The 111,718-nt window shown below is 67.0% G+C and carries 108 protein-coding genes and 1 pseudogene (1 of these 109 cut by a window edge); 48 read left to right on the top strand and 61 right to left on the bottom strand.

All coding sequences use genetic code 11. From position 1 onward, the window contains the following. The 4 genes in view from hsdR to ACFOM8_RS06055 are tightly spaced (at most 17 nt apart) and all read left to right on the top strand, a layout consistent with a single transcriptional unit that may run on beyond the window. Positions 1 to 2,150, top strand: partial view of an EcoAI/FtnUII family type I restriction enzme subunit R gene (hsdR, locus tag ACFOM8_RS06070; protein ID WP_377760265.1) — the 3' portion only. Its footprint begins 229 nt before the window's first position; the window shows 2,150 of its 2,379 coding nt (coding positions 230–2,379); its start codon lies beyond the left edge, outside the window; it ends in the stop codon at positions 2,148 to 2,150. Between the two features lie 17 nt (positions 2,151 to 2,167). Beyond that, entirely contained in the window at positions 2,168 to 3,733 is a 1,566-nt protein-coding gene (locus ACFOM8_RS06065) for a class I SAM-dependent DNA methyltransferase (protein ID WP_377760263.1), read from the top strand. After that, on the top strand, positions 3,733 to 4,893 hold the full coding sequence (locus ACFOM8_RS06060) for a restriction endonuclease subunit S (protein WP_377760261.1): 1,161 nt from the start codon (positions 3,733 to 3,735) through the stop codon (positions 4,891 to 4,893). The genes ACFOM8_RS06065 and ACFOM8_RS06060 overlap by 1 nt, the downstream gene beginning before the upstream one ends. Positions 4,894 to 4,895: 2 nt before the next feature. After that, on the top strand, positions 4,896 to 5,471 hold the full coding sequence (locus tag ACFOM8_RS06055) for a hypothetical protein (RefSeq protein WP_377760260.1): 576 nt from the start codon (positions 4,896 to 4,898) through the stop codon (positions 5,469 to 5,471). A gap of 64 nt (positions 5,472 to 5,535) precedes the next feature. Here the strand turns inward: ACFOM8_RS06055 and ACFOM8_RS06050 are convergent, their stop codons facing one another. The 8 genes from ACFOM8_RS06050 to ACFOM8_RS06015 all read right to left on the bottom strand — a co-directional run bounded on the left by ACFOM8_RS06050 (position 5,536) and on the right by ACFOM8_RS06015 (position 10,659). Continuing rightward, positions 5,536 to 6,003, bottom strand: a complete 468-nt coding sequence (locus ACFOM8_RS06050) for a DUF6634 family protein (protein WP_377760258.1) — start codon at positions 6,001 to 6,003, stop codon at positions 5,536 to 5,538. 235 nt (positions 6,004 to 6,238) lie between these two features. Continuing rightward, entirely contained in the window at positions 6,239 to 6,490 is a 252-nt protein-coding gene (locus ACFOM8_RS06045; protein ID WP_377760256.1) for a hypothetical protein, read from the bottom strand. A gap of 298 nt (positions 6,491 to 6,788) precedes the next feature. After that, the gene (locus tag ACFOM8_RS06040) at positions 6,789 to 7,910 is read right to left on the bottom strand and encodes a hypothetical protein (protein WP_377760254.1); all 1,122 of its coding nucleotides are present in this window, start codon (positions 7,908 to 7,910) and stop codon (positions 6,789 to 6,791) included. A 275-nt stretch (positions 7,911 to 8,185) separates the two neighbouring features. Further along, positions 8,186 to 8,752, bottom strand: coding sequence for a phage virion morphogenesis protein (locus tag ACFOM8_RS06035; protein WP_377760252.1), 567 nt, complete (start codon positions 8,750 to 8,752; stop codon positions 8,186 to 8,188). A gap of 103 nt (positions 8,753 to 8,855) precedes the next feature. Then, positions 8,856 to 9,626 (bottom strand): PBECR2 nuclease fold domain-containing protein, encoded by a 771-nt coding sequence (locus ACFOM8_RS06030; protein ID WP_377760251.1) that lies wholly within the window; start codon positions 9,624 to 9,626, stop codon positions 8,856 to 8,858. A gap of 4 nt (positions 9,627 to 9,630) precedes the next feature. Further along, positions 9,631 to 10,182, bottom strand: coding sequence for a ParB/RepB/Spo0J family partition protein (locus ACFOM8_RS06025; RefSeq protein ID WP_377760249.1), 552 nt, complete (start codon positions 10,180 to 10,182; stop codon positions 9,631 to 9,633). Between the two features lie 85 nt (positions 10,183 to 10,267). Further along, positions 10,268 to 10,396, bottom strand: a complete 129-nt coding sequence (locus ACFOM8_RS06020; protein WP_377760248.1) for a hypothetical protein — start codon at positions 10,394 to 10,396, stop codon at positions 10,268 to 10,270. Then, positions 10,396 to 10,659, bottom strand: coding sequence for a helix-turn-helix domain-containing protein (locus ACFOM8_RS06015; RefSeq protein ID WP_377760616.1), 264 nt, complete (start codon positions 10,657 to 10,659; stop codon positions 10,396 to 10,398). The genes ACFOM8_RS06020 and ACFOM8_RS06015 overlap by 1 nt, the downstream gene beginning before the upstream one ends. A gap of 149 nt (positions 10,660 to 10,808) precedes the next feature. On the opposite strand from ACFOM8_RS06015, the gene ACFOM8_RS06010 reads away from it, so the two are divergent. The 4 genes from ACFOM8_RS06010 to ACFOM8_RS05995 all read left to right on the top strand — a co-directional run bounded on the left by ACFOM8_RS06010 (position 10,809) and on the right by ACFOM8_RS05995 (position 13,985). After that, positions 10,809 to 11,567 (top strand): LexA family transcriptional regulator, encoded by a 759-nt coding sequence (locus ACFOM8_RS06010; protein WP_377760246.1) that lies wholly within the window; start codon positions 10,809 to 10,811, stop codon positions 11,565 to 11,567. Then, positions 11,567 to 12,046, top strand: coding sequence for a hypothetical protein (locus tag ACFOM8_RS06005; RefSeq protein ID WP_377760244.1), 480 nt, complete (start codon positions 11,567 to 11,569; stop codon positions 12,044 to 12,046). The genes ACFOM8_RS06010 and ACFOM8_RS06005 overlap by 1 nt, the downstream gene beginning before the upstream one ends. A gap of 68 nt (positions 12,047 to 12,114) precedes the next feature. Next, the gene (locus ACFOM8_RS06000; protein WP_377760242.1) at positions 12,115 to 12,957 is read left to right on the top strand and encodes a DNA adenine methylase; all 843 of its coding nucleotides are present in this window, start codon (positions 12,115 to 12,117) and stop codon (positions 12,955 to 12,957) included. Positions 12,958 to 13,382: 425 nt separating this feature from the next. Continuing rightward, a complete protein-coding gene (locus ACFOM8_RS05995; protein ID WP_377760240.1) occupies positions 13,383 to 13,985 on the top strand; it encodes an outer membrane protein in 603 nt (200 codons plus the stop codon). 51 nt (positions 13,986 to 14,036) lie between these two features. On the opposite strand, the gene ACFOM8_RS05990 is transcribed toward ACFOM8_RS05995, so the two are convergent. Beyond that, on the bottom strand, positions 14,037 to 14,495 hold the full coding sequence (locus ACFOM8_RS05990) for a Fe-S cluster assembly transcriptional regulator IscR (protein ID WP_207101058.1): 459 nt from the start codon (positions 14,493 to 14,495) through the stop codon (positions 14,037 to 14,039). Between the two features lie 162 nt (positions 14,496 to 14,657). Here ACFOM8_RS05990 and ACFOM8_RS05985 point away from each other — a divergent pair, with 162 nt between their 5' ends. Further along, positions 14,658 to 15,320, top strand: a complete 663-nt coding sequence (locus ACFOM8_RS05985) for an alpha/beta hydrolase (RefSeq protein ID WP_377760238.1) — start codon at positions 14,658 to 14,660, stop codon at positions 15,318 to 15,320. 7 nt (positions 15,321 to 15,327) lie between these two features. Further along, positions 15,328 to 16,455, top strand: coding sequence for an HD domain-containing protein (locus ACFOM8_RS05980; protein ID WP_377760237.1), 1,128 nt, complete (start codon positions 15,328 to 15,330; stop codon positions 16,453 to 16,455). Here the strand turns inward: ACFOM8_RS05980 and ACFOM8_RS05975 are convergent, their stop codons facing one another. After that, the gene (locus ACFOM8_RS05975) at positions 16,456 to 17,616 is read right to left on the bottom strand and encodes a Hint domain-containing protein (protein WP_377760235.1); all 1,161 of its coding nucleotides are present in this window, start codon (positions 17,614 to 17,616) and stop codon (positions 16,456 to 16,458) included. Between the two features lie 215 nt (positions 17,617 to 17,831). On the opposite strand from ACFOM8_RS05975, the gene ACFOM8_RS05970 reads away from it, so the two are divergent. The 4 genes from ACFOM8_RS05970 (at position 17,832) to ACFOM8_RS05955 (ending at position 23,126) form a co-directional block, all read left to right on the top strand. Beyond that, positions 17,832 to 19,043: an NADP-dependent isocitrate dehydrogenase gene (locus ACFOM8_RS05970; protein ID WP_377760233.1), complete on the top strand. Its 1,212-nt coding sequence runs from the start codon at positions 17,832 to 17,834 to the stop codon at positions 19,041 to 19,043. Positions 19,044 to 19,254: 211 nt separating this feature from the next. Next, positions 19,255 to 19,923 (top strand): phosphoribosylformylglycinamidine synthase subunit PurQ, encoded by a 669-nt coding sequence (gene purQ / locus ACFOM8_RS05965; RefSeq protein ID WP_377760231.1) that lies wholly within the window; start codon positions 19,255 to 19,257, stop codon positions 19,921 to 19,923. 192 nt (positions 19,924 to 20,115) lie between these two features. After that, a complete protein-coding gene (locus tag ACFOM8_RS05960; protein ID WP_377760614.1) occupies positions 20,116 to 21,780 on the top strand; it encodes a sensor histidine kinase in 1,665 nt (554 codons plus the stop codon). A 20-nt stretch (positions 21,781 to 21,800) separates the two neighbouring features. Further along, a complete protein-coding gene (locus ACFOM8_RS05955; protein WP_377760230.1) occupies positions 21,801 to 23,126 on the top strand; it encodes a sigma-54-dependent transcriptional regulator in 1,326 nt (441 codons plus the stop codon). Positions 23,127 to 23,233: 107 nt separating this feature from the next. Here ACFOM8_RS05955 and ACFOM8_RS05950 read toward each other — a convergent pair whose 3' ends face one another. After that, positions 23,234 to 23,449, bottom strand: coding sequence for a hypothetical protein (locus tag ACFOM8_RS05950; protein WP_377760228.1), 216 nt, complete (start codon positions 23,447 to 23,449; stop codon positions 23,234 to 23,236). 309 nt (positions 23,450 to 23,758) lie between these two features. Between ACFOM8_RS05950 and metZ the strand changes: the two genes are divergently transcribed. Together metZ and folE2 are read left to right on the top strand one after the other, a co-directional pair. Then, positions 23,759 to 24,946: an O-succinylhomoserine sulfhydrylase gene (gene metZ / locus ACFOM8_RS05945; RefSeq protein WP_377760226.1), complete on the top strand. Its 1,188-nt coding sequence runs from the start codon at positions 23,759 to 23,761 to the stop codon at positions 24,944 to 24,946. A 102-nt stretch (positions 24,947 to 25,048) separates the two neighbouring features. Next, positions 25,049 to 26,011 (top strand): GTP cyclohydrolase FolE2, encoded by a 963-nt coding sequence (folE2, locus tag ACFOM8_RS05940; protein WP_377760224.1) that lies wholly within the window; start codon positions 25,049 to 25,051, stop codon positions 26,009 to 26,011. Here the strand turns inward: folE2 and ACFOM8_RS05935 are convergent. From ACFOM8_RS05935 to ACFOM8_RS05900, 8 genes are all read right to left on the bottom strand, one after another. Then, positions 26,008 to 28,335, bottom strand: a complete 2,328-nt coding sequence (locus tag ACFOM8_RS05935; RefSeq protein WP_377760222.1) for an aldehyde dehydrogenase family protein — start codon at positions 28,333 to 28,335, stop codon at positions 26,008 to 26,010. The genes folE2 and ACFOM8_RS05935 overlap by 4 nt on opposite strands. A gap of 8 nt (positions 28,336 to 28,343) precedes the next feature. Further along, positions 28,344 to 29,285 carry a deoxyribose-phosphate aldolase gene (deoC, locus tag ACFOM8_RS05930; protein WP_377760220.1) on the bottom strand — a complete coding sequence of 314 codons (942 nt, stop codon included), beginning with the start codon at positions 29,283 to 29,285 and terminating at the stop codon, positions 28,344 to 28,346. Beyond that, on the bottom strand, positions 29,282 to 29,845 hold the full coding sequence (locus ACFOM8_RS05925; RefSeq protein WP_377760218.1) for a DUF1523 family protein: 564 nt from the start codon (positions 29,843 to 29,845) through the stop codon (positions 29,282 to 29,284). The genes deoC and ACFOM8_RS05925 overlap by 4 nt, the downstream gene beginning before the upstream one ends. A gap of 12 nt (positions 29,846 to 29,857) precedes the next feature. Continuing rightward, positions 29,858 to 30,139 (bottom strand): hypothetical protein, encoded by a 282-nt coding sequence (locus tag ACFOM8_RS05920; RefSeq protein ID WP_377760216.1) that lies wholly within the window; start codon positions 30,137 to 30,139, stop codon positions 29,858 to 29,860. Positions 30,140 to 30,212: 73 nt separating this feature from the next. Next, entirely contained in the window at positions 30,213 to 32,582 is a 2,370-nt protein-coding gene (locus ACFOM8_RS05915) for an ATP-dependent helicase (RefSeq protein ID WP_377760612.1), read from the bottom strand. Positions 32,583 to 32,652: 70 nt separating this feature from the next. Continuing rightward, positions 32,653 to 33,645, bottom strand: coding sequence for an ABC transporter permease (locus ACFOM8_RS05910; RefSeq protein ID WP_377760214.1), 993 nt, complete (start codon positions 33,643 to 33,645; stop codon positions 32,653 to 32,655). Continuing rightward, positions 33,638 to 34,645 carry an ABC transporter permease gene (locus ACFOM8_RS05905; protein ID WP_377760213.1) on the bottom strand — a complete coding sequence of 336 codons (1,008 nt, stop codon included), beginning with the start codon at positions 34,643 to 34,645 and terminating at the stop codon, positions 33,638 to 33,640. The genes ACFOM8_RS05910 and ACFOM8_RS05905 overlap by 8 nt, the downstream gene beginning before the upstream one ends. Positions 34,646 to 34,745: 100 nt before the next feature. Further along, complete coding sequence (locus ACFOM8_RS05900) at positions 34,746 to 36,449, bottom strand: peptide ABC transporter substrate-binding protein (RefSeq protein ID WP_377760212.1); 1,704 nt, start codon at positions 36,447 to 36,449, stop codon at positions 34,746 to 34,748. 221 nt (positions 36,450 to 36,670) lie between these two features. Here ACFOM8_RS05900 and ACFOM8_RS05895 point away from each other — a divergent pair, with 221 nt between their 5' ends. The 4 genes from ACFOM8_RS05895 (at position 36,671) to purU (ending at position 42,370) form a co-directional block, all read left to right on the top strand. Further along, complete coding sequence (locus tag ACFOM8_RS05895) at positions 36,671 to 38,503, top strand: ABC transporter ATP-binding protein (protein WP_377760210.1); 1,833 nt, start codon at positions 36,671 to 36,673, stop codon at positions 38,501 to 38,503. Between the two features lie 186 nt (positions 38,504 to 38,689). After that, the gene (locus ACFOM8_RS05890) at positions 38,690 to 40,033 is read left to right on the top strand and encodes a hypothetical protein (protein WP_377760208.1); all 1,344 of its coding nucleotides are present in this window, start codon (positions 38,690 to 38,692) and stop codon (positions 40,031 to 40,033) included. 167 nt (positions 40,034 to 40,200) lie between these two features. After that, positions 40,201 to 41,367 carry a M20 aminoacylase family protein gene (locus ACFOM8_RS05885; protein ID WP_377760206.1) on the top strand — a complete coding sequence of 389 codons (1,167 nt, stop codon included), beginning with the start codon at positions 40,201 to 40,203 and terminating at the stop codon, positions 41,365 to 41,367. 118 nt (positions 41,368 to 41,485) lie between these two features. Beyond that, positions 41,486 to 42,370, top strand: a complete 885-nt coding sequence (gene purU, locus ACFOM8_RS05880) for a formyltetrahydrofolate deformylase (RefSeq protein ID WP_377760204.1) — start codon at positions 41,486 to 41,488, stop codon at positions 42,368 to 42,370. A gap of 78 nt (positions 42,371 to 42,448) precedes the next feature. Here the strand turns inward: purU and ACFOM8_RS05875 are convergent, their stop codons facing one another. From ACFOM8_RS05875 to ACFOM8_RS05855, 5 genes are all read right to left on the bottom strand, one after another. After that, complete coding sequence (locus ACFOM8_RS05875) at positions 42,449 to 42,691, bottom strand: hypothetical protein (protein WP_377760202.1); 243 nt, start codon at positions 42,689 to 42,691, stop codon at positions 42,449 to 42,451. A 247-nt stretch (positions 42,692 to 42,938) separates the two neighbouring features. Continuing rightward, on the bottom strand, positions 42,939 to 44,018 hold the full coding sequence (locus ACFOM8_RS05870) for a BMP family ABC transporter substrate-binding protein (RefSeq protein WP_377760200.1): 1,080 nt from the start codon (positions 44,016 to 44,018) through the stop codon (positions 42,939 to 42,941). 25 nt (positions 44,019 to 44,043) lie between these two features. Beyond that, on the bottom strand, positions 44,044 to 44,931 hold the full coding sequence (locus ACFOM8_RS05865) for an ABC transporter permease (protein WP_377760198.1): 888 nt from the start codon (positions 44,929 to 44,931) through the stop codon (positions 44,044 to 44,046). Further along, entirely contained in the window at positions 44,928 to 46,004 is a 1,077-nt protein-coding gene (locus tag ACFOM8_RS05860) for an ABC transporter permease (protein WP_377760196.1), read from the bottom strand. The genes ACFOM8_RS05865 and ACFOM8_RS05860 overlap by 4 nt, the downstream gene beginning before the upstream one ends. Beyond that, the gene (locus ACFOM8_RS05855) at positions 46,001 to 47,521 is read right to left on the bottom strand and encodes an ABC transporter ATP-binding protein (RefSeq protein WP_377760194.1); all 1,521 of its coding nucleotides are present in this window, start codon (positions 47,519 to 47,521) and stop codon (positions 46,001 to 46,003) included. Before ACFOM8_RS05855 ends, ACFOM8_RS05860 begins: the two co-directional genes overlap by 4 nt. 95 nt (positions 47,522 to 47,616) lie before the next feature. On the opposite strand from ACFOM8_RS05855, the gene dnaE reads away from it, so the two are divergent. Genes dnaE through ruvB form a run of 5 tightly spaced genes read left to right on the top strand, consistent with a single transcriptional unit; the run spans position 47,617 to position 54,277 of the window. Continuing rightward, positions 47,617 to 51,087 (top strand): DNA polymerase III subunit alpha, encoded by a 3,471-nt coding sequence (dnaE, locus tag ACFOM8_RS05850; protein WP_377760192.1) that lies wholly within the window; start codon positions 47,617 to 47,619, stop codon positions 51,085 to 51,087. Between the two features lie 57 nt (positions 51,088 to 51,144). Further along, positions 51,145 to 51,642, top strand: a complete 498-nt coding sequence (ruvC, locus tag ACFOM8_RS05845) for a crossover junction endodeoxyribonuclease RuvC (RefSeq protein WP_377760191.1) — start codon at positions 51,145 to 51,147, stop codon at positions 51,640 to 51,642. After that, a complete protein-coding gene (gene ruvA, locus ACFOM8_RS05840; RefSeq protein ID WP_377760189.1) occupies positions 51,639 to 52,325 on the top strand; it encodes a Holliday junction branch migration protein RuvA in 687 nt (228 codons plus the stop codon). The genes ruvC and ruvA overlap by 4 nt, the downstream gene beginning before the upstream one ends. An 18-nt stretch (positions 52,326 to 52,343) precedes the next feature. Continuing rightward, on the top strand, positions 52,344 to 53,249 hold the full coding sequence (htpX, locus tag ACFOM8_RS05835) for a zinc metalloprotease HtpX (RefSeq protein ID WP_377760187.1): 906 nt from the start codon (positions 52,344 to 52,346) through the stop codon (positions 53,247 to 53,249). After that, the gene (gene ruvB / locus ACFOM8_RS05830) at positions 53,246 to 54,277 is read left to right on the top strand and encodes a Holliday junction branch migration DNA helicase RuvB (protein WP_377760185.1); all 1,032 of its coding nucleotides are present in this window, start codon (positions 53,246 to 53,248) and stop codon (positions 54,275 to 54,277) included. Before htpX ends, ruvB begins: the two co-directional genes overlap by 4 nt. A 251-nt stretch (positions 54,278 to 54,528) precedes the next feature. On the opposite strand, the gene folD is transcribed toward ruvB, so the two are convergent. From folD to ACFOM8_RS05760, 14 genes are all read right to left on the bottom strand, one after another. Then, positions 54,529 to 55,404, bottom strand: coding sequence for a bifunctional methylenetetrahydrofolate dehydrogenase/methenyltetrahydrofolate cyclohydrolase FolD (gene folD, locus ACFOM8_RS05825; protein ID WP_377760610.1), 876 nt, complete (start codon positions 55,402 to 55,404; stop codon positions 54,529 to 54,531). Positions 55,405 to 55,418: 14 nt separating this feature from the next. Beyond that, positions 55,419 to 55,718, bottom strand: coding sequence for a chorismate mutase (locus ACFOM8_RS05820; protein ID WP_377760183.1), 300 nt, complete (start codon positions 55,716 to 55,718; stop codon positions 55,419 to 55,421). A gap of 96 nt (positions 55,719 to 55,814) precedes the next feature. After that, complete coding sequence (ftsH, locus tag ACFOM8_RS05815; protein WP_377760181.1) at positions 55,815 to 57,704, bottom strand: ATP-dependent zinc metalloprotease FtsH; 1,890 nt, start codon at positions 57,702 to 57,704, stop codon at positions 55,815 to 55,817. A 57-nt stretch (positions 57,705 to 57,761) separates the two neighbouring features. Beyond that, positions 57,762 to 58,997: a tRNA lysidine(34) synthetase TilS gene (gene tilS / locus ACFOM8_RS05810; protein WP_377760179.1), complete on the bottom strand. Its 1,236-nt coding sequence runs from the start codon at positions 58,995 to 58,997 to the stop codon at positions 57,762 to 57,764. 5 nt (positions 58,998 to 59,002) lie between these two features. Continuing rightward, entirely contained in the window at positions 59,003 to 59,914 is a 912-nt protein-coding gene (locus ACFOM8_RS05805; RefSeq protein ID WP_377760177.1) for a tol-pal system protein, read from the bottom strand. Next, a complete protein-coding gene (gene pal / locus ACFOM8_RS05800) occupies positions 59,911 to 60,450 on the bottom strand; it encodes a peptidoglycan-associated lipoprotein Pal (protein ID WP_377760175.1) in 540 nt (179 codons plus the stop codon). The genes ACFOM8_RS05805 and pal overlap by 4 nt, the downstream gene beginning before the upstream one ends. A gap of 24 nt (positions 60,451 to 60,474) precedes the next feature. Further along, positions 60,475 to 61,788 carry a Tol-Pal system beta propeller repeat protein TolB gene (gene tolB, locus ACFOM8_RS05795; RefSeq protein WP_377760608.1) on the bottom strand — a complete coding sequence of 438 codons (1,314 nt, stop codon included), beginning with the start codon at positions 61,786 to 61,788 and terminating at the stop codon, positions 60,475 to 60,477. 44 nt (positions 61,789 to 61,832) lie between these two features. Further along, positions 61,833 to 63,791, bottom strand: coding sequence for a protein TolA (locus ACFOM8_RS05790; RefSeq protein ID WP_377760173.1), 1,959 nt, complete (start codon positions 63,789 to 63,791; stop codon positions 61,833 to 61,835). Between the two features lie 4 nt (positions 63,792 to 63,795). Continuing rightward, positions 63,796 to 64,251, bottom strand: coding sequence for an ExbD/TolR family protein (locus ACFOM8_RS05785; protein WP_377760171.1), 456 nt, complete (start codon positions 64,249 to 64,251; stop codon positions 63,796 to 63,798). 1 nt (position 64,252) lies between these two features. Further along, positions 64,253 to 64,945: a protein TolQ gene (gene tolQ / locus ACFOM8_RS05780; protein WP_377760169.1), complete on the bottom strand. Its 693-nt coding sequence runs from the start codon at positions 64,943 to 64,945 to the stop codon at positions 64,253 to 64,255. Positions 64,946 to 65,061: 116 nt separating this feature from the next. Continuing rightward, complete coding sequence (gene ybgC / locus ACFOM8_RS05775) at positions 65,062 to 65,475, bottom strand: tol-pal system-associated acyl-CoA thioesterase (RefSeq protein ID WP_377760167.1); 414 nt, start codon at positions 65,473 to 65,475, stop codon at positions 65,062 to 65,064. Next, the gene (locus ACFOM8_RS05770) at positions 65,472 to 66,047 is read right to left on the bottom strand and encodes a hypothetical protein (RefSeq protein ID WP_377760165.1); all 576 of its coding nucleotides are present in this window, start codon (positions 66,045 to 66,047) and stop codon (positions 65,472 to 65,474) included. The genes ybgC and ACFOM8_RS05770 overlap by 4 nt, the downstream gene beginning before the upstream one ends. A 100-nt stretch (positions 66,048 to 66,147) precedes the next feature. Next, on the bottom strand, positions 66,148 to 66,789 hold the full coding sequence (locus ACFOM8_RS05765; protein ID WP_377760163.1) for a CoA transferase subunit B: 642 nt from the start codon (positions 66,787 to 66,789) through the stop codon (positions 66,148 to 66,150). Next, entirely contained in the window at positions 66,789 to 67,493 is a 705-nt protein-coding gene (locus ACFOM8_RS05760; protein WP_377760162.1) for a CoA transferase subunit A, read from the bottom strand. The genes ACFOM8_RS05765 and ACFOM8_RS05760 overlap by 1 nt, the downstream gene beginning before the upstream one ends. Before the next feature lie 247 nt (positions 67,494 to 67,740). Here ACFOM8_RS05760 and ACFOM8_RS05755 point away from each other — a divergent pair, with 247 nt between their 5' ends. Then, positions 67,741 to 68,451, top strand: a complete 711-nt coding sequence (locus ACFOM8_RS05755; RefSeq protein WP_377760161.1) for a prephenate dehydrogenase/arogenate dehydrogenase family protein — start codon at positions 67,741 to 67,743, stop codon at positions 68,449 to 68,451. On the opposite strand, the gene topA is transcribed toward ACFOM8_RS05755, so the two are convergent. The 3 genes from topA to tldD all read right to left on the bottom strand — a co-directional run bounded on the left by topA (position 68,448) and on the right by tldD (position 73,844). Beyond that, complete coding sequence (topA, locus tag ACFOM8_RS05750; protein ID WP_377760159.1) at positions 68,448 to 71,123, bottom strand: type I DNA topoisomerase; 2,676 nt, start codon at positions 71,121 to 71,123, stop codon at positions 68,448 to 68,450. The two genes, ACFOM8_RS05755 and topA, sit on opposite strands and share 4 nt — an antisense overlap. A gap of 97 nt (positions 71,124 to 71,220) precedes the next feature. Further along, positions 71,221 to 72,357, bottom strand: coding sequence for a DNA-processing protein DprA (gene dprA, locus ACFOM8_RS05745; protein WP_377760157.1), 1,137 nt, complete (start codon positions 72,355 to 72,357; stop codon positions 71,221 to 71,223). Between the two features lie 65 nt (positions 72,358 to 72,422). Beyond that, positions 72,423 to 73,844, bottom strand: a complete 1,422-nt coding sequence (tldD, locus tag ACFOM8_RS05740; protein WP_377760155.1) for a metalloprotease TldD — start codon at positions 73,842 to 73,844, stop codon at positions 72,423 to 72,425. 171 nt (positions 73,845 to 74,015) lie between these two features. On the opposite strand from tldD, the gene coxB reads away from it, so the two are divergent. From coxB to ACFOM8_RS05685, 11 genes are all read left to right on the top strand, one after another. Next, complete coding sequence (coxB, locus tag ACFOM8_RS05735) at positions 74,016 to 74,918, top strand: cytochrome c oxidase subunit II (protein WP_377760153.1); 903 nt, start codon at positions 74,016 to 74,018, stop codon at positions 74,916 to 74,918. 38 nt (positions 74,919 to 74,956) lie between these two features. Continuing rightward, positions 74,957 to 75,874, top strand: a complete 918-nt coding sequence (cyoE, locus tag ACFOM8_RS05730) for a heme o synthase (protein WP_377760151.1) — start codon at positions 74,957 to 74,959, stop codon at positions 75,872 to 75,874. Continuing rightward, positions 75,874 to 76,068 carry a hypothetical protein gene (locus ACFOM8_RS05725; RefSeq protein ID WP_377760606.1) on the top strand — a complete coding sequence of 65 codons (195 nt, stop codon included), beginning with the start codon at positions 75,874 to 75,876 and terminating at the stop codon, positions 76,066 to 76,068. Before cyoE ends, ACFOM8_RS05725 begins: the two co-directional genes overlap by 1 nt. Next, positions 76,065 to 76,637 (top strand): cytochrome c oxidase assembly protein, encoded by a 573-nt coding sequence (locus tag ACFOM8_RS05720; protein WP_377760150.1) that lies wholly within the window; start codon positions 76,065 to 76,067, stop codon positions 76,635 to 76,637. The genes ACFOM8_RS05725 and ACFOM8_RS05720 overlap by 4 nt, the downstream gene beginning before the upstream one ends. A gap of 28 nt (positions 76,638 to 76,665) precedes the next feature. Beyond that, on the top strand, positions 76,666 to 77,496 hold the full coding sequence (locus tag ACFOM8_RS05715) for a cytochrome c oxidase subunit 3 (RefSeq protein ID WP_377760148.1): 831 nt from the start codon (positions 76,666 to 76,668) through the stop codon (positions 77,494 to 77,496). A gap of 74 nt (positions 77,497 to 77,570) precedes the next feature. Next, the gene (locus ACFOM8_RS05710; protein ID WP_377760146.1) at positions 77,571 to 78,242 is read left to right on the top strand and encodes an SURF1 family protein; all 672 of its coding nucleotides are present in this window, start codon (positions 77,571 to 77,573) and stop codon (positions 78,240 to 78,242) included. A gap of 10 nt (positions 78,243 to 78,252) precedes the next feature. Continuing rightward, positions 78,253 to 79,629 carry a threonine synthase gene (gene thrC, locus ACFOM8_RS05705; RefSeq protein WP_377760144.1) on the top strand — a complete coding sequence of 459 codons (1,377 nt, stop codon included), beginning with the start codon at positions 78,253 to 78,255 and terminating at the stop codon, positions 79,627 to 79,629. Continuing rightward, a complete protein-coding gene (locus ACFOM8_RS05700) occupies positions 79,626 to 80,900 on the top strand; it encodes a M16 family metallopeptidase (protein ID WP_377760142.1) in 1,275 nt (424 codons plus the stop codon). The genes thrC and ACFOM8_RS05700 overlap by 4 nt, the downstream gene beginning before the upstream one ends. Further along, the gene (locus tag ACFOM8_RS05695; RefSeq protein WP_377760140.1) at positions 80,900 to 81,481 is read left to right on the top strand and encodes a GNAT family N-acetyltransferase; all 582 of its coding nucleotides are present in this window, start codon (positions 80,900 to 80,902) and stop codon (positions 81,479 to 81,481) included. The genes ACFOM8_RS05700 and ACFOM8_RS05695 overlap by 1 nt, the downstream gene beginning before the upstream one ends. Before the next feature lie 9 nt (positions 81,482 to 81,490). Beyond that, complete coding sequence (locus ACFOM8_RS05690) at positions 81,491 to 82,888, top strand: FAD-binding oxidoreductase (RefSeq protein WP_377760138.1); 1,398 nt, start codon at positions 81,491 to 81,493, stop codon at positions 82,886 to 82,888. 69 nt (positions 82,889 to 82,957) lie between these two features. Further along, positions 82,958 to 83,197: a hypothetical protein gene (locus tag ACFOM8_RS05685; RefSeq protein ID WP_377760137.1), complete on the top strand. Its 240-nt coding sequence runs from the start codon at positions 82,958 to 82,960 to the stop codon at positions 83,195 to 83,197. Between the two features lie 72 nt (positions 83,198 to 83,269). On the opposite strand, the gene ACFOM8_RS05680 is transcribed toward ACFOM8_RS05685, so the two are convergent. Next, positions 83,270 to 83,803: an adenine phosphoribosyltransferase gene (locus ACFOM8_RS05680; protein WP_377760135.1), complete on the bottom strand. Its 534-nt coding sequence runs from the start codon at positions 83,801 to 83,803 to the stop codon at positions 83,270 to 83,272. Beyond that, positions 83,800 to 84,402: a flavin reductase family protein gene (locus ACFOM8_RS05675; protein WP_377760133.1), complete on the bottom strand. Its 603-nt coding sequence runs from the start codon at positions 84,400 to 84,402 to the stop codon at positions 83,800 to 83,802. Before ACFOM8_RS05675 ends, ACFOM8_RS05680 begins: the two co-directional genes overlap by 4 nt. A 124-nt stretch (positions 84,403 to 84,526) precedes the next feature. Here ACFOM8_RS05675 and ACFOM8_RS05670 point away from each other — a divergent pair. Both ACFOM8_RS05670 and ACFOM8_RS05665 read left to right on the top strand, forming a co-directional pair. After that, positions 84,527 to 85,003 (top strand): annotated as a pseudogene (locus tag ACFOM8_RS05670) (GNAT family N-acetyltransferase); the annotation flags it as partial. 97 nt (positions 85,004 to 85,100) lie between these two features. Further along, entirely contained in the window at positions 85,101 to 85,889 is a 789-nt protein-coding gene (locus tag ACFOM8_RS05665) for an EcsC family protein (protein ID WP_377760131.1), read from the top strand. A 130-nt stretch (positions 85,890 to 86,019) separates the two neighbouring features. Here ACFOM8_RS05665 and ACFOM8_RS05660 read toward each other — a convergent pair whose 3' ends face one another. Beyond that, positions 86,020 to 87,546 carry an ATP-dependent DNA helicase gene (locus tag ACFOM8_RS05660; RefSeq protein ID WP_377760129.1) on the bottom strand — a complete coding sequence of 509 codons (1,527 nt, stop codon included), beginning with the start codon at positions 87,544 to 87,546 and terminating at the stop codon, positions 86,020 to 86,022. Positions 87,547 to 87,635: 89 nt separating this feature from the next. Here ACFOM8_RS05660 and ACFOM8_RS05655 point away from each other — a divergent pair, with 89 nt between their 5' ends. Continuing rightward, complete coding sequence (locus ACFOM8_RS05655) at positions 87,636 to 87,842, top strand: hypothetical protein (protein ID WP_377760127.1); 207 nt, start codon at positions 87,636 to 87,638, stop codon at positions 87,840 to 87,842. Between the two features lie 12 nt (positions 87,843 to 87,854). Here ACFOM8_RS05655 and ccrA read toward each other — a convergent pair whose 3' ends face one another. Beyond that, on the bottom strand, positions 87,855 to 89,141 hold the full coding sequence (gene ccrA, locus ACFOM8_RS05650) for a crotonyl-CoA carboxylase/reductase (RefSeq protein ID WP_377760125.1): 1,287 nt from the start codon (positions 89,139 to 89,141) through the stop codon (positions 87,855 to 87,857). A gap of 208 nt (positions 89,142 to 89,349) precedes the next feature. Between ccrA and ACFOM8_RS05645 the strand changes: the two genes are divergently transcribed. Continuing rightward, the gene (locus tag ACFOM8_RS05645; RefSeq protein ID WP_377760123.1) at positions 89,350 to 91,308 is read left to right on the top strand and encodes a methylmalonyl-CoA mutase family protein; all 1,959 of its coding nucleotides are present in this window, start codon (positions 89,350 to 89,352) and stop codon (positions 91,306 to 91,308) included. Positions 91,309 to 91,362: 54 nt separating this feature from the next. On the opposite strand, the gene ACFOM8_RS05640 is transcribed toward ACFOM8_RS05645, so the two are convergent. The 9 genes from ACFOM8_RS05640 to ACFOM8_RS05600 form a co-directional block, all read right to left on the bottom strand. Next, positions 91,363 to 91,875 (bottom strand): fasciclin domain-containing protein, encoded by a 513-nt coding sequence (locus ACFOM8_RS05640; protein ID WP_377760121.1) that lies wholly within the window; start codon positions 91,873 to 91,875, stop codon positions 91,363 to 91,365. A gap of 166 nt (positions 91,876 to 92,041) precedes the next feature. Next, positions 92,042 to 92,263: a 50S ribosomal protein L31 gene (gene rpmE, locus ACFOM8_RS05635; protein ID WP_268942120.1), complete on the bottom strand. Its 222-nt coding sequence runs from the start codon at positions 92,261 to 92,263 to the stop codon at positions 92,042 to 92,044. A gap of 11 nt (positions 92,264 to 92,274) precedes the next feature. Beyond that, complete coding sequence (gene rplS / locus ACFOM8_RS05630) at positions 92,275 to 92,658, bottom strand: 50S ribosomal protein L19 (protein WP_377760119.1); 384 nt, start codon at positions 92,656 to 92,658, stop codon at positions 92,275 to 92,277. Beyond that, positions 92,655 to 93,527, bottom strand: coding sequence for a tRNA (guanosine(37)-N1)-methyltransferase TrmD (gene trmD, locus ACFOM8_RS05625; protein ID WP_377760117.1), 873 nt, complete (start codon positions 93,525 to 93,527; stop codon positions 92,655 to 92,657). The genes rplS and trmD overlap by 4 nt, the downstream gene beginning before the upstream one ends. Continuing rightward, on the bottom strand, positions 93,520 to 94,020 hold the full coding sequence (rimM, locus tag ACFOM8_RS05620; protein ID WP_377760115.1) for a ribosome maturation factor RimM: 501 nt from the start codon (positions 94,018 to 94,020) through the stop codon (positions 93,520 to 93,522). Before rimM ends, trmD begins: the two co-directional genes overlap by 8 nt. 49 nt (positions 94,021 to 94,069) lie before the next feature. Then, positions 94,070 to 94,426 carry a 30S ribosomal protein S16 gene (gene rpsP, locus ACFOM8_RS05615; RefSeq protein ID WP_207100987.1) on the bottom strand — a complete coding sequence of 119 codons (357 nt, stop codon included), beginning with the start codon at positions 94,424 to 94,426 and terminating at the stop codon, positions 94,070 to 94,072. Positions 94,427 to 94,467: 41 nt separating this feature from the next. Continuing rightward, complete coding sequence (locus ACFOM8_RS05610; protein WP_377760113.1) at positions 94,468 to 94,776, bottom strand: chorismate mutase; 309 nt, start codon at positions 94,774 to 94,776, stop codon at positions 94,468 to 94,470. Beyond that, positions 94,773 to 96,269: a signal recognition particle protein gene (ffh, locus tag ACFOM8_RS05605; protein WP_377760111.1), complete on the bottom strand. Its 1,497-nt coding sequence runs from the start codon at positions 96,267 to 96,269 to the stop codon at positions 94,773 to 94,775. Before ffh ends, ACFOM8_RS05610 begins: the two co-directional genes overlap by 4 nt. A gap of 178 nt (positions 96,270 to 96,447) precedes the next feature. After that, on the bottom strand, positions 96,448 to 97,035 hold the full coding sequence (locus ACFOM8_RS05600; RefSeq protein ID WP_377760109.1) for an FMN-dependent NADH-azoreductase: 588 nt from the start codon (positions 97,033 to 97,035) through the stop codon (positions 96,448 to 96,450). A gap of 101 nt (positions 97,036 to 97,136) precedes the next feature. Here ACFOM8_RS05600 and ACFOM8_RS05595 point away from each other — a divergent pair, with 101 nt between their 5' ends. From ACFOM8_RS05595 to ACFOM8_RS05585, 3 genes are read left to right on the top strand one after another with little or no spacing between them, the layout of a single operon-like run. Beyond that, positions 97,137 to 97,982: a LysR family transcriptional regulator gene (locus ACFOM8_RS05595; protein WP_377760107.1), complete on the top strand. Its 846-nt coding sequence runs from the start codon at positions 97,137 to 97,139 to the stop codon at positions 97,980 to 97,982. Between the two features lie 54 nt (positions 97,983 to 98,036). Then, entirely contained in the window at positions 98,037 to 98,606 is a 570-nt protein-coding gene (locus ACFOM8_RS05590; RefSeq protein ID WP_377760105.1) for a peroxidase-related enzyme, read from the top strand. 32 nt (positions 98,607 to 98,638) lie between these two features. After that, complete coding sequence (locus tag ACFOM8_RS05585; protein ID WP_377760604.1) at positions 98,639 to 99,508, top strand: DMT family transporter; 870 nt, start codon at positions 98,639 to 98,641, stop codon at positions 99,506 to 99,508. Here ACFOM8_RS05585 and ACFOM8_RS05580 read toward each other — a convergent pair. Next, positions 99,505 to 99,786, bottom strand: a complete 282-nt coding sequence (locus ACFOM8_RS05580; RefSeq protein WP_377760103.1) for a hypothetical protein — start codon at positions 99,784 to 99,786, stop codon at positions 99,505 to 99,507. The two genes, ACFOM8_RS05585 and ACFOM8_RS05580, sit on opposite strands and share 4 nt — an antisense overlap. Before the next feature lie 233 nt (positions 99,787 to 100,019). Here ACFOM8_RS05580 and ACFOM8_RS05575 point away from each other — a divergent pair, with 233 nt between their 5' ends. From ACFOM8_RS05575 to ACFOM8_RS05560, 4 genes are all read left to right on the top strand, one after another. After that, a complete protein-coding gene (locus ACFOM8_RS05575) occupies positions 100,020 to 100,790 on the top strand; it encodes a division plane positioning ATPase MipZ (RefSeq protein WP_377760101.1) in 771 nt (256 codons plus the stop codon). Positions 100,791 to 100,868: 78 nt separating this feature from the next. Continuing rightward, on the top strand, positions 100,869 to 102,038 hold the full coding sequence (locus tag ACFOM8_RS05570) for an efflux RND transporter periplasmic adaptor subunit (protein ID WP_377760100.1): 1,170 nt from the start codon (positions 100,869 to 100,871) through the stop codon (positions 102,036 to 102,038). Next, the gene (locus tag ACFOM8_RS05565; protein WP_377760098.1) at positions 102,035 to 105,088 is read left to right on the top strand and encodes an efflux RND transporter permease subunit; all 3,054 of its coding nucleotides are present in this window, start codon (positions 102,035 to 102,037) and stop codon (positions 105,086 to 105,088) included. Before ACFOM8_RS05570 ends, ACFOM8_RS05565 begins: the two co-directional genes overlap by 4 nt. Before the next feature lie 58 nt (positions 105,089 to 105,146). Next, on the top strand, positions 105,147 to 105,665 hold the full coding sequence (locus tag ACFOM8_RS05560; protein WP_377760096.1) for a type 1 glutamine amidotransferase domain-containing protein: 519 nt from the start codon (positions 105,147 to 105,149) through the stop codon (positions 105,663 to 105,665). Positions 105,666 to 105,774: 109 nt separating this feature from the next. Here the strand turns inward: ACFOM8_RS05560 and ACFOM8_RS05555 are convergent, their stop codons facing one another. From ACFOM8_RS05555 to ACFOM8_RS05530, 6 genes are all read right to left on the bottom strand, one after another. Beyond that, a complete protein-coding gene (locus tag ACFOM8_RS05555) occupies positions 105,775 to 107,121 on the bottom strand; it encodes a pyruvate dehydrogenase complex dihydrolipoamide acetyltransferase (protein WP_377760094.1) in 1,347 nt (448 codons plus the stop codon). Between the two features lie 12 nt (positions 107,122 to 107,133). Next, entirely contained in the window at positions 107,134 to 108,498 is a 1,365-nt protein-coding gene (locus ACFOM8_RS05550; RefSeq protein ID WP_377760092.1) for a pyruvate dehydrogenase complex E1 component subunit beta, read from the bottom strand. Between the two features lie 15 nt (positions 108,499 to 108,513). Further along, positions 108,514 to 109,563 (bottom strand): pyruvate dehydrogenase (acetyl-transferring) E1 component subunit alpha, encoded by a 1,050-nt coding sequence (gene pdhA, locus ACFOM8_RS05545; RefSeq protein ID WP_377760090.1) that lies wholly within the window; start codon positions 109,561 to 109,563, stop codon positions 108,514 to 108,516. A 131-nt stretch (positions 109,564 to 109,694) separates the two neighbouring features. Continuing rightward, on the bottom strand, positions 109,695 to 109,988 hold the full coding sequence (locus ACFOM8_RS05540; protein ID WP_377760089.1) for an FtsB family cell division protein: 294 nt from the start codon (positions 109,986 to 109,988) through the stop codon (positions 109,695 to 109,697). 69 nt (positions 109,989 to 110,057) lie between these two features. Continuing rightward, entirely contained in the window at positions 110,058 to 110,837 is a 780-nt protein-coding gene (gene rlmJ / locus ACFOM8_RS05535) for a 23S rRNA (adenine(2030)-N(6))-methyltransferase RlmJ (protein ID WP_377760087.1), read from the bottom strand. Between the two features lie 37 nt (positions 110,838 to 110,874). After that, the gene (locus ACFOM8_RS05530) at positions 110,875 to 111,093 is read right to left on the bottom strand and encodes a hypervirulence associated TUDOR domain-containing protein (protein ID WP_377760085.1); all 219 of its coding nucleotides are present in this window, start codon (positions 111,091 to 111,093) and stop codon (positions 110,875 to 110,877) included. Positions 111,094 to 111,718 lie beyond the last annotated feature (625 nt).

Raw genomic sequence — 111,718 nt, 5'->3', positions numbered from 1 at the left:
CCGCGGAGGGGCTTCAACAAGCTAAGGAATATGCCGAGATCCTTGGACTTCGTTTCGCCTATTCGACCAACGGAATAGAGATTGTCGAGTTCGACTACACGACCGGCGTCGAGCGAACGATTTCGAATTTCCCGGCACCTGATGACCTTTGGGCCCGGCTCCGCCGCGCCGAAAGCATTGTCGACGACCAAGTGGCGGAACGGCTGTTGACGCCTACGTTTCCAGACAGAACCAAACCCCTTCGATACTATCAGGAAATCGCCGTGAATCGGGCCGTTCAGGCGGCGCTTCAGGGCAGGAAGCGGGCACTGCTCACGCTGTGCACCGGAGCGGGCAAGACCGCCGTCGCCTTCCAGATCTGCTGGAAGCTCTGGTCGGCTCGCTGGAACTCGAAAGGAGTGAACCGGACCCCGAAGATCCTGTTTCTCGCCGATCGCAACGTGCTGATCGACGATCCGATGGCCAAGGATTTTAGCCCGTTCGGCGATGCCCGGCACAAGATCGCGGACGGCATGGCGGTCAAGAGCCGCGACATGTATTTCGCGATCTACCAGTCCATCGCGCGTGACGAGAACCGCCCCGGCCTCTATCGCGAATACGCCCGGGACTTCTTCGACCTCATCATCATCGACGAATGCCACCGGGGCAGTGCGCGGGACAACAGTAACTGGCGCGAGATTCTCGAATGGTTCGAGCCTGCGACCCAGATCGGCATGACGGCGACACCGCGGCGCGAGGACAACGTCGACACCTACAACTACTTCGGCGATCCGCTTTACGAGTACAGCTTGGCGCAGGGCATCTCCGACGGCTTTCTGGCCCCGTATCGCGTTCACCGTGTCGTCTCGGACTACGACGCCGCCGGTTGGCGCCCGACGCGCGGCGAGCTTGATCGTTACGGACGCGAGATCCCCGATGCCGAATACTCCACGCGGGACTTCGAACGGGTCGTGGCGCTTCGTGCGCGGACGCAAGCCATTGCGAAACACCTTGCGGGCTTCATGGCCGAGACCGACCGCTTCACCAAGACCATCGTCTTCTGCGTCGACCAGGAACACGCGCTGGAAATGCGGCAGGCGCTCGCCGCCCTGAACACCGATCTCGTGAAGGATCATCCCGACTACGTTTGCCGCGTGACGTCCGACGAAGGCGATGTGGGAAGCGCGCACAGGGCGAAGTTTCAGGATGTCGAAACCCAGACGCCGGTCATCCTCACCACGTCGCAGCTTCTCACGACCGGCGTCGACGCCCCGACCTGCAAGAACGTGGTGCTCGCGCGGGTCGTTGGCTCCATGCCGGAGTTCAAGCAGATCATCGGACGGGGTACCCGTCTCCGGCCCGACTACGGCAAGCTCGCCTTCAACATCATCGACTACACCGGAACGGCGACACGCATGTTCGCCGATCCTGCCTTTGACGGCGATCCCGTCCGCGAGGACGAAGCGGTCATCAATGCGGACGGCGATATCGTCGAGGAACGTGAGATCGAAGAAGGGGCCCCAGATTCCGACGATTTTCCTGAAGGGCCCGACGTCCCGGATGGACCCGTCGACCTGGGGGACGAAGCCGAGAACGGCCCACGCAAGTTCTATGTCGACGGCGGCGAGGTCTCGATTGTCCGGCACCTCGTGTACGAACTCGATTCCGACGGGCGACAGCTCGCCTGCCGACAGCTAAGCGACTATACCGGCGACAAGGTGCGCACGCTCTATCCCAATGCGTCCGAACTGCGTACGGACTGGCTCGACCCCGAGCGTCGGGCTGAAATCGTCGAGCGGCTGGAGGAAAAGGGCATCGACCTCGACTCGCTGGCTGATGCGGTCGGAAAGCCGGAGGCCGACCCGTTCGATCTGCTTTGCCATCTGGCATATAACGCGCCGCTGCGTACCCGCCGCGAGCGCGCCGACCGCGTCCTGCGTGAGCAGGACGAGTTTCTGGACCGCTTCGGGCCGGATGCCCGCGAAGTTCTGGATGCCGTGCTTGAGAAGTATGCCGAACACGGCAGCGCCCAATTGAAGCTGCCCGACATCCTCGAAATTCCCCCTTTCAATGAATGGGGAAACGTGATCGAAATCGCCGCCCGCTTCGGCGGGGGAAAGGAGCTGCGCAGCGCCGTCACCGAACTGCAGCGCCTGCTCTACACCGCCTGAATTGAAGGAACCCCACGTTGGCTACAATCGCCCGCAAGAAGGCTGCGCCCAAGCAACTGACCACCGCCCAACGCCTCGACAGCATCATCAAGTCGGCGCGCAAGATCATGCGCAAGGACAAGGGGTTGAACGGCGACCTCGATCGCCTGCCCATGCTCACATGGATCATGTTCCTGAAGTTCCTCGACGACATGGAGAGGATCGAGGAAGAGCGCGCCGAGCTGGCCGACAAAGACTATCGCCCGATCATCGAACCTCCCTATCGCTGGCGCGACTGGGCGGCGGACGCCGACGGCATCACCGGTCCCGACCTGCTGTCGTTTCTCGTTTCCGAGAAGACCGAACGACCTGACGGCACGCCTGGCCCGGGCCTCTTCGCCTATCTGCGCGCCCTGCGCGGCGACAATGGACGGCGCGAACGGCGCGATGTGATCGCCACCGTATTCCAAGGCTTCGCCAACCGCATGGAAAGCGGCTACCTGCTGCGCGACGTGGTCAACCTGGTCGACGGCATCCACTTCGACTCGTCCGAAGAGGTCCACACCCTCGGTCGCCTCTACGAGACGCTGCTGCGCGAAATGCGTGACGCGGCGGGAGACTCGGGCGAGTTCTACACGCCGCGGCCGGTCGTGCGCTTCATGGTTGAGGTGACGGACCCGAAGCTGGGCGAGACCATCCTCGACCCGGCGTGCGGAACCGGCGGATTCCTGACCGATGCTTTCCTTCATCTGGAACGCCAGGCCGACACGGTCGAGAAACGCCGCATCCTGCAGGAGGACACCATCCGGGGCGGCGAGGCCAAGTCGCTGCCGTTCCTGCTGTCCCAGCTCAACCTCCTGCTGCACGGCCTGCACGCCCCTCGCATCGATCCGGGCAACGCCCTGCGCTTCCGTCTGGCCGAGATCGGCGAGGATCAGCGCGTCAACATCATCCTGACCAATCCGCCCTTCGGCGGCGAAGAGGAGGCAGGCATCCTCAACAACTTCCCAGAGGATCGCCGCACGGCCGAAACCGCGCTGCTGTTCCTGCAACTGATCATGCGGCGGCTGAAGCGCGCCGGGCGCGGGCGGGCCGCGGTCGTCGTTCCGCATGGCACGCTGTTCGGCGATGGCATCTCGGCGCGGATCAAGGCGGACCTGCTGGAAAAGTTCAACCTGCACACGGTGGTCCGGCTGCGCGAAGGGGTGTTCGCGCCCTATACGGACATCCCGGCCAACCTGATCTTCTTCGACACGACCGGACCGACGAAGGACATCTGGTACTACGAGATGCCGCTGCCTGAGGGCCGCAAGAAGTACTCGAAAACCGCGCCCATGGCCTTTGAGGAGTTTGCGGACTGCCTCGCCTGGTGGAAGAAGCGCGAGCCGAACGAGCGCGCCTGGAAGGTCTCTGCCGCTGACCTGATCCAGCGCGACGATCAGGATCGTGTCGTCGCCTGCAACCTGGACATCAAGAACCCGCATTCCAACGAGGTTGCCGATCATCGCGCACCAGCCGAGATCGTGGACGCGATCATCGCGCAGGAACAACGGATCCTCGGCATCATGGACGAGATCAAGGCCGTGCTGGCGGAGCGCGTGTGATGGCAAAGCTTGTTCAACGTCCCATGAGGGAAATTGCACCACTGGTCCGACGTCCAATTGAGACTATGCCAGATCAGCTTTACCCCGAGGTCGGGATTCGTTCTTTTGGGCGTGGCGTCTTTCACAAGAAACCCAAAACAGGATCGGAACTTGGGGAAAAGCGACTGTTTGAATGGAAGGAAGGCGACCTTTTATTCAATATTGTCTTTGCATGGGAAGGGGCTGTCGCCGTTGCTACTCAGGCGGAAGATGGGAAGGTAGGTTCCCATCGTTTTCTTACCTGCGTGGTCGATCCGAAATCGGCTGACGCCCGGTATTTGTTTTGGTGGTTCACGCACGACAAAGGGAGAGATCAGTTGCTCCGTGCTTCCCCCGGCGGTGCCGGGCGAAATCGCACACTCGGGGTGGAGAAGCTTGCGACAATTGAAGTTCCTCTGCCGCCCCTCCACGAACAGCGCCGCATCGTCCGGCGGCTCGACCGGGTCGCCGCGCTGGTGGACGAACGCCGCAGCGCCATCGAGGCGGCCGAGCGCGAAACGCAGGCGCTGCTGCTGAAAGCTTTCCAGCGCGCCATCGACGGCGCCCCCCTGCGACCCTTGGCCGAGGTCGCGCCGCTGGTGCGCAGGCCGGTCGAGATCGATCTCGATGCCGCATATCCCGAACTTGGCGTCCGGTCATTCGGCCGGGGAACTTTCCACAAGCCTGATCTGCTGGGGGCGGAGCTGAGCTGGCAAAAGCTGTTCCTCGTTCAGCAAGGCGATCTCGTGTTCAGCAACATCAAGGCTTGGGAGGGCGCGTTCGCGGTGGCAGGTCCCGGCGACCATGGGCGGGTTGGCTCACACCGTTACCTGACATGCGTTCCGACCGAAGGACTCGCGACTGCCGATTTCATCTGGTTTTACCTCCAGACCCATGAAGGTCTCGGCAAGGTCCAGGCCGCATCGCCCGGCAGCGCGGACCGAAACCGCACTCTTGGCCAAGGCGCACTGGAGGCAATCACCGTCCCGGCACCGCCAATCTCTCACCAGCACTGGTTCGACCGCCTCCAAGCAAAGGCCCGCGAAGCCCGCGCCATTCGTGCCAGCACCGCGCAGGATGTGAAGGCCCTGATTCCGGCCATGCTGCACGAGATCTTCGACGGTGGGGCGAAGGCCGCGTGACTGTGAGCGGGGACGATCAGCCCGATCTGCTATCGGACCTTTCGGATCTGGACTTCGTCCGTCATCTGCTGGCCGACCTTCATGACGACCTGCCAGGGAAGGTCAGCCGTTTCCGGATGCTGACCGATCTGGGCGGCCAGATGGGGCGATCGGGTACGATGATCTACGGTGGTCCTGCGGCCTATCACGCATGGGTCGAAGCGCGTTCGTCATTCGTGCACGGCAATTATGTGGCGACGATCCTGCTGTGCCAGGGGCTCGTGGAGCATCTGCTGGCGGCGTATCTTCACGCCGGGCTTCTGGTCGATGACATTCCGGATCGCATCCAGTTCGCCGACACCCTCCGCCGCTGCCGAGAGCGCGAGGTAATCTCTGATGAAGACGTCACCGACCTCCGCCGCATGATGGCGCTACGAAACCCGCTGTCGCATTTCCGGCACGTCGATGACGGCAGCAATCTTGAGCGTCGCAGCATCGTTGAGAGCAGATCGGCCGACGACCTGCTGCGCCACGACGCGATTTTTTCGATCGGTCTCGCCGTTCGATTGCTTTCGACACCTGCGTTCCGGCTGGGCTGACAGTGGGGGCTGCCCATCATCTTTCGCTTTGATCCTCCAGCAACTCAGTCCTACAGGACGTTAATCATGTCCGCTCGTTCGCCTCATATGCGCGCAAGCGGGCAACATGGGACACAAGCAGCCGGTCCAGCACGGCAAGGTCGTCGACCGGAATATAGCCGCCGAATTCGAATAGCACGATCTGCATTTCTGCGCCGGAGAGCCCTGTTCCACCTGCCAGAGAGCTTTCGAGCGCCGTGAAGGGGTCGGCAAGGCGATACCAGCGGCTCAGCGTCCGCGCCCAACCTGCTACACGGTCGAGCGCGATGAGACGTGAGGTGACGATCGGGCCGGGGGCGAGGCGGGGATGGCCATTGACCTGACCCCAAAGCACAGGGGTCGCATCGAGAGTCATCAGGGGTCGCCATGAGTAGAGTGCGGGTGCCGCGGCCAGATCCTCCGGGCTGGGTCCGGTCTCCGCGGCGGCAACCGCCGTCAGGGCGCGAATAAGATGATGCCGCTGGGCGGGAGTCAGAGTAATCGAGGGGGTCATGGAAAGTCTCCAATATGGAAGGGGATGGGATGGGATGGAAGGCTGGAGCCGCCGGATGCACATGGCGGGCAAGGCTCATCCGCCCGTGTCGAGCAGGATCTGCTGGTCCCCATGCGAGTACCGATGATCTCGTCGCCATCAGGGACGCCGGCAATCGGGCTGCTGACGCTGACGGATCAGGATAGGTTCCGTCGGGTTCCCCCTGCCGCGCATCGCGGCAGGGCAGACAGGTCGCTCACTCCGCCTGATCGTGCTTTTTCGAAGCGTCCTCGAACCCGCAGATGGCCGCAGACAGATGCCGCTCGCATATGATCAGCAGCATGCCTTCAGGCGTGGTCTGAACTTCGAGTCCGTAGGGGTTCTCGAATTCCGTCGGACGCGTCGGGGGCGTCTTGAGCTTCTCGACCACGATATGTTCCCGGACCGGTTCGAGATAGCGCCGGCAAGCACGCAGACGCGCCGCATCGCCCGACATGGGGTCCAACATGTCGGCGTAGCTCGCAAGACACGCGCTGAACCCAGGCATGTCGCAACGGACCCGGAATCGCAGCAGTCGAAGGATGCGTGCCGCTTCCAAAGTATGCTGACCCGCACCACGCCGACCGCGATCACGCTCGCCAGATCGCCGACGACCGTGTTCGGATATTTGGACGCGCCCAGGACAGGCGCGTCATCGGCCGCGACCTTGGCGCCGGTGAACGAGACCAGGTCATAGGCTTCGAACAGCCCGGTGGTGGGGGTGGTGACGGTCAGGACATCCTGAAAATACTGCATGGTTCCTCCGATCAGGCCACGGCGCGGACGGCGTCGATATAGCCGGTGCCGGGATGGGCGCGCTGATAGGCCAGCGCCTTGTTGTGGGTGGCCAGGCCCTCGGGATCGACCGCCTTGCCGTCGGCCGAGAAGGACGCGGCGCCGCCGGCGGCGGGCGCCTCGCCCAGATCCAGCGCGCCGAAGCTGACGACCTGGGGCTGGGCGTCCAGAACTTGGCGCAGGGCCGCCGCGGGCGACAACGTCTCGCCCTCCGAGAAGCTGACCGCAGCGTCGGCTGGCAGGGCGTCCAGGATCGCGACCACCTTGTCCTTCGAGGCGGGGATCAGCTTGCCGGCGGCGACCAGGCCTTCGGCGAAGGACAGGTTCTCGGCATGGACGGCGGCGCGTTCGCGATCGGCCAGGGCCTGTTCGCGCGCGGTCAGGTCGGCTTCGCGGGCGGCGAAGGCCGGGTCGCTCTGCTGGGTCACGGCGGGGAGTTCCTTTTCAGGGTTGGGGATGGTGTCGGGGGTGGCGAGGGATTCGGCGAAGGACGGGGCCGGGGCCTGGTCCTGATCGCCCAGCCATTCGATCTGCCAGGACGGCAGGGCCTGGTCGGCCTTCTCCGTCCCGAACTGCTCGATCAGGAAATCGCGCAGCTTGCGCAGAAGCGACGCAGCCTCGGCCGGGGCGCCGAAGGCCACCTCGAAGGTGACGGCGGGGGCGGCGGCTTCGCTGAAGGCCACGTTCTTCAGGCCGCTGACGGCCGGGGCGGCGGCGCCCAGGAAGCCCACATGCTTGGGATACCAGGTGCCCGGCACCGGATTGTGGCTCTGGTCCGGCCCGAAATACTGCATCGAGACCTTCTTGAACCGCCCGGCCTTCACCAGCTCAGCGAAGGAAGGCTCGATCTCGTGGAGGTTGGCATAGAGCCGCTCGGTGGCGGCGTCGTAGTCGAAGCTCTCGACCCAGCCGAAGGCCGGCGCGTTCGTCGACGGATGGCCCACCACGATCGGGGCGGGCGCTGTCGCCGGATCATAGGCGTCGGCGATGGCGCGCAGGTCGGCCGCCGAATAGGTGATCGCGCCGCCTTCCATGGGGGTGAAGGTGCCGGGGCGGAAAACCTCGATGCGGGCGGTCAGGGGCGTGGCGGTCATGGCGGGTCCGGGTTGATGTCCGGTGCACCATGCTGCGTGTCAGGAACAAAAGAGCCCGGACGGGGGTCCGGCCTCTTGTCGTCTCTGCGGCCCCATCATGCGCCCGATCAAGACGCCGATCAACGGATTTGAACGCGGCCGACCCCTGCTTGGTTCGGAATGTGCCCGCAGAGCGATTCTAACAGGGGGCTAACAGGGCAGTTGGCTTGTGGACGGCCCGATGCGCCAGCGAAGCGCCAAGGGCGCTCCTGGGCCGTTTTTCGGGGGGTGCCGTTTCACGGGGCCAGCCAGTCCGCCGCGTCCTCCAGTATCGCCGCCTCGTCGGCCGGCGACAAGCCAAGGTAGGGACGTGCCGGGATGATAATGGCGCGGCCGGGGATCGTCACGTCGGTGATGACGTCGGCTGCGGATTTTTTCACGAAGCGCCGTCCGATCTTACCGTCCGCATCCCGCTTGCGATAGATCTTCGCGGCCCTGTCCGGCTGCTGGATGGTGCCCCCGAGCTGGTGGATAGCCGCGTATTCGACCGGCGAGCCGATCCGCACCTCGTCGTTGGTTGCGGCATAGTTGATCGACCCGGCCAGATGGCCGCGGGCGCGCAGGATGGCGATGGGGGTCAGCTTGCGCTTTTCCCGTTCGCGGATCGTCCGGGGTTGCAACTTCTTCCAGGGCTTGCCGTCCGGTGCCTTCTCGGCTCGGAAGTTGTCGCTGGCCGATTTGACCAGGCGTTCGCCGATCGAGGCAAACAGGGGACGGCGGTTGTCCATGCGATCGAGCAAGCCTTGCAGGCGGTTCCGCGCTTCCCCGGCGCGCAGTTCGACGCTGATGCTGATCCCGGTCATGTTGAAAATCCTCCGGTTCTGACGTATATCCGATGGGCTGGATGGCGATGCCCGGTGATGGAAGCCTGTAGCCACCAACGCGGCGGTCGGATCACCCCGGCCGTCACTTTCGTTTCCAGATCAGTTTGCCGCCGCGCCGGGCGTTCAGGGCCGACAGGTTCGGACGCCCTTCGCGGTCCGGCACGAACATTGTCACAGGCTCCCACCACTTCCGCCCGATCTCCATAACCGACAGGATGCCTAAGGCAGGATCGACCCGCACATAGCGCCGATCAACCAGGAGTTCCTGCATGTCCGGCCTGACCGGATCGGGCTTGGCGGCAACGCCCAGCCAGATTTCGTCGGGATCCATCAGCGTCTCAGCCATCAGGGGTGTGAACCGGCCGCGGCCCCGCTTGCCGATCTTCCAGGTGCCCAAGCGGTCCCTGAAGAACTGGTCCGAGATCGGAACGCGCATGCCGGCCGGATCCTCCCACAGGACCGCACGGCCGATATCGGCCCCGAAAGGCTCCAGGAAGGCGCGGACATAATCCTCGGGCGCCAGATCCTCGGCCAGCGGCTGGGCCGTAAACAACCGGGCCGAGGCAACCAGGTCGGCCAGGGGCGATGGCTGGTCGATGACAACGGCATGGCGGCCTTCCTGGATCAGCCCGCCGCCTTCCTCGATCAGCGCCGACGGCACCAGGCCGCGCTCCCACAGATCGCCCGGCATGTGATCCCAGCCATAGCCGGTGCCCTCGGGCAGCTGGACGGTCACGCCGGTGGCCTCGTGGGTATGGGGCTTGCGGACGATGGCTGGCGCAGGATCCGGCCCGGTCTTGCCCATCCGGCGCAGATCGCCGCGCGACAGGCTGTGGACCCCGCAGCTGCACACCCAGTCATTGGGGGGATAGTACACATCCCACCAGGCGTTGGCGGGTCTGGGGGGCGAGGTTGGTCCAGATCTTGACGGCCATGTTGATGGCGCGCTTGGAAAGGCCCACTTCATCGGCCACCGAGGTGGCGAAGCCGAAGATTTCGCCCTGGCCATCACCGGTGGGCAAAGTTTTCCCACCGCCATTCGCAAAGTCAGGGTGCATCCGTTCCCAGACCTGCTTCAGTTCGAAGAGATGGTGGCAGCGGTCCAGCGCGATCAGCTCGTGACGGCCCAGGTTCTCCATGACCTCGGCCAGGCGGGCCGCGTCATCGCTCTCGGCATCCGACACCATGGCCAGGATACCGTCATGACCCAGCAGCCGGACGGCCTCCAGGCGATGATGCCCTGCGATCAGGCGATACCCGTCGCCCAAGCGCCGCACGACGATGGGCTGCATCAGCCCCTGTTCGCGGATGGACCCCGCCAACCCCTCGACCCAGGCCGGGTCCAGGTCGCGTGCGCGGCCAGTGCCTGCCTTGATCGAGGCAAGCGGAAGTTCAAGATATTCGGGCATTTCAAGCCTGCATGAAGGAGAAGTTCTGAAGGCGGGGCGTTGATCGCCGACCTGCCGATGTCGAAGCGCCGCAAGGGCCACCGTGTCACAGCCCCGAAAGTCCAAGGCCGTGCAGGATCCAGAGACCCGCGCCGACGATGGCGAACAGCGCGACGGCGCCAATCGCATCCGCGAGGGTGTCAGCGTTAACCTTGATCCTGGACAGGATGCGCATCACTTCCCGTCGTCGCTGTCCGGCTTGCGGCCGGATTTTTGACTGGAAACCGGGGGAAACTTCGCGGTATCGAGAATACGAGGTTTCCCCTTGGGGTAGCGGTCGGGCCAGAGGTCTTCGGGCTTCTCACCGATGAAATCGGCGATTGCCTGCTGGGCCTTGTAGTGCGTTTGGCCCTTCACGCGTGTGCATGAGCCTGCGGGAATGTCGTTGCGCCGGGCGAGTTCGGTCAACGTCATCCCGCCGAGATGGAGCTTGGCCAGGATCTATGGCCATTCCATCTTGGGTTTCCGTTTCGCCATGGGTGGTTCCTTCTGGGGAAGCGGGTGGTGGGACACCCGCTTTTTCTTGGGTCGGTGTAGGCAATCGCGCGGCGCATGTGCGCTGCGCACAACTAGGGATAACTCCTGATATGGAGGAGGTCAAATCCAATAATGGGGGTAAAGGACTTGGTGTTGAAAAAGAGGCTGAGGCGCTCCTTCGACACCGGGTTGCCGAAGCAATATCTGCGGGGGGTGGGGTCAAGGCTGTCAGCGCCAAGACTGGAATTCCCAAAGGAACAATAGAAAAATATGCTGCTGAGACAGCTACGCCATCGGTTGTGAGAGCTGCGGTGATTGCAAGTGCGCTCAAAATTAAACTAGATGATCTTGCCGGTTTGCTGGATCCAAGTATGGGGACAGGAGGCTTCTTCGAAGCAGCTCAACTCCATTTAAGGAGTTCTGGCGCGCACGGCTCGGATGCCGACAGCGGACATATGATCCGCCTACCGGTCTATGGGGACGTCCAAGCAGCCGCCGGGTTTAGTTCCATCCCGGTTTCTGAACTGGCTCAGGGCATCATGGCCTTCGATCGCCGGTTCCTGCGCGACCAAGGCGCGGCGCCGGAGCATTGCTCGGTTATTTGGACCAAGGGCGACAGCATGACGCCGACCATTCCTGACGGATCGGCCCTGATTGTGGATCGCAGCCAGACGGCCATTGCTAACGGCTGCATCATGGTGATCGCCGTGGGCGACGATCTCCTAGTCAAGCGCGTCCGCCGTCGCCTCGATGGCTTGGTCGAGCTGGTCTCGGACAACTCGTCCTACCCCCCGGAAACCCTCGGCCCCGATATGCTCCAGCAGCTGCGCGTCGTCGGCCGAGTCGTGTATTTTTGCAGGACGCCGTGATGGCCGAGGAACACTTCGTTGATGTTATCGGGTTTGGGGAACGCATCGACATAACCCCAGCGTTAAGGGAGGCGATAAAGCGCTGCCCATACAAGCACGACTTTACCCTTGCCGAACTTGCTGAGCTTGTAGCACGGGAGGTTAGGGGGAAGTACATCCCTGTTGCGACGCTCGACCGTATCGAAGGTCGGAACCTGTGGTCGATAACTGGCTGGGTCATCAAGCGTATTCAGTCGGAATACCGGATACCACAGTTGACAGATCCAGACCTCCGCAGGCTTCGGCCCTATATCGAACTGGTCCCCGGCATTCATCACTGTGAGGCAGCTAATGCTTATTGGGGGCGATGGCTGCAACCAGAAGAACTGACCCTTCTGCCGTTGGCAGAGTGCGACTGTGATCGCTGTGATTGCCAATATCATACCCAAGGTCGGCGCGATGTCGAAGAAAGAGGCGCCGTGCCTCGTGGGCCAAATTAATAGACAACGACACACGCCGATGTTCCTGTTAGGTTCTCATTTGCTCGCCGTGAACAACAGGAACCCTCGTGCTTACCACCATCACCCCGACCGCGCCTGTTGCCCCCTGGCTGGGCGGCAAGCGCAATCTGGCCAAGCGCATCTGCGCCATCCTCGACGCCACGCCCTGCGCCACCTATGCCGAGCCGTTCGTGGGCATGGGCGGCATCTTCCTACGACGGCAGGCGCGGCCTAGGACCGAGGTAATCAACGACCGCGGGCGCGACATCGCCAACCTGTTCCGCATCCTCCAGCGGCACTATCCGCAATTCCTGGACACGCTCCGGTTCCAGCTGACCACCAGGGCCGAGTTCGAGCGTCTGGTGCGCGTCGATCCCGACACCCTGACCGACCTGGAACGCGCAGCGCGCTTCCTGTACCTCCAGCGCACCGCCTTCGGCGGCAAGGTCTCGGGCCGCAACTTCGGCGTCGATCGCGCCCGGCCGGGCCGGTTCAACCTGACGACGCTCGAACCCATGCTCGAGGATCTGCACAGCCGCCTGGCCGGGGTGGTCATCGAATGCCTGGACTGGCCGGCCTTCATCCCCCGTTATGACGGCGCCGACACGCTGTTCTATCTCGACCCGCCCTACTGGGGCTGCGAGGACGACTATGGCAAGGCCATGTTCGCCAGGACCGACTTCCAGCGCCTGGCCGAGCTGCTGGCGGGCATCAAGGGGCGGTTCATCCTGTCGCTGAACGACGTGCCCGAGGTTCGCGCCATCTTCGCGACATTCGAGATCCAGGAGGTCAGGACGACCTACACGATCAGCGGCACCAGGAACGATCCGGCCGGCAGCCGGGCCGAGCTGCTGATCTCGAACTGGACCCTTCGCGAACTGTCAGAGCCCCTCACCGGTGGCGGTTCCTGACAGTTTTCGACTTCCGAAACCTCCTGCGGTCAGCCGCCCTCCGTTGTCATGATTTCCTTCAACGATTGCTGGAGAAAAATGGAGTTTCGGAACCGACAACGGGGTTTCGGAACCGACTTCCGAAACCTCAGCCTTGAAACTTCCGCTTTGTCCAGAAGCTAGCCTCACCGTCTGCCCCGCTGGAACCAATTTCATCAACAATCTTCGGATGTTGGCTGTTGCGCGCCACTTGCAGGTCAGATGTCGATCAGATGCGGTCCCAGAGACCACAGATCGCTCAATTCAGCCCCCACACTTTCATCACGTGACGTCGCCATTTGGGGGCGCTGCGGTCGTTTTTCTTCGCCGGATCAGTCGTTTGTCGCCGCAGGAGAGGACTTTCCGTTTCGTCCAGAAGTTAGTCCCCCCCTACAAGGAGACTACCCATGAAACTCGTTGCGCTTTCGGTTGCCGCCTCGCTGGCGGCCTCGGCCGCGTTCGCCGGCGGCTATGTTGCCCCCGTGGTCGAAACCGCGCCGGTGGTCGAGCCCGTTGTTCCGGTCGAGGCCGGCACGGACTGGACCGGCTTCTACGCCGGCCTGCAATATGGCAAGGGCAACGCGGAACTGTCCGACGGTCTGGGTGACAGCGATTATGACGGCTATGGCGTCCATGCCGGATACCTGCGCGACTTCGGCAAGCTGATCGCCGGGGCCGAACTGGACTACAACAAGGCTGACGTGGACGAAGGCGATGGCGACGCCGACCTGTGGCGCCTGCGCGGCCGCGTGGGCTATGACATGGGCAAGTTCCAGCCCTACCTGACCCTGGGCGCGGCCCGCGTGTCGGCCGACTTCGGAGACGACGACGTGTCGGAAACCGGCGTCACCTATGGCATCGGCGCGGAATACCTGGTGAGCGAACGCTTCTCGGTCGGGGCGGAATACAGCCGCAGCGACTTCTCGGACTTCGCGGAAGACGAAACCGGGGTTTCGGGCATCGACCTGGACACCGACCTGGTGCAGGTCCGGGCTTCGTACCGCTTCTGATCGCAGCCGATCGGCTTCGGATGGAAACGCGGCCCCGGGGGGCCGCGTTTTTCAGTCGTCCACCACGCTGAGGATCTGCGGCAGGGCCGGGCAGGGCAGCAGTTGGTTCCGCGCGACATCGGCCAGCGAATGGTTGTGCAGGAACACATAGACATGCGCCGACAGGCTTTCCCACAGCCGGTTCGACAGCGTCTGCGCCCGCGATCCCGACACCCCGCCCGAGGCGCCCGCGCCCACATGCATGGCACTGACGGTTTCGTCCACGGCCTCGAGGATCTCGGCGATGCGGATCGTCTCGGGGGCGCGCGCCAGCCTGTAGCCGCCGCCGGGGCCGCGGACGGAGGCAACCAGCCCGGCGCGGCGAAGGCGCACGAACAGCTGTTCCAGATAGGGCAGGGAAATGTCCTGGCGGGCCGAAATCTCGGCCAGCGAGGTCAGGTCGCTGCCCTTGGCGGTGGCCAGATCGACAAGGGCGATGATCGCATAGCGCCCCTTGGTGGACAGTTTCATCGGCTGGCTCCTTCCAGTCAGGCGGCGTCGGTTGACGACGCGCGCACTGCCGCGCTATGCCGCCAAGGTCCGTTTCTTGCGCAATCCGCGCCGGCATCCCAGATAGCGGTCTAAAAGCGCCATCACGATGCGTCAAGAAACCCGTAACTTCGAAGGAAGACGATGCCAGAGCTGATTTTCCCCGGCCCCGAAGGGCGGCTCGAGGGCCGCTATCACCCGCAACCGGGCAAGCCCGACGCCCCCCTTGCCATCGTTCTGCACCCGCACCCGCAATACGGCGGGACGATGAACAACCGCGTCGTCTACAACCTGCATTACGCCTTCCACAAGCTGGGCTTCACCGTGATGCGGTTCAACTTCCGCGGCGTGGGGCGCAGCCAGGGGGAATTCGACCAGGGCATCGGCGAGCTGTCGGACGCGGCATCGGCGCTGGACTATCTTCAGGCGATGAACCCCAACAGCAAGCATTGCTGGGTCGCGGGCTTCAGCTTCGGGGCCTGGATCGGGATGCAGCTGCTGATGCGCCGCCCCGAGATCACCGGCTTCATCAGCGTGGCCCCGCCCGCCAACATGTACGACTTCAGCTTCCTGGCGCCCTGCCCGTCGTCGGGGCTGATCGTGAACGGCACGGCAGACCGCGTGGCGCCGCCCAAGGACACCAACGCCCTGGTCGGCAAGCTGCGCGAACAGAAGGGCATCACCATCACCCACAAGGAAATCGAGGGTGCCGACCATTTCTTCCGCGACGACGAGCTGCACATGAAGCCGATGATCGAGCTTGTGCAGGATTACGTCCGCCGCCGTCTGACCGAAAGCACGCGCTAGGGACGGGATGTCGGACCGCATCGCCCGCCAGTTCGCCTTCCTGGCCGAGGCCGACCGGCTGAAATCGGTCGGCCGGGCGAATGTGCTGCTGGATCTGTCCCGGCCGGAAAACAGCGCCGAACACAGCTGGCACGTCGCCCTGCAAGCGATGGTCTTCGGCGCCTCGGACCGCGTGATCCGCATGCTGCTGGTCCACGACCTGGTGGAAATCGACACCGGCGACCAGCCGATCCATCTGGCCCACGACGCGGGCGCCCTGGCCCGGGCCGAGGCGCGCGCCGCCGCCCGCATCTTCGGCCTGTCGCCCGATCGCGCCAGCCTGATGGAGCTGTGGCAAGAATTCGAGGCCGGCGCCTCGCCCGATGCGGCCATGGCCAAGCGGATGGATCACGCCCAGCCGCTGTTCCAGGTGCTGCTGGCGCCGCAGCCGTTGGCGGATCATGTCGCCATTGTCCGGGACAACATGACCGGCGGACGCGCGGCGCGGCTTGACGCCGAATGGCCCGAGGCGATGGACTGGGCCCGGGCCGTGCTGGCGGGCGAGGCGCCGCCCGACAGCGACCTTGCCCGCCGCCTGCGTTTCCTGGCCGAGGCCGACGCGCTGAAATCGGTGATCCGCGCCAACCTGCTGATCGACGGTTCGCGGCGCGAGAACAGCGCCGAACACAGCTGGCACCTGGCGCTTTACGCCCTGGCCTTTGCCGATCTGGCGGGCCCGGGGGTGGATCCCGGCCGCGTTATCCGCATGCTGCTGCTTCACGACCTGGTCGAGATCGACGTGGGCGACGTGCCGCTGCATTCCGCCGCCGGCCAGGCGCATGGATCGGCCGAGGTCCAGGCGGCCGAGGCCGCGGCCGCCGTGCGCATCTTCGGGCTGCTGCCCGATGCGCAGGCCCACGAGTTCCTGGCGCTGTGGCAGGAATTCGAGGCCGCCGCCAGTCCCGATGCCGTCTTTGCCAAGGCCCTGGACCGCTGCCAGCCCGTGATCCAGAACCTGCGCTCGGGCGGGATAGGCTGGGTGGATTACGGCGTGACCTTTGACGACATCGAATCCCGCGTGGGCAGCAGGATCACCCTGGGCGCGCCGATGCTGTGGCACTGGCTGCGCCGCGAGGTTCGGGCCTTCTTCGCCTGATCAGCTTGCCCCGACGCTTGCCAGCGGCTTGCCGTTCGCCGCGTGCCGCGCCGCCAGCTGCCGCGCCTTCCTGCCCGCGACAAAGGGCCGCGCGCCCGGAAAATCATCGGCCGCGCCGCGCAACTGCGGGAACAGCGTGAAGATTTCCTCGGCCGCGTCGCCAAGGGCCAGCAGGGCCTGCGGGCCGGGATAAAACGATTCGGTTTCCGCGCCGTTCGACACGACGACCTCGTGCGCGGCGAACATCAGGTGGACATAGGTGACGCCATCGGCGTTCCACAGGATGTCGATGCCCTCGACCTCGGCCAGGTGCTTGGCGGCAACCAGTAGCTCCTGCGCCCCGAACATCCGCGCGGCAACGGCGGACCGAACCAGGACACGGTGCTGCTGGGACACCAGTAGATCCCGGGCGGGCAGGTTCGGGCCAAGCGCCCCTGCGGCGATGCGCACCGGCGCCAGCCCAGGGTTTGCGGCGATCTCGGCGGCGGTGACGTTTCGGCGGCCCGCCCAGCGGACGGGTTGCAGCCCGTTGTCGCGGGTCGCGACCAGCTCGCCGACGCGCAGATCCTCGACCAGCCGTTCCCCGGACGGGGTGGCGATCAGGGTGCCGGCGGCAAAGCAGGTGATCGGCAGGTCATGGATCGCCGGCTTGAACGAAATGGTGGCGACATACATGTTCCTGTCGAAGGGGTCGGCCGACAGGATCTTGACCGCCCGCAGGTCGTCGATGCCGTCCCATTGCGGCAAGGCGTCCAGCGAGGGGCGGAAGAACATGTCGCCGTTCTTCATTTGGATCAGCACGCCGGTCTGTTCCGTGGTGCCGCCATCGGGAAAGGTCAGCTGATAGCGGACCGACAGAAAGCCCGTGATCGTGGTTTTCACCGTCGCGCCCGTCTGCGGCGAGACATAGGTCATGCGCGAATCCGTGACATCCTGGCCGCGGCTGTCGGTGTTGTAGCTTGTCGCGAAGGCCTCGGCCCGGCGGCCGTCCACGGTGATCGTGCGCGTTTCGCCGCGGATCGTCACCGCCTTCATCTGCGCGTTGCCGACGGCATTGTATCCGGCGATGCGGTCGGCCTCGGCATGGGTGGAGGGAGTTCCGCTGGTTGCATTGACCTGGGCTTGATTGCCAAACCACATCCAGTCGACCGTAGCCGTCATTTCAACACCGGAGTAATCGTTATGTCACTGCCTTCTGCATAGCGCAGGCATGATCAGAATGCACGTTTAAGTTTTATACAGGTTTCATAAAACACGCTTATGTTGCAAACCTGACGCATGCCGCACGCGATTGCATGCCGCTGCATACAATCTTTCCTTCCCGGACGCCTCCCGTTATAGCGGTACGCGAACATCACCGCCGAAAGGGATTGCCCATGTCGAAGATCAAGGTCGCCAACCCCGTTGTCGAGCTGGACGGCGACGAGATGACCCGGATCATCTGGGACTTCATCAAGCAAAAGCTGATCCTGCCCTATCTGGACGTGGATCTGAAGTATTATGACCTGGGCATCGAGGAGCGCGACCGCACCGACGACCAGGTCACCATCGACGCGGCCAACGCCATCAAGCAATACGGCGTGGGCGTCAAATGCGCGACCATCACCCCCGACGAACAGCGGGTCGAGGAATTCGGCCTGAAGAAGATGTGGAAATCGCCCAACGGCACGATCCGCAACATCCTGGGCGGCGTGATCTTCCGCGAGCCGATCATCTGCCAGAACGTGCCCCGCCTGGTGCCGCACTGGACCAAGCCCGTGATCGTCGGCCGCCATGCCTTCGGCGACCAGTACAAGGCCACGGATTTCCGCTTCCCCGGCAAGGGCAGGCTGACCATCAGGTTCGTCGGCGAGGATGGCGAGACGATCGAGCACGAGGTCTTCCAGGCGCCGTCGTCTGGCGTGGCGATGGCCATGTACAACCTGGACGACTCGATCCGCGATTTCGCCCGCGCCTCCATGAACTATGGCCTTCAGCGCGGCTATCCGGTCTATCTGTCCACCAAGAACACGATCTTGAAGGCCTATGACGGCCGCTTCAAGGACATCTTCCAGGAGGTGTTCGACGCCGAGTTCGCCGACCAGTTCAAGAAGGCCGGGATCACCTACGAACACCGGCTGATCGACGACATGGTGGCCTCGAACCTGAAATGGTCGGGCGGCTATGTCTGGGCCTGCAAGAACTACGACGGCGACGTGCAGTCCGACACCGTGGCGCAGGGCTTCGGCTCGCTGGGCCTGATGACCAGCGTGCTGATGACGCCCGACGGAAAGACCGTCGAGGCCGAGGCGGCCCACGGCACCGTGACGCGGCATTTCCGCGAGCACCAGAAGGGCAACCAGACCTCGACCAACTCGATCGCGTCGATCTTTGCCTGGACGGGCGGGCTGAAGCACCGCGCCAAGCTGGACGACAACGCGGCGCTGCTGAACTTCGCGCAGACGCTGGAAAAAGTGACGGTCCAGGCGGTCGAAGACGGATACATGACCAAGGATCTGGCGCTGCTGGTCGGGCCGGACCAGAAATGGCTGACCACCATGGGCTATCTGGAAAAGGTCGACGAATACCTGAACAAGGCGCTGAACTGATCGGGGAAAGCGGGCCGGGCAATGCCCGGCCCTTTTCTTGCCTCCGGCGGGGATATTTGAAACGAAGATGAAGGACTGCCGCTTCATCTTCGTTTCAAATATCCTGCGGGGGAGTCCCCCCTGAAGGGGACGGGGGCGCAAAGCCCCCCTCTTTCAACGGTCGCGGCTTTGCGCTATGGCCTGCCTGTCCCGCGACAAGGAGCCTGCGCCGATGAAAGCCGCCGTTATCACCTTTCCCGGATCGAACTGCGACCGCGACCTGGCGGTGGCGCTGGACCGGGCCGGCGCGCAGGTGACGCGCGTCTGGCACAAGCACGACGCCTTGCCCGACGGCACCGATCTGGTGGCCGTGCCGGGGGGGTTCTCGTTCGGCGACTACCTGCGCTGCGGCGCGATCGCCGCGCAATCGCCGATCGCCGGGGCGCTGCGCAAGCACGCGAACCGTGGCGGCTATGTCCTGGGGGTTTGCAACGGCTTTCAGGTTCTGACGGAACTTGGTCTGCTGCCCGGCGCCCTGATGCGCAACACCGGGTTGACCTTTCTGTGCAAGCCCGCCGTCCTGAATGTCGTCACCACGGACAGCGACTTCACCGCGGGCTATGGCAAGGGCCAGCGCATCACCATCCCGGTCGCCCATCACGACGGCAATTACCAGATCATGGCCGAAGGGCTGGCCCGGTTGCAGGACGGGGACCGCATCGCCTTTACCTATGCCCCGGGCATCAACGGCTCGGTCGGCGACATCGCGGGCGTGCTGTCCGAAAACCGCCGCGTCCTGGGCATGATGCCCCACCCCGAGCGCGCCGCCGATCCGGCCCTGGGCGGCACCGACGGGGCGGCGCTGTTCCGCTCGCTCGTGAACGGGGTTGTCAACGCCTGACTTGAGCATCGGCGCCTCTGGGCCTAGAGTGCGGCAGTTGTGCCACAGGACCGGGCTTTGTAGGTGATCGAGGACAAAGACAGCGCCAGCGAGGGAGAGCGTATTCGACCGCGGCTGGCGCAGCCCGGCAATCCGTGGTGGCTGCGCATCGCCATCGCGCTTGTCTTCGGGCTGGCCATTGTCTCGATCTGGATGACGAATGCCTGGCTGACGGCGCGGTTTTCGGAAAACACCCGCGTCCGGTCCGAACTGCGTTTGGCGCTTTATACCGGCAACCTGCTGTCGGAATTGCAGCGCACGGCCGTGGTTCCCTTGCTGCTGGCGCGCGATCCGGCGCTGATCGGGTCGCTGAACAGCAACGATTTCTCGACCACCTCGGCCCGGCTGATCGCCGCGCAAAAGGAAATCGGCGCGGCCTCGATTCGCTTGCTGGACGCCTCGGGGCGGACGGTCGGCTCGACCGACCGTTACCAGATCGGCACCAACAACGTTCTGGCGCCTTTCTATGTCGAGGCGCTGCGGTCCAGCGAGACGGTCTTTACCGTGACGAACCGCGGCGGCGGCGCCTACGAGTTCACCTATTCCCGCGCGGTGATCGCGGACGGCCGGACCCTGGGGGTGATCGTCGTCGGCGCCGACCTGTCGCGGCTGGAACGGTCCTGGGCGGGCATTTCGGACGCGGTGGCCGTGACCGACAGTGAGGGTTTCATCATCCTGGCGACCGAGCCGCGCTGGCGCGGCCTGACCATGCCCGAGGCCCTGGCGGTGCGCGACGCGCCCTCGGCCATCCAGCGGGCCTTCCAGGTCACAGCCGACTGGACGGCGCTGCCCATCGACGCCTATGTCCAGGGCCGCGCCGTGATGCAGGCCGAGGCGCGCATCCCCTTTCGCGGCTGGCGGATGACCAGCTTCACCACCTATGCATCCGTCCGAGAGCAGGTGAACGCGGTGCTGGCGCTGGAGATCATGGGTTTCGCGATCCTTCTGGCCGGCACCTTTTATGTCCTGTCGCGCCGCGCGCGCAGCCAGTCGGTCGCCTATATGCGCGAATCGGCGGACCTGCGCGCGCTGAACATGCGCCTCACGCGCGAGATCGCCGAGCGCGAGCGGATGCAGAAGGAGCTGCGCGTCGCCGAACAGACGGTCCAGCAAAGCTCCAAGCTGGCGGCCCTGGGCGAGATGTCGGCGGGCGTCAGCCACGAGCTGAACCAGCCGCTGGCGGCGATGAAGACCTATCTGGCGGGCGCGCGTCTGCTGTTGCAGCGCGGCCGGGCCGAGGAGGCCTTGTCCAGCTTTCAGCGCATCGACGACCTGATCGAACGGATGGGCGCGATCACCCGGCAGCTGAAGTCCTATGCCCGCAAGGGCGGCGAGGCGGTGGAGCCGGTGGACCTGCGCGCCGCCGTCAGCAGCGCCCTGACCATGATGGAGCCGCAGTTGCGGTCCCGCACGATCCGCGTTACCCGCAACCTGCCGCGGGGCACGGTGATGGTGATGGCCGACCGCATCCGGCTGGAACAGGTCATCATCAACCTTTTGCGCAACGCCGTGGATGCCGTGCGCGACAGGCGCGACGCCCGGATCGAGATCACCGTCGAGGCCGCCACCAACGCCTATGTGCTGGTGCGCGACAACGGGCCGGGCATATCCGATCTGGAAAAGCTGTTCGAGCCGTTCTGGACGACAAAGAAACCGGGCGAGGGGACGGGCCTGGGCCTGGCCATATCCTCGTCCATCGTGGCCGATTTCGGCGGTCGCCTGACCGCCCATAACGAAGATGGAGGCGGCGCCGTCTTTGCCGTGGAACTGCCCTTGCTGAAGCCGGGGCAGGCCCAGCAGACGCTTGCCGCCGAGTGATGAGAGAGGAAAACACGTCAATGTCCCGCAAACTGAAGATCGCGATTGTCGATGATGAACCGGACATGCGGGAATCGATCAGCCAATGGCTGGTCTTGTCCGGGTTCGAGACCGAAACCTATCCCAGTGCCGAGGACGCGCTGAAGGTCATCGGCGCCGATTGGCCCGGCATCGTGGTCAGCGACATCCGCATGCCGGGAATGGACGGCATCGCCTTCCTGAAGCGCCTGATGGGACTGGATTCGGGCCTGCCCGTGATCCTGATCACCGGCCATGGCGATGTTCCCATGGCGGTCGAGGCGATGCGGATCGGGGCCATGGACTTCATGGAAAAGCCCTTCAATCCCGACAAGATGACCGCGCTTGCCAAAAAGGCCACGCAGATGCGGCGCATGACGCTGGACAACCGCGCCCTGCGCCGGGATCTGTCCGAAGGCCAGCAGGTGATGTCCAAGCTGATCGGGTCCAGCCCGGTGATGGAGCGCCTGCGCGAAGACATCCTGGACCTGGGCCAGGCCGACGGTCATGTGCTGATCGACGGCGAGACGGGGACCGGCAAGACGCTGGTGGCCCATGCGCTGCACGCCGTGGGACCGCGCGCGTCCAAGAAGTTCGTGCCCGTGTCCTGCGCCGCCTACAACGACGACGCGCTGTCGGCGCGCCTGTTCGGCCCGCTGGAGGACGGCATCCCGGCCGTCGAGGAAGCGCGCGGCGGCACCCTCTGCCTTGAGGACATCGAGGCGCTGTCCGAACCCCTGCAAGCCCGCTTGCTGGCCTTCATCAGCGACCAGGGCACGCCTGCGGAAACCCGCATCATCGCCATTTCCAACGCGCGCGGCGAAGGCCGCCGGGCCGAGGATTCGCTGCGCCCCGACCTGTTCTACCGTCTGTCCGCGCTGAAGATCACCCTGCCGCCTTTGCGCGCGCGCGGCGAGGACATCCTGTCGCTGTTCACCCGCATGACCGAGCAGTTTTCCGAGGAATACGGCTGCGAGCCGCCGCAGGTCAGCGCCCAGGAGGCGGCCCAGCTGCTGCAAGCGCCCTGGCCCGGCAACATCCGCCAGCTGATCAACGTGGCCGAACGCGCCGTGCTGCAAAACCGGCGCGGGTCGGGATCCATCGCATCCCTGCTGATGGCGGACGGCGAGGACAACCAGCAGGCCACCACCACCGAAGGCAAGCCGCTCAAGGAATATGTCGAAAGCTTCGAAAAGATGCTGATCGACAACACCATGCGCCGCCACAAGGGCAGCATCGCCAGCGTGATGGAGGAACTGTGCCTGCCGCGCCGGACGCTGAACGAGAAGATGGCCAAATACGGCCTGCAACGCGGCGACTATCTTTGAACGGAACAGGGGGCGGATTCCTCCGCCCCCGATGCTTCTGTTCGGGCGTTACATGAAACGAAACTGGTGACGCAGCCCGTAGGGAAACCGATCGGAACAACGATCGGTCAGACCGGCAGATCCTCGCACAAACACGCGACCGCCTCATCCCTCCGCCGGTCCGTCACCGGATCGGCCGTGGATGCGCGGTCCAACACAACAATGGACATGCCGTCCCGTTCACTTGAAGCCACCCCCGTGCTGCGGGTGCGGCTGGAAGGTCGGTCCCCTTCGAAGTGACGTGACAGGACATCGGGATATTCGTTCGCATAGTCCAGCGTCATGTCCGCATTCCAGCCCGGGGCCGCCCTTTCCTGCGCGGTCGGATCGTCTTGACCGCCCAGTCAACCTACTGAGGCGCCCTGGCAGGCTCAACCTGTCCATTTGGGCAATAACCTTGAGTTTGATGCTAGTCTAATGATTTAAAATGATAAACACTGGATGCGCAAGGCGTCCGGCGGGCATGTTCAGCAAGGCCGTCAACCGCAGCGCGAAATATGCGGCCCTGTTCCGCGGCATCCGGCGCCCGGTCTTGTCCCTTGCGCCAGAAGGCCGGGAACGCTAACCCACCCCGACAGCAGAGGGCATTCGCAATGAGCGACAGTTCGGCCAAGGGGCTTCACCCGCGCACGCAAGCCGTTCATCACGGCATCCGCCGCAGCCAGTACGGAGAGATGGCCGAGGCGATCTTCCTGACGCAGGGCTTCGTTTACGACAGCGCCGAACAGGCCGAGGCCCGCTTCAAGGGCACCGGTCCCGACGAGTTCATCTATGCCCGCTACGGCAACCCCACCAGCCGCATGTTCGAGGACCGCATCGCCACGCTGGAAGGGACCGAGGACGCCTTTGCCACCGCCAGCGGCATGGCGGCCGTGAACGGCGCGCTGTTTTCCATGTGCAAGCCCGGCGACCACATCGTCGCCGCGCGCGCGCTGTTCGGATCCTGCCTTTACGTGCTGGACCTGTTGGCGAAATTCGGGGTCGAGGTCAGCTATGTCGATGGCACCGACCTGGATCAGTGGCAGGCGGCGCTGCGCCCCGGCACAAGGGCCGTGTTCTTCGAAAGCCTGTCGAACCCGACCCTCGAGGTGATCGACATCGAAGGCGTCGCGCGTCTGGCACACGCCGTGGGCGCGCTGGTGGTGGTGGACAACGTCTTCGCCACGCCGGTCTTTTCCCGCGCGGTGGATCTGGGCGCCGATGTGGTCGTCTATTCCGCGACCAAGCATATCGACGGCGGCGGGCGGGCGCTGGCGGGCGTGATCTGCGGCACGCGCCAGTTCGTGCGCGAGGTGGCCGAGCCCTACCTAAAACACACCGGCGGCGCCATCAGCCCGTTTCACAGCTGGCTGATGCTGAACGGGTTGACGACGATGGACCTGCGGGTCCGCGCCCAGGCCGACACCGCGCTGACCGTCGCGCAGGCGCTGCAAGGCCATCCGGCGCTGTCGCGCGTGATCTATCCGGGTCTGGCCGATCACCCCCAGCACGACCTGGCGATGCGGGCCATGGGTTCGGGCGGAACCATGATCGCCTTCGAGGTGGCGGGGGGCAAGGACGCCGCCTTTGCCGCGCTGAACCGGCTGGAGATCGTCAGGATCTCGAACAACCTGGGCGATGCGAAATCCATCGTCACCCATCCCGCCACGACCACCCACCAGCGCCTGTCGGACGAAGACCGCGCCTATCTGGGCATCACGCCCGGCCTGTTGCGCCTGTCGATCGGGCTGGAGGATGCGCAGGATCTGATAGACGACCTGACGTGGGCCCTGGACGCCTAAGACCCTCGGGGTCGCGAAAGCGGCCCGTTCCGCCGGAATTGTTCTTTGGATTTCCGCCTCCGGCCCCCATATTGTGCCGCGATCCGGCAACAAGGATTCCCCATGACAGAAGCCCGTCCCATGATCCCCGCCTATCCGGCCCTGGCGCGCAAGTATGACGCAGGCTTCCGCGTGGACGACGCCTACAAGGCCGGGCTGCCCGATCTGCAAAACGGTCCCGCCAGCCTGATCGTCGGCGCCCGCGCGCCGATCCAGCATGTCGGGATCTCGAACTTCCGCCTGCCGATCCGGTACCAGACCCGCGACGGGGGCGAGATCACCCTGGAAACCAGCGTGACCGGCACCGTCAGCCTGGAGGCCGACCGCAAGGGCATCAACATGTCCCGGATCATGCGGTCCTTTTATGCCCATTCCGAACACGCCTTCAGCCTCAAGGTGCTGGAAGCCGCGCTGGACGACTATCAGGCCGATCTCGACGCCTACGACGCGCGGATCCAGATGAGGTTTTCCTATCCGATCCGCGTGGCGTCGCTGCGTTCGGGCTTGTCGGGCTGGCAGTATTACGACATCGCGATGGAAATTCTGGACTTCCAGGGCCAGCGTCTGCGGATCGTGCATTTCGACTATGTTTATTCCTCGACCTGCCCTTGTTCGCTGGAATTGTCGGAACATGCGCGCGAGGTGCGGTCGCGCCTGGCCACGCCCCATTCCCAACGGTCCATCGCGCGGATCTCGGCGGTGATGCACGGCCCGGAAAAGATCTGGTTCGAGGACATGGTGGAGCTCTGCCGCCGCGCGGTGCCCACGGAAACGCAGGTCATGGTCAAGCGCGAGGACGAGCAGGCCTTTGCCGAACTCAACGCCGCGAACCCGATCTTCGTCGAGGATGCGGTGCGCGCCTTTGCCGGGGAACTGCTGGCCGATCCGCGCTTCGGCGATTTCCGGATCGTCGCCAGCCACCAGGAATCGCTGCATTCCCACGACGCCGTAAGCCTGATGACCAGCGGTCCGACCTTTGCCCAGGCATCCCTGGACCCGATGACCTTCGCGGGCCTGCGCGCCTAATAGGCCGCAGATCCCGTGCCTTCGGGCAGGGCGCCATAAGGCAGCCAGATCGTCTTGGTCTGGGTGGCGTGGCGCAGGAACGCCTCGCCCTGCGCCTGCGGGCCGCACCAGTCGCGATGCGCGGGCGCCCAGACGGGCTTGAGATTGCCGCCCGCGGCCCGCTCCGCCGCCGCAAGGTCGCCGCCGACGGTCCACATCGCCGCGACCTCGTCATGAGCGGCCAGCGTCCTGGCCAGGTCATCGCGCGGCCCGGTGACGATGTTGACCGCGCCGCCCGGCAGGTCCGAAGTGTCGAAAACCTGATACAGATCCAGCACCGGCAGGGGATCGTCGGGCGCGGCAAGGGCGATCACGCGGTTGCCCATGGCGAGGGCCGGCATGACCAGCGACATGAAGCCGGCCAGCGGCTGCGCGTTCGGGCAACCGATGCCCATCACGCCGAAGGGTTCGTTGACCACGTTCAGCAGATGACCGGGCCTGGCCTGCACGTTCGCGCCGTCGAACTTGTCGGCCCAGGCCGCGTAATGGAAGGCGCGGGCGATGGCCGCATCGACCTCGGCCCGGTTCGTGCGGGCGGCGAACTCGTCGGCGCGGGCGGACAGGTTCTCGGCGATGTAATACAGCACCTGCGCACGGGCATGGCCGCCCATGGCCGTCCACTTGCCCGCCTTTGCCGCCGCCTCGACCGCGTTGCGGATGTCCTTGCGGCTGCCCAGCGGCGCAAGGCCCCCCGGCACGGCGTATGATGCGCCGCCGTCCGGCCGCTTCTGCGCGCCGCCGATATAAAGCTTGGCCGTGCGGTCCAGAGCAGCCGGCCGGCCCGTGCCGGTGGTCGTCGCAACGGGTGCGGCGGGGGCCGGTTCCTCTGCCGCATCGACCGGCGCCTCGGCCAGATAGTCCAGCATCCCGGCGCGCCCGCCTTCGCGGCCAAAGCCGCTTTCGCGATAGCCGCCGAAGGGCGCGGCGGCGTCAAAAAGGTTGGCGCAGTTGATCCAGACCACGCCCGCCTTGATCTTGGCGGCAAGATCCGTCGCCACCGCAGCACTTTCCGACCAGACCGAGGCGGCGAGGCCATAGCGCGTGTTGTTGGCCAGTTCGACCGCCTCGTCCGCCGTGCGGAAGGTGGACAGCGTGGCGATGGGGCCGAAGATTTCCTGCTCGAAACCCGGATTGGCGGGGCTGACGTTGCGCAGATAGCCCGGCGCGATGAAGCAGCCGTTCCCCGCCGCACCGCCGACCAGTTCGGCCCCCGCATCGGTGGCCGCCTTGCAGATCGACAGGATCCGGTTCTTCTGGATGGGATCGACGATCGCGCCCACGTCGGTGGACTTGTCCAGCGGCGGGCCGAGCCGCAGCCGGGCCATGCGCGCGTTCAGCAGCGTCTCGAAGCGATCCGCAACGGCCTCGGCCACCAGGATCCGCGAGCCTGCGCAGCAGACCTGGCCCCCGTTGAACCAGATCGAATCCACCACGCCCTCGACCGCCGCGTCCAGGTCGGCGTCGGGCATCACCACAAAGGGCGACTTGCCGCCCAGTTCCAGCGTCAGGCGCGTGGCCCTTCCCGCCAAACGGCCGGCAATGGCGCGCCCGACTTCGGTGGATCCGGTAAAGGCGATCTTGTCCACATCCGCCGCGACAAGCGCCGCCCCGGTGTCGCCGTCGCCGGTGACGATGTTCACGACCCCTGCCGGCAGGCCGATCTCCTGGCAGATTTCGGCGAATGCCAGGGCGGTCAGGGGGGTGTATTCGGCGGGCTTCAACACCACCGTGTTGCCCGCGGCAAGGGCCGGGGCGATCTTCCAGGCCAGCATCAGCAGCGGAAAGTTCCAGGGGATGATCTGGCCGCAGACGCCGATCGGCGCATGACCCGGCAGCACGCTGTCGCGCAGCTCCGCCCAACCGGCGTGATGGTAGAAATGCCGCGCCACCAGCGGCACGTCGATGTCGCGCGATTCCCGGATCGGCTTGCCGTTGTCCAGCGTTTCCAGCACCGACAGGAAGCGTTCGCGTTTCTGCACATGCCGCGCCAGGGCATAGAGATACCGCGCCCGCTGCGATCCCGACAACGCCGCCCATGCGGGTTGCGCCTGCCGCGCCGCCGCGACGGCAGCGGCCACGTCCTCGGCCGTTCCCTGCGTCACCTGAGCCAGAACCTCGCCCGTCGCGGGATCGCGCGTGTCGAACGGCGCGCCCGGTTCGGTGAAGCCCCCGCCGATGAAGTGCCCGAAAACCCCGCGCCGCGCCAGCCAGTCGCGCACCGCCGCGCTGTCCTCGACCGAGGGGCCGTATTCCATCGTTTCCATCAATTCGCTCACGCTGGTCATGCGAAACCTCAGGCAATCGCTTGGCGATGGGCGGCGGCGTAGCGGCCCGTCACATGGTGGCTGATCTGGCGCTCGATGTCGCCCAGCAGGGACGACGCGCCGATGCGGAACAGGTCCGGGCGCAGCCAGTCGCGGCCCAGTTCCTCGGCCATCAGCACCTGCCAGTTCAGCGCGTCCTTGGCTGTCCGCAGGCCGCCGGCGGGCTTGAAGCCCACAACATGGCCGGTCGCGTCGCGATAGTCGCGGATCGCCCGGCACATCACCAGGGACACGGGCAGGGTGGCGTTTACGCCTTCCTTGCCGGTCGAGGTCTTGATCCAGTCCGCCCCGGCCTGCATCGCCACATGGCTGGCGCGGGCGACATTTTCCAGCGATTTTAGGTCGCCGGTCGCCAGGATCGCCTTCATCTTGGCATCGCCGCAGGCCTCGCGCATGGCGCGCAGTTCGTCATACAGCGCCGTCCAGTCGCCGCGCAGCACATGGGCGCGGGTGATCACGATGTCGATCTCGTCCGCGCCGTGCTCCACGGCATACAGGATCTCGGCCAGCCGCAGGTTGAGAGGCATCAGCCCGGCCGGAAAGCCGGTGGCGACGCTGGCGACCGGGATGCCCGAATTGCCGAGCGCGCGCTTCGCGGGCGCCACCATGGTCGGATAAACGCAGACCGCGCCGGTGGTCAGGTGGGATACGCCCATCGCCTCCAGCAGATCGGGCGCGATGGGCTGGCGCGCCTTGGCGCAAAGCCGCGCCACCCGGTCGGGCGTGTCGTCGCCCGCAAGCGTCGTCAGGTCGATGCAGCGCACCGCGTTCAGCAGCCAGGCCGCCTGGTGATCCTTTTTCAGGCTGCGCCGGGCGGGCAGGGTGGCGGCGCGGCGTTCGACGGCGGGGGTGTTGATGCGGATGTCGGCGAACCCATCGGTGCGCAGGTCGGTGCCGGGATTGCGGGTCATGGCTTTCTCCGCAAGCCAAGCCCGCGTTCCTGGAACTGCGTCCACATCCGCCAGATCAGCGCCAGCAGGGCCAGCAGCACGATGCAGACGATGCTTGCCGCCCAGTTGCGCGGGCGTTCGTCGGGACCGGCCAGCGTGTCGATGCTGACGGCGTTGGGATAGGTGGAAAGCCAGGCCATCCGCCAGCCATAGGCGGTCACGCTGACCCATTGCGGGTTGTTGCGGTCCGACCGCAGGTTGGTCGCCTCGGCTTGCAGGTTGGCGCTGTCGTATTTGAAATAAGGCGGCCAGATCCAGCCGGTATCCTCGTTGCGATACACGAAGACCTTGCCGTTGGGGCGAACGGTCTCGATAAAGCGCACGTCGCGCTGGCCGGCGGCGTTTTCCACCGTGCCGGTGTTGTCGGACGCATAGAAGATCGCGTTCGAGGCCGTGACCGAGGTCAGCCGGTTATAGGTGTTGGTGATGCGCACCGTGTTCTTGGACGGCAGCGCATAGTCCAGGAACAGGAACACCGCGATGCCGAACAGCACGCCGACCGCGACCTTGAGGTAATGCATGGAAAGCGGTCCTTACTGCCAGTTGATCCAATAGATGATGCCCATGACCGCCAGATTGGGCAGAACGAAAACCAGAAGCAACAGCCGCGATCTAAGTGTCTTGTCGAACCCGATCATGGATCTGCGGACGAACGCGCGCCGGGCGGGGGTGTTCCCGGCCATGGCGGGGTGGCGGGCGTCCCAGATCTCCTCCAGCCGTTCGCGGCGCAGCGACCGGATGTAGATCCGCAGCAGCAGATAGAACACCGCCTCGGCGATCAGCAGGAACAGGATAAGACGGACAAAGGCGGCCAAGGGTGGTCCCGACGGTTTCCCGGCAGGTTAGCACCCGCCTGGACGGGGGGCCAGCCTTCGCGATGGCCGGATCCTAGAACGGCACGTCACTGGCCGGCTGGACATAAGCCGCCTTGATGTTCTTGAAGCCCGCGGGGAATTGCACGGTCAGCGTATCCTCGGCGATGCCCATGACCGTGCCCTCGCCGAACTTGGCATGGGTCACGCGCTCGCCCACGGCGAACCTGGCGGCAGGCTCGGCGTCGATGATGACCGGGGCGCGGTGGACCGGGGCCTTGCGTTCGCTTGCCCGCGCCTGCATCCGCTTCCAGCCGGGCGAGTTGTAGACATCGGCCTTGGCCGCGCGTTCGTGCAGCGCGCTGACCGGGCCGCCCGCCGCAAAGGCCATCGCCGCGCCGTAGCCGCCGCCGTAAAGGCCGGGCGGGGTCAGAACCTCGACATGCTCGGGCGGCAGTTCATCGACGAAGCGCGAGGGCATGGAGCTTTGCCATTGCCCGTAAAGCCGCCGGTTGCCCGCGAAGCTGATCGTCGCCAGCCGTTCCGCGCGGGTGATGCCCACATAGGCCAGGCGGCGTTCCTCCTCCAGCCCTTTTGTGCCGTTCTCGTCCATGGCGCGCTGGCTGGGAAACAGCCCGTCTTCCCACCCCGGCAGGAAGACGACCGGAAATTCCAGCCCCTTGGCGGCGTGCAGCGTCATGATGCTGACCTGCTCGGCCGCCTCGCCCTCGTCGCGGTCCATGACAAGGGCCACGTGTTCCAAAAAGCCCTGGAGGTTCTCGAACTCCTCCAGCGCCTTGACCAGTTCCTTGAGGTTGTCCAGACGCCCCGGCGCGTCGGGCGACTTGTCGTTCTGCCACATCGCGGTATAGCCGGATTCGTCCAGGATCCGTTCGGCCAGTTCGACATGGTTCACGCGGTCGTCCAGGGCGTCGGCATGCCAGCGGCCCATGCTTTCCGCGAACTGGCGCATGTTGGCCGCGGCCTTGCCCGACAGGTCGCCCGCCGCGAGCGCCGCCACCGTGCCTTCCAGCAGCGACAGCCCGCGCGCCCGCGCCATGGCCTGGATGGCCTGCAAGCCCTTCTCGCCCAACCCGCGCTTGGGGGTGTTGGCGATGCGTTCAAAGGCCAGGTCGTCGGCGGGGCTGACCGCCAGCCGGAAATAGGCCATGGCGTCGCGGATTTCCTGCCGTTCATAGAAGCGCGGCCCGCCGATCACCCGGTAGGGCAGGCCGATGGACATGAAGCGGTCCTCGAAGGCGCGCATCTGGTGGGACGCGCGGACCAGGATGGCGATGTCGTTCAGGCCCGTGCGGCCGAGGCTGGCGCGGTGGCCGCCGTGGAAGGCCTCGATTTCTTCTCCGATCCAGCGGGCCTCGGCCTCGCTGTCCCAATGGCCGATCAGGCGCACCGGCTCGCCCGCCTCGGCGTCGGTCCAGAGGGTCTTGCCCAGGCGGCCCTGGTTGGCGGCGATCAGGCCGGAGGCGGCGGCCAGGATCTGCGGGGTGGACCGATAGTTCTGTTCCAGCCGGATCACCTGGGCGCCGGGGAAGTCCTGTTCAAAGCGCAGGATGTTGCCCACCTCGGCCCCGCGCCAGCCGTAGATCGACTGGTCGTCGTCGCCCACGCAGCAGATGTTGCGATGCGCCTGGGCCAGCAGCCGCAGCCACATGTACTGCGCCACGTTGGTGTCCTGGTATTCGTCCACCAGGATATAGCGGAACCGGTCCTGCCAGCCGCGCAGCACGTCCGGGTGCGCCTGGAATAGCGTCACGCAATGCATCAGCAGGTCGCCGAAATCCACCGCGTTCAGCGCCAGCAGCCGGTCCTGATAGGCCGCGTAAAGCCGCCCGCCCCAGCCGTCGAAGCTGGCCGTTTCCCCCTTGGGCAGGCGGGACGGGGTCAGGCAGCGGTTCTTCCAGCCGTCGATCAGATGGGCCAGCTGGCGGGCGGGCCAGCGTTTCTCGTCCAGGTTCTCGGCCTGGATCAGCTGCTTGAGCAGCCTGATCTGGTCGTCGGTATCCAGAATGGTGAAGCTGGGTTTCAGATGCAATTCGCCGTTGCCGATCAGTTCGGCATGGCGGCGCAGGATTTTCACGCTGATCGAATGAAAGGTGCCCAGCCAAGGCATCCCCTCGACCGTTTCGCCCAGCAGGCGGGCGATGCGGTTCTTCATCTCGCGCGCGGCCTTGTTGGTAAAGGTCACGGCCAGGATCTGCCCGGGCCGCGCGCGGCCCAGCATCAGAAGATGCGCGATCCGGGTGGTCAGCGCCCGCGTCTTGCCGGTGCCCGCACCGGCCAGCATCAGCACCGGCCCGTCCAGCGTTTCCACCGCCGCGCGCTGCGCGGGGTTCAGCCCGTCCAGATAGGCGGCAGGGCGCGCGGCCATCGCGCGTCGTGACAGCGGCACGCCGCCCGTGTCGTCGGAATCGTCCAAAAGCTCCATTCTGACAACATAAGCGGGACGGCGGTTCATGGAAAGCCCGTGTTCCGCATTCGTTCGCATTCTCTGCGAATTACCGCCCGCGGATCCGCGGATCCATCGCGTCGCGCAGCCCGTCGCCGATGTAGTTCACGCAAAGCACCGTCAAGGATATGAACAGCCCCGGCAGGATCACCCGCCAGGGATACATGATCATCTGGTCCACCGCGTCGTACAGCAGCCGCCCCCAGGTCGGGAAATCGGGCGGAAAGCCCAGGCCCAGGAAGGACAGCGCGCTTTCCGTGATGATCGCCGTGGCGATGCCCAGGGTCGCGGCGACCATGATGGGCGACAGCACGTTGGGCAGCACATGGCGCAGGATCATGCGGTGCGCGGGCGTGCCGATGGACCGGGCGGCCAGGATGAACTCGCGCTCCTTCAGGCCCAGAACGTCGCCGCGCACGATCCGCGCCGCCTGCATCCAGCTTGTCGCCCCGATGGCCGAAACGATCAGGATGAAGGTGCCCATGGCCGGGCCGAAGCTTTGCGACAGGGGTTCGCGGAACAGCGTCACCATCAGCAGCAGCAAGGGCAGCAGGGGCAGGGCCAGGAACAGTTCGGTCAGCCGCATCAGCGGCGCGTCCAGCCTGCGGAAATAGCCCGACACCACGCCGATCAGGCTGCCCAGCGTGATGGCGATGACCATCGCGGTCAGGCCCACGGCGATGGACACCCGGCCCCCGGCCATCAGCCGCGCCAGCATGTCGCGGCCCAGCTGGTCGGTGCCCAGGGGATGCGCGGCGGAAAAGCCCTGGTTGCGGGCGCGGATGTCCACATAGGTCGGGTCGATGGTCCAGAGATACGGTCCCGCCAGCACGAACAGGATGGTCAGGGCGAACAGCACCAAGGCCACCATGGCGCCGCGATGGCTGCGGAACTGGCGCCAGATGTCGCGCCACTGGCTGCGCGTCTCGCCGGCGTGGTGGGGATCGTCCGGCGGCAATCCCGCGACCACCCCGGCCTGCGCCGCCGCGGCGTCCACCGCCTCGGCCGTGTCCAGGGCGTGCTGGCGCTGCTTGTCAGTCATAGCGGATCCTCGGGTCGAGAATGCCGTAAAGGATGTCGGCAATCAGGGTGAACAGCACGATCAGGATCGCGAAGATGAAGGTCAGCGTCAGCACCATGGGAATGTCGTTGCCATGGATGGCGGTGATCAGAAGCTGGCCCAACCCGTTCACCTTGAACACCTGTTCGGTGATGATCGCGCCGCCGAAAACGGCGGGCAGGCCAAGGGCGATCACGGTGATCACCGGGATCAGGCTGTTTCTCAGCACATGCTTCAGGACGACGGTCCGCTCCGACAGACCCTTGGCCCGCGCCGTGCGGACGTAATCCTGGCCCAGGTTGTCCAGCATGGACGCGCGCATGAAGCGGCTGATCTGCGCCGCGTTGTAGAGCGCCAGCACCGTGACCGGCATGACCATCTGCCGCACCTGCGCCCAGAAGCTGTTCCAGTCCCGCACCTGCAAGGTGGTGTCATAGACCGAGGGGAACCATTGCAGCTTCACCCCGAAGATGATGATCAGCACCACGCCGGTGAAGAAGGTGGGCATGGAAAAGCCGATCATCGACACAAAGGTGCCCAGCTGGTCGAACCAGGAATACTGCTTGTAGGCCGACAGGATGCCGATGGGCAGCGCGATCAGCACGCCCACCAGATAGCTGAAGCCCACCACGGTCAGCGTCTGCGGGATGCGCTGCGCGATCACGTCGAACACCGGGCTGCGCGACTGGAAGCTGATGATGCGCTGCATCCCGGCGCTGAACTGCGTGCCGAACACGCTGTCGAACCAATACAGCGGCTCGACCCAGAAGAACTGCTTCAGCCACAGGACATAGCGCACATACCAGGGCGACCCCAGGCCAAGCGCCTCGCGCATGCGTTCCTTGACCTCGGGCGGGACGGTCAGGGGAACGTCGCCCAGGGGATCGCCGGGCGAGGCCTCGAGCAGCAGAAAGATCACAAGCGAGATGAACAGCAGCGTCGGGATCGCCAGCAGCAGGCGCCGGATGGTGAATGTCAGCATCGTATGCCTCGAACAGGGCGCTTCGGTCGGCGCGGCACCGATCGTCGATGGGCCGGCTGGGGCGCCGGCCCCGCAACGGATCGCGGGGCCGGACGGGGAATCACTGCTGGACGCGGGTCCAGTCGGCGACGTTCCACAGTTCCGAATCCCAGGCGTTCAGCTGCACGTTGCCCAGGGTGTTGGAATGGGCCGAGGCCGTGCCGCGATAGATCAGCGGGATGATCGCGTTGCTTTCCTTGGTCAGCATCTCGTTCAGCTTCTGGCCGATCTTGCCGCGTTCCACCGGATCGACGGTCTTCGACAGCTCGACCATCAGCGCGTCATAGGCCGGGTCGCAGTAACGGCTGATGTTTTCGCCCTGCCACTGGTTCTTGGGGCTGGGCGCCTTGTCGCAGGTCCATTTCGCCAGATAGGGCGCGGGGTTGCCGCCCTCGAAGTTGTCGGCATACATCTCAACGTCGGCATAGAACTTTTGCAGCGTGTCGGGCGAACCCGGGTCGGTCCCGAAGAAGACCGAGGCGTCGATGGTCTTCAGCTCCGTCTCGATCCCGATTTCCGACCACCACTGCTTGATCAGCGCCTGGAAGTCCTGCCGCACGGCATTGACCGAGGTCTGGAAGACCATGCGCAACGCCACGCCGTCCTTTTCGCGGACGCCGCTGCCGCCGACGGTCCAGCCCGCCTCGTCCAGCAGCGCCTTGGCGCCCTCGATGTCCTGAACCAGGCATTCCTCGTTGGGCGAGGCCCAGGCCTCGGGGGCGGGGACATAGTTGCAGGTGGGCTTGCCCGCCGTGCCATAGCCGATTTCCGACAGAAGCTGGCGGTCGATGGCCATGGACAGGGCCTTGCGCACCGCCGGATCGGTCAGAAAGGGATGGGGATGGGCGCTTGTCGAACGCTCGCCCTCGGGCAGCGAGGGCGAGGGATCGGTCAGGTTCACGTGGATGCGTTCCACCAGGCTGCCGAAGGCGGCGCTGACCTTGCCGCGGCCCATCTGCTCCATTCCGGCGATCACGTCGGGGGCAAGCTGGGTGTTCCAGGCGTAATCGTATTCGCCCGTTTCCAGCACCGCGCGGGCCGCCGCCGCCGCATCGCCGCCGCCCTTGACGGTGGCGGTGGCGAAGGCGGGCTTCATCGGGTCGCGGTATTCGGGATTCGCCTCGAAGGTGATCACGTCGTTGGTCAGGAACTGCGTCACGCGAAAGGGGCCGGTGCCGATCGGGTTGAAGTTCTGCTCGGTGCAGGTCGGCGCGTTGGCGCCCAGGCAGGCCTCGAACTGGGCCTTCTGGATGATGGGAGAGTTCGACCCCACGAAAGCCGAATAGGGATCGGGCATGGGATTGGTGAAGTTGATCTTGACCGTCAGGTCGTCGACCGCCTCGATCGACTCGATCCCCTCGAACTTGGCAAGCTGAGAGCAGCCGCCTTCGGGATGCATGCAGTATTCGCCCGAAAACACCACGTCGGCCGCCGTGACAGGCGTGCCGTCCGACCATTTCAGTCCTTCTTGCAGCTTCCAGGTGACCGATTTCAGATCCTCGGAAATGCCGCCGTTTTCCAGGGTCGGGATTTCGGCGGCGAGGCGGGTGTAATGCTCGCCCTCGGGCGTCATGCCGGCCAGCGGCTCCAGCGTCATGGAGGACGCGATCAGTTCCTTGGTGCCCCCGGACAGATAGGGGTTCATGGTCGAGGGCGCCTGCCACATGATGATGTTCAGCGCGCCGTCGCTGCCCCTTTCGGCCATCGCGGCGGGCGCCAGGGCCAGGGTGGCGGCCGCGCCCATCAGCAGTGTCTTCAGCTTCATCGGTCTCTCCTGTCGGAAGTTTCGGGCCGCGAGATGCGCCCTGAAAAACGGCTGGCGCCCTTGATCGGGCAGTCTTTTTCCCCGCGGAATGAGGCCAGTTTCAATCAAAGCCCCTTTGGAAAGCAAGCCTTATCACGCAACGTCCCGCCGGTTCTTTCCGCTTGGACAATCCGGCCCCTCCCGCTAGCCTCCGGGGGAAGGGCAATGCCGGGGGCCGCAGGATGCTGGACGACAATCCGCTTGTTTCCGTTGAAAAACTTCGGGTCGAGTTCGAGACCGGCGATGGCGTCGTTGTTGGCGTCAAGGATGTCAGCTTTTCGATCAATCCGGGCGAATGCGTCTGCGTGGTGGGCGAATCCGGGTCGGGCAAGTCGGTCAGCTCGCTGTCGCTGATGCGGCTGGTGGAATTCGGCGGCGGCACCATCGCGGGCGGGCGGCTGATGTTCGACGCGGGCGACGGTCGGACCATCGACCTTGCGCAGCAATCCTCGGCCGCCATGCGCGACATCCGCGGCAACCAGATCGGCATGATCTTCCAGGAGCCGATGACGGCGCTGAACCCGGTCTTCACCGTGGGCGACCAGCTGGCCGAAGGACTGATGGTCCATCGCGGCATGACCAAGGCCCAGGCCCGCGCCCGCGCCCTGGAAATCCTGCGCCAGGTCCGCATCCCCGAACCCGAACGCCGCCTGGACCAGTATCCTCACGAACTGTCGGGCGGGATGCGCCAGCGGGTCGTGATCGCCATCGCCATGGCCTGCGAGCCGCGCCTGCTGATCTGCGACGAACCCACGACCGCCCTTGACGTGACCATCCAGGCCGAGATCCTGGCCCTGATCGACCGGCTGAAGCGCGAAAAGCGCATCGCGGTGCTGTTCATCACCCACGACATGGCCGTGGTGGCGCAGATGGCCGACCGCGTGGTCGTGATGTATCGCGGCCAGAAGGTCGAGGAGGGCCCGGTCGAGCAGATTTTCGAGGCCCCGCGCGAGGATTACACCCGGATGCTGCTGGCTGCCGTGCCGCGCCTTGGGGAAATGACCGGCAAGCCCGCCCCCGAGCGGATGCGCCTGATGCGCGACGGCACGGTGGGCGCGCCGGAGCCGATCATCGTCGCCGACCCCAAGCCCCTTCTGACGGTCGAGCACCTGACCACGCGCTTCGCGGTCAAGGGCGGCCTTCTGCGCCGCACGGTTGCGCGCGTCCACGCGGTCGAGGATGTGAGTTTCACCATCAACGCGGGCGAAACCCTGTCGCTGGTGGGCGAATCCGGCTGCGGCAAATCCACCTGCGGGCGCTCGATCCTGCGGCTGGTGGAACCCGAATCCGGCCAGGTGTCGCTGGGCGGCACCGACATCTTGGCCCTGCCCCCGCGCGCGCTGCGCCGCGCGCGCCGCGACATGCAGATGATCTTCCAGGATCCCTTCGCCAGCCTGGATCCGCACATGAAGCTTTACGACCAGGTGGCCGAGCCGATGGAGAATTACGGCATCGGCAGCCGGTCCGAACGCCGCGACCGCATCGCCGCCCTGTTCGACCGGGTGGAGCTGCCCCGCAGCTTCATGCGCCGCTATCCGCACGAGATGTCGGGCGGCCAGCGCCAGCGCATCGCGATCGCCCGCGCCCTGGCGCTGAACCCCCGCCTGATCGTCGCGGACGAGGCGGTGTCGGCGCTGGACGTGTCCGTGCAGGCGCAGGTCCTGAACCTGCTGATGGAATTGCAGCAGGATCTGGGGATTTCCATGCTGTTCATCAGCCACGACATGGCGGTGGTGGAACGCGTCAGCCACCATGTCGGCGTGATGTATCTGGGCCGCATCGTCGAGATCGGCACCCGCGCCCAGGTGTTCGAGAACCCGCAGCACAGCTACACCCGGCAACTCATGGCCGCCGTGCCCGTGGCCGATCCGCGCCGCAAGAAGATCAGCGAGGATCTGAACTTCAAGCCGATCCCCTCGCCGATTCATCCTGTTGAATACAAGGCCTCGCCATCGGTCTATCGCGAGGTCGCCCCAGGGCATCGGGTGCTGATCGACCCGATCACGCACGAATGATGCCATACGCCGAATTCCGCCGCGCTTACCAAATTGTGAGGCGGAAATTTGCCGGAAATTTCATTATTTTAAATACTCATTAACAAAAGATAACGGAACGGAGCCAATTTTACGCCCTTTGCCCGGCACTACCGCCGCGAATTTTTCCAGGCCTGCGGCAGGCCGAATGGCAAGGAGGTCAAGCAGATGAACAATCCGACACACCTGAAAACGCTTTTGGCGGGCACGGCCCTGACGGTGGCTTTCGCTGTTCCCTCGACGGCGCAGACGCTGAACGTGAACGTCGAGGAACTTGCGGGAAAAAGCGCCGAATGCCGTGCGCTGGGCCAGTTCATCGCCGATCAGGACGGATCCGTTGCGGGGGTCGAACCGACCCGCGTCGCCGATGCCGTCAACAGCGACAATGCCGCCGAATGCGTCGAGATTCAGGACCTGCTGATGGCACAGGCCGGTGCGACGGCAGAAACCGCCTCCGAGACGGCCGAAACCGAGGCCGAGGCGACCACCGAATCGGTCGAAACCTCGCAGGAGGCGACGATCGTGGGCGAGGCGGTCGTCCGCGTGCCCGAACCCAATGTCGATGTCCGGGTGCCCCGTCCCGAGGTCATCGTGCGCAAGGCGCCCCCGCAGGTCAGCGTCCAGGACGGCGCGGCGCAGATCGACGTGCAGCAGGCCCGGCCCGAGATCGCGGTCGAGATCCCGACCATCAACGTCCGCGTCACCATGCCCGCGCCCAGCATCTATGTGCTGCAAGACGATCCGCAGGTATCCGTGACCGAGGCCGATCCCCAGGTCGAGGTCGTGCAGGGCGAGCCCGAGATCATCGTGACCCAGCCCGATCCGCAGCTTGACATCGAGATGGGCCTTGCCGAAGGCGGGCAGGCTCCGGCGGACCAGGCCGAAACTGACACCGCCAACGCCGATGGCGCTCAGCAGGTGTCGGGCAACGTGGACCTGGCCCAGCAGCAGCCCATTGTCAGCTTTGTGGCAGCCGCCGAACAGCCGCAGGTCGAGATCACCCGGGCCGAACCCGAAATCTCGTTCTCGGGTGTCCAGCCCAACGTCACTGTCACCATGACCGAGGAACCGACGGTTGACGTGCAGATGGCGGGCGAGCCGCAGATCACCATCGAAACGCCCGAAGAACGCGAACAGCGCCGTGCCGCGATGCAGGCCGACGCGGCAGGCGCGGCACCGGCGGCGGAAGGGCAGCGGACGGCAGGCGCGCAGGGCCAGATGACGGTCGGCGACGTCAAGCGCCTGATCGTCGTGACGGCCGACGGGCAAGAGCTTGGTAATCCCCAGGGTGTCATGGACATGGATGGGCAGCAGTATATCCTGCTGACCTCGGGCGAGGCTCTGGGGATGGGCAGCGGCGTGGTGCCGGTTCCCGTCGCCCGCATGACCATGGAAGGCGACCGCATGGTCATGGGCGAGATGACCGATGAGGACAGGCAGCGTGCCCAGGACTTCCAATATGACGAAAACGCGGTCATGGCGGACGACCAGCCGGTCATGGCAACGAACTGATCCGGCTCGTCGCTGATGTCGCGGCCCCGCCAGCCTTGGCGGGGCCGTTTCCGTTCGGCTGTCGGGTCGGGCCGCCCATTGTGCCTGGAGCCGGGCTTTTGCGGCAGCAGACGGCTTGCGCAGTCTGCACAAAGGGTCCACCCTGTCGGCGCTGAAGGAGACCGAACATGCCCGTCAAGAACCGCTTTGCCGAACTTCTGCCCGAGATCACCGCCTGGCGGCGCGATTTCCACGAACATCCCGAACTGCAATACGATGTCCACCGCACGGCGGGCCGGGTGGCCCGGCTGCTGCGGGATTTCGGCTGCGACGAGGTCGTGGAAGGCATCGGCCGGACCGGCGTGGTGGGCGTCATCAAGGGCAAGACCGACAGCAAGGGCCGCGTGATCGGCCTGCGCGCCGACATGGACGCCCTGCCCATCATCGAGCAGACCGGGCTGGACTATGCGTCCAAGACGCCGGGCAAGATGCACGCCTGCGGCCATGACGGCCACACCGCCATGCTGCTGGGCGCCGCGAAATACCTGGCCGAGACCCGCAACTTCGACGGCACCGCCGTGGTGATCTTTCAGCCGGCCGAGGAAGGCGGGGCCGGGGGCGAGGCGATGGTCCAGGACGGGCTGGTTAGCCGCTGGAACATCCAGGAATTCTACGGGATGCACAACATGCCGGGAATGCCGGTGGGCAGCTTCTCGATCAAGCCGGGTCCGATGATGGCCGCCGCCGACCAGTTCGACATCATCGTCACCGGCAAGGGCGGGCACGCCGCCAAGCCCCACGAATGCATCGACACCACGCTGACCGCCGCGCAGATCATCGTCGCGCTGCAATCGGTGGTTTCGCGCAACATCGACCCGCTGAAGAACGCGGTGGTGTCCGTTTGCGTCGTGTCCACCGATTCGACGGCGCACAACGTGATCCCGCAGGTCGTGAAGCTGAAGGGCACCGCCCGCAGCCTGGACGCGGGCGTGCGCGACCAGCTTCAGGAAGGCATCACCCGCGTCGCGACCAATGTGGCCGCCGCCATGGGGGCCTCGGCCCAGGTCGATTACCAGCGCGGCTATCCGGTCACGATGAACGACGACCAGGCGACCGTCTGGGCGGCCGAGGTGGCGCGCGCCGTCGCGGGCGACGTGAACCTGAACATGCAGCCGATGATGGGGGGCGAGGATTTCAGCTACATGCTGAACGAAAAGCCGGGCGCCTATATCTTCGTGGGCAACGGCGACACGGCGATGGTTCACCACCCGGCCTACAACTTCAACGACGACGCGATTCCGGCGGGGTCCAGCTGGTATGCGGGCATGGTCGAGGCGCGGATGCCCGCCGCCTGATCGTCGCCTGCCGTCGGGGGATGTCGCGGCAGACCCCGGCGGTGTCGGAAATGCGATTGTCATTGCCGGCCAATCGTCCGAAATGCCGTCACCGGACAGCCAAGGAAGCGGACACCACATGAAAAGCTATACGCTGCGCGTCACCTGCGCCTCGACCCGCGGGATCGTGGCCGCGATCTCGGGCTATCTGGCGGGCCACGACTGCAACATCACCGACAGCGCGCAGTTCGACGACACGGAAACCGGCCGCTTCTTCATGCGCGTCAGCTTCCGGTCCGAAGGCGAGGCGACGCTGGAAACCTTGCAGCAGGGCATCACCCCCATCGCCGAGCGTTTCGGCATGGAGGCGGATTTCAGCGACGACGCGGTCAAGAAAAAGGTCGTCATCATGGTCAGCCGGTTCGGGCATTGCCTGAACGACCTGCTGTACCGCTGGCGGATCGGCGCGCTGCCCATCGACATCGTGGCGGTGATCTCCAACCACATGGACTACCAGAAGGTGGTCGTGAACCACGACCTGCCTTACTACTGCATCAAGGTCACCAAGGAAAACAAGGCCCAGGCCGAGGCCGAACAGATGCGCGTCGTCCGCGACACCGGCGCGGAACTGATCGTGCTGGCGCGCTACATGCAGGTGCTGTCGGATCAGATGTGCCAGGCCATGTCGGGCCGGATCATCAACATCCACCATTCCTTTCTGCCGTCCTTCAAGGGGGCCAACCCCTACAAGCAGGCCTATGAGCGCGGCGTGAAGCTGATCGGGGCAACCAGCCACTACGTGACCGCCGATCTGGACGAAGGTCCGATCATCGAACAGGACACGGTGCGCGTGACCCATGCGCAATCGCCGGGCGATTACGTGTCCCTGGGCCGCGACGTCGAGGCTCAGGTGCTGGCCCGCGCGGTCCACGCCCATATTCATGGCCGGGTGTTCCTGAACGGCGAAAAGACCGTGGTCTTTCCGCCCTCGCCCGGCAGCTATGTCAGCGAGCGGATGGGCTGATCGCGGCCGGCGGCCCCGCCGCGATCGGCCCGCCCGCGCCCGGACAAGTCCTTGTGGTCGGCCGGCGGCCTGACGACATCACCGTTGCTGCGGTCGGGGCAGTTGCGGCGGCTGAATCCCTGGCGGCAATGCCGAAGTCGCGGACGCCCGTCCGAAGATCCCCAGCTGATCCTCGCACCAGCGGCGGGCCTCTTTGACCGAGTCGCCTTCCCACACCATCTGGCCTGACTTGAAGACCCAGACCTCGGGAACGCTCGGCTCATCGACGACGGTATAGTCGCCAAGCCGCTGCTCGTAGGAGTTGATCCTTGTCCACTGCATCAGAGGATCGCGGCGCAAAGGCGTGACGGAACGGCCGAGAAACGGCGGTCGCCGCGCGATGTGTCTGCATCCCCGGTCGCGACACGAGCGGCCACGACCCGTCGACAGGCTTTGCCATAAGCCATGAAAGCACCCCAGAACTGAATGTCGCTGCGGTGTCCGATGGCCCCGGCGATTCGGAGGCTTCACGGCAACCGCCCCATCGTTATACGAAGGGGCGGTTACGAAACGGTTCACGCGGGGCTTGTCACTGCGGGATCGTGGCGGTGATGCCTTCGACAAAGAAGTTCATGCCCTCCAGATCCTTGTCGCTGGCGGTCTGGCCCTCGGCCAGCCAGGGGCTGCCGTCGGCCTTGTTCAGCGGGCCGGTGAAGGGATGGTATTCGCCCGCGCCGATCTTGTCGCGCAGGGCCTCGGCCTCGGCCTTCACCTCGGCGGGAACGGCCTCGGTGATCTCGCCGATGGCGACGATGCCGTCGCCGATGCCGCCCCAGACGGCTTCGGGCTGCCAGGTGCCGTCCAGGATGCGGCCCACGCTTTTGACGTAATGGGCGCCCCAGTTGTTGTAAACCGACGACACGCGCGGCGTCGGCGCGAAGGAAGCCATGTCGCTGGCCTGTCCGAAGCCGATCTTGCCCGCCTGCTGCAACTGCGCCAGCGGCGCGGTCGAGTTGGTGTGTTGCAGGATCACGTCCACCCCCTCGGCCATCAGGGCGTTGGCGGCGTCGGCCTCTTTCGCGGGGTCGAACCAGGTATAGGCCCAGACCACCCGCATCTCGACATCCGGGTTCGCCTTTCTGGCGTGGATAAAGGCCGAGTTGATGCCCTGGATCACTTCGGGGATGGGAAAGGTCGCGATATAGCCGATCTTGTTCGTCCGCGTCATGCGGCCCGCGATGGTGCCCGTCACCGCGCGGCCTTCGTAGAAGCGGCCATTATAGGTGCCCACGTTGTCGGCGCGCTTGTAGCCCGTGTTGTGTTCGAACTTGATGTCGGGGAACTTGGCCGCGACGTTGATGACCGCGTCCATGTAGCCGAAGCTGGTCGCATAGATCACGTCGTTTCCGGCAAGCGCAAGCTGGGTCAGCGCGCGTTCGGCATCGACCCCTTCGGGAACGCTTTCCAGATAGGTCGTTTCAACCCGGTCGCCGTATTCGGCCTCGACCGCCAGGCGGCCCTGGTCGTGCTGATAGGTCCAGCCGCCGTCGCCCACGGGGCCCACATAGATGAAGCCGACCTTCAGGGGGTCTTCCTGCGCCCAGGCGGGCAGGGCAAGGCTGATCGTCGTCATGGCGGCGACGCTGGCGATAAGCTGTCTGCGGTTCATTCTTCCCTCTCTGATGGGCCCGGCGTCAGCGCAGGGCGTGAAAATCCTGTCCCAGCGATCCGGGCGCGGTGCCGCCCGCGCGGCGGCTGAACTTCTGCCGGGCGGAAATCGCCACCAGCACGATGATCGTCGCCAGATAGGGGGCCATGGACAGCAGTTGCACCGGCACCCGGACGCCCGCCGCTTGCAGGCGCAGTTGCAGCGCGGTGACGCCGCCGAACAGCCATGCGCCCGCCAGCACGCCGGCGGCGGTCCAGTTGGAAAAGACCACGATGGCCAGCGCGATCCAGCCCGCGCCCGCTGTCATGCCCTCGGTCCATTGCAGCACCGTGGCGATCGAGATGAACGCCCCGCCGACCCCCGCCATGGCGCCGCCGAAGGCGATGGCCGCAAGGCGGACGCGGCGCACGTCATGGCCGAGCGCATGGGCCGCATCGTGGTTCTCGCCCACGCCGCGCAGGATCAGGCCCGCGCGGGACCGGTTCAGGAACCACCAGATCAGCGGCACCATCAGCAGTCCTAGCCAGACGATCCAGTTGAGACCCAGCGGTCCGGGGGCCATGGCGGGGGCCTTGACCCCTTCCATCGGCTTGCCGAACAGCGCGGCCAGGCCCAGGCCGAACAGCGTGAGCGCCAGGCCCGACGCGACCTGGTTCGACAGCAGGAACTGCGTCAGGGCGGCGAAGGGCAGGGCGATCAGCGCGCCCGCCAGGGCGGCGGCGGCAAAGCCCAGAAAGGGATTGCCGCTGTGATGGGCGGCGGCGAAGCCGGCCAGGGCGCCGGTGATCATCATCCCCTCGACCCCCAGGTTCAGGACGCCCGCGCGTTCGACCACCAGCTCGCCCAGGGCGGCGAACAGGATGGGGGTGGAGGCCGACAGCAGCAGCAGGAACAGGGCGACGGGGTCGATCATGCCGTGACCTTCCGGGCGATGCGATAGCGGGTCAGCAGATCCAGGCCCAAAAGAAAGAACAAGAGCATGCCCTGGAAGACCTGCACGGTCGCGGCAGGCAGGTTCAGCATCAGCTGCGCCATTTCCCCGCCGATATAGGTCAGCGCCAGCAGCAGCCCGGCCAGCAGGATGCCCACGGGGTGCAAGCGGCCCAGAAAGGCCACGATGATCGCGGTGAAGCCGTAACCCACGCCCACCTTGTCGGTGATCTGGCCCGCGGGGCCGGCGACCTCGAACAGGCCCGCCATGCCCGCCAGCGCGCCCGAAAGGCCCAGGCAGAAGGCCACCAGCGTTTCGGGTTTCACCCCGGCGAAGCGGGCGGCGCGGGGGGCGATGCCGGCGGCGCGGATATGGAAGCCGCGGATGTGGCGCGACATCAGGAACCAGGTGGCCAGCACGGCTGCGGCGGCGGCGACCACGCCCCAATGCGCGCCGGTTCCCGCGATCAGTTCGGGGTTCGCGGCCGCCGGGTATTGCTGGAGGTTGCGCGATCCGGGAAAGCCCATCCCTTCCGGGTTCTTCATCGGCCCAAAGGCCATCCAGGCGGCGATGCGCTGCGCGACATAGACCAGCATCAGCGACACAAGGATCTCCGAGGCTCCGAACCAGTTGCGCAGCAGCGCCGGGATCATGCCCCAGGCCCATCCGCCCGCCGCGCCCGCGACCACCATGGCGGGGAAAATCCACATGCCCGGCGCGGGATAGGCGGCCAGGGCCACCGCCGCGCCGGCGATGGCGCCGATGATGTATTGCCCCTCGGCGCCGATGTTCCAGATGCCCGCGCGGAAACCGACGGCCAGGCCCGAGGCGATCAGGATCAAGGGCGCCGCCTTGACCAGCAGTTGCGGGCGGGAATAGCCGGCGGCGGGGCCGAACAGCGGATCCCAGAAGATCGTCCTGATCGCGGCCACGGGGTCATGGCCCATCACGGCGAACAGCACGCCGCCCGCGACCATCGTCGCCAGCACCGCCATGACGGGCGTGGCGATCTGCAACACGAGGGGGGTGTCGGTGCGGGGAACAAGGCGGATCATGGATGCGCCACCTCCATCCCGTGCGCGCCGCCCAGCATCAGGCCGATCTGGTCCAGGGTCAGGCCTTCGGTTGGCCGGGGGTCGGACAGGCGGCCTTCGTTCAGCGCGCAAAAGCGGTCGGAGAGTTCCAAGAGTTCGTCCAGATCCTGTGAAATCACGATGACGCCCGCGCCGGAGCGCGCCAGATCCAGCAGCGACTGGCGCACGGCGGCGGCCGCCCCCGCATCCACGCCCCAGGTGGGCTGGTTCACCACCAGCACGCGCGGAGCCTGCATCACCTCGCGCCCGACCACGAATTTTTGCAGATTGCCGCCCGACAGCGCCTTGGCGGCGGTGCCGGGGCCGGGGGTGCGCACGTCGAAGGCGCGGATGACCGTTTCGGCATAGGCGCGGGCGGCGGGGCGGTCGATCAGGCCCCTGCGGACAAGACCCTTGCGCGCGCCCGCCGTCAGCAGCGTGTTGTCGGTCAGGCTGAAATCCGGGACGGCGGCATGGCCCAGCCGATCCTCCGGCGCGGCCAGAAGGCCCGCGCTGCGGCGCGCTTCGGGGCCAAGGCGCGACAGGTCCGCGCCTTTCAGCAGGATCGTGCCGGGGGCGCTGCGGATCTCGCCCGACAGCGCGGCCAGCAATTCGTCCTGGCCATTTCCGGCCACGCCGCCGATGCCCAGGATCTCGCCCGCGCGCAGGGCCAGGGCGACGCCTTTCAACGCCGTGCCCTCGGCGGCGGGCGCGGCCTGCGTGAGGTTGCGGACCTGCAACAGAACCTCGCCCGCCTGCCGCCCGCTGCGGTCGACGGGGCGCATCTCTCCGCCCACCATCATCGCGGCCAGGGCGCGCGCGGAATGGGCGCGGGGGTCGCAACTGTCCACCACGCGGCCGCCGCGCAGGATCGTGGCGCGGTCGCAATGGGTGCGGATTTCCTCGAGCTTGTGGCTGATGTAAAGGATCGCAGTCCCCCCGTCCGCCAGCTTGCGCAGGGTGGCGAACAGCAGTTCGGCCTCTTGCGGGGTCAGGACGCTGGTGGGTTCGTCCATGATCAGCAGGCGCGGGTTCTGAAGCAGGCAGCGGATGATCTCGACCCGCTGGCGTTCGCCCGCCGACAGGGTGACGACGCGGCGGGCGGGGTTCAGCGGCAGGCCGAAATCCTGGCTGACCCGGGCGATTTGCGCCGAAAGCGCGCGCCGGGGCGGCGGGTTCTCCATCCCCAGGGCGACGTTTTCGGCAACCGTCAGCGCGTCGAACAGTGAAAAATGCTGGAACACCATCGCCACGCCCGCCGCCCGCGCGGCGCGGGGGTCGGCGGGCTGATGCGGCTGTCCGTTCAACAGCATCTGCCCTTGATCCGGGCGCACAAGGCCGTAGATCATCTTGACCAGCGTCGATTTGCCCGCGCCGTTCTCGCCCAACAGGGCGTGGATCTCGCCCGATTGCACGGCAAAGGACACATCGTCGTTGGCGCGGACGCCGGGAAAGGATTTGCCGATCCCCAAGGCCCGGAAAACTGCCGCGTCGGTCAAAAGTTGTCCCCTTGGTCAAATCCCTACCTGCTTATCCCGGCTTGCCTGCCTTCGGCAATTGCGCTGTTTGGACAGGCTGCGATACAAGCCTGATCATGCCCGCGAAAAATCCCCGATTCATCCATCTCCGCACGCATTCCGAGCATTCGTTGCTGGAAGGCGCCATTCCCGTGGGCAAGCTGCCCGGTCTTGCGGCGGATGCCGGAATGCCCGCCGTGGCGCTGACCGACACCAACGCGATGTTCGCGGCCCTGGAATTCAGCGTGAAGGCCATGGACAAAGGCGTCCAGCCGATCGTCGGCTGCCAGATCACCGTGCAGGACGGCGCGACCGGGCCGGTGGTGCTGCTGGCGCAGAACGGGGCGGGCTGGCTGAACCTGATGGCGCTGTCGTCCTGCCTTTACCTGCGCGACGGCGGCGCGCCGCCGCATGTGACCGTCGATGAACTGCTGACCCACGCCGAGGGGCTGATCTGCCTGACCGGCGGGCCGACAGGGCCGCTGGGCTGCCTGATCGCGCAAGGGCAGCGCGACAAGGCCGACGCGCTGGCCGACCGGCTGGCCGCCGCCTTTCCCCGGCGGCTTTACGTCGAATTGCAGCGCCACCCCGGCGAGAACGGCCAGCTGATGCCCGCCGAGGCCGCGTCCGAAGGCGGGCTGATCGACCTGGCCTATGCCAAGGGCCTGCCGCTGGTCGCCACGAACGACGTGTATTTTCCCAAGCCCGACATGTTCGAGGCCCATGACGCGCTGATCTGCATCGCCGAAAAGGCCTATGTGGACCAGTCGCAGCCCCGCCGCCGCCTGACGCCGCAGCATTATTTCAAGTCGGCCGAGGAGATGGCCGTGCTGTTCGCCGACCTGCCCGAGGCGCTGGAGAACACCGTCGAGATCGCCCGCCGCTGCGCCTTCGCGGTCAGCAAGCACAAGCCGATCCTGCCGCGCTTTGCCGACGACGAGGTCGAGGAACTGCGCCACCAGGCCCGCGCGGGCCTCGAGGCGCGGCTGCGCGTCATTCCCCATGCCGTTCCCGTCGAGGAATACCAGGCCCGTCTGGAGTTCGAGCTGGGCATCATCGAGCAGATGGGCTTTCCAGGCTATTTCCTGATCGTGGCCGACTTCATCAAGTGGGCCAAGGACCGCGACATTCCCGTGGGGCCGGGGCGGGGATCGGGCGCGGGGTCGCTGGTGGCCTATGCGCTGACCATCACCGACCTAGATCCCTTGCGCTACAACCTGCTGTTCGAGCGCTTCCTGAACCCCGAACGCGTGTCGATGCCGGATTTCGACATCGACTTCTGCATGGACCGGCGCGAGGAGGTGATCCGCTATGTCCAGGACCGCTACGGCAAGGACAAGGTGGGCCAGATCATCACCTTCGGCGCGCTTTTGTCCAAGGCCGCCGTGCGCGACGTGGGCCGGGTCTTGCAGATGCCCTTCGGCCAGGTGGACCGCCTGTCCAAGATGATCCCGCTGGAAGGCGTGAAGCCCGTCAGCATCGCCAAGGCCCGCGCCGACGAGCCCCGCCTGCGCGAAGCCGCCAAGGAAGAGGTGGTCAAGCGCCTGCTGGACTATGCGGAACAGCTGGAAGGGCTTTACCGCAACGCCTCCACCCATGCGGCGGGCGTGGTGATCGGCGACCGGCCGCTGGACCGGCTGGTGCCGCTGTATCGCGATCCGGCCTCCGACATGCCGGCCACGCAGTTCAACATGAAATGGGTGGAACAGGCCGGGCTGGTGAAGTTCGACTTCCTGGGCCTGAAGACGCTGACGGTGATCCAGAACGCCGTGGACCTGATCAACGGCGGCGGCCGTCCCCTGCATGTCGCCGCCGACGGGCGCGTGCTCTACGACCCGGCGCCGGGAACCGAAAACCAGATCAACCTGATCCCGCTGGACGACAAGGCGGCCTACGACCTGTTCGCCAGCGCCAAGACGGTCGCGGTGTTCCAGGTGGAATCCAGCGGCATGATGGACGCGCTGCGCCGGATGCGGCCGACCTGCATCGAGGACATCGTGGCGCTTGTGGCCCTGTATCGCCCCGGCCCGATGGAGAACATCCCAACCTATTGCGAGGTCAAGAACGGACTGCGGAAACTGGAATCGATCCACCCCAGCATCGACCATATCCTGGCCGAGACGCAGGGCATCATCGTTTATCAGGAACAGGTGATGCAGATCGCCCAGGTCATGGCGGGCTACAGCCTCGGCGGCGCCGACCTGTTGCGCCGCGCCATGGGCAAGAAGATCGCCAGCGAGATGGCCAAGGAACGCCCGAAATTCGTCAATGGCGCGGTGGCCAACGGCGTGGACGCCAAAAAGGCGGGCGAGGTCTTCGACCTGCTGGAAAAATTCGCCAACTACGGCTTCAACAAGTCCCACGCGGCGGCTTATGCCGTGGTCAGCTATCAGACCGCCTGGCTGAAGGCCAACCACCCGGTCGAGTTCATGGCCGCGGTGATGAACTGCGACATCCACCTGACCGACAAGCTGGCGATCTACAAGCGCGAATGCGACCGCATGGGCATCGCCATCGTGCCGCCCTGCGTGAACCGCTCCGCCCCCACCTTCAGCGTGCGCGAAGGCCGCATCCATTATGCCCTGGGCGCGCTCAAGGGGGTGGGCGTGGACGCCATGAAGCTGATCCACGACGCGCGGGGCGACACGCCCTTCCGCGACATCCACGATTTTGCCCGCCGCGTGGACATGAAGCGCGTGGGCAAGCGCCCGCTGGAGATGCTGGCCCGCGCAGGCGCCTTCGACGTGCTGGACGACAACCGCGCCCGCGTGGTCAAGGGTCTGGACGCGCTGTGCGCATGGTCGGCGGCGGTGCAGGAGCAGGCGGCCTCCAGCCAGACATCGCTGTTCGGCGGGGGCGAGGATCTGCCGCCGCCCCGTGCCCCCATCGCCGGGGTCTGGCTGCCCACCGAAAAGCTGGGCGAGGAGTTCAAGGCGGTCGGCTTTTATCTGTCCGGCCATCCGCTGGACGATTACCAGTCCGACCTGCGCCGCAAGAAAGCCCAGACGCTGGCGCAGATCTGCGTCGAGGCCGCCGGCGGCCCGTTCGTCGCCTTTATCGCGGGCACCGTCGCCGCGCGGATGGAACGCAAGTCGGCCAAGGGAAACGCTTATGCCTTTGTCAGCCTGTCCGATCCCACCGGCATCTACGAGGTCACGGTGTTCTCGGACCTTCTGGCCGCGACGCGCCCCCTGCTGGAACCAGGGCAGAACGTGGTGTTGCAGGTCAAGGTCGAGCCTTCGGGCGACGAGGTGAAGATGCTGGCCAATTCGGTCGTTTCCTTGCCCGACTTTGTGGCCGACGCGGGCGCGGGCTGCCTGGCGGTCGAGATGCAGGGCAGCGACACCATCCCCCGTCTGGCCGAGACCCTGGCCCGCATCCGCGCCGAGATCACCGTTCCCGCCCGCTCGCGCGGCCCCGTCCTGCTGCGCATCCGCGAGGGCGACGAGCTGATCGAGATCGAGGTCGCGAACGACGCCCCCCTGACGAGCCCCGCCCGCCAGGCCTTGCGCGCGGTGCCGGGCGTGCTGGACGTGGTCGAGGAATAGACCTAGGCAAATGTTCGCCTTTCGTGCTAATCCTTTGAAAACAGAAAAGAGGCGGGCATGAGGGTTCTGGGGATCGACCCGGGTTTGCGGAACATGGGGTGGGGCGTGATCCTGGTCGAGGGACCGCGCCTGCGCCACGTCGCCAACGGCGTGATCCAGACGGCCGGGGGCGACCTGGGCACGCGGCTGTCGCAACTGTATCGCGGGCTGTGCGCGGTGATCGCGGCCCACGCGCCCGACGCGGCGGCGGTGGAGCAGACCTTTGTGAACAAGGACGCGGTGGGCACGCTGAAGCTGGGCCAGGCGCGCGGCATCGCCCTTTTGGCCCCGGCGGAAGCGGGGATCCTTGTGGGCGAATACGCCCCGAATGCGGTCAAGAAGACCGTGGTGGGCGTGGGCCATGCGGGCAAGGATCAGGTTCAGCACATGGTCAAGGTGCAGCTTCCGGGCGTCACCTTCGACAGCGCCGATGCGGCGGATGCGCTTGCCATCGCCATCTGCCACGCCCGCCACCTGCAAGGCCGCAGCCTGCGCATCGTGGAACGGTCCGCATGATCGGCCGCATCGCCGGGATCATCCTGCACCGTGCCCGCGATCATGTCCTGATCGACGTGCGCGGCGTGGGCTATATCGTCCATGTCAGTGAAAGAACCGCCGCCAGCCTGCCGCCGGTGGGGCAGGCGACGGCGCTTTATACCGACCTGATGGTGCGCGAGGATCTGCTGCAACTGTTCGGCTTCCCCTCGATGCTGGAAAAGGAATGGCACCGGCTGCTCACCAGCGTGCAAGGGGTGGGCGCCAAGGTGTCGCTGGCGATCCTGGGCACCCTGGGGCCGGAAGGGCTGGGCCGCGCCATCGCGCTTGGCGACTGGGCGTCCGTCCGCAAGGCGAATGGCGTCGGCCCGAAGCTGGCGCAGCGGGTGGTGCTCGAGTTGAAGGACAAGGCCCCCTCGGTCATGGCGCTTGGCGCGACGCTGACGGTGGACATGGGCGTGCCGATGGTCGAGGCCGATGCGGCGGTCATCGAGGCCGCTGTCCCGGCCGCCCGGCCGGCCGCCCCGTCGGATGCCGTGCTTGCCGCCCGCGCGACCTCTGACGCGCTGTCCGCGTTGTCCAATCTCGGCTATGCTGCCAGCGAGGCGGCGCAGGCCGTGGCCGAGGCGCAGGCGCGGGAACCGAACCTCCAAACCCCCGCGTTGATCCGCGCGGCGCTGCGCCTGCTGGCGCCGAAGGAATAGAAAAAAGGGGGGAGAGCGATGCACGGGAACGCCAAGGTCTTCATCCTGATGGCCGCCATGACCGCCCTGGTCATGGCGCTGGGCTGGATGCTGGGCGGTCAGGGCGGCGCGATGATCGCGCTGCTGCTGGCGGGCGGCATGAACGTCTTTTCCTGGTGGAACAGCGACAAGATGGTGCTGCGCCAGCAGGGGGCGGTGGAACTGTCGCCAAGCCAGGGGGGCGATCTTTACACGCTGACCGCCGAACTGGCGCGACGGGCGGACCTGCCGATGCCGAAACTGTATCTGCTGCCGACCGAACAGCCCAACGCCTTTGCCACCGGCCGCAATCCCGAGAACGCGGCCGTGGCGGTGACGCAGGGTCTGGTCCGCAGCCTGTCGCGCGACGAGATCGCGGGCGTGATCGCGCATGAACTGGCCCATATCAAGCACCGCGACACGCTGACCATGACCGTCACCGCGACCCTGGCGGGGGCCATCGCGATGATGGGCAACATGATGATGTTCACCGGCGGGCGCGACGACCGGGGCGGCGGCCTGGGCGCGATCCTGGCGATTATCTTTGCGCCCCTGGCCGCGATGATGGTGCAGATGGCGATCTCCCGCACCCGGGAATTCGAGGCGGATGCGACCGGCGCGCGGATCTGCGGCCAGCCGCAGGCCCTGGCCTCGGCCCTGGCGAAGATCTCGCGGATGGCGGGGCGGGTGCTGAACATTCCGGCGGAAAAGAACCCGGCAGCGGCGGCGATGTTCATCGTCAATCCGCTGGGAGGCCTGCGCATGGACCGCCTGTTCGCCACCCATCCCGCGACCGAGGATCGCATCGCCCGGCTGATGGCGATGAACGGGCGCGCGACCATGGCCGAACGCGCCTCGTCCATCCCGCGCAGCGGGCGCGACGATGGCCCCTGGGGGCGCGGATGATCCAGCCCGACCCGACCCTGCGCCCCCAGCCGATGGACGGCGAATCAGAGGACCGCGCCCTGCGCCCGCAGATGCTGTCCGAATTCGTGGGCCAGGCCGAGGCGCGCGCCAATCTGCGCGTCTTCATCGAAAGCGCCAAGATGCGCGGCAAGGCGATGGATCACACGCTGTTCTTCGGCCCGCCCGGCCTGGGCAAGACCACGCTGGCGCAGATCATGGCCCGCGAACTGGGCGTGAATTTCCGCATGACCTCGGGTCCGGTGCTGGCGCGGGCGGGTGATCTGGCGGCGATCCTGACCAACCTCGAAGCGCGCGACGTGCTGTTCATCGACGAGATCCACCGCATGAACCCGGCGGTCGAGGAGATCCTGTATCCCGCGATGGAGGACTTCGAGCTGGACCTGGTGATCGGCGAAGGCCCCGCCGCGCGGACCGTGCGGATCGAGTTGCAGCCCTTCACCCTTGTCGGCGCCACGACACGCCTTGGCCTGCTGACCACGCCCTTGCGCGACCGCTTCGGCATCCCGACGCGGCTGGAATTCTATACGATTGCCGAACTGGACCTGATCGTGCAGCGCGGTGCGCGGCTGATGGGCATCAGCGCCGATCCCGACGGGACGCGCGAAATCGCCCGCCGCGCGCGCGGCACTCCCCGGATCGCCGGACGGCTGCTGCGCCGGGTGGTGGATTTCGCCCTGGTCGAGGGAGACGGGCGGCTGAACAGGGAAATCGCGGACGCCGCGCTGACGCGCCTCGGCGTGGACGACATGGGCCTGGACGGCGCGGACCGGCGTTACCTGATGCAGATGGCCGAACATTACGGCGGCGGGCCGGTGGGGGTTGAAACGCTGTCCGCCGCCCTTTCCGAAAGCCGCGACGCCATCGAGGAGGTGATCGAGCCCTATCTGCTGCAACAAGGCCTGGTTGCCCGGACGCCGCGCGGGCGGCAGTTGACGGCGGGCGCGTGGCGGCATCTGGGGCTTGCGGCGCCGGCCGCGCCTTCGCAGGGCAGTCTGTTCGACGGCTGACGTCGCACGGGGGCGCTGCCCCCGTCGCGCCATGCGCGACTCCCCCGGGATATTTGCGGTCCAATGCAGGAACCAAGAACGCCCCATCCCGCGAAGGGATGGGGCGCCTGCTTCGGACACGGTCATCGGCGTCCCCGCCTGTACCGTGATGTCAGAATGCCGCCAAAAGGTTGAGAAACCGTGAAGCGACCTGCTTTGGACCGCAAATATCCCACGGGGGTCCGGGGGTGTGAAACCCCCGGCCTCTCGCATCAGGGCGTCAAACCCTCGGGGTCGGGCAAGCCATTGACCCGGGCTGTCGCTGTCAGGGTGTTTGCCAGCAGGCAGGCGATGGTCATCGGACCCACGCCGCCCGGCACCGGGGTGATCGCGCCCGCGGTCTGGCTTGCGGCGTCGAAATCGACATCGCCGACCAGCCCGTCATCGGTGCGGTTGATGCCCACGTCGATCACCGTCGCGCCCGGCTTGATCCAGTCGCCCTGCACAAAGCGCGCCCGGCCCACGGCCGCAACGATGATGTCGGCCTGACGGCACAGTTCCGGCAGATTCTTCGTGCGCGAGTGGGCGACCGTCACCGTCGCGCTGTCGCGCAGCAGAAGCTGGGCCATCGGCTTGCCCACGATGTTGCTGCGCCCGATCACCAGGGCGTTCTTGCCCCCGAGATCGCCCAGGTGGTCGCGCAGCAGCATCAGGCAACCCAGGGGCGTGCAGGGAACCATGGCCTTTTGCCCCGTCGCCAGCCGACCCACGTTCAGGATGTGGAACCCGTCCACATCCTTGTCGGGGTAGATGGCGTTGATCACCGCGGATTCGTCCATGTGGCGGGGCAGGGGCAGTTGCACCAGGATGCCGTTGACCGAAGGATCGGCGTTCAGCCGGTCGATCAGCGCCAGCAGATCGGCCTGCGGCGTTTCGGCGGGCAGGCGGTGTTCGAACGAGTTCATGCCGACCTCGCGCGTCATGCGGCCCTTGGAGCGCACGTAAACCTGGCTGGCCGGATCCTCGCCCACCAGCACCACGGCCAGGCCGGGGGTGATGCCCCGGGCCGTCATCGCGGCGACCCCGGTCGCGATGCGGGCGCGCAGGTCGGCGGCGAAGGCCTTGCCGTTGATCAGGGTGGCGGTCATGGGCAGTGTCGCGGTCACGGGCGGTCTCCGTTCAGGTAGCGGTCTTCCTGCGCGATGGCGGCTTCGACCATTTGCCGCCAAATATTCTCGATCAGCGCCCGCTCCAGTCCGCGCGATGCGGCGTGACGGCCCGCGTTTGCGACAACCTCCTCGACCCGTTCGTCGATGCGGGCGGGCAGGCCGATCTGTTCCTTGATCCGGGCCGCGCGGGCGATCAGCGCGTAACGCTGCGCCAGAAGGCCCACAAGCTGTTCGTCCAGGGCGTCGATATGGGCGCGCAGCGTCGCCATGTCCGAGATGTCGTCGATCTGCATCGGACCCTCCATGTGCTGGCATGGGGGATGCACCGGGCAGCAGGGCTGTGCAAGACCAAAGAGAAACCCCGGCATGGCGGCCGGGGTTTGTTCGCGTCACGCGGGGGCGGGATCGCCGCCAGGGGCGGGCTTGCCCGCCTTGGGGATCGCCGTCACCGCCGGGATCAGGCTGCCGGGCGTGTCGTCGTCGCCGCCCAGCGGCTCGCCCCGCAGAACCTTGCCGATCTCCTCGCCCGTCAGGGTCTCGTATTCCAGAAGGCCCTGGGCCAGCCGCTCGAACTCCTCGTTCTTTTCCAGAAGGATGCGGCGGGCGGTCTGGTAGCCTTCCTCGATCAGGTCGCGGACCTCCTGCTCGATCAGCTCCTTGGTCGCGGCCGAGATCGAGAAACCCCCGGTCGAGCCGTTATAGCCTTCATGCGCCTCGGCATAGTCGATGTTGCCCACCTTGTCGGACATGCCCCACCGCATCACCATGGCGCGGGCAAGCTGGCTGGCCTGCTGTATGTCGCCCGCCGGGCCGTTGCTGACGCCTTCCTCGCCGTACTTGATGATTTCGGCGGCCTTGCCGGCCATGGTCATGGCCAGCTTCTGCTTGGCCTCGTCCTTGTGGAAGTTCAGGCGGTCCATCTCGGGCAGGCTGACCACCATGCCCAGGGCGCCGCCGCGCGGGATGATCGTGGCCTTGTAGACCGGATCGCATTTCGGCAGCGAAAGGCCCACCACGGCATGGCCCGCCTCGTGATAGGCGGTCTTTTCCTTCTGCTCGGGCGTCAGGACCATGGAGCGGCGTTCCACGCCCAGCATGACCTTGTCCTTGGCGTTCTCGAAATCCTCCATGCTGACAAAGCGGCGGCCGATGCGGGCGGCCATCAGGGCGGCCTCGTTCACGAGGTTCATCAGGTCCGCGCCGGAAAAGCCGGGCGTGCCGCGCGCGATGATGCGCAGGTCCACGTCGGGGCCGACCGGCACCTTGCGGGCATGGACCGACAGGATCTTCTCGCGCCCCTTGATGTCGGGGTTCGGGACATGGATCTGGCGGTCGAAGCGGCCGGGGCGCAGCAGGGCGGGGTCCAGCACGTCGCGGCGGTTGGTGGCGGCGACAATGATGATGCCCTCGTTGGCCTCGAACCCGTCCATTTCCACCAGAAGCTGGTTCAGGGTTTGCTCGCGTTCGTCGTTGCCGCCGCCGATGCCCACGCCGCGCGCGCGGCCCACTGCGTCGATTTCGTCGATGAAGACGATGCAGGGGGCGGATTTCTTGGCCTGCTCGAACATGTCGCGGACGCGGGACGCGCCGACGCCCACGAACATTTCCACGAAATCGGACCCCGAGATGGTGAAGAAGGGCACGCCCGCCTCGCCCGCGATGGCGCGGGCGAGCAGCGTCTTGCCGGTGCCCGGAGGGCCGACCAGCAGCGCGCCTTTCGGGATCTTGCCGCCCAGGCGGCTGAATTTCTGCGGGTTGCGCAGGAACTCGACGATCTCCTCAAGCTCCTCCTTGGCCTCGTCGATGCCCGCCACGTCGTCGAATGTCACGCGGCCGTGCTTTTCGGTCAGCAGCTTGGCGCGCGACTTGCCAAAGCCCATCGCGCCCCCTTTGCCGCCGCCCTGCATGCGGTTCATGAAGAAGATCCACACGCCGATCAGCAGGATAAAGGGCAGCCAGACGCCCAAAAGGGACATAAAGCCCGACTGCTGCTGGCGGACGACCTTCACGTCGACGTTCTTGGCGATCAGGCGGTCGGCGATATCCTCGCCCTGAGGACGGACGGTGGAATACTGGTTGCCGTCGGTGCCGGTGATGCCCAGTTCCTCGCCGTCGATGGTGACGGCGGAAACCTGATCGTTGTCGACGCGTTGGATGAAGTCCGAATAGCTGATCTGCCGGCTGTTCATTGTTGTCGCGCCGTCGCTGAACAGATTGAACAGCGCCAGGATCATCAGAAACAGGACGACCCAGAAGGCGAGGTTTCGTGCGTTGCCCAAAGCGGGACCTCCGGCGAATATCGATTTGCCCTGAAAATAGGGATTATCGGCGCGTGTTCAATGCGCCATCACCAGCCTGTGGAAATCGGCGGCCCCGCGCAGGGGCCGCAGGTCATAGGGGGCGGCCGCGCGAATCAGCGGCGCCGCCACCAACCGGTCCCCTTCCCAGACCGCGGGCGAGGCGGCGGCCTCGTCCCGGCCCAGACCCGACAGGCGCCATTTGACGCGCGCCATCTCTCCCATTCCCAAGGCGGCGACATGCTGGCCGGGCTTCAAGCCGCTGATCTTCCAGCGGTTGTCCCAGGTTCCGCCCGGGCTGCCCGGGGCGCGCAGGGCGGCGGCGGCTTCGCGGAACAGGCGGATCCGGTCGCCAGCAGGCTCGATCAGGGCACCGTCCAGGGTGACGCGATGGCCGGTTGCGATCGCGTTGAGCGCGTGCAGCACGGTGTTGCGGCGCGGCGGATAATCGGCGCCGGTGATCCAGCGGCAGGCCGCGACGATCAGCCGCCGGCGAATCTCGGCCGGGGCGTCCTGATAAGGGCGGCGGGGCAGGGTCAGGCTGCCGTTGCGGATCACCGCGTCGCGCGCGGCATGGGCGGCATAGTGCGACAAAGCGTCGCGGGCTTCGCCGATGTGCCCGGCGGCGCGGGCCAGGGCGGCGACATCCAGCCCCGTGGCGGCAATGGCCTTGCGGATGCGGATGCGGTCGAAATCCTCGTTCTCGTTGCTGGGATCGTCGGTCCAGCCGATCCCGCGCGCCGCCAGCCAGTCGCGCAGATCCTGGCGTCCCGCGCCCAGCATGGGGCGCAGCCAGCGGATGCCGAAGGCATCGCGCCATTCCGCCATGGACGCCAGGCCGTCGATCCCCGAGCCCCGCCCCAGCCGCATCAGCAGCGTTTCGGCCTGATCGTCGGCGGTATGGCCCAGCAGGACGGCGGAAAGGCCGTTGCGCTGCGCCCAGCCGGACAGCAGCCGCAGCCGGGCGTCGCGCGCGCTGGCCATCAGGTTCCCGGCCTCGGTCCCGCGCTGCCACAGCAGGGTGGCATAGGGCAGGCCAAGCGCGCGGGCCGCGCGGCCGACCTGCCGCGCCTCGTCCGCGCTTTCGGGGCGCAGGCCGTGATCCACGGTCGCCACCATGATCCGGCGCCCGCGCGCCCAGTCCGCCACCATATGCATCAGCGCCATCGAATCGCCCCCGCCGGACACGGCGACGCCAAGCGCGGGCATGTCGGCGGCCAGCCGATCCAGCGCGGCATGGATGCGGAAAGCGGGATCGGCGGCGGCCAGGGTCATCGGCTTTACCGGGGTTCGGCCAGATCGGCCTCGGCTTCCGCTTCGGCGGCGCCCAGGCCTGCCGCGTCCTCGGCGGCCAGTCCCAGGTCGTTGCTGGTGCAGGCAAGGCGGCTCAGCCGCGTTTCGGCCTCGGCGGCCGAGAGGGTGCCGGGAAAGCGCGCCGGGATTTCGGCCAGATACAGGCAGGCGGCGGTAGGGTCGCCGTCGTCGGCGATGACGCGGGCGATGCCCAGCAGGCTTTCGGCGGCGCGCGGGCCGTCGGGATCGGCGGCGAACCCTTCCAGCCAGGCCGCCGCGGCGCCCTTGGCGTCGCCCGCGCTGTCCAGCGCCGCGCCGCGCAGGAACAGCGCCTCGGCAGCCAGGGCCCCGCCCGCATGGGCTTCGGCCACGGCGCCGAACATCTCGGCCGCGCGGCGGAAATCGCCGCTGGCCATGACCTGCTGGGCCGCGTCGAAATCGGCCTGTTCGCCTGCGCCCGCCGGCTTTCCGCCACCGCCGGCCTGCGGCGTCGCGGGGCCGAGGTTCGGGACGGGACTGCCGCTGCGGCCCAGATCCTGCATGGTCAGGGCGGCCAGATCGCAACCCTCGTCCATCTCGCACAGGCGGAACTCGATGTCGGCAAGGCGGCGGCTGCCGTCGGCCACGATCCGGTGGATGCGGTTCTGCATCTGCTCGGTCCGGTCGGTCAGCCGGGCCAGCCGCTGTTCCATGGCGTTCATGCGGTCGATGGCGGTGTCACCCCCGGCGGCCTGGAACCCCGCCGCGCCCGAGGCGACAAGTTCCGACCGCAGCGCCTGCAACTGGCCGCGCAAGTCCGTCAGCTCGGCCCGCAGATCGGCCAGCGTGGGTTCCTGCGCGACGGCCGGCAGCGCCACCGTGACGGCCAGAAGGGCGGTGGCGACGGCCCGCAGGATCACGAGCCCGCCCCGGCCGGGCTGACCACCGTCACCGCGCGGCGGTTCTTGGCATAGCAGGCCTCGTCCGAACAAACCTCGCGCGGGCGTTCCTTGCCGAAGCTGAGCGTGCGCACCCGGTCGGCCCCCACGCCCTGCGCGATCAGGTATTCCTGCACGGCGCTGGCCCGGCGCGCGCCAAGCGCCAGGTTGTATTCGCGGGTGCCGGTTTCCTCGGCATGGCCCTGGACCACGGCGTTGAAGGACGTGTGGGTGTTCAGCCATTGGGCCTGCCGCGCCAGGATCGTCCGCGCCTCGGCCGTCAGGGCCGTCTGGTTGGCCGCGAACAGCACGGTGTTGCCCACGGTGTCGTTGAAATATTGCGCCGTCGCCTCGTTCCCCAGGGTGCCGCCGGCCAGGTCGCCCTGATACAGCGCGCCGCCCCCCGCATTGGCATAGGGATCGACGACCGCCGACTGGGTGACCGGCGGCGCGGGCTGCGCGCAGGCGGCAAGGGTCAGCAGCAGGGCGGCGGCAGCGGGCTTCTTCCAGGCGATCATCGGCTATCCTTCCGGCGCGGTGGATCAGGGCATCAACGGACCCCAAGAGGGATCCGAGGCGGCAAAGTCAAGGCTCAGCGGTCGCATGTTGCGCCCGGTGATGTCCACCGAATGCAGGCGCGGCTGGCCATTCCCGCCCGGCGTGACCCGCGTGAACATCACCACGCGGCCATTGGGGGCCCAGGTCGGGGACTCGTCAAGGAAAGATTCGGTCAGCGTCTTTTCAGCGGATCCGTCCGTGCGCATGGTGGCGATGTGGAAGCGGTCGCCCAGCTGCTTGGCGAAGGCGATCAGATCGCCCTTGGGCGACCAGGCGGGCGAGCCGTAGCGCCCGTCGCCAAAGCTGATCCGCGTCGGCTCGCCCCCGTTCACGCCCACGATATACAGCTGCGGATTGCCCGAGCGGTCGGATTCGAACACGATCCGCTGCCCGTCCGGGCTGAACGAGGGCGCCGTGTCGATGGCGGGCGACTGCACCAGCGGGCGTTGCGCGCCCGATGCCGCGTCCATCAGCCAGATATCGGTGTTGCCGCCCTGTTCGCGGGAATAAACGATCCAGCGTCCATCGGGGCTGAAGCGCGGCGAGAACGCCATGCTGTTCGCGTCCTGCGTCATCGCGCGGGACGTGACGGTCGCCACCTCCATCACCCGGATCTGCGGGAATCCGCTGTCGAAACTGGTGTAAACCAGCCGCCGCCCGTCGCGCGAGAACTGCGGCGCCAGCACCAGGGACGAGCTGTCGGTCATCCACAGGATGTTCTGCCCGTCATAATCCATCACGCCGATCCGCTTGATCCGCGCGTCCTTTGGCCCGGTTTCCTGGACAAAGGCCACGCGGCTGTCGAAATAGGGCTGCTCGCCCGTCAGGCGGGCATAGATCTGGTCGGCGATCTTGTGGGCGGCCCGGCGCCAGTCGCTGGCGCGGGCGTCGAACTGCATCCCGTCGCCTTGGGCCTGACCCGCATAAACGTCATACAGCCGGAACTTGACGCTGATCGCATCGCCCGCCTGCGTCACCTCGGCCGAAACGAGCGCCTGCGCGCCGACCGCCCGCCAGTCCTCGAAGGCGACGGCCTCGCCAAAGCTGCCGGGCGCAACGGCCGCATTGGCGGCGATTTCGCGGAACAGGCCCGTGCCGGTCAGGTCGGCGGCCACCACGCCGCGGATCTTCTGGGCCACCGCCGCGTCGCCGTGAAAGGCCGGAATGGCGATGGGCATGGGTTCCGTCACGCCGTCGGTGATCTCGATCTTCAGCGGGCCGTCCTGCGCCAGCGCGGGCAGGGCGGGCAGCGCGGCGGCCAGGGCCATCGCCAGGGTCACGGTCAACGTCCGAAGCATCATATCCTCATTATTCCTGCGACAGGGCCGGAGATGATCCGGCGTCAGTCAAATCCGATCCCGTCGGGGCGAAACTCGACCACGACATCGCGCCAACGGCCGTATTTGTCCATGGGCAGGGGAAAGCCCGCGCCGCCGCACATCATGATCGCCCGCCGCGCCACCTCGAAGGCGTGCTGGGCGCCCCCTTCCGAGCCGCCCCGGTAATCGGCGATCCGCAGGCTGGCCTCGACGGGCCTGCCGTCGGCGGTCATGCTGAATTCGACCGAGACCGACATCCGCGATGCCTCGACCGACAGCGCGCCCTCGTTCCAGCACCGGCCCAGCGCGGCGCGGAAGGCGTCCTTTTCGGCCAGGGACAAGGGCCGGGCCTGCGACAGGCTGGACATGTCGATGCCTTCTTCCGGCGGCAGCGGACGGACGGGCGAGGGGGCGAGCCGCATCGGCTCCACGACGCCGCCCGCCTCGGTTCCGGTGTCGCCGGCCCCGCCGCCGCCCGACATGGCGCCTGCCAGGGCCGCCGCCAGAGGATCCTGCGCCGCCGAGGCCCCCGATCCCCCGTCGATCGTCTGGCTGTTGCCGCCAACCGCGTCCCCCGTCGAGGCGGTATCGGCGCCATCGGCCCCGGCGCTGCCGTCCCGCGCCTCGCGCAGCGCATCCTCCAAAGCCTGCTGGCGGGCAGCCTCGGCCGCAGCCTCGCGTTCGGCGGCCTCGCGTTCGGCGGCCTCGCGCTCGGCGGCAAGGCGGCGTTCGGCGGCTTCGGCCGCCTCACGTTCGGCGGCGCGGCGCTCCTCCTCGGCCCGGCGTTCTTCTGCGGCTTGCCGTTCGGCTTCTGCGGCCTGCCGTTCGGCTTCCGCGCGCCGTTCCGCCTCGGCCCGGCGGGCTTCCGCCGCACGACGCTCTTCCGCGGCCAGCCGTTCGGCTTCCGCCTGACGTTCCTCTTCGGCGCGGCGCTCGGCTTCGGCGCGCTCGCGTTCGGCAGCTTCTTCGGCGGCGCGGGCTTCGGCTTGCCGGCGCTCCTCGGCAGCCTCGCGTTCGGCTGCCGCCGCACGGCGTTCCTCCTCGGCCTCGCGCTCGGCCTCGGCGGCGCGGCGTTCCGCCTCGGCTTCCCTGCGCTCCTCGGCCTCGCGTTCGGCCCGTTCGGCGGCTTCGCGGCGCGCCTGAGCTTCGCGGCGCGCCTCGGCGGCCTGCCGTTCCGCCTCGGCCTGGCGTTCCGCCTCGGCCTGGCGTTCGGCTTCTTCCGCAGCCGCCCGTTCCGCCCGGCGGGCTTCCTCGGCCGCTTCGCGCTCGGCCGTCAGGCGGCGCTCCTCGGCCCGGGCCGCCGCGCCCGCCGCCGCTTCCTCGGCGGCGCGCGCGGCTTCTGCCGCTGCCCGGCGCTCGGCCTCCTGCTGCGCCAGCCGCGCGTTGCGGCGTTCGACCAGCCCTTCGGGGCGAAGCCGGGGCAGGGCGGACCGGTCCAGCGCCAGTTCGGACCGGGGCGCGACGGGCTGCGCCTCGCGGTCCGCGTCCGGGGCCGCGGGCCGGGCAGGCTGCGCCTCGGCCGGCCCGCGGCCCGCATCGGCAGGCACTGCCGGGACCGCATCGTCCGCCGTCTGGTTTTCGGCGGGGGCGCCAAGGTCGGTCGTGACGGCGACCCGGTCGGAGCGCGTGAAATCGGACAGGTCGGGCCGTGCCTCGGGCCGGTCCGGCCGCGCCAGATCCTGGGCGGCATCCTGGGCATCGGGCAGGCTGGCGGCGGCGGGCGCCTGCGCGGTGTCCCGATCCACCGCTGGCGCGGGCATCGCCGCAACGGCCGTCGCGTCCCGGCCGACCGGCCCCGCACCGCGCGACGCGGCGGCAAGGGCCTCGAACTCGGCCCCGCTGATGGTCGCGACCTCGGTCGTGCGCAGGGGGGTCGAGGGCTGCGGACGGAAGAACGCTCCGCCCAGGATCGCCCACAGGATCAGCGCCCCGTGCGCCGATCCCGAAACCCACCATCCGATGCGGCCCTCGCGGTCCTTCATGGCGTCAGCCGTCCATCCTGGGACCGCCGGTATCCGTCACCAGCACGATGTCGGACAGGCCCGCAGCGTTCAGCGCCCCCATCACCTGCACCACGCGGGCATAGGGGATCGCCCCGTCCGCCCGCAGGAACACCCGCTGGCTTTGCCGTTCCGCCAGGATCTCGCGCAGGCGGGTCACGATCTGGTCGGGCGCCACCGGCGCGTCCATCAGCATCATCTCGCCATCGGCGGGGATCGAGATGACCAGCGGTTCTTCCGGTTCCGTGGGCATTGCGGTGGCGGCGGTCTGCGGCAGGTTCAAGGGCACGCCCGCCGTCATCAGCGGCGCGGCGACCATGAAGATCACCAGCAGAACCAGCATCACGTCCACAAAGGGCGTGACGTTGATTTCCGACATCGGCGCGTTGCGGCGGCGTCCCCGGCCCTTGCGGCTGACCCGCTTGACGACGGCGGCGGACATCCTAGGCCTCGTCCATCTGGCGCGACAGCAGGGTCGAGAACTCGTCGGCAAAGGCCTCCCAGTTGCCGGTCACGCGTTCGGCGTCGCCCGACAGCTTGTTGTAGAAGACCACCGCCGGGATCGCGGCCAAAAGGCCGAGCGCGGTTGCCAGCAGCGCCTCGGCAATGCCGGGGGCCACAACGGCCAGGCTGGTGTCCTGGGACATGGCGATGCCCTCGAAGGCCGTCTTGATGCCCCAAACGGTGCCGAACAACCCGATAAAGGGCGCGGTGGAACCCACCGTCGCCAGAAAGGAAAGGCCCCGGAACAGGCGCGATTCCTCGCGCTGGATGGCCACGTTCATCGCGCGGTCGATGCGGGCCGGGCCGCCGGGGATCAGCCCGCCGTCGTCGCGGTGGCTGCGCCGCCATTCGGTCATGCCCGCCGCGAAGATGCGTTCGGACGCGCCCGAGGGGCGCTCGCCCAGGCGGTCGTACAGGTCGTCCAGCGGCTCTCCCGACCAGAAAGCGCGGTCGAAGCGGGCGGCCTCGCGCCGGGCCTGGGCGAAGGCCAGGAATTTCTGGATGATGATCGCCCAGGCCCAGACCGAGGCGACGATCAAGAGCACCATCACCACCTGCACCGTCAGCGAGGCGCGCGCAAACAGCGCCATCAGCGAGAAATCAACGGCCTGCGCGGCCTGGATCGGTTCCATCGTCACTGCCTTTTCGTCGTGATCCATCACGGACCCGGCCGGAGTTCCGGTCGGTTTGCAGGCCTTCTAGCGCCTTCCTAGCAAAGGTTGCAGCCCCTTGCCGCAACACAATGGCGTCACTTTTCAGCAATATCCGGGCGGTGTGACAGAATGGCGGCAAGGGCCGCGGGCAGCCGCGCCGCCCGGCCCGCGCCGTCCAGGCAGGCCAGCGTCACGCGCGCCGCAAACAGCACCGCGTCGTCGCGCCGCACGGTCTGGTCCACCACGATCCGCGCGGCGGTGATCTGCGCCGGGGCGGTCTCGACCGACAGCAGGTCGTCGAAGCGGGCGGGCCGCAGGTAATCCGCCTCGACGCGGCGGACGGCAAAGACATGGCCGCTGCCGGCCTTCAGGGCCGCCTGGTCGATGCCAAGCGCCCGCAGCCATTCCGACCGGCCGCGCTCGATGAATTTCAGGTAATTCGCGTAATAAACGATCCCGGCAAGGTCGGTGTCCTCGTAGTAAACGCGAACCGAAAGCCGATGTGTCATGCGTCCCCCATCCGGGCCGCAAGCCGCAGCGCATGGGCCGGATCGGCGGCCGCCACCGGCAGGACCGGATCATAAGCCGCCCGGATCAGCGCCGCCGTGCCGGGCGACGGCGCCACATCCTGCGCGAATGTCAGGGCGCAGCGCATGAACAGCGCCTCGGCCAGTCGCGCGGGATGGCTGTCGGCCAACCGGCCCTCCATGCGCACAAAGCCCAGGCAGGCGCGGATGCCGCCATTGGCGTCGAACCGGAACATGCGGTATTGATCGGCATCGGCACGAGCCAGCCGGTCCGGCAGGCCGGGCGCGTCGGTCAGCCGGTCCAGGTCCGGAATCCCAACCAGTTCCGGCCAGTCGCGCACGAAGAACAGCATCAGGTTCGCGCCCATGTCCGGGTCGGTCTGCGTCAGCGGGTGGCGGGCATGGGCAAAGCCCGCCCGGATCGCGCCGCGGAAGATGTCCAGGCTTTCGTCGGCCAGACCAAAGATCACCGGCGCCACGGGCCGTCCCCAGCGGGCGCACAGAAACGTTCCGTCGGCGCGGGTGAACGATGCTGCGATCTGATCTGCGGTCATGCCCTGGCCCTTCGCCTTTGTCCAAATATCCTGGGGGGAGTCGCCGGAACGGCGACGGGGGGCAAGGCCCCCCGCCACCATGTCCCCCGGACCCGACGGCTCAATCGACGATGGTTGCCTCGGTCGCGGCCCGCAACTCCTCCTCGGTGACGCCTTCGGCCGTCTCGACAATCTTCAGCCCGCCTTCCACCACGTCCAGCACGCCCAGGTTGGTGATGATGCGGTCCACAACGCCCTTGCCGGTCAAGGGCAGGGTGCATTCGCGCAAGACCTTCGATTCGCCCGCCTTGTTGGTGTGGTCCATGACCACGATCACCCGGCCCACGCCGGCAACCAGGTCCATCGCCCCGCCCATGCCCTTGACCAGCTTGCCCGGGATCATCCAGTTGGCCAGATCGCCGTTCTCGGCCACCTCCATGGCGCCCAGGATCGCGGCGGCGATCTTGCCGCCCCGGATCATGCCGAAGCTGGTGGCGCTGTCGAAATAGGCGGTGCGGTTCAGTTCCGTGATGGTCTGCTTGCCCGCGTTGATGAGATCCGGGTCCTCCTCGCCCTCATAAGGGAAGGGACCCATCCCCAGCATCCCGTTCTCGGATTGCAGGGTGATGTCCTTGTCGCCCACGTAGTTGGCCACCAGCGTCGGAATGCCGATGCCCAGGTTCACGTACATGCCGTCTTCCAGCTCCTGCGCCGCCCGCGCGGCCATCTGGTTGCGATCCCAGCCTTTCACGTCTTGGGCCATCACGCGGTCTCCCTCTTGCGCACGGTGCGCTGTTCGATGCGCTTCTCGTGCTGCCCCTGCACGATGCGGTGCACATAGATGCCGGGCAGGTGGATATGGTCGGGGTCCAGCGAGCCGCGCGGAACGATCTCCTCGACCTCGGCCACGCAGACCTTGCCGCACATGGCGGCGGGCGGGTTGAAGTTGCGCGCGGTCTTGCGGAACACCAGGTTGCCGGTGTCGTCGGCCTTCCAGGCCTTGACGATGGACAGGTCGGCCACGATGCCGCGCTCCAGGATGTAGTCCTGGCCGTCGAAGCTCTTGACCTCCTTGCCCTCGGCGATGACGGTGCCCACCCCGGTCTTGGTGTAGAAGCCCGGGATGCCGCAGCCGCCCGCCCGCATCCGCTCGGCCAGCGTGCCCTGGGGGTTGAACTCCAGCTCCAGTTCGCCCGACAGATACTGGCGCATGAACTCGGCGTTCTCGCCCACATAGGAGGAGATCATCTTTTTGATCTGGCGCGTTTGCAGCAGGATCCCCAGGCCGAAATCATCGACGCCGCAGTTGTTGGACGCCACCGTCAAATCCTTGGTGCCCGCGTCGCGGATGGCCGCGATCAGCAGCTCGGGGATGCCGCAGAGGCCAAAGCCCCCCGCCGCGATGAACATCCCGTCGTGCAGCAACCCCTCCAACGCCTCGCTTGCCGTCGCGTAAACCTTTCTCATCGTCCCTCCCCAAAATGACCGCTCGGGATTTGTCGCTTGCGCGTGGGGCCGAGTCAATGCGGCGGTGCAGCATGGTTGACTTCCGTGCCGCCTGCCGTCAACAAGCGGGTATGAGATCCCGCAACGCTGCCAATGCCACCTATTACCGCCCGCTGACATAGCGGGGGCAGCGTCATGTCAACCGCGCGGGGTGCGGTTGGCGGAAATCAGGACAACGGCCTTGCGCAAGCCCCGGAAGGTCCGTTTCATGCGTCCCCAAACCCTGTCCGTCATCGGCTTCGGCGCCTTTGGCCGGCTGGCCGCCCGCCATCTGCGTCCGCATCTGCCGCTGTCGGTCTGCGATCCCGCCGCGCGGTCGAACGACCTGCCGATGGTCGATGCGGCCCGCGCCGCGCGCGCCGACATCGTGGTGCTGGCCGTGCCCTTGCCGCATCTCGAAGGCGTCTTGCGCGCCATCGCTCCGCATCTGCGGGCGGGTGCCGTGGTGATCGACGTGGCCTCGGTCAAGGTGGAACCGGCGCGGCTGATGCTGGATCTGCTGCCGGATCACGTGGAGATCGTCGCCAGCCATCCGCTGTTCGGCCCCGCCAGCGCGGCGGGCGGTCTTGAAGGCCACGGCATCGCCTGGAGCCCGCTGCGCGGCCGGGCGCACCGGCTGCTGGCGGCGTTCCTGCGCGCGCGGGGCTTGCAGGTGATTCCCACCACCCCCGACCAGCACGACCGCGACATGGCGGTGGTCCAGGGGCTGACCCATCTGATCGCGCGCAGCCTGTCCCGGCTTGGTCCGCTGCCCCAGCGGCTGGCAACCCCCAGCTTCACGCTGCTGGCCGCCGCCGCCGCCATGGTCCAGGACGATTCGCCCGAACTGCTGGCAACGATCCTGCGCGCGAACCCCCACGCTGCGGCGGTCCGCCAGCGGTTCCTGGCGGAAGCGGCGGGCGTCGCGGCCGAGGTCTAGCCCTTGGCCGCTTTCGTCGCGGCCTTCCTGGCCGGCGCCTTCTTCGCCGCTGGCTTTTTCGGGGCCGCCTTGACCTTGGACGCGGCCTTCTTCCCGGCAGGCGATTTCCCGGCCTTCGCGGCGATCAGCTCAAGCGCATGCTCGACCGTCAGATCCTCGGGCGCGACATCGCGAGGCAGGGTGGCGTTCACCTTGCCCCACTTCACATAAGGGCCATAGCGCCCGCTCATCACCTGGATCGCGCCGCCGTCGGGGTGGTCGCCCAGCTCGCGCAGGGGGGCCGCAGCGGCTGCCCGGCCACGGGTCTGCTTGGCGGCCAGCACCTCGACCGCGCGGTTCATGCCGATGGTGAAGACCTCGTCCACGTCGGGCAGGTTGGCGTATTTCGACCCGTGCTTCACATAGGGGCCGAAGCGGCCGATCCCGGCCTCGATCAGTTCGCCGTCCTCGGGATGGTTGCCGATGGGGCGCGGCAGCGACAAAAGCTGCACCGCGCGGTCCAGATCCAGCGTGGCCGGGTTCCAGCCCTTGGGGATGGACGACCGCGGCGGCTTGGGATTGTCCTCGGAAGCCTCTCCCCGCTGGACATAGGGTCCGAAGCGCCCGGTCTTGAGGCTGATCGGCTCGCCATTGTCATGGCCCAGGATGCGGTCGCCCACGGCTTCCTCGCCGTCGGGCGCGGAAATCGGGCGCGTGTAGCGGCATTCGGGATAGTTGGAACAGCCGATAAAGGCCCCGCCCGATCGCGCGGTCTTGAGGTTCAGCCGCCCCTTGCCGCAAAGCGGGCATTCGCGCGGATCGCCGCCGTCGGCGCGCGGGGGATAAAGATGCGGGGCCAGCGCGTCGTCGATGGCGTCCAGAACCTCGGTGATGCGCAGTTCCGAAGTGCCCTCGAGCGCCCTTGAGAAATCCTTCCAGAATCGCGCCAGAACCTCGCGCCAGACCAGATCGCCCGCGCTGATCTCGTCCAGTTCGTTTTCCAGGTCCGCCGTGAAGTCATAGCTGACATAGCGCGGGAAGTATTTCGTCAGGAAGATCGTGACAAGGCGCCCCTTGTCCTCGGGGATCAGGCGGTTCTTGTCCTTGCGGACATATTCGCGGTCCTGGATCGTGGTCACGATGCTGGCATAGGTCGAAGGGCGGCCGATGCCCAGCTCCTCCATCCGCTTGACCAGGGTCGCCTCGGTATAGCGCGGGGGTGGCTGGGTGAAGTGCTGGCGCGCGGCAACGGCGGCGCTGTCATTCAGCAAAAGGCCCGGGGCGGCGCGCTGGCCCGAGGGTGCCGCGGGGACCGGATCGTCCTTTTCGCGGGCCTTGGCGAATTCCGTGTCGAAGGCCTTGGCGACCAGCTTCGCGGCCTCGCCTTCCTTGATCGGGGGCAGGCGGGCGCTGTCCTCGCCATCCTCGTCGTCGCGGCCCTGGTCGTAGACGCGCAGGAAACCGTCAAACAGCATCACCTGCCCGGTCGCGCGCAGGCCGACCTGGTTGTCGGGGCTGGCGATCTCGACCGTGGTGCGCTCCATGCGGGCGGCTTCCATCTGGCTGGCGATGGTGCGCTTCCAGATCAGGTCATAAAGCTTGCGCTGATCCTCCGCCGTGACTTTCAGCCGGTCGGGCGACAGCATCATGTCGGTGGGGCGGATGCATTCGTGCGCTTCCTGGGCGTTCTTGGCCTTGTTCTTGTACATGCGCGGGCTTTTCGGGACGTAATTGTCGCCGAACTTGGCGCGGATCGCGTCGCGCGCGGCATGAACCGCCTCGGGCGCCATGTCGATGCCGTCGGTCCGCATGTAGGTGATCAGCCCGGCCTCGTACAGGCGCTGCGCCGCCGACATGCAGGCCTTGGCGCCCATGCCCAGCTTGCGGCTGGCTTCCTGTTGCAGGGTCGAGGTCATGAAGGGCGGCCAGGGGTTCCGCGTCGCGGGCTTGGCGGAAACGCTGGCCACACGCAGATCGCGGCTGGCCACCGCGCTGACCGCCATCGCGGCCCTTTCGGCGTCGGGCAGATCGAAACGGTCCAGCTTGGACCCGGCCAGCGAAACCAGGGCTGCGTCGTATTCCGCGCCGTCCGGCGTGGCCAGGCGGGCATGGACCGACCAGTATTCGCGGGGCTTGAAGGCCTCGATCTCCATTTCCCGGTCCACGATCAGGCGCAGGCAGACCGACTGCACCCGGCCCGCCGACTTGGCGCCCGGCAGCTTGCGCCACAGCACCGGGGACAGGTTGAAGCCCACCAGGTAATCCAGGGCGCGCCGCGCCAGATAGGCGTCCACAAGCGGCTGGTCGATCTGGCGCGGGTTCGCCATGGCCTCGCTCACGGCGGCCTTGGTGATGGCGTTGAAGGTGACGCGGTTGACCGCCGCGCCCTTTTTCAGGGCAGGGGACAGCGCCTCCAGCAGGTGCCAGGAGATCGCCTCGCCCTCGCGGTCGGGGTCGGTGGCGAGGATCAGGTTCTGGTCGTCCTTCAAGGCGTCCTTGATGGCCTTGAGGTGCTTCCTGCTGTCGGCCGCGACCTCCCATTTCATGGCGAAGCCGTCGTTCGGATCGACGCTGCCGTCCTTGGGGGGCAGGTCGCGGACATGGCCGAAGCTTGCCAGAACGCGGTAATCGCCGCCGAGGTACTTCTCGATGGTCTTGGCCTTGGCCGGGGATTCAACAACGACGACGGGCATTCTAAACCTCGAGGCGCACCTTTGCGATGGGCCGGGAACATGGGTCGGGCGCTGGCCGGTGTCAACCGGGCGAAATCATCCGGCGCGGGTGCGGCCCTCAGCCAAGCGCCAGCCGCCCGCCCGGGACGCGCAGCAGCCGGCCTTGCAGTTCCAGCGACAGGATCGCCGCGCTTGCCGCGGCGGCGGGCAGGCCCAGGTCGCGGATCACGTCGTTTTCATCCGAAGGCGAAGGACCGAGGCGCGACAGGATCCGCGCCTCGATTTCGCCCGCCTCGACCGGTTGGGGGCGGGGGCGGGCAAGGGGGACGGGCGGCGCCGCGGCCGTGTCCAGGGGGTCCGCCTCGCGGCCAAGCGCCGCGCTGACATCGGCAGAGCCGCGCACCAGAAGCGCGCCGTCGCGGATCAGCTGGTTGCAGCCCGAGGCGCGGGCATCCATGGGGTGGCCCGGCACGGCCATCACCTCGCGCCCCTGATCCAGCGCGTTCTTGGCGGTGATCAGCGTTCCCGACCGATGCGCGGCCTCGATCACCACGACGGCCAGCGACAGGCCGGACACGATGCGGTTGCGGGTCGGGAAATGCCGGGCCTGCGGCTCGGTCCCGGGCGGCTGTTCAGACACGAGCGCGCCTTTTTCCGCGATCTGCGCGGCCAGGATGACGTTTTCCGCCGGATAGACGACATCGACCCCGCCCGCCATCACGGCAACTGTGCCGGTCGGCAGGGCCGCGTTGTGGGCGGCGGTGTCGATGCCGCGCGCCAGTCCCGCGACCACCGTGTGCCCGGCCTCGCCCAGTCCCGCCGCCATGCCGCGCGCCATGCGCAGGCCCAGCGAGGACGCGTTGCGCGCGCCGATGACGGCAACGGGGTTCCTGGACAGCCAGGCCGGATCGCCCCGCACCCACAGGATCGGGGGGGCGCCGTCGATGTCCTTCAGGGCAGAGGGATAAAGCGGCGAATCGCAGCGGATCAGCCGGGCGCCGGCCTTGCGGCCCGCCGCCAGTTCCGCCGCCGCCACGCCTTCGGGACAGGCTTCGTAATCGGCGATGCCCGCCGCCGCCGCAATGGCGGGCAGAACCGCCAGCGCGGCGCGCGCGCTGCCGTGTTCGGCGACCAGCCGGTGAAAGGTCGCCGGTCCGACCCGGCGAGAGCGGATGAGCCGGAGGACGGACAGGTCATCGTCCGCCGCCGTCGTGAGGCTTCTGGGTCTTTCGAAAGGGAGATGCCCGGTATCCATGCTGCCTCCGACTCATCCTGGAATCAGCCTAGACCGAAAGACGTTAACAACTGGTTAGCGGCCTGTCAGGCGGCCGAGCCGCCGACCGTCAGCCCGCCGATCAGCAGCGTCGGCTGGCCCACGCCGACCGGCACCCACTGACCCTGCTTGCCGCAGTTGCCGATCCCGGGGTCGAGCGCCATGTCGTTGCCGATGGCGCGGATCTGTTGCAGCGCCGTCGCGCCGTCACCGATCAGCGTGGCCCCCCGGATCGGGTCTCCGACCACGCCGTTCTGGACGCGGTAAGCCTCGGTGCAGGAAAACACGAACTTGCCGTTGGTGATGTCCACCTGGCCGCCGCCGAAGCCCACGGCATAGATGCCGTTCTTCAGATCCGCCAGGATCGCCGCCGGGTCGGCGTTTCCGCCGGGCATGTAGGTGTTGGTCATGCGCGGCATCGGCGCATGGGCGAAGCCTTGGCGCCGCCCGTTTCCGGTCGGCTCCACCCCCATCAGCCGGGCGTTCTGGCGGTCCTGCATGTAGCCCACGAGGATCCCGTCCTCGATCAGCACGTTGCGGGCGGGGGGCATCCCCTCGTCATCGACGCCGATGCTGCCGCGCCGGTCGGGGATGGTGCCGTCGTCGACAACGGTGACGCCCGGCGCCGCGACCCGCCGGCCCATCAGCCCGGCAAAGGCCGAGGCCTTTTTGCGGTTGAAGTCGCCTTCCAACCCGTGGCCCACGGCCTCGTGCAGAAGGATGCCGGGCCAGCCCGGGCCAAGCACCACGTCCATCACGCCAGCCGGGGCGGGGACCGAGCGCAGGTTGACAAGGGCGATGCGCAGGGCCTCGTCCACCGCAGGCCGCCAATGCGCGGGGTCCATCAGCCCGGCCAGGGACACGCGCCCGCCGCCGCCGTGACCGCCGGATTCGCGCCGGTCGTTGTTTTCCACGATCACGCCGACGTTCAGCCGCGCCATGGGGCGGATGTCGGTGGCAAGGCCGCCCTCGGGGCGCAGGATCGCGATCTCCTGCAAGGACGAGGCCAGCGACACCGTGACCTGCACCACGCGCGGATCGCGCGAACGGGCGTAATCGTCGATCTGGCGCAGCAACTCGATCCGGGCGGCGAAGGGGATGCCCTCGGCCGGGTCGGCCGCCATGTAGAGCGGCCGGACCTGCAAGGGCGCGGCAGGGGCCAGGATGCCGCCGCCCGCGCCCACGGCCAGGCGGGCGGTTTCGGCCGCGCGGCGCAGGGCGGGTTCCGAAATCTCGGTCGAATGGGCGTATCCCGTGACCTCGCCCCGGACGGCGCGCAGGCCGAAACCCTGTTCGGCCGTATAGCCGGAATTGCGCAGCCGCCCGTCGTCGAAAACCAGCGATTCCGAAACCGAGCGTTCCAGGAACAGCTCGCCGTCCTCGGCGCCCGCGGTGGCCTCGCGCAGGACGGCCAGCGCGCGGTCGCGGTCCAGGTGGGTGGCGAAAGGGTCGAAGGGGGTGCGGCTCATGGGCGGGGGTCATCTTCCGAAAGCGGCGCGATGCCGGGATTTTGCGCAGGCGGGCTTATGTATCACTTGCCCGTGGGATCGAGATATGGTCATAGAACGGAGATTGTTAAAGGAAAAGGCCCGCCTTGGGGGGCCTGCGGTCGCGCGGCCGCACCAGGATAACGGGATGGAATGATGGCAATAGCGATGATTCGCCGGGGGGTCGCGGCAGGTTCCGGGCTTGCGACAGCGGGAATGATAGCCAGCACTGCCTGGGCGCAGGACGTTCTGGGCGAGCTTCCCACGATCGGCAAGCCGGAACCCAGGGGCGTGAACTTCCAGCCCGCCGCGACGGAACTGGCGCGGGACCAGCAGTGGCTGGACCATTTCGTGCTGATCATCATCACCGTTATCACGGTCTTCGTCTGCCTGCTGCTGCTGGCCGTGATCCTGCGCTACAACAGCCGCTCGAACCCGGTTCCGGCCAAGTTCACGCACAACACCCCGCTGGAGATCGGCTGGACCTTGGTGCCGGTGCTGATCCTGGTGACCATCGGCGCCTTTTCGCTGCCCGCGCTGTTTCGCAGCCAGGAAATGCCCGCCGATCCCGACGTGGTCATCAAGGCCATCGGCAACCAGTGGTACTGGTCCTACGAATACCCGGAAAACGGCCTCAGCTTTGACGCGATCATGCTGACGAAGGAAGAACTGGCCGCGAACGGCTATGCCGAGGATGAGTATCTGCTGGCCACCGACAACGCCGTTGTGGTGCCGGTCGGCCAGACCGTGCTGTTGCAGGTGACCGCCAACGACGTGATCCACAGCTGGACGATCCCGGCCTTTGCCGTGAAACAGGACGCGGTTCCCGGCCGGATCGCGCAGGCCTGGTTCAACGTCGAACAGGAAGGCGTCTATTTCGGCCAGTGCAGCGAGCTTTGCGGCATCAACCACGCCTATATGCCCATCGTCGTGAAGGCGGTCAGCCCCGAGGTTTATGCCGCCTGGGTGGCCGAACAGGGCGGCACCCTGGAGGGGGCCGCAGAGACCGCCGCCGCGCCGGCCGCGACCGGCGTTCAGGTGGCCAAGGCCGACTGACCGGCGGCCGGACCCAGCGACACAGCCAGACGGACGACATGACCGACATCAACGCATACGAAGGCGCCCCCGAGGCAGAGTTCCGCGATTTCGTCGCGCTGCTGAAGCCGCGGGTGATGTCGCTTGTCGTTTTCACGGCCTTTGTGGGGCTGTGGGTCGCGCCGGCGGACGTGCATCCCTTTATCGCCTTCTGCTCGGTCCTGTTCATCGCGCTTGGCGGCGGGGCCTCGGGCGCGCTGAACATGTGGTATGACGCCGACATCGACGCGGTGATGCGGCGCACGCAGAACCGCCCGATCCCGGCAGGCCGGATTGAGGGCGGCTCGGCCCTGGCGCTTGGCGTGATCCTGGCGGGCTTTTCGGTGATGATGCTGGGGTTGGCGGCGAACTGGTTCGCGGCGGGCTTTCTGGCCTTCACCATCTTTTTCTATGCCGTGGTCTACACCATCTGGTTGAAACGCTGGACGCCGCAGAACATCGTGATCGGCGGCGCGGCGGGGGCCTTTCCGCCGATGATCGGCTGGGCCTGCGCGACGGGCGGGATCAGCCTTGAATCGCTGCTGATGTTCGCGCTGATCTTCTTCTGGACGCCGCCGCATTTCTGGGCGCTCGCGCTGTTCATGAAGTCGGATTACCACGAGGCCAAGGTGCCGATGCTGACCGTCACCCATGGCCGCCCGGCCACCCGCCGCCACATCTTCGCCTATACGCTGGTGCTGGCGCCCTTCGCGGTCTGGCTGGGGCTGACCCCGGTTGGCGGGCCGGTCTATCTGGCGGCGTCCATCGTTCTGAACGCGCTGTTCATCCACGGCGGCTGGCAGATCCTGCGCCGGACCGAGGATGCGGCCATCGCCGACGGCTATGCCGTCGAAAAGCGCGTCTTCAAGCTGTCCTTGAACTATCTGTTCCTGCATTTCGTTGCTTTGCTGGTCCAGAACTGGGTGGGGGCGTGGTGATGCCGCTAAACGCCGAGCATGAGATCCACCGCCGCCGCAAGTCGCGCAATGTCGGCCTGGCCGTCGTGCTGGTGGCCTTTATCGCGCTGGTTTTCGGCCTGACCGTGGTCAAGGTCCAGCAGGGCGACATGATGGAGGCCTTCGACCACCAGCCGCGCGTGTCCGAACTGCCGGTCGAAGGAGCGCGCGAATGAGCCGCATGTCCCCCGAGACGAAAACCGTCGCCGTCCTGGTGGGCGTCGTCCTGACCATGGGCGCTCTGGCCTGGGCCGCCGTCCCCTTTTACGACTGGTTCTGCCGCGTCACCGGCTATGGCGGCACCACGCAGGTGTCGCAGGCCTTGTCCGATACGGTTCTGGACGAGGTGATCCGGGTCCGCTTCGACGCCAACGTGGATCCGAACCTCGACTGGACCTTCCGGCCCATGCAGACCAGCATGGAACTGAAGATCGGCGAGAACGGACTGGCCTTCTACGAGGCGATCAACAATTCGGACGTGGCCGTGACCGGCACCGCCAGCTACAACGTCGCGCCGGAAGTGGCGGGCTATTATTTCAGCAAGATCGAATGCTTCTGCTTCACCGAGCAGGTCTTGCAGCCCGGCGAGCGGATCGAGATGCCGGTCAGCTTCTTTGTCGATCCCGAACTTGTGGGCGACCGCGACGCGTCCTGGGTCAGGGACATCACCCTGTCCTACACCTTCCACCGGTCCGAGCCGAAGCAGGCGGTGCTTGACGCCGCCTCGGCCGATAACGTCAACTGAACACACGAGGAGCCGACGGGGACAGCTCATGGCGCACGCAAAGAACCACGATTACCATATCCTTCCGCCGTCGATCTGGCCCTTTGTCGCAGCGATCTCGGCCTTCCTGATGCTTTATGGCGCCGTCGGCTGGATGCATGCGGGCGACGTGAGCCTGCTGGGCATTCCGGTCAGCGGTCCCTGGCTGTTCCTGATCGGCTTTGTCGGCGTGCTGTACGTGATGTACAGCTGGTGGGCCGACGTGGTGCGCGAAAGCCAGGCGGGCGATCACACCCCGGTCGTGCGGATCGGCCTGCAATACGGCTTCATCCTGTTCATCATCTCGGAACTGATGTTCTTCACGGCGTGGTTCTGGAACTTCATCAAGAACGCGATGTATCCGATGGGGCCGGAAAGCCCGATCAAGGACGGCGTCTGGCCGCCCGAAGGCATTGTGACCTTCGATCCCTGGCACCTGCCCTTCATCAACACGCTGATCCTGCTGCTGTCGGGCGTGGCCGTGACCTGGGCGCACCACGCGCTGGTTCATGAAAACGACCGCAAGACCACCATCAACGGCCTGATCGTCGCGGTGATCCTGGGTGTCGTCTTCACGTTCCTGCAAGCCTACGAGTACAGCCACGCGGCCTTTGGCCTGGCCGACACCTCCTACGCGAGCGCCTTTTATCTGGCGACGGGGTTTCACGGCGTGCACGTGGTCATCGGGACGATCTTCCTGGCCGTCTGCCTGCTGCGGATGCTGAACGGCCAGATGAGCCAGGAAAAGCACATCGGCTTCGAGGCCGCCGCCTGGTACTGGCACTTCGTCGACGTGGTCTGGCTGTTCCTGTTCGCCGTGGTCTATATCTGGGGCAGCTGATCCCCGCCCGATCCGAAACGCGACGCGCGGGGACGGACCCCCGCGCGTTTTTCTTTGCGACTGGCTGACCCTTCATGCGCCGCATCCTGTTTCCCCTGATCCTCGGCATCGTCGGCTGCGCCATTCTGGTCCAGCTTGGCCTGTGGCAGTTGCGCCGGATGGAATGGAAGGAAGACATGCTGGCCCGGATCCAGGCCAGCATCGAAGCCGAACCCGTGCCCTTGCCCGCCGCCGTCGATCCCTCGATGAAATACCTGCCCGTGACCGTCAGCGGCACCACCACGGGGGCCGAGATCGACGTGCTGTCCGGCACCAAGGAACGGGGCGGCGGTTATCAGATCGTCTCGCGCTTCATCACCGACGACGGGCGCGCGATCCTGGTGGACCGGGGCTTCGTGCCGCAGGAACTGCGCCATGCCGAACGCGGCCCCACGCGCCTGACGGTGCGCGGCAACCTGCACTGGCCCGATGAAAAGGGCAGCGCCACGCCCGAGCCGAACCTGGACGAAAACATCTGGTTCGCCCGCGACGTTCCCGCCATGGCTGCCGCGCTGGACACCGAACCCGTTCTGGTCGTCGCCAGCTTCGTCGAGGGCGACGCCCAGGGGGTCGAGCCGATCCCCGTCGCCGTCGAGGGAATCCCCAACAACCACCTGTCCTATGCCGTGCAATGGTTCCTGATCGCGGCAACCTGGGCAGGGATGACAGTCGCCCTGATCTGGCGTATCAGGCAGCGGAAATACTGAGGGGACAGGAATGCGCTACGTCTCGACGCGGGGAAAGGCCCCGGTTCTGAACTTCGAAGGGGCGATGCTTTCGGGCCTGGCCCGAGACGGCGGCCTGTATCTGCCCGAGACGATCCCGGCATTCGGCGGCCTGAACGACCTGGACGGCCTGCCTTACGAGGAAGTGGCCTTCCGCGTCATCCGCCCCTTCACCGGCGACAGCTTCAGCGACGCCGAACTGCGCGGCGCCATCGACCGCGCTTATGCGCGGATCGAACACGCCGCCAAGGCGCCGCTGCGCCAGCTTGCCCCCGGCCACCACCTGCTGGAGCTGTTCCACGGCCCGACCCTGGCCTTCAAGGACTTCGCGATGCAGCTCATCGCGCAACTGTTTCAGATCGCGCTGAAGCGGTCGGGGCAGCGGATCACCATTGTCGGCGCGACCTCGGGCGACACGGGATCGGCGGCCATCGAGGCCTTCAAGGGCATCGACAACGTGGACGTGTTCATCATGTTCCCCCATGGCCGCGTCAGCGAGGTGCAGCGCCGCCAGATGACCACGCCCGACGCGGCGAACGTCCATGCGCTTGCCGTGACGGGGCATTTCGACGACTGCCAGGCGCGGCTGAAGGATCTGTTCAACGACCACACCTTCCGCGACGGGGTGGGGCTTGCGGGCGTCAACAGCATCAACTGGGCGCGCGTGGTGGCGCAGATCGTTTATTACTTCACCGCGACCGCCAGCCTGGGAATGCGGGACACGGATTTCACCGTTCCCACCGGCAATTTCGGCGACATCTTCGCGGGAAGCGTCGCCCGCGCCATGGGCCTGCCGATCCGCCGCCTGATCGTGGCGACGAACCAGAACGACATCCTGCACCGCGCGCTGGCCACGGGCGAATACCGGGTGGGCACGGTGGAACCCTCGATCAGCCCGTCCATGGACATCCAGGTCAGCTCCAACTTCGAACGGGCGCTGTATGGGGCCTATGGCGGCGACACCGCGGCGATCGCGCAACTGATGGACGAACTGCGCGGGGGCGGCTTCGCCATCAGCCAGGGCGCGCTGCAAGCCCTGCGCGAGCAATACCTGTCGGGCCGCGTGTCCGAGGACGAAACGCTGGCGATGATCCGCACCATCCGCGCGGAAACCGGGGAAATCCTTTGCCCCCACAGCGCCGTGGGCGTGGCCGTCGCGCGCCAGCACGTCGAGCCGGGCGTGCCCATGGTGACGCTGGCCACCGCCCATCCGGCCAAGTTCCCCGACGCCGTGGAGGCCGCCATCGGTGTCCGCCCCCCGCTGCCGCCGCATATGCAAACCCTGTTTGACCTGCCCGAACGGGTGACGCGGGTTGAAAACGACGTGCAGGCGCTTAAATCGCTGATCCTTGACCGGAGAACCCAGTGAACCAAGACCCCAACCTGCACGTCACGACCCTGCCCAACGGATTGCGCGTCGCCACGCGCCTGATGCCGGGGCTGCATTCCACCGCCCTCGGCATCTGGGTCAATGCGGGGGGGCGCAACGAACGTCCCGAACAGAACGGCATCGCCCATTTTCTGGAACACATGGCCTTCAAGGGCACCGCGACCCGCACCGCCCTGCAAATCGCCGAGGCGATCGAGGACGTGGGCGGCTATATCAATGCCTATACCTCGCGCGATGCGACGGCCTATTACGTCCGCGTGCTGGAGGATGACGTCGATCTGGCCTTCGACGTGATGTCCGACATCGTGCTGAACCCGGTGTTCGACGAACGCGAGATCGAGGTCGAGCGCGGCGTGATCCTGCAAGAGATCGGGCAGTCGATGGACACGCCCGACGACATCATCTTCGATTGGCTGCAAGAGGCCGCTTATCCCAACCAGCCGATGGGCCGCACCATCCTTGGCCCCGCCGAACGCGTCAGCCGCTTCGGCCGCGCCGACTTGGCGGGGTTCGTCGCGGAAAACTACGGCCCCGGCCAGATGATCGTGGCCGCGGCCGGGGCGGTCGATCACGACCGCATTGTGCGGCTGGCCGAACGCGCCTTCGGCCACCTTGCGCCGATCACGCAGGCCCCGCGCGAGGCCGCCCGCTGGCAGGGCCTGGAAACCCGCAAGGTCAAGCGGCTGGAACAGGCCCATTTCGCCCTGGCGCTGGAAGGCCCGGGCTATCTGGCGCCCGATTTCTATGCCGCGCAGATTTTCTCGTCGGCCCTGGGCGGGGGCATGTCCTCGCGCCTGTTCCAGAAAATCCGCGAGGAACGGGGGCTGTGCTACACGATCTTCGCGCAGTCGGGCTTTCACGACGACACCGGGATGCTGACCATCTATGCCGGGACGGGGGCCGAGGATCTGGCCGATCTCTCGACCCTGACCATCGACGAGATGAAGCGTGCCGCCGCCGACATGTCCGAGGCCGAGGTCGCCCGGGCCAAGGCGCAGTTGCGCGCCAGCCTGCTGATGTCGCTGGAAAGCCCCTCGGCCCAGGCCGAGCGCATGGCGCGGACCCTGGCGATCTGGGGTCGCGTGCCGGATGCCGCCGAGGTCGCGGACCGCATCGCCGCCGTCACCGTGGCCGAGGTGCGCGCCCATGCCGAGAGCCTGATCGGGCAGGCCCGCCCGGCCCTGGCGCTTTACGGTCCCGTCAAGGCCGCGCCCGCCTTGGACGCCCTGGCCGAAAGGCTTGCCGCCTGATGTTCCTGCGCGGCCGTCCCGTCAGGTTGGAAACCGAACGGATCGTGCTGCGCTTGCCGTCCCATGCGGATTTCCACGCCTGGGTGTCGCTGCGCCAGTCCAGCCGGGATTTCCTGACACCCTGGGAACCCGTCTGGTCGCCCGACCACCTGACCCGGAAAAGCTTCGTGAACCGCGTCTACTGGGCCGCCCGCGCCAGCCGGGGCGGCACGGCGCTGCCCTTGTTCCTGGTGCGCCGCGACGGCATCCTGCTGGGCGCGATCACGCTGGACAACATCCGCCGCGGCCCCGCGCAGTCTGGCACCATCGGCTACTGGATCGGCCAGCCGCACGCGCGGCAGGGATACATGCGCGAAGCCATCGGCATCCTGGTCCACCATGCGTTCACCGCCATGGATCTGAGCCGCGTCGAGGCCGCATGCCTGCCGGAAAACGCCGCCTCGCGCGGCGTTCTGGAAAAGTCGGGCTTCAAGTATGAAGGCGTCGCGCAAAGCTATCTTCAGATCGACGGGCGCTGGCGGAACCATGTGCTTTACGCGAACCTGCGCGGCGACCGGCGCGGCCGCTCGGACGCGCGATAGGACAACACCATGCTGAACGACGCCACCGACGCCCTTGTCCCCCTTCTGCCCGAAGGCGTGCTGCGCGACATCGGTCCCGCCTATCTGGAGGAACCGCGCGGGCGCTACAAGGGCCGGGCCGGGCTGGTCGCCGCCCCCCGCACGGTCGAGGAGGCGGCCGCCATCGTCAGCGCCTGCGCCCGCGCGGGCGTGCCCATCGTCCCGCGCGGCGGCGGCACCGGCCTGGTGGGCGGCCAGGTCATGCCCGACGGCACGGTGCCCTTGCTGCTGTCGCTGGAGCGCATGAACCGGATCCGCGCGGTCTATCCCGAGGAAGGCGTGATCGTGGCCGAGGCGGGCGCGACCCTGCAACAGGTCCGCGAGGCTGCGGCCAAGGCCGGGCGGCAGTTCCCGCTGGCGCTGGCCTCGGGCGGGACGGCGCAGGTCGGGGGGGTGCTTGCCACAAATGCGGGCGGCGTGAACGTGCTGCGCTATGGCAATGCCCGCGCCCTCTGCCTGGGGATCGAGGCGGTCCTGCCGCAGGGCCAGGTGATGCGCGACCTCAAGCGGTTGCGCAAGGACAACACCGGCTACGACATCCGCGACCTGCTGATCGGGGCCGAGGGCACGCTGGGCATCATCACCGCCGCGTCGCTGGTGCTGGCCCCGGTCCCGCCCGAAGTCGGCGTGGCGATGCTGGTGGTCGAATCGCCCGAGGCCGCGCTGACCCTGCTGTCCCTGGCCCAGGCCCGGATGGCGGGGGGCGTGACCGCGTTCGAGCTGATCTCGGGGCAGGGGCTGCGCTTCCTGGACGCGGCCTTCCCCGACCTGCGCCAGCCCTTCGCCGACCGCCCCGACTGGCTGGCCCTGATCGAGGTCGGCCTGCCATCCGGCCTGTCGGCGGATGACGCGCTTGAAGGCCTGTTCACCGAGGCCGCCGAAACCGGGCTGGCCAGCGACGGCGTGATCGCCCGATCCGGCCAGCAGGCCGCAGACCTGTGGGCAATCCGCGAGACGATCCCCGAAGGCAACCGCCACATCGGCGCTATCGCCAGCCACGACATCAGCCTGCCCTTGTCGGAAATCGCCGGCTTCATCCGCGATTGCAGCGCCATGCTGTCGGGCATGGCCGACCTGCGCATCAACTGCTTCGGCCACCTGGGCGACGGCAACCTGCACTTCAACCTGTTCCCGGCAGAGGGCAAGACCCGCGATGCCTATGACAACATCCGCAAGGGCCTGTCGCGCGCGGTGCACGAGATGGTCTTGGCCCGCGGCGGGTCGTTTTCCGCCGAACACGGGGTCGGGCGGTTGAAGGTGGCGGAACTGGCGGAATGGGGCGATCCCGCGCGGCTGGCGGCGATGCGGGCGATCAAGGACGCGCTGGACCCGGCGGGGATCATGAATCCGGGGGTGATCCTGGTATGAGCTGCTTTCCTTCGAACTTGTGACGCACCAACCGCCAGAGTAACGTTTCACCAACGGATATTTTTTCAAATGGGCATTGTTGTGAAGGTCTTATCGAAATGCCTGAACTTCGCGGGCGCACTTGCGGCACTTGTGTCGGGACTCCTTTGGTGGATGTCCGCTTCCAATGCAAAGCTTGCCGTGGATCCGAATGCTGCCATTTTCGCCGACAAGCTTAACGTGCTGGCGCTTGATCTGAATGTTCAGGCGGGGCTTTGCGCAGCGTTGTCGGCGCTATTGATCGCCATTGCCGGCATGTTGGACAACTGAGGAAAGTCGCGTCCCTGCCGTCGTTTTCTGCGCGGGCATAAAGGCTTTCCGCGGGCAGTCGTCTGCCTGCCCTTATTCTCCTTCAAACGCCGTCAGCGCATGAACCTCATGGCCCAATCCCTCAAGCACCCTCCGGCCGCCCAGATCCGGCAGGTCGATCACGAAAGCGCAGCCCACCACCTTCGCCCCAAGCCGCTCGCACAGCGTGATTCCCGCCGCCGCCGTGCCGCCGGTGGCCAGCAGGTCGTCCACGATCAGCACGCGTTCGCCCGGCTTCAAGGCGTCGTCATGGACCTCGACCACGGCCTCGCCGTATTCCAGCTGATAGGCCTGGGAAATCACCGCGCCCGGCAGCTTGCCCTTCTTGCGGATCGGCACAAAGCCGGTGGAAAGCTGGTGCGCCACCGCGCCGCCCAGGATGAAGCCGCGCGCCTCCAGCCCCACCACCTTGTCGATCCGCGCGCCCGCATAGGGGGCCAGCAACTGATCAACCGCGATGCGGAAGCCGCGTGCATCCGCGAACAGGGTGGTCACGTCGCGGAACAGGATCCCCTCGTGCGGGAAATCGGCAATGGTGCGGATATAATCCTTGACGTTCATGCTCATGCAGGGCGGTCCATCTGGAACAACTCGGTGACGGCCGCATAATCCTTGTAGCCGAGCCGCGCAATCCAGCCGCCCGCCGCGCGCGGGTCGAAGCGGCCGTCCACCAAGCAGTCGTCGCGGATATGCACGCCCGTCACCACCCCGAAGACGACATAATTCGCCTCGCCCGCAAGCGGCAGGATCCGGGTCATCCGGCATTCCAGCGCCGCGGCGGCACCGGCCACACGGGGGCAGGCAATGGTTGCGCATTCCGCGGCCCCGATCCCAGCGGCCTGGAATTCGTTGGTGCCGGCGGGCAGGGGGGCCGAACTGGCGTTCACCTGGTCGCGCAGGTCGCCCGTGGCGATGTTGACGCAGAAGACCCCGCTTTCGATGATCTGGGCCACGCTGTCCTTTGTGCCGTTGCGGTCGGACTTGGCGCTGGTCGAGGCGAACATCACCTGCGGCGGGACGTACGCCACCGCGTTGAAAAAGGAATAGGGCGCCAGGTTGTCGCCCGCCGATCCGCGCGTGGAAATCCAGCCGATCGGGCGGGGGGCGACAAGGGCGTTGAAGGGGTTGTGGGGCAGCCCGTGGCCGGACTCGGGGCGGTAGAACATCGCGGGCCTCCTGTTTGCGCCGGGCCAACCTGCCATCCCTGACACCGTGCCGCAATGTCCCGGTGGCATGTTTCATCACCGGCAAGCCCATGCTAAGGGCCGCGAAGATCCGACAGGAGGCGCGATGTACGAGATCTGCCCCGAAACGCCCGCCGACGAACCCGAGGTCGAGGCGCTCTATGACCTGTGCTTCGCGCCCGGGCGGACCGCGCTGTCGTCCTATCGCCTGCGCGACGGGGTGCCCAAGGTGGCCGACCTGTGCCTTGTGCTGCGCGCGGACGGGATCCTGCTGGCCGCGATCCGCTTCTGGCCGGTCCGCGTGGCGGGCAGGCCGGTGCTGCTGCTGGGACCGATCGCGGTTCATCCGACCGCCCAGGGCGAGGGGCTTGGCGGCTTGCTGATGCGCGACAGCCTGGCGCGGGCCCGCAAGCTGGGATGGGGCAGGGTGCTGCTGGTGGGGGACGCCCCCTATTACGGCCGCTTCGGGTTCGCCAAGCTAGACCGCGTGGTGATGCCGCCGCCCACGAACCCCGACCGAGTGCTGGGGCTGGAACTTCGTCCCGGTGCCTGGGTTGATGTGGCGGGAGCGGTGACGCGCGAAACCTCGCCCGGCGTGCTGGACGGCAGGGCGGAAATGTCGCGCGGGACCAATGCCCTGTCGGCCTGTGTCACGGTCGACCACCCACAAGAGGATACCGATGGCGACCAATCCGCAACTGGTGCTTCCGCCGATCAATGACCCTTCGGTCCATGCGCAGATCGACCGTCTGGCGCGGCGATACCTGGATGCCGGCGGCCTGGGGATGGAGATCATGTCGGTTGTCGGCAACAGCGCCGAGGGACTGATCGAAAAGCTGCCGGGCTTCGTGCGCAACCGCATGGACCGCATCACCCGCGCGGCGTTGAACCGGGCCTTCGCGGCGGCGACCACCTCGCGGCGGATGGTGCGCGACCGGGGCGACTGGTTCAACCGCATGGCCTCGACGGTCAGCGGGGCGGCGGGGGGCGTGGGCGGCTTTGCGGGCGCCATGATCGAGCTGCCCTTCACGATCACGCTGCTGCTGCGGGCCATGCTGGACATCGCGGTGGAACACGGCCTGGACCCCGACAGCGAGGAAGTGCGCATGGAATGCCTGCGCATCTTCGCCGCCGCGGGTCCAATGGCCGAGGATGACACGACCGACCTGGGCCTGCTGGCCGCGCGCATGTCGGTGACGGGACAAACGGTGCAGGGGCTGATCAGCCGCGTGGCGCCGCGCCTGTCGGTGTCGATGGGACAGAAGCTGGCCGCGCAGGCCGCGCCGATCTTCGGCGCCGTGGTGGGCGCCTCGATCAACTATACCTTCGCGCGCTATTACCAGGAACTGGCCCGGGTCCATTTCGGCATCATGCGCCTGTCCCGCGAGACCGGCATCCCCAAGGAGGCCCTGGTCGAGGCGCTGCGCCTGGCCATCGAACGCCTGGACCACCGCAAGGCCGCGCGCTGATCCCTTCGGATTTGCCCAAGCACTCCTGGGGCTTCCGAACGCCCGGAAAAGGTCCGGCGGACCTTTTTCAGCAAGGAAGGGGCCGGCAGGCCCGAGCGGGAGGCGGAGCGCCTTTGGCTGCCGCGGGACGCTATTCTTCCTCGGACGCCAGGGCCAGAACCGCAGCCGGGGCATCCAGGTCGTCCGTTCCCAGCGGCATCGCGGGGCGCGCCAGCCGCGCCTTCGTCACCCAGAACAGCCGTTCCTGCGCGCGGGTGATGGCGACATAGGCCAGGCGCTTCCACAAGGGGATGCCCGCCTCGCTGCGGTTGGACCAGGCGGCGGCGCTGATGTCGGGACCGAAGACCTGGACCGCGGGCCATTGCGAACCTTGCGACTTGTGGATCGTCACCGCCGCGCCGTGCAGAAAGGTCGCGCCCATGCGCGCGGCAAAGGGGATGAAGGGTTCGTCTTCGTCCGGCAGTTCGATCTTGACGATGCTGGCGGCGGACAGGCGCGGATCCTCGGCCCCGATCACATGGAGGCGCGAAAAGCCGGGCTTGCGGCCCGGACCCAGATAAACCACCTGAGCGCCCTTGATCAGCCCCCGCGCTTCCAGGTCGATGCGTTTCTTGCGGTGCTTCAGCGGCAGTTCCAGACCGTCGCAGATCAACGGCTCGCCCGGCAGCAGGGCGTCGCCCGGCGCTCCGAAGGCGCTGCGGAAGGCATGGATCAGCCGGATGCGCGTGGCGTTGCGCCAAACCAGCACCGGGCTGCGCGCCATCAGGTCGCTTTCCACGCGCTCGGCCCAGACCACGCGGTCGTCGCGCCGGGCGGCCGCGCGGATCATGCTTTCGAAGCCTTCGAAGGACAGCGCCTCGTCGGACAGGGCGTGGGCCAGATCCAGGATCGGACTGTCGTCGGCCTGCCGGTGGATGCGGTTCAGGATCAGCCGCTGCGACGGGGCCAGCTTGTCGAAGACCATCTCCCCCGACTGGCCCACGGGGGCAAGCTGTGCGGGGTCGCCGAACAGGACCAGGATCGGGAAGATCTCGCGCAGATCCTCGAACTGTTTTTCGTCCAGCATGGATGCTTCGTCGATCAGCCCCACATCCAGCGCATCCTCGCGCCGTTTCCAGCCGCGGATGAAATCCGACCCGCGCAGGCCCGCCGCGGCCAGCGCGCCGGGAATCGAGGCGTTCTGGTCGAAAAAGGCCTTGGCCCGGTCCAGCGCGGCGTCGGTCATCCCCTCGACCGCGGGCCGGTCGCCGGTGCCGCTCAGCCATTCGGCCAGCTTTTCGTATTCGGGATCGTAAACGGGGGTATAGAGGATCCGGTGGATCGTCGTCGCGGGCACGCCGCGCATCCGCAGCACGAAGGCCGCCTTGTTGGTGGGCGCCAGGATCGCCACGCTGCGCCGGTCCTTGCGGCGGCGGCCCTCGTAGTCGCCGCTGACCACCTCGACCCCCGCGCCGCGCAGGGCCTTGGTGATCTGCGACAACAGCAGCGTCTTGCCCGATCCGGCCTTGCCGATCACCGCCATCACCCGGCCCTTGCCGGGCTGCGGGGGCCGCACCTCCTTGGCGATCAGGTCGATGCCGGCGGCGCCGAACGTCTCGGCCAGGGCGTCCCAGGCGTCGGCCTGGTCGGGGGACAGGGTGGGGGCGGGGGCGCTCATGGCCCTCGTCTAGCGCGCTCCGCGGCGATTGCCCATGCAACTTTTTCGCCGCCCGCGCGTGTATGGAGGATCATCGGAAGGAACGCGCGATGATCGAACTGTTCTTTGTCACCTGCCTGATCAGCGATCCGCAACGCTGCACCGAACACAGCCTGCTGTTCGAGGAGCGGAACGGCCTGTTCACGTGCCTGCTGGAAGGTCAGAACGAGCTGGCGCGATGGGTCGCCGCCCACCCGGACGACCACGTGGTCGAATGGAAGTGCCGCCGGCCCGAGACAGGCGACACGCAGATTTAGATTTGAATCGCCTCAGCGGCGGGCTTCCAGCGCATCCTCGAAGGTCCGCAGCCCGGTCACGGGGGCCTGGACCAGCACCGCCATGTTGCCGGGCTTGTGCTGGTTCTTCATCATCTTCACATGCGCGGCAGGAATTTCGGCCCAGGGGAACACCTCGGACATGCAGGGATCCAGGCGGCGTTCCAGCATCAGCCTGTTGGCGGCGCTGGCCTGCTTCAGATGCGCGAAATGCGACCCCTGGATGCGCTTCTGGTGCATCCACAGGTAACGCACGTCGAAGGTGCAGTTGAAGCCCGTGGTGCCCGCGCAGATCACCACCATGCCGCCCTTCTTGCACACAAAGGTCGAAACCGGGAAGGTCGCCTCGCCCGGATGCTCGAAAACGATGTCGACATTGTTGCCCTTGCCGGTGATGTCCCAGATGGCCTTGCCGAACTTGCGGACCTCGTTGAACCAGGCCTTGTATTCGGGCGTGTTCACGGTGGGCAACTGGCCCCAGCAGTTGAATTCCTTGCGGTTGATGACGCCCTTGGCGCCCAGGCCCAGAACGAAGTCGCGTTTGTCCTCCTCGCTGATGACGCCGATGGCGTTGCCGCCCGCCGCGTTGATCAGCTGGATGGCATAGGAACCGAGCCCGCCCGAGGCGCCCCAGACCAGCACGTTCATGCCGGGCTTCAGCTCGTGCGGCTCGTGCCCGAACAGCATCCGGTATGCGGTGGCCAGCGTCAGGGTGTAGCAGGCCGATTCCTCCCAGGTCAGGTGCTTGGGGCGCGGCATCAGCTGCTGGGACTGAACGCGGGTGAACTGGGCGAAGCTGCCGTCGGGCGTTTCATAGCCCCAGATGCGCTGCGTGGGCGAATACATCGGGTCGCCGCCGTTGCATTCCTCGTCGTCGCCGTCGTCCTGGTTGCAGTGGATGACGACCTCGTCGCCGACCTTCCAGCGCTTAACCTTGTCGCCCACCGCCCAGACGATCCCCGAGGCGTCCGATCCGGCGATGTGATAGGGTTGCTTGTGAACATCGAACATGCTGATCGGCACGCCCAGGCCCGCCCAGATGCCGTTGTAGTTGACGCCCGCCGCCATCACCAGGACCAGCACCTCGTTGCTGTCTATGGCCGGGGTTTCGACGACCTCCAGCCGCATGGCCTGATCCGGTTCGCCCTGGCGCTCTTGGCGGATCGCCCAGGCGTGCATCCGAGCGGGCACATGGCCCAGGGGCGGCATCTCGCCGATGTCGTAGAGATCCTTCACGGGCGCGTCGTAGGGGGCGATCGGAGTGGGGGAATCGAGGGCCATCAGCTTCTCCTGCATCTGCTGCGGCGCAGAATCGCCGCCGTGTGATCCCAGAGGTAAGTGATGATCGCGCAAGATTGCAACAACTCTGATGCAATAAGGGTAACAAAATGTCCGAAAGATGCGGTTCTGCGCCGCGCTGCGGCGAATTGACGGAGCATGTTTGTTTCGGTATCGCTTAACAGACAGAAATATTGTTGCGAGGCGCCGCATGGCCGACAAGGACAAACCCTGGCTGTTCCGCACCTATGCGGGTCACTCCACCGCCGAGAAATCGAACGCGCTGTATCGCGGCAACCTGGCGAAGGGGCAGACCGGGCTGTCGGTGGCCTTCGACCTGCCGACCCAAACGGGCTATGACAGCGATCACGTCCTGGCGCGGGGCGAGGTGGGCAAGGTCGGCGTGCCGATCTGCCATCTGGGGGACATGCGGGCGCTGTTCGACCGGATACCGCTGGAACAGATGAACACCTCGATGACGATCAACGCGACGGCCCCCTGGCTGCTGTCGCTTTATATCGCCGTGGCCGAGGAGCAGGGGGCCGACATCGCCAGGCTGCAAGGCACCGTTCAGAACGACCTGATCAAGGAATACCTGTCACGCGGCACCTATATCTGTCCGCCCAGGCCGTCCCTGGCGATGATCACCGACGTGGCGGCCTTTACGCGGGAACACCTGCCCAAGTGGAACCCGATGAACGTCTGTTCCTATCACCTGCAAGAAGCGGGGGCCACGCCGCAGCAGGAACTGGCCTATGCCCTGGCGACCGCCATCGCCGTGCTGGACGGCCTCAGGGACAAGGTTCCGCCCAAAAGCTTCCCCGAGATGGTTGGCCGCATCAGCTTTTTCGTGAACGCGGGCATCCGCTTCGTCACCGAGATGTGCAAGATGCGCGCCTTCACCGAATTGTGGAACGAGATCACCCGCGACCGTTATGGCATCGCGGACGAGAAATACCGCCGCTTCCGCTATGGCGTGCAGGTGAACAGCCTGGGTCTGACGGAACAGCAGCCGGAAAACAACGTGTACCGCATCCTGCTGGAGATGCTGGCGGTCACGCTGTCCAGGAACGCGCGCGCCCGCGCCGTGCAGTTGCCCGCCTGGAACGAGGCGCTTGGCCTGCCGCGCCCCTGGGACCAGCAATGGTCGCTGCGGATGCAGCAGATCCTGGCCTATGAAACCGACCTGCTGGAATACGGCGACCTGTTCGACGGCAACCCGGCGATCGCCGCCAAGGTCGAGGAGTTGAAGGCGGGCGCGCGCGACGAATTGCGCCTGCTGGACGAGATGGGCGGCGCCATCGCCGCCATCGACTACATGAAGGCGCGGCTGGTCGAATCGAACGCCGAGCGGTTGGGGCGGATCGAGACGAACGAAACCGTGGTGGTCGGCGTGAACCGCTGGCAGGGCGGCGAGCCGTCGCCCCTGACGGCGGGCGACGGCGGGATCATGGTCGTCGATCCGGCGGTGGAACAGGACCAGATCGCGCGGCTTCGCGCCTGGCGCGCCGCGCGGGACGAAGGGGCGGTGCAGCTGGCGCTCGGCGCGCTGCGCGACGCGGCGCGGCGCGGCGAAAACGTCATGCCCGGTTCGATTGCCGCCGCCAAGGCGGGGGCCACCACCGGCGAATGGGCGGGCGTGATGCGCCAGGTCCATGGCGAATATCGCGGCCCGACCGGCGTGTCGGCCAGCCCGTCCAACCGCACCGAGGGGCTGGAGGAGATCCGCGAGGCCGTCGATGCCGTCAGCGCCCGCTTGGGACGCCGGCTGAAGTTCGTGGTGGGCAAGCCGGGCCTGGACGGCCATTCCAACGGCGCCGAACAGATCGCCTTCCGCGCCCGCGACTGCGGCATGGACATCACCTACGAGGGCATCCGCCTGACGCCCGAGCAGATCGTCGCGCGCGCGGTCGAGGAGGATGCCCATGTCGTCGGCCTGTCGATCCTGTCGGGCAGCCACCTGCCGCTGATCGAGGATCTGATGGCGCGGATCCGCGCGGCGGGGCTGGATCATGTTCCGGTGATCGTGGGCGGCATCATCCCCGACGAGGACGCGGCCCGTCTGCGGGCTATGGGCGTGGCGCGGGTTTACACGCCCAAGGATTTCCAGCTGAACACGATCATGATGGACATCGTGGCCCTGGTCGAGCCGGGGGCCGAGGCGGCATGACGTGAAAAAAAGGAGGCCTGAAGGCCTCCTTTTCCGGTCAGCAGGACGATGCGGTCACATCGCCGGCATCAGCACGCCGTCGATCACGTGAACAACGCCGTTGCCCGCAGCCAGGTCGGCGGCGGTTACGGACACGGCGTCGTTGATCCTGACCGTGCCATCGGCCACCGTCAGGTTGAGGCGGCAATTGCCGACCGTTGTGACCTCGGCAGAGCCGCCGCCCTGTTCGACCAGCGCGATCACGTCGGCGGCCATGGCCTTGGACGCCACCGCATGACAGCCCAGGATCGCCTTCAAGGTATCCTTGCTTTCTTCCGCCAGCGCGGCGTCAAGCGCACCGTCGGGCAGGGCGGCGAAGGCCGCGTCGGTGGGCGCGAAGATCGTGAAGGGTCCGTCGCCGGACAGGGTTTCGGCCATGCCTGCCTCCACCACGGCCGTCTCGAGCGTGGTGTGGTCTTCGGAATTCACGACAATATCGACAACCGTCGCCGGCGTGTCTTGCGCCACGGCCACGGAACTCAACAGGGCGGTGGCGGCGGCAGCTGCGGTGATCCTGGTCAAACGCATCGGTGATCCTCCTGGTCAAGACGTTTGCGACATCCACAACGTGACAGGCGGGAATCCGGTGCATGGGATCACGCGATCTTTACGGTGCCGGTGGGGGGATCGGACGGTGCGACATGAAAACGCCGCCCGGATGGGGCGGCGTTTCGCACGGGATTGCCGGACGGGATCAGAAGCCCAGGCCCGCGTATTTGCTCTTGAACTTCGACACGCGGCCGCCGGTGTCCATCAGCTTGGCCGAGCCGCCGGTCCAGGCGGGATGCACCGTGGGGTCGATGTCCAGCGTCATGGTCTGGCCTTCCGAACCCCAGGTCGAGCGGGTCTGGTAGGTGGTGCCATCGGTCATCTTGATCTCGATGGTGTGGTAATCGGGATGGATGTCTTTTCTCATCGGATGATCCCTCAGGCTTTCGCGTCGGACAGCGGGCGGTAGTTGGTTTTCTCGACGATCCGGGCCGATTTGCCGCGACGGTCGCGCAGGTAGTACAGCTTGGCGCGGCGGACCTTGCCGCGGCGCACTACCTCGATCGAATCGATGTTGGTCGAATACAGCGGGAACACGCGTTCCACGCCTTCGCCGAAGCTGATCTTGCGCACGGTGAAGCTGGCGGCCAGGGTCGCGCCGCCCCGACGGGAAATGCAGACGCCTTCATACATCTGCACGCGGGTGCGGGTGCCCTCGGTCACCTTGTAGCCGACGCGCACGGTGTCGCCGGCTTTGAAATCCGGGATGGTCTTGCCGAGCTGGGCGATCTGCTCGGCTTCGAGTTCTGCGATCAGGTTCATCGCCTGGGTTCCTTGTCATGCTCGCGGTAGCCCCGCGATTGGTCTGATGCGCCCGAGAGCTGTCGGTCCTTTGCCGGGTCCATACCGTCCTGGTATGCCCGCCACAGGTCGGGGCGGCGTTGCTTTGTCAGCCTTTCGGCCTCACCGGCCCTCCAACGATGAATGGCCGCGTGATTGCCGGACAGCAGAACCTCCGGTATCTCGCGGCCTTCCCATTGGGCGGGCTTCGTGAACTGGGGGGCTTCCAGAAGCCCCCTGTTGCCGATGGAAAAGGATTCCTCGGCCAGAGAGTCGTGATTCCCCAGCACGCGCGGTATAAGGCGAACCGTCGCGTCGATCAAGACCTGAGCGGCGATCTCCCCTCCGGTCAGGACATAGTCGCCGATGCTGATTTCCTCGACGGCGTGGGCGTCCAGGACGCGCTGGTCCACGCCTTCGAAGCGGCCGCAGATCAGGGTGACGCCGTTGCCCTGCGCCAGATCGCGTGCACGGGCTTGGGTCAGCGGGGCACCGCGCGGGGACATGTAGATCACCGGGCGGGGCGGGCCTTGCCTGGCTTCGCGCAGGGCCGCGTCCATCACGTCGGCGCGGATCACCATGCCCGCGCCGCCGCCTGCCGGCGTGTCATCGACATTGCGGTGGCGGCCCACGCCGAAGTCGCGCAAGGGAATGGTGCGCAGGTTCCACAACCCCTGCGCCAGCGCCTTGCCGGTCAAGGACAGGCCCAGGATGCCGGGAAAGGCCTCGGGGAACAGGGTGACGATGCTGGCGGTCCAGGCGCCCTGCACCTGCGGTTCGGCCATCAGCTCTCGCGGGCGCAGGCTGGCGGTGATGGACAGGCGGCCGTGGGATTTGGGCTGGTCACTCATCGGTGGCGGGGGGATCGGCAACGATGCGCTTCGCCGTCAGATCAACGGTCGGCACGACGGCGCGGGTGAAGGGCAGCAGCAGCACGTTCTTGCCGCCGACGACCTCCAGGATGTCGCCCGCGCCATGGTCGAAGATCGCCCGGACCCGGCCCAGGATGGCGCCGCCGGTATCGACGACCTCCAGCCCGATCAGGTCGGCGTGGTAGAATTCATCGTCGGGAAGCGAGGGCAGGGCGGATCGCGGCGCCCAAAGGGTCGTGCCCTTCAGCGCCTCGGCCTCCTCGCGGGTGGCGACGCCCGACAGGCGCGCGCCAAGGCCGCCGGTCACGGGACGGGTCAGCTTCACAGTGAAGCTGCGCTTGCCGTCCTCGGTCGTCAGGGGAGTGTAGTTCGCAATATCCGCAGGCTCGGCGCAAAAGCTTTTCAGCCGCACCTCGCCCTGGACCCCGAAGGCTCCGGCAATCGCGCCCACGCAGATGCGGTCTTGTGTCATGCATCCCCCTTTAACGGAAAAGGGCGGGGTGTGCCCCCGCCCTGTCGGATCACTCGGCCTCGGCTGGGGCGGCGGCTTTCGCGGCCTTTTCGGCGGCGCGGGCCGTGGCTTTCTTGCCCGGCTCGGCCTTCTTCATGTTGGCGCGGGTGGCTTTCTCGCGGACGCCGGCGGCTTCCAGGAAGCGGGCCACGCGGTCGGTCGGCTGGGCGCCCTGGTCCAGCCAGTGCTTGGCGCGGTCCAGATCCAGCTTGATGCGGTCTTCGCTGTCCTTGGCCAGCAGCGGGTTGTAGGTGCCCAGCTTTTCCAGGAAGCGGCCGTCGCGCGGCATGCGCGAATCGGACACAACGATGGCGTAGTGCGGGCGCTTCTTGCTGCCGCCACGGGCCAGACGGATTTTCGTTGCCATTGGGGTTCTCCTTTAGAATGGCGTGGTGGGGCGGCGCCCCGTCAGGATTGGAAGGTTTCGTGGTGCCGGATCACTTCGGCGATCACGAAGTTCAGGAATTTGCGCGCGAATTCCGGGTCCAGGTCGGCCTCGCGCGCGAGGCGTTCCAGCCGCTCGATCTGCTGCGCTTCGCGGGCGGGATCGGACGGCGGAAGATCGTGGTCGGCCTTGAGGCGGCCGACGGATTGGGTGTGCTTGAAGCGTTCGGCCAGCGTATAGACCAGGATCGCGTCCAGCCGGTCGATGCTGGCGCGGTGGTCGCGCAGCAGGGCGGCGGCGCGGGCGGCGGGGTCGGCGCGGGCGTCCATCATTTCTTTCCGAACATTCCCGACAAGCCGCCCGGCAGACCGGCCTTGCCCAACTGCCCGCCGAGGCCCTTGGGATCGGTCAGCATCTTCTGCGCCTCGGCCATCTTGGCGGGGTCGAGGTTTTCCAGGTCGGGCAAACCGCCGCCCTTGCCGGTCATGGCGCGCATGGCCTGCTTCAGCATCCCGCCCTTGCCCATCTTGCCCAGCTTCTTCATCGTGTCGGCCATCTGCTTCTGCATCTTCAGAAGCTTGTTCAGTTCCGACACCTCCATCCCCGCGCCCGCCGCGATCCGCTTCTTGCGGCTGGCTTGCAGGATGTCGGGATTGGCGCGCTCCTTCTTGGTCATGGAATTGATCAGCGCGATCTGGCGGCTGATCGCCTTGTCGTCCATGCCCGCGGCCTCGGCCTGCTTGGCCATTTTCTGCATGCCGGGCATCATGCCCATGATGGACTGCATGCCCCCCATCTTCTGCATCTGTTCAAGCTGGCCTTTCAGGTCGTTCATGTTGAACAGCCCCTTCTGGAACCGCTTCATCATGCGCTCGGCCTGCTCGACCTCCAGCACCTGCTGGGCCTTTTCCACCAGGGCCACAATGTCGCCCATGCCCAGGATCCGGCCCGCGACGCGCTGCGCGTCAAAGGTTTCCAGCGCGTCCATCTTTTCGCCAAGACCCACGAAGCGGATCGGCTTGCCGGTGATCGCGCGCATCGACAGCGCGGCACCGCCGCGCCCGTCGCCGTCCATCCGGGTCAGCACCACGCCGGATACGCCGACCTTCTGGTCAAACTCGGTCGCGACGTTCACGGCGTCCTGGCCGGTCAGGCCATCGACCACCAGCAGCGTTTCGCGCGGCTGCGCGATGTCGCGGACCGCCTGGACCTCGTCCATCAGCGCCTGGTCGATGTGCAGCCGGCCTGCGGTGTCCAGCATCACCACGTCATAGCCGCCAAGCGCCGCCTGCTGCTTGGCGCGGCTGGCGATCTGCGGGGCGGTCTGGCCCGGCACGATGGGCAGGGTGTCGACGCCGATCTGACGGCCCAGGATCGCCAGCTGCTCCATCGCCGCCGGGCGATTGGTGTCGAGCGAGGCCATCAGCACGCGCTTCTTCTCGCGCTCCTTCAGGCGCAGGGCCAGCTTTGCGGTGGTGGTGGTTTTCCCCGAGCCTTGCAGACCCACCATCAGGATCGGCGCGGGCGGGTTGTCGATGCGCAGCGCGTCGGGTGCATCCTCGCCCTGCAAGACCTTGATCAGCTCGTCATGGACGATCTTGACGACCTGCTGGCCGGGGGTGATCGACTTGGTGACGGCGGACCCGGTGGCCTTCTGCGTGACCGCCTTGACGAAGTTGCGCGCCACCGGCAGCGAGACATCCGCCTCCAGCAGGGCCACGCGGACCTCGCGCATGGCGGCGGTCACGTCGTCCTCGGTCAGGGCGCCCTGCTTGGTCAGCCGGTCGAAGACGCCGCCCAAACGGTCGGAAAGGTTCTCGAACATCGCCGGGCCTCCTTTGGTCCAAAACAGTGCGGCCCCCGTGGGCGCGACGCGCTGACGGGGGGCGATCCCCGCCGTGAAACGGGGACCGGAAGGCCAATCCTTCCGGGAATCCGGGTGCTGATACGAAAAAACGGCCCGCGAGTCAACGCGGGCCGTGACACTCGTTACGCATGGGGGATCAGGCCGCCAGCTTTTCCAGCGCCTGTTGGGCGCGGGCCAGCCCCGCCTCGCGGTCCATGGCCAGGCGGTCGGCGGCCACGAAGTCCACGTCGGTGATGCCCAGGAAACCCAGCATGAAGCGGATATAGCCCGAGGCATGATCGAATTCCGATCCGATGGGCGTGCCCGCCGCGCTGTAGGCGATGATGGCGCGCTTGCCCTTCAGCAGGCCTTCGGGGCCTTCGGCGGTATAGCGGAAGGATTTTCCGGCCCGCGCGATCTGGTCCAGCCAGTTCTTCAACTGCGCCGTCAGCATGAAGTTGTAGATCGGCATGCCGATCACCAGGACATCCGCCGCCTGGACCTCGGCCAGATAGGCGTCCGAGGCGGCAATGATGGCCTGCTGTTCGGGCGTCGGGTTTGCGGGCGCCATGCGGACGGCGGCGAACCAGTCGGTGTCGATGGCGGGAACGCCCTCGTTCAGGTCGCGATAGGTGACGGTGGCGCCGGGATTGGCGGCGGTCAGCTTTGCCACGATGTCGGCGGTCAGCTTGCGCGAAACGGAAGCCTCGCCCGTGATGGCGCTGTCGATATGCAGGATGTTCATGGTTCGAGTCCGTTCGGATTCCGGTGGGTTGGCGGTGATTTAGGGCTAGGCCCCGGCAAAAGGAATGGCGATAAACGCGCAGTCTCTGTGCGGGGATGCACATGAATTTCGACAGTTGGGACGATCTTCGCGTCGCGCTGGCCGTGGCGCGCAGCGGCACCGTCAGCGCGGCGGCCGAGACGCTGGGCGTCCACCACGCCACCGTGATCCGCCGCATCGACGGGCTGGAAGCGCAGCTTGGCGTCAAGCTGTTCCAGCGCCACCCGCGCGGCTATGCCCTGACCGAAGCGGGGCGGGCCCTGCTGAAGGTCGCGGGCGAGGCCGACGAACGCTTTGCCCAGCTGGCCGCCTGGATCGCGGGCGGCAGCGACCGGATCGAGGGCGAACTGGTTGTCACCTCGCTGCCCGAGCTGGCCGATGTGGTCATGCCCCGGCTGGTCCGGCTGATGCGCCAGCATCCGGGGCTGCGGGTGAACTATGTCACCGACGTGCGCCTGTTCCGCCTGGACGCCGGAGAGGCGCATGTGGCGATCCGCGCGGGCCGCCAGCCGACCGAACCCGATTACGTCGTGCGGCCCATGGGAACGATGCGGCATCCGATCTATGCCGCGCCCGAATACATCGCCGCGCGTGGCGAGGTGACGGACATCGCCGGGCATCCCTTGGCGGTTCTTGGCCCGCAAGCGCGCAATGCGCCCCTGATGCGCTGGCTGGAGGACCGCGCGGATCCCGCCCAGATCGTGCTGACCGCCAGCGACGAGGCCGCGCGCGAGGCGGTGATCCGCGCGGGCCTTGCCATCGGTCCCCTTTCGCCGTCCCGCGCCGAGGGGCTGGTCGAGGTCATGGCCCTGCCCGAATGGGAATCGCGGCTGTGGCTGGTCACGCATGTGGATCTGCACCGCACGCCCAAGGTCGGGGCCGCCGTCGCGGTTCTGCGAGGCAGCTGACCCCTTCACAGTCTGCAAGCCGCAGGCCAATCTGCGCCGCAAGGAGGAACCACCATGACCCATCCCATCAGCCGCTTTCCGGTGCCCGATCTTGCCGGCCTGCCGCAGGACATGCAGGACGCCATCGCCACCGTGGCCGAGAAATCCGGCTTTGTGCCCAACGTCTTTCTGGCGCTGGCCCATCGGCCCGACGAATTCCGCGCCTTTTTCGCCTATCACCAGGCGCTGATGGACAAGGACGCGGGCCTGACCAAGGCCGAGCGCGAGATGATCGTGGTCGCGGTCAGCGGCATCAACAACTGCCAGTATTGCGTGGTGGCCCATGGCGCGATCCTGCGCATCCGGGCCAAAAACCCGCTGATCGCCGATCAGGTCGCCGTCAACTGGCGCAAGGCGGATCTGACCGACCGGCAGAAGGCGATGCTGACCTATGCCGAAAAGGTCACGGTCGCGGCCCATCAGATCGGCCATGCGGATCACCAGGCGCTGCGCGACGCGGGCTTCGACGCGGATGAAATCTGGGACATCGGCGCCATCGCCGCGTTTTTCGGCATGTCGAACCGGATCGCCAATGCCGGGGATTTCCGCGCAAACGACGAGTTCTACATGCTGGGCCGCCAGTGAACCGGACCGAGGCGCTGCGCGGCCATGCGGCGATGGGGCTGTTCTCGGCGCTGGTCGCGGGGTCGTTCTCGCTGGGCGTCAGGGCCGCGAACCTGATCGACCCGGCGGCGATCACGGTGTCGCGCTTCATCATCGCGGCGGGCGTGCTGGCCGGGATCGCGGCCCTGGCTCCGGGCCGCGGCAGGCCGCGCGCGCTGCTCGAGGCGCCCTGGCGATACCTGGCCCTGGGCGGCGCTTTCGCCGGCTATTTCGTGCTGATGTTCGAAGGGCTGAAGACCGCCCCCGCCGTGGCCGCCAGCGCGGTCTTCACGCTGACCCCGGTCATGGCGGCGGGATTCGGCTGGTGGCTTTTGCGCCAGCGGGTGACGGGCCACCTTGCCCTGGCGCTTGCGCTTGGCGGGGCGGGGGCGCTGTGGGTGATCTTTCGCGGCGACCCCGCTGCCCTGATGCGGCTGGAGATCGGGCGGGGCGAGGCGGTTTATTTCGCCGGCTGCGCGCTGCACGCGCTGTACACGCCCTTGGTCCGCAGGCTGAACCGCGGTGAGGGGCCGCTGATCTCGTCGCTGGGGACGCTGGTCGCGGGCGGGATCCTGACGGCCGTCTGGGGATGGGACGCGCTGACCGCGACGGCCTGGGGGCAGCTTCCCGCGATCGTCTGGATCACGATCCTCTATGTCGCGGTCTTCGCCAGCGCCTTCACCACGATGCTGGTGCAGTATGCGGCGCTGCGCCTGCCTTCGGCCAAGGTGATGGCCTATACCTATCTCACGCCGCTTTGGGTGATCGGGCTGGAAGCGGCCCTGGGCGGAGGGCTGCCCGGCCTTGCGGTTCTGCCGGGCATTCTTGCCACGCTTGGGGCGCTGTCCCTGCTGCTGAAATCGGACGAACCGGCGCACGCCTAGCTGGCCCATCCGCTGATCCGCGCCCAAAGGCTGCGGGCTGCGGGCCTGGGCGCGACCCTGTTGCCGGTCAGGATGCGCCCGCCCGCGTCGATGCTGACCCGGCCATCGCGCAGGTGGCGCAGCACCGGGCCCTGGGCCGGCTGGCGCGGGCCGATGGCGATGGTGGCAAAGCCCAGATCCTGCCGGACCTTCGGCGCATCGTCCATCCACAAGGCCAGCGGATCCGCCGACGCCGCAGGCAGGGGCATCACGAGGCCGGTGATGAAGTTCGGGGTCATCTCGTTTCCTCCTGCGTTGAAACGCGGCTTTGCTCCAACAGGCCAGATCCGCCCCGGCGATGCAAGAAAAATACAGCATCTATGTCGTGATTAAATCCGCTTGCGGAACAGGTGGATGTTGCGGAACCGCACCCCTGGCCCGCCGAACGCGGGGCCGGGCGTGGCGGCGCTTTCCTTCGCGCGGCGGCACCGCTAGGGTCCGCGCAGTCGAGAAACCGGCAAGGGGCGGCCTTGTGGCGCATATCATCGTCGTGGGCAACGAAAAGGGCGGCTCGGGCAAGTCCACCACGTCGATGCATGTGGCGACCGCCCTGGCGCGCATGGGCCACCGCGTGGGCGGGCTGGACCTGGACGTGCGGCAGCGCAGCTTTGGCCGATACCTGGAGAACCGCGCCCATTTCGCCGCGCGCGAGGGGCTGGATCTGCCCATGCCCGTGATCGGCGCGCTGGGCGAGGGCGGGGATCCGCTGTCCCCCGCGCTGACCGCGCTCGAGGCGGAGTGCGACTTCATCCTGCTCGATTGCCCCGGGTCGCACACGAAGCTGAGCCAGATGGCCCATACCCTGGCCGACACGCTGATCACGCCGATGAACGACAGCTTTGTCGATTTCGACCTGCTGGCGCGCTTGTCGCCCGAGGGGAAGATCCTCGGACCCTCGATCTATGCCGAGATGGTCTGGTCGGCGCGGCAGATGCGCGCGCAGGCGGGCGCCGGGCCGATCGACTGGCTGGTGCTGCGCAACCGCCTGGGCACGCAGGCGATGCACAACAAGCGCAAGGTCGGCGGCGCGCTGCAATCGTTGTCGAAACGGATCGGCTTTCGCGTCGCGCCGGGCTTTTCCGAACGCGTCATCTTCCGCGAGCTGTTCCCGCGCGGGCTGACGCTGCTGGATCTCAAGGACATCGGCACCGAACAGCTGTCCATGTCCAATATCGCCGCGCGGCAGGAACTGCGCGACCTTGTTGCCGAACTGAATCTGCCGGGCGTGTCGGTCAACTTCTAGGCAGTCCTTCACGCGCGCGTTGTTGCCGCAGGCTTCAGCGCCTATGTTGCGGGCCAAGTCATCATCGCAGGCTGTCCCATGCGAGTCCTTTCCGTTCTTCTTTTCGCATTGGCCCTGCCGCTGACCGCATCGGCCAACGAACCCGCCACCGCATCCGAGGCCCCCGCGCGGGTCGCGCCCTCGGTCACCGTCGAACCCGCCGCCCGGTTCGAGGTCCAGGCCCGCGTCCCCGTTTCCGGCACCATCGTCGCGCGCCGAGAGGTGCAGGTCTTTCCCCAGGTTTCGGGCTACGATATCACCGAGATCCTGGCCGAGGCGGGCGACAGCGTGGCCAAGGGCCAGGTGCTGGCCCGGCTGTCCAAGGAAACGCTGTCGGCGCTGCTGGAACAGGCCCGCGCCGAATACCTGCGCGCCGAGGCGGGCGTGGGCCAGGCGCAAAGCACCATCGACAGCGCCCAGGCATCCCTGACGCAGGCGCGGACGACCTTGCAGCGCGTGCAGCGGCTGCGCGAGGCGGGCACGGTTTCGCAATCCGCGCTGGACGACGCCATCGCCGCCGAGGCGAACGCCCGCGCGCAGGCCGCCTCTGCCGCCGACGGGCTGGCCGTGGCCCGCGCCGCGCTGGCCCAGGCCGAGGCCGCGCGGCGGATCGCGGATCTGAACCTGGCCCGGGCCGACATCGCCGCCCCGGTGGCCGGCACCGTTGTCGCGCGCACCGCCGAACTGGGCGCCCTGGCCGGGGCGGGAACGGAGCCGCTGTTCACCCTGCTGGCCGATGGCGCGGTCGAGATGTCGGCCGAGGTGATCGAAACGGCGCTGGCCGGCCTGAAGGCGGGAGATCCGGCCGAAATCACCGTGGCGGGCGTCGGCCCCGTGGCGGGATCGGTGCGGCTCGTGCCCGCCTCGGTCGATCCGGTGACGCGGCTTGGGGTCATGCGCATCTCGCTGGAGGCCGCAAGCGGCATCAGGATCGGGCAGTTCGCCAGCGGTTGGGTGATCACCGACCGGCGCGAGGCGGTGACGGTCCCCGCCGGCGCCGTTCTGGCCGACGACGCCGGCGAACGCGTGCAGGTGGTCACGGGCCGCACGGTCGAGACCCGTCCGGTCCGCGCCGGACTGCTGTGGAACGGACGGCGAGAAATCGTCGAGGGGCTGGCCCTGGGCGAACGGGTCATCACCCGCTCGGGCGCCTTTTTCCGCACCGGCGACCAGGTGCGTCCGGTTGCGGCCGACGGGGCGGGGCCATGAACTTCTCGACCCTGTCGATCCGCCACCCGGTTCCGCCCATCGCCGTCTTTCTGGTTCTGCTGATCGTCGGGCTTTACAGCTTTACCCGCCTGCCGGTCACGGCCATGCCCAACATCGACCTGCCCATCGTGCAGGTCACCATCGACCAGCCCGGCGCGGCGCCCGCCGAACTGACCACGCAGGTCATCCAGCCGGTCGAGGACAGCATTGCCTCGGTCACGGGGGTGCGCCACATCACCTCCACAGCCACCGACAGCACGGCGGTGATCGTGGTCGAGTTCGAGCTGGAAACCGACAGCGACCGCGCGGTGAACGACGTGAAGGACGCGGTGTCCAACGTCCGCCAGCAGCTGCCCGAAAGCATCAGCGAGCCGCTGGTGCAGCGGCTGGACGTAACCGGAATGCCGATCCTGACCTATGCCGTCAGCGACCCGACCCAATCCATCGAATCGCTGTCGAAGTTCGTGGACGACGTGATCGGGCGCGAATTGTCCACCGTCGCGGGCGTCGGCAAGACCGCCCGCATCGGCGGGGCGGCGCGCGAGATCAAGGTGGAACTGGACCCCGACCGGCTGCTGGCGCATGGGCTGACAGCGGCGGACGTGTCGAACCAGCTGCGCGCCCGCAACATCGACCTGGGCGGCGGGCGCGGCGATCTGGCGGGGCGCGAATACTCCATCCGCACCTTGGGGGCCGCCGACAGCGTGGAACAGCTTGCCGGGGCGCCGATCACGATCGCCAATGGCCGCACGATCCGCTTGGACCAGCTTGGCCGCGTCATCGACGGTCCGGCCGAGGAGCGCAGCTTCGCCCTGCTGGACGGCCAGCCGGTCGTGGCTTTCGGCATCTACCGGACCACGGGCGCGTCCGACCTGGCGGCGGGGGACGGCGCCAAGGAGCGCCTGGCCCGGATCGGCGAGCGTTACCCGAACGCCCGCATCACCCTGATCGACGACGCCACCACCTATACCGAGGCCAGCTATCACAGCGCGATGGAAACGCTGTACGAAGGCGCGGCGCTGGCGGTGGTCGTGGTGTTCCTGTTCCTGCGCAACTGGCGCGCCACCCTGGTCGCCGCCGTGGCGCTGCCCTTATCGATCATCCCGACCTTTTTCGTGATGCACTGGCTGGGCTTCACCCTGAACGGCATCAGCCTGCTGGGCATCACCCTTGTCACCGGCATCCTGGTCGATGACGCCATTGTCGAGATCGAAAACATCGTCCGCCACATCGGCATGGGCGTCCCGCCGTATGAGGCCAGCGAGGAAGCCGCGAACGAGATCGGGCTGACGGTGATCGCCATCAGCTTCTCCATTGTCGCGGTGTTCGCGCCGGTCAGCTTCATGGGCGGCATACCGGGGCAGTATTTCAAGCAGTTCGGGCTGACGGTTGCGGTGTCGGTCCTGTTCTCGCTGCTGGTGGCGCGGATCATCACGCCGATGATGGCCGCCTATCTGATGCGCGGCACGGCGCATGGCGCCGAGGAGCGCGACGGCTTTGTCATGCGCAACCTGATGCGCATCGTCGGCTGGACCATGCGCCACCGGGGCCTGACGCTGCTGACGGGCCTGGGGATCTTCGCGGGATCGATCTATTCGGCGACCCTGCTGCCGACCGAGTTCATCCCGGCATCCGACATCGGCCGCAGCCAGATCGAGGTCGAGCTGCCCCCCGGCGCCACCATCGACGACACCGAAGGCGCCGCCCGCAGCTTGTCCGCCCGGATCGACGCCGTGCCCGAGGTGCAGTCGGTCTTCGTCTACAGCGACGGGTCGGACGTGACCAAGGCGCGGGCGATGATCAACTATGGCAAGAAGGAAACCCGCGAACGGTCGCAATTCGTGCTGGAGGAGGAGTTGAAGCGCCGCCTGTCCGGCACGCCCGACATGCGCATCAACTTCCAGAACGAGAACGGCCAGAACGACCTGACCATCAACGTCCTGGGCCAGACCGAGGACGGCGCGGCCCTTGCCGCCGAACGCCTGGCCGCCGCCATGTCGGGGCTGTCCTCGCTGGAAAGCGTCACCACCACGGCCCGGCTGCAACGGCCCGAGATCCAGATCACGCCCCGCGCCGACGTGGCGGCGCAGCTTGGCGTGTCCGCCAGCGACATGGCGACGACGCTGCGGGTGGCGACGCTGGGCGATGTCGAGTCGAACCTCGCCAAGTTCAACGCGGGCGACGAACAGATACCCATCGTCGTGCGGCTGGACGCCGAGGCCCGCGCCGACCTGATCACGGTTCAGAACCTTCGGGTCAACTCGACCCAAGGGCAGGTGCCGCTGGGTGCGGTGGCCGATGTCAGCCTGTCGGCCGGGGCGACCGAGATCGGGCGATACGACCGCCAGTTCCAGACCACGGTGAACGCGAACCTGGCCGACGGGGAACTGCTGGGGCCGGTCAGCGCGCAGGTCGAGGCCTTGCAGCGCCAGGTCGAACTGCCGCCCGGCACGCGCATCCAGCCCTCGGGCGATGCCGAGATCATGGGCGAAGTCTTCGGCGCCTTCGGCACCGCCATGGGCGCGGGGGTGATGCTGGTCTATGTCGTCCTTGTGCTGCTGTTCCACAACTTCATCACGCCGGTGTCGATCCTTCTGTCGCTGCCGCTGGCCATCGGCGGCGCGATCCTGGCGCTGTTCGTCACCGGCCATTCCATCAGCATGGCGGTGGTGATCGGCTTTCTGATGCTGATGGGGATCGTCACCAAGAACTCGATCATGCTGGTCGAATTCGCGCTGTCGGCCATCGAGCGCGGCGTGGCCAAGCGCGACGCGATCCTGGACGCGGTCCACAAGCGCGCCCGTCCCATCGTGATGACCACCATCGCCATGAGCGCGGGGATGATCCCGTCGGCCCTGGCGACCGGCGAAGGGGGCGAGTTCCGCGCGCCCATGGCCATCGCGGTGATCGGGGGGTTGCTTTTGTCCACCGTGCTGTCGCTGCTGTTCGTGCCGGCGCTGTTCTCGCTGATCCATGGCGGGCAGGGGCGGCTGACCGGCTGGGTGGCGCGGCGGATCGGGCTGAACCGGCCCCGGCAGGCGGCGGAATAGCGGGGGAACTTCGCCGAGGCCGCCGCATTGGGTGGGCTGACGCGAAAGGAGGCCGTTCATGGCAAAGGTTCTGATCATGGCATCGGACGGGTTCGAGCAGTCCGAACTGTTCGTGCCCCTGGAAAAGCTGAAGGACGCCGGCCACGATGTGACGGTGGCGGCGCCAAAGGCGGGCGCCATCAAGGCATGGGACAAGAACGACTGGGGCAAGTCGGTCACGGCGGACAAGGCCATCGCCGATGTCGATGCCGCCGGTTACGACGCGCTTGTTCTGCCGGGCGGGGTGATCAATCCCGACAACCTGCGCAAGAACGAAAAGGCGGTCGCGCTGATACGCGGTTTTGCCGATGCCGGAAAGCCCGTCGCCGCGATCTGCCACGCGCCCTGGCTGCTGGCCGAGGCGGGACTGGCGCAGGGTCGCCGCCTGACCAGTTACGATTCGATCCGCACCGACATGAGGAACGCGGGCGCCGAGGTGGTGGACGAAAAGGTCGTGGTGGACCGGGGCGTCATCACCAGCCGCAACCCGGACGACCTGGACGCCTTTGTCGGCGCCATCGAGGACGCCTTGCGCTGATTTGCGTCCCGCGGCGGCCGGGGGCGCTTCGCCCCCCGGACCCCCAGAGGGTATTTGGACAAAGAAGAAGGGGCGCCGTGGAGCGCCCCTTTCGTTTGGCTGGAATGCTTCAGGCCAGCATGCCCATAGGGTTTTCCAGATGGTTGACGATGGCTTCCAGCAGTTGCGCGCCCAGGGCGCCGTCGATGACGCGGTGATCGACCGACAGGGTCATGGACATAACATTGCGGACCACCACCTCGCCGTTTTCCACCACGGGGGTCTGGATGCCCGCGCCGACGGCCAGGATCGCGCCGTGGGGCGGATTGATCACCGCGTCGAAATTCTCGATCCCGAACATGCCGAGGTTCGAGATCGCGAAGCTGCCGCCCTGGTATTCGTGAGGAGCCAGCTTCTTGGTCTTGGCGCGGTTGGCCAGATCCTTCATTTCGGCCGACAGGGCCGAAAGGGTCTTCTGATGCGCGTCCTTCAGGACCGGGGTGAACAGACCGCCTTCGATGGCGACGGCCACAGCCACGTCCGAGGGCTTCAGCTTCAGGATGCGGTCGCCCGCCCAGACGGCGTTGGCGTCGGGCACCTCTTGCAGGGCCAGGGCGCAGGCCTTGATGACGAAGTCGTTGACCGACAGCTTGACCTTGCGGGCTTCCAGCTGCTTGTTCAGGTCGCCCCGGAAGGTCATCAGCGCGTCCAGCTTGGCCGAGCGGCGCAGGTAGAAATGCGGGATCGTCTGCTTGGCCTCGCCCAGCCGGGCGGCGATGGTGCGGCGCATCCCGTCAAGCTGCACCTCGGTCGTCTCGCGGTCCGCATACATCTTCAGGATCGCGTCGGCTGAGGGCGCTTTCGGAGCCTGGGCCGCAAGGGCCGGGGCGGCGGGTTCGGCGGCGGGCGCGGCTGCGGCGGGCGCGGTTGCGGGCTTGGCGGCACCGGGCTGCGCGCCTTCGAGATCGGCCTTGACGATCCGGCCGCGCGGGCCGGTGCCGGTGATGCCCGACAGGTCGATGCCCTTTTCGGCGGCGATCCGGCGGGCCAGGGGGGACGCGAAGACGCGATTGCCTTCGGACTTGGCTGGCGCGGCCTTGGCCGTCCCGGTATCGCCCGCGACCGGCGGGTTCATGGGGCTGCCGTAGCTTTTCTCGGCCGCGGCCTTTTCCTCGGCGGCGGCGGGGGAAGCGGCCTCGGCGGGGGCCGGGCTGGCCACGGCCGAGGCATCCTCGCCTTCCTCCAGCAGCACGGCGATGGGGGTGTTGACCTTGACCCCCGCACTGCCCTCGGTCACCAGCAGCTTGCCGATGGTGCCTTCATCGACGGCCTCGAATTCCATTGTGGCCTTGTCGGTCTCGATCTCGGCGATGATGTCGCCGGACTTGACCGCGTCGCCTTCCTTGACCAGCCATTTGGCCAGCGTCCCTTCCTCCATGGTGGGGGACAGCGCGGGCATCAGGATTTCTGTCGGCATGACGCGTTCCCCTCAGCGATAGGTGACTTTTTTCACGGCTTCCACCACCTCGGGGGCGGTGATCAGCGCGTGCTTTTCAAGATTGGCGGCATAGGGCATGGGCACGTCCTTGCCGGTGCAGTTGATCACCGGGGCGTCCAGGTAATCGAAGGCGTTTTCCATGATGTAGGCCGACAGGTGGTTGCCGATGGAGCCCACCGGGAAGCCTTCCTCGACCGTCACGCAACGGTTGGTCTTCTTCACCGATTCGATGATCGTCGCGTAGTCGATCGGGCGCAGGGTGCGCAGGTCGATCACCTCGGCCTCGATCCCGTCGGCCGCCAGCTTGTCGGCGGCTTCCAGCGCATGGGCCATGCCGATGCCGAAGCTGATGATGGTCACGTCGCCGCCGGTGCGCGCGATGCGGGCCTTGCCGAAGGGGATGGTGAAGTTCTCGAGGTCCGGCACCTCGAAGGACCGGCCGTAGAGGATCTCGTTTTCCAGGAAGATCACCGGGTTCGGATCGCGGATCGCCTGCTTCATCAGGCCTTTCGCGTCGGCTGCCGAATAGGGCATCACGACTTTGAGGCCGGGGACCGAGGCATACCAGGCGGCGTAATCCTGGCTGTGCTGGGCCGCCACGCGGGCGGCGGCGCCGTTCGGGCCGCGGAACACGATGGGGCAGCCCATCTGCCCGCCCGACATATACAGCGTCTTGGCGGCCGAGTTGATGATGTGGTCCATCGCCTGCATGGCGAAGTTGAAGGTCATGAACTCGACGATGGGGCGCAGCCCCGCCAGCGCGGCGCCGGTGCCGATGCCGGCAAAGCCGATCTCGCTGATGGGGGTGTCCACCACGCGGCGCGGGCCGAAGCGGTCCAGCAGACCCTGGCTGATCTTGTAGGCGCCCTGGTATTCGCCGACCTCCTCGCCCATGAGGAAGACGGTCTCGTCGCGCTCCATCTCCTCGGCCATGGCTTCGCGCAGGGCTTCCCGCACCGTCATGGTCTTCATCTTCGTGCCTTCGGGCCAGTCGGGAGAGCGGTCGGGCTCGGGCGTCTTGACCTGCTCGACGGCGGATGCCGCGGGGGCTTCGGCTTTCGCTTCCGCCGGGGCGGCCTGCGGCGCCGGGGCCTTCACGTCATCGGCGGATTCGCCTTCCTCGACCAGGACGGCGATGGGGGTGTTGACCTTCACGCCCTGCGAGCCTTCCGAGACGAGGATCTTGCCCAGGATGCCTTCATCGACGGCCTCGAATTCCATTGTGGCCTTGTCGGTCTCGATCTCGGCGATGATGTCGCCGGATTTCACCGCATCGCCTTCCTTCTTCAGCCATTTCGCGAGGGTGCCTTCCTCCATGGTCGGCGACAGGGCGGGCATCAGGATTTCGGTTGCCATGTATTCGGCCCTCCCTCAGGCGACTTCTTCGGCGCTGCCCTGGGGCAGGTCTTCGGCGTAAATGTCGGTCCACAGTTCTTCCAGCGCGGGTTCCGGGCTTTCCTTGGCGAACTCGGCCGAATCGTTGACGATGTCCTTGATCTCCTTGTCGATGGCCTTCAGGTCATCCTCGCTCGCATGGCTGCCTTGCAGCAGCAGTTCGCGGACATGCTCGATGGCGTCGCGTTCGTCGCGCATCTTCTGCACTTCCTCGCGGGTGCGGTATTTCGCCGGGTCGGACATGGAATGGCCGCGATAACGGTAGGTCATCACCTCGAGGATATACGGACCCTTGCCCGCGCGGCAGTGGGCCACGGCCTTCTCGCCAGCCGCCTTGACCGCCAGCACGTCCATGCCGTCCACCTGCTCGCCGGGGATGCCGAAAGCCTCGCCCCGGCCATAAAGCGTGGTCGAACGCGTGGACCGCTTCATCGAGGTGCCCATGGCATACTGGTTGTTCTCGATCACGAAGATCACCGGCAGATCCCACAGGACGGCCATGTTGTAGGTCTCGTAGACCTGGCCCTGGTTGGCCGCGCCGTCGCCGAAATAAGTGAAGGTCACGTTGTCGTTGCCCAGGTACTTGTCGGCGAAGGCCAGGCCCGCGCCCAGCGGCACCTGCGCCCCGACGATGCCGTGGCCGCCGTAGAAATGCTTTTCGCGGCTGAACATGTGCATCGAGCCGCCCTTGCCCTTGGAGTATCCCCCCTCGCGGCCCGTCAGCTCGGCCATGACCCCGCGCGCGGACATGCCGCAGGCCAGCATGTGCCCGTGGTCGCGATAAGAGGTGATGCGCTTGTCGCCTTCCTTTGCGGCCGCCTCCAGGCCGACCACAACCGCTTCCTGGCCGATATACAGGTGGCAGAAGCCGCCGATCAGGCCCATGCCGTAAAGCTGGCCGGCCTTTTCCTCGAACCGGCGGATCAGCAGCATGTCGCGGTAATATTGCAGAAGTTCGTCGCGGGACGTGTTGGACTGCGGTTCTGCGGCCTGTGTTTCGGCTGCGGGGGCAGGCTTCCTGGCCATGCGGTGGCTCCTCCTGGATGCGCGGTCAGAATAGTTCAGCGTTAAACTATCCGTAGCCGATCACGAAAGGGGGCGCAATCCGCGAACGTGGCGCCCGGGTGACGGGGCGGTGAGGGGGTGGTGACGGGGCGTCAGCGCAGGATCACCTCGTCCGCGCGGATCACGCCCAGCACCTCGCGGGCGCGTTCGTCCAGCAGGTCCAGATCCAGATATTCGTCCGACATCCGCCGGGTCAGGTTCTGCATCTGTTGCACCTCGGCCTTCAGCTTGTCGCGCTGAACGGCCAGCTCGGCCGTTTCGGCCTCGATCTGGATGCGGCGCAGGATGCCCGAGGGGCCCTGCACGGCGGCAAAGGCGAAGTAAACGCCCAGGGCCACGGCCAGGGCCAGAAGAATGGTGGCGCTGAGGGAAAGACGCTGCGACATGAAACGGGCCGTTCTGGGTTGACGAGGCGGATCATGCCACAGCGGCAAGGGCAGGGGAATCCCCCTGGATCAGGCGGCCCGGCGGAAGATCGCCTCGATCCGCGCGGCTTGCCCGTCCAGGCCGAAGGGGGCGTTCAGCACCCACATGCCCGAGCCTGCCATGGAATGGCCGGGCCGCGCCGGGGCAAAGGCCACCTCGGACCGCAGGGCGTGGGGATGGGCGGCCGCCAGCGCGTCCAGCATCGGCGCGTGGCGGTTGTCGGTCAGGATCGGATACCACAGCGCGATGACGCCGACGTTCCATTTGCGCGCGATCAGTCCGATCTGGCGCGGGATCGCGGTGTAATCCGCCTTCACCTCGTAGCTGGGGTCGATCAGGATCAACCCCCGGCGCGGCGTGGGCGGGCAGACCGCCTGCGCCATCTGGAAGCCGTCCTGCCGGTGCAGCGTGGCGAAGCCCGCGACATGGGACAGCGCCTCGTGTTCGGCGGGGTGCAATTCGGCCAGATGCGCGGAATCGCCCCGGCGCAGGAAATGCGCGGCGATCAGCGGCGATCCGGGATAGGCCTGCGGGCCGTAACCGCGGCGGACCTGCGCCAGGGCGGCCAGCAGCGGGTGATCGGCGGGCAGCCAGCCCTCGGCCTCGGCCCGTCGGATGCCGGCCCGCGCCTCGCCCGTCTTGACGGCCTCGGCGCCGTCCAGGAAATACAGCCCGCGCCCGGCGTGGGTTTCCAGATAGGACAGCGGCTTGTCCTTGCGCGTCAGATAGTCCAGCGCGCAGGCCAGCAGCGCGTGCTTGTGCAGATCGGCCAGGTTTCCCGCGTGATAGGCGTGCTGATAGCTGAGCATGGCCCGCCTTAGCCCGCGCCGTCCGCCGGCGAAAGGCTCAAGTCGCCTTGCGCAGTTCGGAGTGGCTTTTCAGCACGCGGTCGCCGTCGTCCTGTTCGATCAGATAAGCGGGATTGTCCTTGTCGGCGTCGCGCTTGACCTTGGTGCCCTTGATGGTGCGCTCGACCGGCTCGGTAAAGGATTCGGTGATCTTGCCGGTCGCGGTGCCCGTGCCCCAGTCCCATTCGACCTTTGTGCCCTTGCCGTGCTTGGTCATCGCCGGTTCTCCTGCTTCGTCGCGACAACGCGGGCGGCGGGCGGCGGTTCCGGGACTGGAAATGGAAAGCGGCGGCGCCCAGGGAGGAGGAGGGGACGCCGCCGCGCAACGCTGGCCCAGGGAGGAGGGAGGGGCCGCGTATAGGGTGCGGCAAGGCCGGGGAGGAGGAAAGGCCGTTGCCGCCAACGATCGGTCCCCAGGGAGGAGGAGAGGACCGTCGCATCGGGTGCCGCAAACAGGGCGGCTATATGGGGGCGGCGGCGCCAGGGAGGAGGAGGGGCGCCGCCGCGCAACGCTGGCCCAGGGAGGAGGGAGGGGCCGCGTATGGGGTGCGGCAAGGCCGGGGAGGAGGAAAGGCCGTTGCCGCCAACGACCGGTCCCCAGGGAGGAGGAGAGGACCGTCGCATCGGGTGCCGCAAACAGGGCGGCTATGAAGGGTGCGGTTCAGCCGGGGAGGAGAGGCTTCGCCGCAAACGTCCCTGCCCTATGGGGAGGAGGAAGGGCGGGCCGTGTTCCGGTGCCGCGGGATGGGGCGGCTATGATCCTTGCGCGGCGACCCCCGAGGGAGGAGGAGGGGGCCGCCGCCTGTCGCCGAAACCCGAGGGGAGGAGAAAGGGTTCCGGCG

The sequence above is a fragment of the Paracoccus angustae genome, from assembly GCF_042648745.1.
Lineage (GTDB): Bacteria > Pseudomonadota > Alphaproteobacteria > Rhodobacterales > Rhodobacteraceae > Paracoccus > Paracoccus angustae.
The sequence above is the reverse complement of the archived record's forward strand: the minus strand, read 5'-3'. Positions and strand labels throughout refer to the sequence as shown.

Bases quoted from the DNA above. Each gene is read 5' to 3' on its own strand.
- ACFOM8_RS06060 (WP_377760261.1), top strand. From the start codon at position 3,733: ATGGCAAAGCTTGTTCAACGTCCCATGAGGGAAATTGCACCACTGGTC.
- ACFOM8_RS06050 (WP_377760258.1), bottom strand. From the start codon at position 6,003: ATGACCCCCTCGATTACTCTGACTCCCGCCCAGCGGCATCATCTTATT.
- ACFOM8_RS06045 (WP_377760256.1), bottom strand. From the start codon at position 6,490: ATGTTGGACCCCATGTCGGGCGATGCGGCGCGTCTGCGTGCTTGCCGG.
- ACFOM8_RS06040 (WP_377760254.1), bottom strand. From the start codon at position 7,910: ATGACCGCCACGCCCCTGACCGCCCGCATCGAGGTTTTCCGCCCCGGC.
- ACFOM8_RS06035 (WP_377760252.1), bottom strand. From the start codon at position 8,752: ATGACCGGGATCAGCATCAGCGTCGAACTGCGCGCCGGGGAAGCGCGG.
- ACFOM8_RS06025 (WP_377760249.1), bottom strand. From the start codon at position 10,182: ATGCCCGAATATCTTGAACTTCCGCTTGCCTCGATCAAGGCAGGCACT.
- ACFOM8_RS06020 (WP_377760248.1), bottom strand. From the start codon at position 10,396: ATGCGCATCCTGTCCAGGATCAAGGTTAACGCTGACACCCTCGCGGAT.
- ACFOM8_RS06010 (WP_377760246.1), top strand. From the start codon at position 10,809: ATGGAGGAGGTCAAATCCAATAATGGGGGTAAAGGACTTGGTGTTGAA.
- ACFOM8_RS06005 (WP_377760244.1), top strand. From the start codon at position 11,567: ATGGCCGAGGAACACTTCGTTGATGTTATCGGGTTTGGGGAACGCATC.
- ACFOM8_RS05995 (WP_377760240.1), top strand. From the start codon at position 13,383: ATGAAACTCGTTGCGCTTTCGGTTGCCGCCTCGCTGGCGGCCTCGGCC.
- ACFOM8_RS05990 (WP_207101058.1), bottom strand. From the start codon at position 14,495: ATGAAACTGTCCACCAAGGGGCGCTATGCGATCATCGCCCTTGTCGAT.
- ACFOM8_RS05985 (WP_377760238.1), top strand. From the start codon at position 14,658: ATGCCAGAGCTGATTTTCCCCGGCCCCGAAGGGCGGCTCGAGGGCCGC.
- ACFOM8_RS05980 (WP_377760237.1), top strand. From the start codon at position 15,328: ATGTCGGACCGCATCGCCCGCCAGTTCGCCTTCCTGGCCGAGGCCGAC.
- ACFOM8_RS05975 (WP_377760235.1), bottom strand. From the start codon at position 17,616: ATGACGGCTACGGTCGACTGGATGTGGTTTGGCAATCAAGCCCAGGTC.
- ACFOM8_RS05970 (WP_377760233.1), top strand. From the start codon at position 17,832: ATGTCGAAGATCAAGGTCGCCAACCCCGTTGTCGAGCTGGACGGCGAC.
- purQ (WP_377760231.1), top strand. From the start codon at position 19,255: ATGAAAGCCGCCGTTATCACCTTTCCCGGATCGAACTGCGACCGCGAC.
- ACFOM8_RS05960 (WP_377760614.1), top strand. From the start codon at position 20,116: ATGACGAATGCCTGGCTGACGGCGCGGTTTTCGGAAAACACCCGCGTC.
- ACFOM8_RS05955 (WP_377760230.1), top strand. From the start codon at position 21,801: ATGTCCCGCAAACTGAAGATCGCGATTGTCGATGATGAACCGGACATG.
- ACFOM8_RS05950 (WP_377760228.1), bottom strand. From the start codon at position 23,449: ATGACGCTGGACTATGCGAACGAATATCCCGATGTCCTGTCACGTCAC.
- metZ (WP_377760226.1), top strand. From the start codon at position 23,759: ATGAGCGACAGTTCGGCCAAGGGGCTTCACCCGCGCACGCAAGCCGTT.
- folE2 (WP_377760224.1), top strand. From the start codon at position 25,049: ATGACAGAAGCCCGTCCCATGATCCCCGCCTATCCGGCCCTGGCGCGC.
- ACFOM8_RS05935 (WP_377760222.1), bottom strand. From the start codon at position 28,335: ATGACCAGCGTGAGCGAATTGATGGAAACGATGGAATACGGCCCCTCG.
- deoC (WP_377760220.1), bottom strand. From the start codon at position 29,285: ATGACCCGCAATCCCGGCACCGACCTGCGCACCGATGGGTTCGCCGAC.
- ACFOM8_RS05925 (WP_377760218.1), bottom strand. From the start codon at position 29,845: ATGCATTACCTCAAGGTCGCGGTCGGCGTGCTGTTCGGCATCGCGGTG.
- ACFOM8_RS05915 (WP_377760612.1), bottom strand. From the start codon at position 32,582: ATGGAGCTTTTGGACGATTCCGACGACACGGGCGGCGTGCCGCTGTCA.
- ACFOM8_RS05910 (WP_377760214.1), bottom strand. From the start codon at position 33,645: ATGACTGACAAGCAGCGCCAGCACGCCCTGGACACGGCCGAGGCGGTG.
- ACFOM8_RS05905 (WP_377760213.1), bottom strand. From the start codon at position 34,645: ATGCTGACATTCACCATCCGGCGCCTGCTGCTGGCGATCCCGACGCTG.
- ACFOM8_RS05900 (WP_377760212.1), bottom strand. From the start codon at position 36,449: ATGAAGCTGAAGACACTGCTGATGGGCGCGGCCGCCACCCTGGCCCTG.
- ACFOM8_RS05895 (WP_377760210.1), top strand. From the start codon at position 36,671: ATGCTGGACGACAATCCGCTTGTTTCCGTTGAAAAACTTCGGGTCGAG.
- ACFOM8_RS05890 (WP_377760208.1), top strand. From the start codon at position 38,690: ATGAACAATCCGACACACCTGAAAACGCTTTTGGCGGGCACGGCCCTG.
- ACFOM8_RS05885 (WP_377760206.1), top strand. From the start codon at position 40,201: ATGCCCGTCAAGAACCGCTTTGCCGAACTTCTGCCCGAGATCACCGCC.
- purU (WP_377760204.1), top strand. From the start codon at position 41,486: ATGAAAAGCTATACGCTGCGCGTCACCTGCGCCTCGACCCGCGGGATC.
- ACFOM8_RS05875 (WP_377760202.1), bottom strand. From the start codon at position 42,691: ATGCAGTGGACAAGGATCAACTCCTACGAGCAGCGGCTTGGCGACTAT.
- ACFOM8_RS05870 (WP_377760200.1), bottom strand. From the start codon at position 44,018: ATGAACCGCAGACAGCTTATCGCCAGCGTCGCCGCCATGACGACGATC.
- ACFOM8_RS05865 (WP_377760198.1), bottom strand. From the start codon at position 44,931: ATGATCGACCCCGTCGCCCTGTTCCTGCTGCTGCTGTCGGCCTCCACC.
- ACFOM8_RS05860 (WP_377760196.1), bottom strand. From the start codon at position 46,004: ATGATCCGCCTTGTTCCCCGCACCGACACCCCCCTCGTGTTGCAGATC.
- dnaE (WP_377760192.1), top strand. From the start codon at position 47,617: ATGCCCGCGAAAAATCCCCGATTCATCCATCTCCGCACGCATTCCGAG.
- ruvC (WP_377760191.1), top strand. From the start codon at position 51,145: ATGAGGGTTCTGGGGATCGACCCGGGTTTGCGGAACATGGGGTGGGGC.
- ruvA (WP_377760189.1), top strand. From the start codon at position 51,639: ATGATCGGCCGCATCGCCGGGATCATCCTGCACCGTGCCCGCGATCAT.
- htpX (WP_377760187.1), top strand. From the start codon at position 52,344: ATGCACGGGAACGCCAAGGTCTTCATCCTGATGGCCGCCATGACCGCC.
- ruvB (WP_377760185.1), top strand. From the start codon at position 53,246: ATGATCCAGCCCGACCCGACCCTGCGCCCCCAGCCGATGGACGGCGAA.
- folD (WP_377760610.1), bottom strand. From the start codon at position 55,404: ATGACCGCCACCCTGATCAACGGCAAGGCCTTCGCCGCCGACCTGCGC.
- ACFOM8_RS05820 (WP_377760183.1), bottom strand. From the start codon at position 55,718: ATGCAGATCGACGACATCTCGGACATGGCGACGCTGCGCGCCCATATC.
- tilS (WP_377760179.1), bottom strand. From the start codon at position 58,997: ATGACCCTGGCCGCCGCCGATCCCGCTTTCCGCATCCATGCCGCGCTG.
- pal (WP_377760175.1), bottom strand. From the start codon at position 60,450: ATGATCGCCTGGAAGAAGCCCGCTGCCGCCGCCCTGCTGCTGACCCTT.
- tolB (WP_377760608.1), bottom strand. From the start codon at position 61,788: ATGCTTCGGACGTTGACCGTGACCCTGGCGATGGCCCTGGCCGCCGCG.
- ACFOM8_RS05790 (WP_377760173.1), bottom strand. From the start codon at position 63,791: ATGAAGGACCGCGAGGGCCGCATCGGATGGTGGGTTTCGGGATCGGCG.
- ACFOM8_RS05785 (WP_377760171.1), bottom strand. From the start codon at position 64,251: ATGTCCGCCGCCGTCGTCAAGCGGGTCAGCCGCAAGGGCCGGGGACGC.
- tolQ (WP_377760169.1), bottom strand. From the start codon at position 64,945: ATGGAACCGATCCAGGCCGCGCAGGCCGTTGATTTCTCGCTGATGGCG.
- ybgC (WP_377760167.1), bottom strand. From the start codon at position 65,475: ATGACACATCGGCTTTCGGTTCGCGTTTACTACGAGGACACCGACCTT.
- ACFOM8_RS05770 (WP_377760165.1), bottom strand. From the start codon at position 66,047: ATGACCGCAGATCAGATCGCAGCATCGTTCACCCGCGCCGACGGAACG.
- ACFOM8_RS05765 (WP_377760163.1), bottom strand. From the start codon at position 66,789: ATGGCCCAAGACGTGAAAGGCTGGGATCGCAACCAGATGGCCGCGCGG.
- ACFOM8_RS05760 (WP_377760162.1), bottom strand. From the start codon at position 67,493: ATGAGAAAGGTTTACGCGACGGCAAGCGAGGCGTTGGAGGGGTTGCTG.
- ACFOM8_RS05755 (WP_377760161.1), top strand. From the start codon at position 67,741: ATGCGTCCCCAAACCCTGTCCGTCATCGGCTTCGGCGCCTTTGGCCGG.
- topA (WP_377760159.1), bottom strand. From the start codon at position 71,123: ATGCCCGTCGTCGTTGTTGAATCCCCGGCCAAGGCCAAGACCATCGAG.
- dprA (WP_377760157.1), bottom strand. From the start codon at position 72,357: ATGGATACCGGGCATCTCCCTTTCGAAAGACCCAGAAGCCTCACGACG.
- tldD (WP_377760155.1), bottom strand. From the start codon at position 73,844: ATGAGCCGCACCCCCTTCGACCCTTTCGCCACCCACCTGGACCGCGAC.
- coxB (WP_377760153.1), top strand. From the start codon at position 74,016: ATGATGGCAATAGCGATGATTCGCCGGGGGGTCGCGGCAGGTTCCGGG.
- cyoE (WP_377760151.1), top strand. From the start codon at position 74,957: ATGACCGACATCAACGCATACGAAGGCGCCCCCGAGGCAGAGTTCCGC.
- ACFOM8_RS05725 (WP_377760606.1), top strand. From the start codon at position 75,874: ATGCCGCTAAACGCCGAGCATGAGATCCACCGCCGCCGCAAGTCGCGC.
- ACFOM8_RS05720 (WP_377760150.1), top strand. From the start codon at position 76,065: ATGAGCCGCATGTCCCCCGAGACGAAAACCGTCGCCGTCCTGGTGGGC.
- ACFOM8_RS05715 (WP_377760148.1), top strand. From the start codon at position 76,666: ATGGCGCACGCAAAGAACCACGATTACCATATCCTTCCGCCGTCGATC.
- ACFOM8_RS05710 (WP_377760146.1), top strand. From the start codon at position 77,571: ATGCGCCGCATCCTGTTTCCCCTGATCCTCGGCATCGTCGGCTGCGCC.
- thrC (WP_377760144.1), top strand. From the start codon at position 78,253: ATGCGCTACGTCTCGACGCGGGGAAAGGCCCCGGTTCTGAACTTCGAA.
- ACFOM8_RS05695 (WP_377760140.1), top strand. From the start codon at position 80,900: ATGTTCCTGCGCGGCCGTCCCGTCAGGTTGGAAACCGAACGGATCGTG.
- ACFOM8_RS05690 (WP_377760138.1), top strand. From the start codon at position 81,491: ATGCTGAACGACGCCACCGACGCCCTTGTCCCCCTTCTGCCCGAAGGC.
- ACFOM8_RS05685 (WP_377760137.1), top strand. From the start codon at position 82,958: ATGGGCATTGTTGTGAAGGTCTTATCGAAATGCCTGAACTTCGCGGGC.
- ACFOM8_RS05680 (WP_377760135.1), bottom strand. From the start codon at position 83,803: ATGAGCATGAACGTCAAGGATTATATCCGCACCATTGCCGATTTCCCG.
- ACFOM8_RS05675 (WP_377760133.1), bottom strand. From the start codon at position 84,402: ATGTTCTACCGCCCCGAGTCCGGCCACGGGCTGCCCCACAACCCCTTC.
- ACFOM8_RS05665 (WP_377760131.1), top strand. From the start codon at position 85,101: ATGGCGACCAATCCGCAACTGGTGCTTCCGCCGATCAATGACCCTTCG.
- ACFOM8_RS05660 (WP_377760129.1), bottom strand. From the start codon at position 87,546: ATGAGCGCCCCCGCCCCCACCCTGTCCCCCGACCAGGCCGACGCCTGG.
- ACFOM8_RS05655 (WP_377760127.1), top strand. From the start codon at position 87,636: ATGATCGAACTGTTCTTTGTCACCTGCCTGATCAGCGATCCGCAACGC.
- ccrA (WP_377760125.1), bottom strand. From the start codon at position 89,141: ATGGCCCTCGATTCCCCCACTCCGATCGCCCCCTACGACGCGCCCGTG.
- ACFOM8_RS05645 (WP_377760123.1), top strand. From the start codon at position 89,350: ATGGCCGACAAGGACAAACCCTGGCTGTTCCGCACCTATGCGGGTCAC.
- ACFOM8_RS05640 (WP_377760121.1), bottom strand. From the start codon at position 91,875: ATGCGTTTGACCAGGATCACCGCAGCTGCCGCCGCCACCGCCCTGTTG.
- rpmE (WP_268942120.1), bottom strand. From the start codon at position 92,263: ATGAGAAAAGACATCCATCCCGATTACCACACCATCGAGATCAAGATG.
- rplS (WP_377760119.1), bottom strand. From the start codon at position 92,658: ATGAACCTGATCGCAGAACTCGAAGCCGAGCAGATCGCCCAGCTCGGC.
- trmD (WP_377760117.1), bottom strand. From the start codon at position 93,527: ATGAGTGACCAGCCCAAATCCCACGGCCGCCTGTCCATCACCGCCAGC.
- rimM (WP_377760115.1), bottom strand. From the start codon at position 94,020: ATGACACAAGACCGCATCTGCGTGGGCGCGATTGCCGGAGCCTTCGGG.
- rpsP (WP_207100987.1), bottom strand. From the start codon at position 94,426: ATGGCAACGAAAATCCGTCTGGCCCGTGGCGGCAGCAAGAAGCGCCCG.
- ACFOM8_RS05610 (WP_377760113.1), bottom strand. From the start codon at position 94,776: ATGATGGACGCCCGCGCCGACCCCGCCGCCCGCGCCGCCGCCCTGCTG.
- ffh (WP_377760111.1), bottom strand. From the start codon at position 96,269: ATGTTCGAGAACCTTTCCGACCGTTTGGGCGGCGTCTTCGACCGGCTG.
- ACFOM8_RS05600 (WP_377760109.1), bottom strand. From the start codon at position 97,035: ATGAACATCCTGCATATCGACAGCGCCATCACGGGCGAGGCTTCCGTT.
- ACFOM8_RS05595 (WP_377760107.1), top strand. From the start codon at position 97,137: ATGAATTTCGACAGTTGGGACGATCTTCGCGTCGCGCTGGCCGTGGCG.
- ACFOM8_RS05590 (WP_377760105.1), top strand. From the start codon at position 98,037: ATGACCCATCCCATCAGCCGCTTTCCGGTGCCCGATCTTGCCGGCCTG.
- ACFOM8_RS05585 (WP_377760604.1), top strand. From the start codon at position 98,639: ATGGGGCTGTTCTCGGCGCTGGTCGCGGGGTCGTTCTCGCTGGGCGTC.
- ACFOM8_RS05580 (WP_377760103.1), bottom strand. From the start codon at position 99,786: ATGACCCCGAACTTCATCACCGGCCTCGTGATGCCCCTGCCTGCGGCG.
- ACFOM8_RS05570 (WP_377760100.1), top strand. From the start codon at position 100,869: ATGCGAGTCCTTTCCGTTCTTCTTTTCGCATTGGCCCTGCCGCTGACC.
- ACFOM8_RS05565 (WP_377760098.1), top strand. From the start codon at position 102,035: ATGAACTTCTCGACCCTGTCGATCCGCCACCCGGTTCCGCCCATCGCC.
- ACFOM8_RS05560 (WP_377760096.1), top strand. From the start codon at position 105,147: ATGGCAAAGGTTCTGATCATGGCATCGGACGGGTTCGAGCAGTCCGAA.
- ACFOM8_RS05555 (WP_377760094.1), bottom strand. From the start codon at position 107,121: ATGCCGACAGAAATCCTGATGCCCGCGCTGTCCCCCACCATGGAGGAA.
- ACFOM8_RS05550 (WP_377760092.1), bottom strand. From the start codon at position 108,498: ATGGCAACCGAAATCCTGATGCCCGCCCTGTCGCCGACCATGGAGGAA.
- pdhA (WP_377760090.1), bottom strand. From the start codon at position 109,563: ATGGCCAGGAAGCCTGCCCCCGCAGCCGAAACACAGGCCGCAGAACCG.
- ACFOM8_RS05540 (WP_377760089.1), bottom strand. From the start codon at position 109,988: ATGTCGCAGCGTCTTTCCCTCAGCGCCACCATTCTTCTGGCCCTGGCC.
- rlmJ (WP_377760087.1), bottom strand. From the start codon at position 110,837: ATGCTCAGCTATCAGCACGCCTATCACGCGGGAAACCTGGCCGATCTG.
- ACFOM8_RS05530 (WP_377760085.1), bottom strand. From the start codon at position 111,093: ATGACCAAGCACGGCAAGGGCACAAAGGTCGAATGGGACTGGGGCACG.